Here is a 111,553-nt window from a genome sequence, read left to right as displayed (position 1 = left end):
CGAAAGATCGATGCCCGGCCAGCGGATCAGGGCAAGCGGTTGGCCAGCACCAGCGTCGCCGCCGAGGCGAACATGCCGCCGTTGCCCAGCACCACGCTCACCTCCACGCCCGGCACCTGCGCCGCCGCCTCGCCGCGCAACTGCCTGACCGCCTCCTGGATGGCGAACATCCCGTACATCCCGGTATGGGTGTACGACAGGCCGCCGCCGTTCGTGTTGAGCGGGAGCCTCCCGCCCGGCGAGGTGTGCCCCTCCGCGATGAACGCGCCCGCCTCGCCCCGCTTGACGAACCCGAGATCCTCCAGTCCGTAGATCGGCACGTGCGCGAAGGCGTCGTACACCATCAGATGGTCCACGTCGTCGTGCGAGATGCCCGCCTCGGCGAACGCCGCCTCGCCCGACAGCCGGAACCCCTTCGACGTGGTGAAGTCCTCCATCTGGGAGATCATCGGCGCGTCCATCGCCTCACCGGCGCCCAGCAGGTGCACCGGGTCACGCCGCGACCGCTCCCGCGAAGTGACCACCAGCGCCCCACCCCCGTCGGTCACCAGGCAGCACTCCAGCAGGTGGAACGGGTAGGCGACCAGCCGCGAGGCCAGCACGTCGTCCACGGTGATCAGGTCCCGGTACATCGCCCGCGGGTTCAGGTGCGCCCAGCGCCGCTGCGCCACCGCCACCTCGGCGAGCTGCTCGTGGGTGAGCCCGGTCTCCTTCATGTAGCGCAACGCCGTCAGCGTGAACGTCGACGGCGGCCCCACCACCCCGTACGGCAGCTCGAACTGGCCCATCAGCGAGTCCGCGCCCAGCCCGAACCTGCCCGCCCCGACCCGCGACCTGCCGGACTCGCCGTGCGTGATCAGCACCGTGGTGCACAGGCCCGCCCGGATGGCCGCCGCCGCGTGCCGTACGTGGAACAGGAACGACGAGCCGCCCACGCCCGTGCCGTCCAGCCACGACGGCGTGATCCCGAGCGCGTGCGCCACCTGGATCGGGCCGGGCGTGCCGACGGTGGCGATGCCGTCGATGTCGTCCTTGGTCATGCCCGCGTCGGCCAGCGCGTTGCGGGCCGCCTCCAGGTGCAGGGACAGCGTGGAGTGCTGCGGCAGCCGCCCGACCTCGTCGGTCTCGGCGGCGCCGGCGATGACGATGCCCTCGGTGCTCACGCGGCGCCTCCGGCGGGCTCGAACAGCGGCACGTGCACGTCGCCGCGCCGCTCGAAGACGACTTTCAGGGCCAGGTCGAGCGGCAGGTTCTCGGGGGTGATCTCGGTGTTGACGATGTTGGTCATCATCCGCACCCCCTCCTCCAGCTCCACCACCGCGATCGCGTACGGGCCGCCCTCCTCGAAGCCGGGGGCCGGGCGGTGGTTGATCACGTAGGAGTAGAGGCTGGCCCGGCCGCTGGCCCGCACCCACTCGACGGCGCCCGAGCCGCAGTGGGGGCAGCTCGGGCGGGGGTAGAAGTAGCGCCGTTCGCAGGTCCGGCAGCGCTGGATCCTGAGCTCCCCGGCCGCCGTGCCGTCCCAGAACGGCTGGGTGTCCGGAGTCGGCTTCGGTACCGCCTTCATGGGGTCCCCAATCTCGTCGGATTTAGAACTCCATTCTAGATTTTAGTTCTACTCAGACTCAAGAGCCTGGCACCCCGCCCGCCCGACGCACGCGGTGGGGCGGGGGCGGGCGGCGGGCGCGGTGGGCGGCGGGTGGCCGGATGGGGCGGCGTTGGGCGGCACAAGCGGTGGGTCGGGCGGATGGTGGACGGGCATGGGGCGGGGCGGGGTGGACGTGGACGGGTGTGGGGCGGGGCACTCAAGGGCTGGGGATGCCGTTGCCGTTCCTGCCGTTGCCGGCCAGCACCTCCTCCAGCGACGGCCGGGGCTCGCCCGGCTCGCGCGGTCCCGGCTGGGCGAGCTGGATGAGCACCCCGTGCGCCTCCTTCGGATGCAGGAACACCTCCCGCCAGCGGGGGTCGGACACGTTCAGGCCGTGCAGCCGGTAGCCCCGCTCGGTCAGCCGGGCCACCGCCGCGTCGAGGTCGCTGACGTGGAAGTTCAGGTGGTGCACGCCGCCCCGGCCTCGGGTGAGCTCGAAGAAGCTGTCGAAGAACGTGGACCCGGCCAGCGGCTCCATCAGCTCGACCTTGCTGCCGTTGGCGTAGGTCAGCTGGAAGGTGCGGTAACCGGCCACCCGGTTGTCGCCCCCGCCGCCCAGATGCCGGCCGCCCAGCAGGTCGCGGTAGATGGGCAGCAGGTCCCTGATGCGGGGGGCGGCCACTGCCGTGTGGTCGAACGCGATCTCGATACCGTCGAGCTCCAGCTCCATGCGGACTCCCTTCGGGCCAATCCTAGAACTGCATTCTAGTCATGCCCCGGTGATCCGGCACGAACCGGTCTGCCGTCCTGCCGACCGGCCCACCCCTGGCCGAACGCGAAAACGCCGCACGGCAGGCCCTTTACGAACCTGCCGTGCGGCGCAATGCCAGCCGTCAGCCGATCAGTCGCGGTGCAGCTTCCGATACGTCACCCGATGCGGACGGGCCGCGTCGGCGCCGAGGCGCTCGATCTTGTTCTTCTCGTAGTCGGCAAAGTTGCCCTCGAACCAGAACCAGTTGGACCCCTCCTCCCACGCCAGGATGTGGGTCGCGATCCGGTCGAGGAACCACCGGTCGTGAGAGGTGATGACCGCGCAGCCCGGGAACTCCAGCAGCGCGTTCTCCAGCGACGACAGCGTCTCCGTGTCGAGGTCGTTGGTGGGCTCGTCCAGCAGCAGCACGTTGCCGCCCTGCTTGAGGGTCAGCGCCAGGTTGAGCCGGTTGCGCTCGCCGCCCGACAGGACGCCGGCCTTCTTCTGCTGGTCAGGCCCCTTGAAGCCGAACGCGGCGATGTAGGCGCGCGACGGCATCTCGACGTTGCCGACCTTGATGTGGTCGAGCCCGTCGGAGACGACCTCCCACACGTTCTTGGCCGGGTCGATGCCGCCCCGGCTCTGGTCCGCGTACGAGATCTTGACGGTGTCGCCGACGACGATCGACCCGCTGTCAGGCGTCTCGCTGCCCGTGATCATGCGGAACAGCGTCGTCTTGCCGACGCCGTTGGGGCCGATGATGCCGACGATGCCATTACGCGGCAGGTCGAACGTCAGGCCCTCCATGAGCAGCCGGTCGCCGAAGCCCTTGGTGAGATCGTCCGACTTGATCACCGTGGTGCCCAGACGCGGGCCCGGCGGGATCTGGATCTCCTCGAAGTCCAGCTTGCGGTGCTTGTCCGCCTCGGCCGCCATCTCCTCGTAGCGCTGGAGACGGGCCTTGCTCTTCGTCTGGCGGGCCTTCGGGTTCGAACGAACCCACTCCAGCTCGTCCTCCAGGCGCTTCTTGCGCTTGACGTCCTTCTGACCCTCGACCTTGAGCCGCTGGGCCTTGGCCTCCAGGTAGGTGGAGTAGTTGCCCTCGTAGGCGTAGGCGCGGCCCCGGTCGAGCTCCAGAATCCAGGTGGCGACGTTGTCGAGGAAGTAGCGGTCGTGGGTGACGGCCAGCACGGTGCCCGCGTACTTCTCCAGGTGCGATTCCAGCCACTGGACGCTCTCCGCGTCGAGGTGGTTGGTGGGCTCGTCGAGCAGCAGCAGGTCGGGCGCCTCCAGCAGCAGCTTGCACAGCGCGACCCGGCGGCGCTCACCACCCGACAGCTTCGTCACCTCGGCGTCCGGCGGCGGACAGCGCAGCGCGTCCATCGCCTGCTCAAGCTGGCTGTCGAGATCCCAGGCGTTACGGTGCTCAAGCTGCTCCTGCAGCTTGCCCATCTCCTCCAGCAACTCGTCGCTGTAGTCGGTGGCCATCTGCTCCGCGATGTCGTTGTAGCGCTGGAGCATCGCCACCGTCTCCGCGACGCCTTCCTGCACGTTGCCGAGGACGGTCTTCTCCTCGTTCAGCGGCGGCTCCTGCTGGAGCATCCCCACCGTGAACCCAGGCATCAGCTTGGCCTCACCGTTGGACGGCTGCTCCAGGCCGGCCATCATCCGGAGCAGCGTCGACTTCCCGGTGCCGTTCGGCCCCAGGACACCGATCTTGGCTCCAGGCAGGAACGACAGCGTGACGTCGTCAAGGACAACCTTGTCGCCATGCGCCTTGCGCACGCGCTGCAGCGTGTAGATGTACTCCGGCATGCCACCTAGCTTAGGGGCTCCCGCCCCACACTTCCGCCGCCCAGCACCCCCATCCCCCACCCACACCCCAGCAGCACCCCGGTCACCCCCACTCCGTCGGCACACCCCACGGTCGCCCCCCTCTCCGGGCGGCACACCCCGTTCGCACCCTCCCCGGTCGGCGCGCCCCAATCGCACCCCTCCCCGCCAGCACACCCCGGTCGGGCCCCCGGTCGGCGCACCCCCGACCGCGCCCCTCCCCATCGGCGCACGCCGGTCGCGCCTCCGGTCGCCCCATGCCGGTCAGCACCCTCCCGGTCGCACCCTTTGGTCGGTACACCCCGGTCGCACCCTGCCGGTCGGCGCTCCCCAGTCGGCGCTCCCCAGGCAGCACCCTGTCGGTGGACACCCCCTGGCCTGCGCAGCCGGGTCGACACCAACCCCGTGCTCACCGTCCGCAGCCACCGCCCAGCGCCCGCCACCTCGCGCTCGCCACCGCAGCCCCAGCGGCAGCGCCAGCGCCAGGGTCACTGCAGCCGCAGAACGCAGCCACCATCCTCAGCGCCAGCAGCCGTTCACCCCAGCGCCACGGCCGAACCGCCGAGCCTCGGCCACGACCCGGCCCGCACCACACTCAGGCTGGCCGACTCTCTCACCCGTACGCCCGCTGGCCGTCAGGCCGACGTCTCTCCCGGTAGGCGGGGGCGTGGGGGCGCGGCCGGGATGCAGACGCGGTTCCGGCCCAATTCCTTGGCGCGGTAGAGGGCGAGGTCGGCGGCGGCCAGCAGGTCTATGAGGTCGTCACCGTGCACGTTCATGAGCGCCACCCCCACTGAGATGGTCACCGTGATGAGGGCTTCGTCCACCGGAACGGACATGCGGCCGATACGGGTGCGGAGGCGTTCGGCGACCTGCCGGGCCTCCAACAGGTCGGCACGCGGCAGCAGGACGACGAACTCCTCGCCGCCGAAACGCCCCACCACGTCGTAATCGCGCAGTTGGCTGCGCAGCATGCCCGCCACACCGATCAGCACCTGGTCGCCGACCAGGTGCCCATGAGCGTCGTTGACCCGTTTGAAGTGGTCGATGTCGACGATGAGCAGCGCCAGCGTCTCACCCGTGCGCCGGGCCCGGACGATCTCGGTGTCGGCCTCCCGCTGCCAGGCGGCGGCGTTGAGCAGCCCCGTCTTCGGGTCGGTACGCGCGGCCGCCTGGAGCTGGGCGTGCAACAGGCTGCGTTGGAGCAGGACGACAGGCGGCAGCGCCAGCACAAGCAGGGCGAGGTTGAGCGCGCACGCGATGGCGACGATGACGCCGAGGCACAGCTCCACGACGTCGAGCAGCGCGCTCTCCCGATCCCACAACACCTCACGCCAGCGTGAGTCGGGATTGGCGGTGTGCGCGGCCACGGCCACCAGCCCGGTGTTGAGCAGCGCGAACACGAGCGCCGCCGCCACCGCCAGCATGATCGCGCTCCCGCTCCCCTGGGCCAGCAGCAGCGGATCGGGCACGAGCCGGTGGTACGTCAGGGACGCGGCGCCTCCGGCCAGCCCGATCGCCGCCGAGCTCAGCACCCGCCGGTGCAGCACGGTCGCCCGAACCCGGAACTGGAGCAACGCCTGCAAAACGATCGGCGCCAGCAGCGCGTAGAGCGGCGGCAGCAGCAGCGCTACCGGCAGCCACCAGGCCGACAGCAGGTCACGCGAGACTCCGGCCGGCATGCCGAGCCGCCGGGTCGCCTCGATGCAGACCGCCCCGCAGCTCATCAGCGCGGCGAACGTCAGCACGTCGGGCCAGCGAATCGCGGTGGAGGCGGCGAAGAATACGATCGCCGCGAGGTCGAGCAGGACGATGGCGCTGACGTAGGCGACGAGCAGCCGCCCCTGGCCCAGCAGCGGCCATCGGCCGACCAGACTCGACACACCGCCGCGAGGCTTCGTCGAGGTGTGACTGGTCGCCGCCATCTCGTCTCCTCCCTGACTAACGATGTGTAACACAATAATTGCGGAGTGTGCGATGTGCGAAGGGAAACGATACGTTGGGCGGAGCGACCACATACGTGATGTGGTTAGTTACGGGACATTGCTCAATCCGCGAGCAACCGTTCGGAAAGGAGCACTCATCGTGCGGGGCGTAACCTGGACCTGATAGATGCCCTGGCCAGCTTTCGGGCAGCACCCATCGGCCGCTCCCCCGGTGCCTGAGCACCGTCGGCCGATCCCCCCTCCGCCCGACCACCCCTTTCAGGCCCAGCACCGCTCAGCCCCGCACGCCGCCCCACCCAGCCTCGTCCATGTCGGTCACTGATCACGTACGGCCAATGGGCTGTCAGAACTGGCGCCGCGTACGATCCGCCGAGCTCCGCAACAGACGCCGACCCCGGCCGACAGGTGAGCGTGACCCTGTACGTGACGGCCACCATCACGTACGCGACGGCCACCAACCCGTCACCATCACGGACATGACCGCCACCGGCGGATCTCGATCATGGACGTGACCGCCACCGGCCCGTCTCGATCATAAGTATGACGGCCACCAGCCCATCTCGATCACGGACGTGACGGCCACAGCGCGTTCCCATCCCGGACGTGACAGCCACCGACCCGTTCCCATCCCGGACATGGCGGCGTCGTCCCGCGTCGGCCTCAGCGTGTGGGCCCACGCCGAACCCCTCGCACGCCGTACCGACTTCACCTCCCTTACGCCGTGCGCGAGTTCCCCGAGAGCTGGGCAGCAACGAGGGAACGGGCAACTGGAAGGCGCGACGGCCCAGCCCAGCGAAGCGCCGAGCCGTCGCCCTCGACGCCCAGGCGGAAACCCGAAGCCCGGGCCGGGGTCAGGCTGCGGCGCGCTCCTCAACCGGCCACTCGGCGTCCTCGCTCTCGGTCTCGTTGTCGTCCGCGCCGAGGATGCGCACGGTGGCGCCCTCCGGTGGCTGGAAGTCGGCGGCCGGGTCGGGGATCGAGTCCAAAGCGCCCCGGCGGGAGCCCGTGCGGGTGGCGCCCATCGCCCAGTCCTGGATCTCCTCGTCGAGCCGCTCGCGGACCTCGGGGCTCACCGACGACGCGGCGCCGCCCCGCTCCGGCTTGACGAAGGTGCCGGTGCCCCAGCGCAGGTCGTGACCCACGGCGCTGGCCTCCACCTCCGGCATGAACCGGCGATCCCCCTCGGGCCCGAACTCCCGGATGCGCAGTTTGCCGGAGACCACCACGGGCTGCCCGACGCGGACCGAACGCGCGACGTTGTCGGCCAGCGTCCGCCAGCAGCGGATCGCGAAGCAGACCCTCTCCCCGTCCATCCACTGGCCCGTCTTCCGGTCGAAGTAGCGGTGAGAGGTGAGCACCCGCAGCGAGGTCACCTTGACGCCGTCGTCGAAGGTGTGCTGCCTGGGCTCTGCCGCGACGTTGCCGGTTAGCGTGATGTAGATGTCGTTCATTCCGTGCCTCCCATGCAGCGGGCCGGACGCCCGCGACCTGGGAACACAGTGCCGCGCCGGGAACCTCCGGCAGGCGGGCGAACCGCGTTCTGTGGATGACGCCGCCGGAGCGCGACCCGCCCTGTGGACGACCGGCACAGCCGGGCGACGCAGCCGGGCGACGCAGCCGGGCGACGCAGCCGGGCGACGCAGCCGGGCGACGCAGGCGGGCGACGCAGGCGGGCGACGCAGGCGAACGCGCAGAGGGGCGGCGCGGGTGACCGCCCTGGACGAGCGAGCACGGGCGGGCGACCGTACAGACGAGGGGCCACGGACAGGCGAGTCCGGAGCGGCGAGCACACGGCGGAACGAGCCGGGCCGAGCGGCCGGGGCCGCGTTGTCCGCGCGGAGTGGGCGTCAGCCTGCCAGGCCGCGCATCGCCTGGTAGAACGCGTGATGCCGGCCCAGCTCGCGCTCCACCGGCTCGACCACCGCCTTCTCGGCGATCGCCGCCACCCGACGGCGCATCTCCCGCTCCAGCCGCTCCCGCTCACGGGACGCGCCGAGCTCCACGAAGTTGCGTGACGCGATGCCGGACAAAATGCCCAGCCCCAGCACCGAGGCCATCATCAGCGCCACCCACGGCAGCGCCGACGTGTCGCCCAGCAGTTGCAGCGACGCCGGCAGCCGCCCGGGCAGCAGCAGCCCGAACCCGAGCCACACCAGCCCGACGCCGAACGCCGCCACCAGGGCGTACTGCCACACCTTGAGCGCCCGCCACCATCCCGGCACCCTGTCGAGCCGGGGCGCGACCTGGGTGAGGTCCTCGGTGAGCGTGCGCGGCAGCATGCCGAGCTGCGAGCGGGCCGCCCGGTGCACGGCGCTGCGCCACACCGGGTGCATCCCGACCGTCAGGCCGTCGGCCAGCGCCTGCACGGCGTTGGCCACCTCGGCCGACTGCGCGCTGACCGAGCCCGTGGTGATGCCGCGGATCTCGTCGCCCACATCCTGCAGCCGCAGGCGCTTGACCGGGTCGGGGCGGAAGCGGTCCAGCCAGCGCGGGTACGGCCAGCCGACCCAGCGGCCGGAGCGTTCGGCGTACACGTTCTCCATGGCCTCGCCCACGGCGGGAACGCCGACGGCGTCGCAGAGCGCGTCGGTGAGGCCCATGCGGCGGGCCTCGTCGACGGACGCTGGCACGTTCAGGGCCTCGCCCACCGGCATGCTGCGAGTGAGCCGCTGCTCCAGCCGGTGCAGGTCGGCCTCCAGCTTCTGGATGGCGGCCCGGCGGCGGGACACGGCCCCGGCGATGACGCTCTTGAGGCTCTCGATGCCGCGCCCGCTGACCGCCGAGGTGGGCACCACGCTCGGATGCTCGACGCCCTCGCGGCGGAGCAGGTCGTTGAGGTCGATGACCAGCTCGGCCAGCTCCTCGGCGGACAGCCGGTCGGCCTGGTTGAGCGCGAACACGGTGACCGCGTCGTGCCCGGCCAGCTCGGTGACGTAGCGGCGGTGGGTGGAGGCGTCGGCGTACTTCTGCGGGTCGAGGACCCACACCACCAGGTCGGCCAGGCCGATGAGCCGGTCGGCCTCGGTGTCGGTGAGCGCCCGGATCGAGTCGTGGTCGGGCAGGTCGAGCAGGATCAGGCCGTGCAGCTGGCTCTCGCCCTTGTCGAGCGCGCTCGCCCTGGCGAACCGGTGCCGCCACTCGATCTGCAGCCAGTCGAGCAGCGGCGCCGCCCCCTCCAGCCCCCACACGCAGGCGTGGGTGTGGGCGGTGGTGGGCCGGCGCACGCCGGTGGGCGACAGCTCCAGCCCGGACACGGCGTTGAACAGCGACGACTTGCCGCTGCCGGTGCCGCCCGCGAGGGCGACCACGGTGTGCTCCGACGACAGCTTGAGCCGGTCGCCGGCCCGCAGCAGCAGGTTCTGGGCCTCGGACACCAGCTTGTCGTCCAGCCGGCCGGGGCCGAGCTCGACGACCTTGGTGAGGGCGGACAGCCGCGGCGCGAGCCCTGGTCTGGTCGTGACGGTGGTCATCGTGCGACCTCGAGGTTGTACGTCGCCTGGTAGAGGTGGGTGGCGGCGGACTCGTCGGGGATCCCCGCCGAGTCGAGCGCCTGCACGTAACGCATGGACTCCTCGTCGAACAGCATGCCGATCCTGGCTCTCAGATCGCTGAGCGCCTTGGCGCCGATGCCGCGCAGCGACTCGGCCCCGAGCAGCGCCTTGACCAGCCGGTGCGGCACCCCTTCGGTGCGTCCGCCGCTGAACATCGCCACCATGAAGATCAGCGACAGCGAGTCGGCGTCGAACGACACCAGCTTGGACACCGACCGCTTGGCCACGCCCTCGGTGCGGACCAGCTCGATCACATGCTCCTGCCAGGACGCGACGGCCCGGCCCGCATGCCGTACGAGCTCGTCGGACGGCCGCTCCAGCCCCTCGGCCAGCGTGGCGCCCACCTCGGCGCGGTGCCGCCAGCGGCCCGCGACCTCCTCGGCCGCGCGGGCGGCCGCGGCGACGATCACCGACTCCAGCCCCGCCTTCAGCGCCCCACGGAACGCGGTGATCCGCTCCGGCGCCTGCGAGGAACGGGGGCGCTTACGCAACTGGAGCGAGCGCATCAGGTCGCCCGAGCCGGCGAAGTCCTGCCAGCGGGCCAGCACCTCACCCTGAATGATCATGCCGCTGCGGAACGCCTTGTCGATCTCCGTCAGGGCGCTCATGTAGGCCGCCTCGACGTCGCCGCGCAGCTCGCTGCGGAACGCCACCTGCAGCTCAAGCTGCTTGGCCAGCGCCGGAACCCGGGTGCGGAAGCTGTCGAGCACCCCGTTGAGCGTCTTGCGCACGGCCTGCGCGCGGCGCTTGTCATCGACGGACAGCTCGGCGAGCCAGAGCCGCAGATCGGTCATCTCGCTGTCGGGCAGCCTGCCGTCGGTGACCGCCGACTCCTCGATGACGAACCGGTCGATCTCCCCCAGGCCGTATTCGGTGAGCATCCGGACGAAATGCTTGAGCACCACCTCGCGCGCCCTCGGCTGCACCCTGGACAGCACGATCGCCAGCCGGGCGCCGCGCTCCTTGGCCAGGCGCAGCAGGTTCCACGCGGGGGCGTCGGCGTAGCGGGCGGCGGTGGTGACGAAGATCCACAGGTCGGCGGCGTCGAGCATGCGGTGCGCGATCTCGTGGTGCTCCTCGACCACCGAGTCGATGTCCGGCGTGTCGAGCAGCGCGACGCCCTGCGGCAGCTTCTCCGTGGCGACCACGACGACGCTGCGCATGCCCGCGCCGGGCTCCGGCTTGTCGAGCCGCCGCAGCCCGCCCAGCAGCTCGCCCTCGGTGAACCACTTGCGGTCGTCCGGGTGGCACACGAGGACCGGCACGCCGGTGGTCGGCCGCCGTACCCCGGTGCGGGAGACGTTCTTCTCCGCCAAGGAGTTGACCAGCGTGGACTTGCCCGCGCCGGTCGAGCCCGCGATCACGATCAGCGCCGGCGCCGTCCGGGTGCGCACCCTCGGCAGCACGTAGTCCTCGAGCTGCGCCTGCAGGTCGGCCCGCGCCTGCCGCGCCTCCTCGGCACCCGGCAGGTCGAGCCCGAACCGCAGCCCGGCCACGCTCTCCCGCAGCGCCCCGAGCGCCGCCGTCAGCGCCTCGACGGTCTCGGGCGGCAGGTCCTCTTCGGCTTCACCGGGTACGTCCTCCGCCCCGGCGTCATCGTCAGCCGTGGCGGAAGCGGTCTCGTCCTCGTCGGAGGCGTCCTCGGCGACGTCGGAAGCGCCGTCACCGTCGTCGGCGTCGGCGTCGGCGTCGGCGGCCCCGGCGAGGTCACCGGCCACGTCCGCCTCATCCGACGGGGCATCGTCCTCATCGGACGGGGCCTCGTCGGACGGCGCGTCGTCGGTCGAGGTTTCGTCGGACGGCGCGTCGTCAAGCGGGGTTTCGTCGGAAGGGACGGCGTCGGGGGCAGCGTCGCTCTCGTCGTCGCCCCACAGCCACGCGCTGTCGGCGTCCTCGTCGGAGTCGTCCTCTTCGGCGAGGGCAGCCGTGGCGTCCTCAGGGGCGTGGTCGCTCTCAGCGGGAGCGTCCGCGCTGTCGGGAAGGTCCTCGTCGTCGGAGGAGGCGGCGGCGGTCTCCGTGAAGAGATCCTCGTCCCTCTCAGGGGAGGCGGGCGGGGCGGCAGGGGCCGGGCGGGACGGGCGTTCCCATACGGAGGTCGGCGCGGCGGGCGGGCGGCGTACGGGGACGTCCCACACCGACGTGGGCGCCTCGTCCTGGTCGCCTGTGTCGGCCTCCGCCGCAGGTGGAGGGGACGGCCGTGTGGGGCCGGGGGCGTCGGGGACCGCCGGGGCGGTGTCGGACGGGGGCACGTCAGTGATGGCGCGGAAGGTCAGGGTCTGCTCCCCCGGCGACTCCTCGCGCCCGTCATCCATGCGCCCGTCATCCATGGCCGTGTTCACGGCAAGCGCTCCGCTCGAACCATCTCGACCTCCTGGCCGACCTTTACGACGTCGCCGACGACGACGATCGCCGGTGGCCGTATCCCAGCCGCGGACACGCGGTCGGCCACGGTGGAAAGCGAGGCGCTTACCGCCCGCTGGGTCGGAAGGGTACCGTCCTGCACCACCATTACGGGAGTCTCCGGCGGACGTCCGTCTCGCACGAGCGTTTCGGCCACCTTGGCGAGCCGTTCGACGGCCATCATGAGCACCAGGGTGCCACGGGAGCGCGCCAGGCCGGGCCAGTCGACGGTGGATCGGGGGTCGTCCGGGGCGACGTGCACCGATATGACGTGGAACTCCTGGCTCACGCCTCGATGGGTCACCGGGACGCCCGCGGCGGCGGGCACGGCGACGGGGCTGGTGATGCCGGGCACGACCATCACCGGGATGCCGGCCCGGGCGCAGGCGATCATCTCCTCGCCGCCGCGCCCGAACACGAACGGGTCGCCGCCCTTGAGCCTGACCACGAACTTGCCCGCCCTGGCCCGGTCGACGAGCAGCTCGTTGATCGAGTCCTGGGACAGGGAGCGGCCGTAGGGGACCTTGGCGGCGTCGATGAGCTCGACGTCGGGGGCCAGCTCGTCGAGCAGCGCGCGGGGCGCGAGCCGGTCGGCGATCACGACGTCGGCCTGCGCCAGGAGCTGGCGGCCGCGCACGGTGATGAGGCCGGGGTCGCCGGGGCCGCCGCCGACCAGGGCGACGCCGACGGGTTTGGTGCGGTTGCGGCGGGCGTCGACGGTGCCGTCGCGCAGGGCGTCCACGACGGCGTCGCGGATGCCGGCCGCCCGGCGCGGGTCGCCGCCGGCGGTGATGGCCACGCTGACCTCGTCGACCCGGCCGGAGGCGGGGGTCCAGGCGGCGGAGGCGTCCTTGTCGTCGGCGCGCACGCACCAGATCCGCTTGGCCTCGGCCTCGGCGGCCACGGCCGTGTTGGCCGACCGGTCGTCGGTGCAGGCCTGCACGAGCCAGGCGCCGTCGCAGTCGCCCACCTCGTACGGGCGGGCGTGCCAGGTGATGCGGCCGGCGGCGATGAGATCGTCGAGAGCGGGGGTGACGCTCGGCGAGACCACGGTCACCTCCGCACCCGCCGCGAGCAGCGCCGGCACCCGCCGCTGAGCCACGCGCCCGCCGCCCACGACGAGGACCCGGCGGCCGGAAAGCCGCAGGCCGAGGAGGTAGGGACCCATTGTCGGGAATCTCCCGTTCGCGAAGGTTGGTGTGCTAGGACGTAAACCTACCGGGTCTCATCGCGTCATTCGTTTCGCATGGGTCAACGCCCGTCGAGAAGGGGTTGCCGAGGGTCCCAGCGCGGCCCGCCTTCGTCGTCCTTACGGCGTCTGGCCATCGCGGAGAGCGCCTCAAGGATAACCCTGTTCCCGAGGAACGCGGTCACGTCGGCGTGATCGTACGGCGGGGCGACCTCCACCACCTCCATCCCGGCCACGGGCAGCTCGTAACAGATCCGGCGGACGGCGTCGAGCAGCTCCCTGGCGGTCAGCCCGCCCGGCTCGGGGGTGCCGGTGCCGGGCGCGTGCCCGGGGTCGCACACGTCGATGTCGACCGAGAGGAAGATCCGGTCGCACTCGTCGAGCGCGATGCCGAACGCCTCCGTCAGGCACGTCTCCAGGCCGCGCGCCACGATCTCGGTCATCTCGTACGAGCGCATGTTCTGCTCGGCCATCCAGCTCAGGGTCTCCGGATCGGGCCAGTAGCCGCGCAGGCCGATCTGGAGGAACCGGTCACCGCGGATCGCCCCGGACTCGATGAGGCGGCGCATCGGCTGCCCGTGACCGTACAGGTGGCCGAACGAGATGTTGCCCGTGTCGGCGTGCGCGTCGAAGTGGATCATCGAGGTGCGGCCGGGGGCGTGGGCCCGCGCGGTGCCGCGCGCGTCCGGCAGCGCCACCGTGTGGTCGCCGCCCAGCACCAGCGGGATCGCGCCCGAGGACGCCACCCGGTGCACCGCGTCCTCGATCGCGGCCAGCGAGCCCTCCACGTCCCCCGAATAGCACTCCACGTCCCCGGCGTCGAGCACGCGCAGGTCGCGCAGCGCGTCGACGCGCAGGGCCAGGCTCGGGCGGGAGCCGTCGTGCGGCAGGTAGCAGGCCTGGCGCAGCGCCATCGGGCCGAACCTGGCGCCCGGGCGGTTGGAGGTGCCGCCGTCGAACGGCGCTCCGATGATCACCACGTCGGCGTCCGCGTACGTGGCGGGATCGCCGACGTCGCACCGCTCGACGCCGAGGAACGTGATGTCGGGACCGAACATCGGGCCGTATCGGGACACTGGTCACCTCACGTGGTCGTTGCCGTGTCCCCATCATCACACGGGCTTTTCGGTCACTCCCGCCGCGTCGAAGGTCGCCACGTCGTGCATCACCCGTACGGCGGCGCACACCAGCGGGTGGGCCAGCAGCCCGCCGGTGCCCTCGCCCAGGCGGAGCTCCAGGTCCACCAGGGGGCGCAGGCCCAGGTGGTCCAGGGCGGCCGAGTGGCCGGGCTCGGCCGAGCGGTGGCCCGCCACGCAGTGGTCGGTCGCGGCGGGGTCGAGCGCGGCGGCGGCCAGGGCGGCGGCGCCGGCGATCACGCCGTCGAGGATCACCGGAACCCGCAGGGCCGCGCCGCCCAGGATGAACCCGGCGATCGCGGCATGCTCGAACCCGCCGACGGCGGCGAGCACCCGCAACGCCTCGACCGCCTCCATGCCCTCCCCGGGAAGCCGCGCACCCTCCGCGCCTTCCTCTCCAGGAAGCCGCGCACCCGGGGCGGGGATGGCGTTGGCGTGGAGGGCCCGGCGGACGGTGCGGACCTTGAGGGCGTGGGTCTCGTCGGTGATGCCGGTGCCGCGCCCCGTGACGTCGGCCGGGTCGCGGCCGGTGAAGGCGGAGATGAGGGCGGCCGAGGCCGTGGTGTTGGCGATCCCCATGTCGCCGGTGATGAGGCAGCGGGCGCCCTGGGCGACGAGGTCGCGGGCGACGGCGATGCCGGTCTCCAGCGCCTGGACGGCCTGGTCGACGGTCATCGCGGGCCCCTGCGACAGGTCGGCCGTGCCGTACGCGACCTTGCGCCTGACCAGGCGGGGATCGTCCGGGAGGTCGGCGGCGACGCCGACGTCCACGACGGTGACGGTGGCGCCGGCCTGGGCGGCGAAGGCGTTGGCGACGGCGCCGCCGGCCAGGAAGTTGGCCACCATCTGGACCGTGACCTCCTGCGGCCACGGGCTGACGCCCTGGGCGTGGACGCCGTGGTCGGCGGCGAAGATGGCCAGGGCGGCGGGCTCGGGCATGGGCGGCGGGGTGACGCCTGCCGCGCCGGCGAGGCGTACGGCGACGTCCTCCAGGGCGCCGAGCGAGCCGCGGGGCTTGGTGAGGCGGTCCTGGTGGGCGCGGGCGTCGGCGAGGACGGCGGGGTCGGCGGGGCGGATGGCGGCGAGGACCCCGGGCAGGGGCGACTGGCCGGGCTCGGTGTCGGCGGGCACTGCACTACCTCCGGTCACGGGACGAGCTGAAGTGCTTCCTCGTAGCGGTCGATGACGACGTCGGCGAGGGTCTCGCAGTCGCCGATCACCTCGGCGCAGCGGATGTCGAGCTCGGGGTGCCCGGCTCCGTAGGCGAGGGCCTGCGCCCAGACGCGCTCCAGCGTGGCCCCGGCGAACAGCAGGTAGGGCACGACGATGACGCGCTTGGCGCCGAGGCGGCGGCAGCGCTCCAGGCCGCCGGGGACGCCGGGCGGGGTGAGCGACACGAACGCGGTCTCGACGGTCATGAAGTCGTAGGCGTGCGTCTCCCAGAACAGCCGCGACACCCGGTGGACCTCGGCGTTGGCGACGGGGTCGGTGGCGCCTTCGCCGACCAGGACGACGGCGGTCTCGCCGGGCTCGACGTGCGTCTGGAGGCCGTCGGCGGGGGGCGTGTCGACGGCGCGGAGGCGGGGCCGGGCGCCGACGAGCTCCAGCGGGCGCAGCCGGGGGATGTCGGTGGCGGCGTCGTTGAGCCGTTCGGCCAGCAGGGAGAGCACGCGAGGGTCGGGGCCGAGCGGCCTGCCGTAGTCGTACATGAGCGTGGGGTGGCGGCGCTGCTCCTGCTCCAGGGCGGCGGGCAGCTCCTCGCTCAGCCGGTTGAGGCTGAGCGGCATGGCGACGAGCCGGTGGTGGCCGCGGGCGACGAGGGAGGCGACGGACTCGCTGAGGCGGGGCGTGGCACGCTCCAGGTAGCCGCCCGAGACGTCGGCGGCCGTCTGGTCGAGCCGGCAACGGAGCCGGTGGACGAACCGGCCGAACTCCGCGGAGTCGGCGTCGTCGTTCGATCCCTGCCCGATGAGCAGGAGCGGGGGCTTCATGGGAAGGTGCTCCGGTGCGTAGAGGAAGACACGCGAGGATAACCGATGGGCGCCGGTGGGCGACAGGTCACGCTGTGTGCGCGGGTGTCGCGTGCACGACGAAGACGGGGTCGGCGGCGGCCAGACTGTGGGAGCCGTCGGGTTCGAGGGCGATCCTGGCGGCCAGGATCTGGCTGCCTTCGGCGCGGTAGCCCTGCTCGCGCAGCAGGCCGAGCACGGTGGGGACGCGTTCGACGGAGTTGAGCGCGCACACGAGCGAGCGGGGGCGGCGCGCGGCGCAGGCGGCGACCACGTCGGGGCCGCCGCCGCCGACGAACACGGCGTCGGGGTCGGGCAGCGGTTCGAGGGCGGGCGGGGCCTGTCCCCTGGTCAGCGCGACCTTGACGCCGTAGTGGAGGACGTTGGCGCGTAGCCGGTCGCAGGAGGCGGCGTCGCGTTCGACGGCGACGACGGCCGCGCCGAGCCTGGCGCACTCGACGGCGATCTCGCCGCCGCCCGCGCCCACGTCCCAGACGAGGTCGCCGAGCCGGGGGCCGAGCTTGGCCAGCACGTACGCCCTGACCTCCGCGGGCAGCCTGGACTCCAGCGGCAGCGCCCATTCGGCGGGGCCGGGGCGGGCGCCCGCCACCCAGCTCGGCTCCTTGGGCCGGTGCAGCGGGTCGAGGACGAGCACCACGTCGGGGTCCTTCCAGGGGCGCGTGGTGGCCTCGCCCATGCGGCTGTGGGTGACGCGCTCGCCGGGGCCGCCGAGGTCCTCGCAGACGATGAGGGAGCGCGGCGTGGTCGGGGCGAGCTCGCGGGCGACGTCGCCGGGGCCGACGCCGGGCGCGACGACGAGGGCGACCTTGGGGTGCGCGCGGCAGGCGTTGACGACGCGGTTGAGCTGATGCGCCCCGGCGGGGGCGACGACGAGGGCGTCCTCCCAGTTGAGGCCGGCGCGGGCGAAGGCCCGGCTGACGAGGGAGGTGGCGGGCAGCACGTCCGGCTTGAGCCCGTGGCCGCGCAGGGCGCGGACGGCGCCGAAGAAGCCGGGGTCGCCGGCAGCGAGCACGACGGCGGGGCCGGAGCCCTGTTCGAGGTGGAGGTCGAGGGTGTCGAGGAGGGCGTCGTCGGGGGCGGTCACGGCGGTCAGTGTGAGCCTGCCGAGCAGCGCCGCGGGCCCGACGACGAGGGTCGCCTCGCGCAGCCGGTCGACCGCCTGGGCCGACAGTTCGGATCCGTCCCACCCGACCACTGTGATCATGCGCCTCACCGTCCCCTCGTACCCAGAGTGACGGTTCTCCCGGCTTTTCACCACAGGGAGGCGGGGCGCTTCAGGGCAGGTCGGCCGGGATGAGGCTGAACACCACCAGGTCCTGGCCGCCCAGCGCGGCACGTTCGACGCCTTCGCGGACGAACCCGGCCTTCTCCGCGACGCGGAGGGAGGCGGTGTTGGCGGGGGCGGCGCGCAGGCGGAGCCGCTGGAAGCCCCGCTCGGCGAAGAGCCAGCGGGCGACGGCGGCGACGGCCTCGGCGGTGTAGCCGTGGCCGCGGGCCCACGGCGCGGCCATGTAGCCGACCTCGCAGGTCCGGTTGATCCAGTCGACGTCCCTGACGTCCAGGCTGAGCAGGAGCCGGCCGGTCGTCCGGTCCGTCGCCGCCCAGGCGGCGCCGTGGCCGCGCAGCCTCATCCGTTCGGAGGCGGCGACCCACTCGCGGGCGTCGTCCTCGGTGTAGCCGCGCGGGACGCCGGTGCCGGCCTGGGTGAGCGGGTCCGCGCCGGTCGCGGCCAGATCCGGTATGTCCTGCTCGGCGAGCGGCCTGAGCAGGAGGCGTACGGTGCTCAGTTCGGCGCGGGGCAGGGTGTCCGAGGGAAGCCGGGAGTCGCCGCGCAGCAGCCCGAACATGACCAGGTCGTGCGGCCCGTCGTCCTCCAGCACGGCGGCGCGGAGCACGCCTTCCCAGGTGAAGCCCGCTTTCTGGGCGACGCGCAGCGAGGCCAGGTTGTCCAGGTTGGCGGTCAGGTCGATGCGGCGCAGCGCGGTGGTGTCGAACACCCAGCCGGTCAGGCCGCGCAGCGCCTCGGTGGCGTAGCCCCGGCGCCGGTGCAGGGGGTGGACGCCGTAGCCGACCTCGGTGGTGCCCGCGCCCCAGGAGGTCTTGAACAGGCTGATCGCGCCCACGATGCGGCCTTCGGCGTCGGTCATGGCCAGGTGCCTGCCCTGGCCGGAGCGGTGCAGCTCGTGCACGCCGTGGGTGAGCCACTGCCGCACGCCCGACAGGTGGCCGGGGGCGCCGGGCGGCAGGAAGGGGACCCGCGCCTCGACGATCGAGCGGATCCGGCGCTCGTCGTGGGGGCCGAACGACCGGAGCACCAGCCGTTCGGTGGCGATGTCGGCGTCAGCGTCGAACACGCTCGGCAGCGTACACACTGGTGATGTTTGTCCACCAAAGCGGGGGTAGGGGCGCTTTGGGGAGGAGTGACATCTATGGAACGCGGAAGCTCGAAGCACGGTCCTCGCATCGATGAGCATCAGAAGCAGGAGACCGAGGGCCTGGTCCGAGGTGGGGGCACCTCGCACGCCGAGGAGTGGAAGGAGCCCGAGCCCATGCCCGCGCCCGGCGAGGAGGAGTCCGTCCGCAGCTACGCGCCCGGACGCGAGCCGGGAACGGCGGAAGGCATCACCGCCGAAGGGGTGGATGTCCGCAGCGATCTGGCCAAATGGCTCAGTGACACCGATTTCCCGGCGAAGAAGGGCGATCTGCTGCGGCACGCCCGTGAGATGGACGCCCCCGACAAGGTGACGGAGATGCTGCACGCCCTGCCGGAACGCCGCTTCGCCAACATCGCGGAGGTGGCGCGGGCGCTCGGGCTCGGCGTGGAGAAGCGGAGGTGGTGACCGGTGCGGCTCGACTTCATCCGTCCCCTCTATGAGCGCAGCGGGCCGTACGCGTCCGTGTACGTGGGCGCGATCACCGAGCGGGACAGGTCGACGCAGTGGACGAGCCTGCGCGACAAGCTGGAGCAGGCCGGGGTGAACCCGCCCGCGGCGCTGGAGGACGAGGTGCTGCGCCCGGCGCCCGGGCGGGCCGTGTTCTGCGCCGGGGGTGAGGTGGTGCTGGCCGAGACGTTCAGCGGGCAGCCGGTGCCGCTCGCGCACGTCTCGCCGCTGCCGCTGGTCACGCCCATGCTCATGCGGCGCGGCGAGAGCGTGCCGCACCTGCGCGTGATCATCGACCACGCGGGCGCCGAGGTGAGCGTGTACGCCAACGGCTCGCCGCGCACCGCGACCATCGAGGCCGAGTCCTGGCCGTTGCAGAAGACCGCGCAGGGCGGCTGGTCGCAGAAACGCTACGAGCGGGCCGTCGACGAGACCTGGGAGAAGAACGCCACGGCCGTCGCCCACGAGATCGACGAGCAGGTGCGGCGGATCGGCGCGGAGCTGGTCCTGGTCGCGGGCGAGCCGAAGTCGCGCTCGCTGCTCGGCGACCACCTCGGCACCAAGTCGGCCGACCGGATGCTCATGGTCGAGCACGGCCACCGCGGCGACCACGGCGGCTTCGAGCGCGACGTGCAGAGCGCGCTCGACAGCTGGCTGGACCGCAGGCGGGCCGAGCTGCTCAACCGCCATCGCGAGCAGAACGGGCCCACCGGGCTCGCCAGGGTCGCCCAGGCCCTGCGCGACGGCCGGGTGCACGCCCTGCTCCTGCCGGGCGAGCTGCCCGGCCGCGTCTGGACGGGCGAGAGCGCCACGCAGATCTCCACCGACGCCGGCGAGGTGCGCGCCTGGGGCGTGGCCGAGCCGGTCGAGGAGCGCGCCGACTCGGCGCTGGCCAGGGCGGCGGCCATGACGGACGCCGAGCTCTGGTTCTGCGACGACGTGGCGGACGTCGCGGCGGTGCTCAGATACTGACGATCACTTCGAGCGTCCTGGGGCCGTGCACGCCCTCCACCCGGTTGAGCTCGATGTCGCTGGTGGCGGACGGGCCGCTGATCCAGGTGAGCGGGCGGACCGGGTCGAGCCGGGCGACCGCCTCCGGGACGCTCGCCACGACCTGGTCCGCCCGCACCACGCACAGGTGGTAGTCGGGCACCAGCGTCTGGGCGCGGGTGCCCTGGCCGGGTCCCGCGTCCAGCACGATCGTGCCGGTCTCGGCGATCGCCACCGCGCAGCCGGTGACCACGCCGTCGGCGCCGCTCAGCTCGGCCCCGCCCGCCGCGCCGCCCGTCCATTCGTCCGGCAGCCCGTCGGGGACGATCATCCGCCTGCCCCGCACCAGCTCCGCGACCTTGGCCGGCACCTCGGCCGCCGGCAGCACGTGCACGACGGCCCGGTAGTCGTCCACCCGCTCGGCGAACAGCCCCACCGGGTCGTCCACCGGGACACTCGTCCGGTAGTCGCGCGGGATCTCCACCTCGGGCGCGTCGCGGACGGCCCGCCTGATCCGGCCGAGGATCTCCTCACGGGCGCTCATGCCGCTCCCACCAGTCTCTGAACGATTCTTCCGGGATCTCGGGCAGATCCCTCGTGTCGGTCCAGGCCGACAGCGGGCCGGGCAGCCTGCGCGGCACCAGCCCGCGTACACGCGAGGCCAGCCGCTGCGCCTTCGCCAGCCGCGCCTCGTCGCCGAGCACCCAGCCCGCCACCCGCATGCCCGCCCGCTCCGCGGCCCCGTGCGGGGCCTTGGCGCGCAGGTCGACCAGCACCTCGGGGATGTCGATCGCCACCGGGCACACGTCGAAGCACGCGCCGCACAGGCTGGAGGCGTACGGCAGCGAGGCGTCCAGCTCCGAGCCCATGCCGCGCAACTGCGGGGTGAGGATCGCGCCGATGGGCCCCGGATAGACCGACCCGTACGCGTGGCCGCCCGTACGCTCGTAGACCGGGCACACGTTCAGGCAGGCCGAGCAGCGGATGCAGCGCAGCGCCTGACGGCCCACCTCGTCGGCGAGCACGTCCGTGCGCCCGTTGTCGAGCAGCACCAGGTGGAACTCCTGGCCCTCGGTGGCTCCGGTCCACATGCTCGTGTACGGGTTCATCCGCTCGCCGGTCGAGCTGCGGGGCAGCAACTGCAGGAAGATCTCCAGGTCGCGCCAGGAGGGCAGCAGCTTCTCGATGCCGACCACGCTGATCAGCGTCTCGGGCAGCGTCAGGCACATGCGGCCGTTGCCCTCGGACTCCAGCACGACCAGCGTGCCGGTCTCCGCGATCATGAAGTTGGCGCCGGAGATCGCGACCTTGCTCCTGAGGAAGCGCTCGCGCAGGTGAAGCCGGGCGGCCTCGGCCAGCGCGGCGGGCTCGTCGCTCAGGCCGTCGGGCGTCTCGGGCATCTTCTCCAGGAAGATCTCGCGGATCTCTGCCCGGTTGCGGTGGATCGCCGGCACCAGGATGTGGCTCGGGAAGTCGTCGCCGAGCTGCACGATCAGCTCCGCCAGGTCCGTCTCGTACGCCGTGATGCCGTGCTCGGCCAGCGCCTCGTTGAGGCCGATCTCCTGGGTGGCCATCGACTTGACCTTGACGACCTCGCTCTCGCCGGTGGCCTGGACCAGGCCGGTGACGATGCGGTTGGCCTCGGCGGCGTCGCGGGCCCAGTGGACGTGGCCGCCCGCCCGGGTGACCGCCTCCTCCAGCTGGACGAGGTAGCGGTCGAGGTGGCGCAGGGTCTCGTCCTTGACGGCCTTGGCGGCGGCGCGGAGCTCCTTCCAGTCGGGCAGCTCGGCCACGACGCTCGCGCGCTTCCCCCGGATGGTGTGCGTAGCCTTGCGGAGGTTGAAGCGGAGTTGCGAGTTCTGGACCGCTTTTTCAGCATTTTTCGGGAAATTTCCTGGCATGCCGAGGAAAGTGCCGCTCATCCCGTCGCCTCCGTCGTGGCCAGGATCTCGGCGAGGTGCATGACCCGTACGCCCGCCTTCTGCCGGTCGAGCGTGCCGCCGAGGTGCATCAGGCAGGAGTTGTCCGCCGCGCACAGCACCTCGACGCCGGTGCCGAGCACGTTGCGCACCTTGTCGGCGCCCATGGCGGCGGAGACGGCCGGGTTCTTCACCGCGAACGTGCCGCCGAAGCCGCAGCACTCGTCGGCCGCCGGGAGCGGGACCAGCTCCAGGCCGCGCACGCGGCTCAGGAGCCGGGCCGGGCGGTCGCCCAGGCGCAGGCCGCGGAGGGAGTGGCACGTCGGGTGATATGTCACCCGGTGCGGGAAATATGCGCCGACGTCCTCCACCTTCAGGACGTCCACCAGGAACTCCGACAGCTCGTACACCTTCGGCGCCACCTCCGCGACGGCCGCCGCTCCCCTGCTGCCGGGCCGCACCAGCTTCGGGTACTGCTCGCGGACCATCGCGGCACACGAACCGGAAGGCGCCACCACCGCGTCGTACCCCGAGAACACCTCGGTGAAGTGACGCGCCAGCCGTACGCCGTCCGCGCGGTAGCCGGTGTTGACGTGCATCTGCCCGCAGCAGGTCTGCGCGGCGGGGAAGTCGACCTCGCAGCCCAGCCTGCGCAGGAGCGACACGACGGCCTTGCCGGTGCCGGGGAAGAGCGTGTCGTTCACACACGTGATGAACAGGGCGACTCGCACGCCTCTCCTTCAGGTATGGTCGGACCACAGTATGGTCAGACCATATCCGATGGCATCGGCGGACCGCATCCCCGCCACGCTCCGAGGGGGCCTCGTTGACCGACACCCGCTGGCGTCCCGTCAAGCGGACCCGCACGTTCGAGGACGTGCTCGCGCAGATCGAGCACCGCATCTCCGAGGACGGCCTCACCGCCGGCGACCGGCTCCCCGCCGAGCGGCAGCTCGCCGAGCAGCTCGGGGTCAGCCGGTCGTCGGTACGCGAGGCGATGCGCGTGCTGGAGACGCTCGGCGTCGTGTCCTCCCAGGCCGGCCGGGGCCCCGACGCGGGCGCCGTGCTCGTCTCCCGTCCCGACACCGCGTTGACCGACCTGCTCCGGCTGCACCTCGGCCTGGCCGCCCTGGAGCTGCGCGAGGTCGTCGACACCCGGCTGATGATCGAACGCTGGGCCGCCGGCCACGCCGCCACCGCCCGCGCCGACACCTCGGCCCTCACCGCCGCCTACGAAGGGATGGCGGCGGCGCGCACGCCGGAGGAGTTCGTGGAGCACGACACCGCCTTTCACTGCGCGCTCGCCGACGCCTCAGGCAACCGGCTGACCGGGGCCATCATGCGGTCGCTGCGCGACTCCATGCGGCGCTACGCGGTCGAGGCGGTGGAACGGCTGGGCGACACCACGGCGCTCCAGGCCGACCACGCGCGCATCCTCGCCGCCATCACCGGCGGCGACCCCGGCGAGGCCGAGCGGGCGGTCACGGACCACCTCGCCCGCGCCTACCCCTCGCTCTGACGGCGTAAATAGCTGGCGACGTCCGGAACGTCCTGGCTAGTCTCGCCCGGGTGATCCACGAGCACCCCCTGGCCTACCTGCTGGGCATCGAAGGGGCCGCCCTGCTGCGGTCCTTCACCGGCGGGCACGACCGCGCGTTCGTCGAGGCCCGCATCGCCGAGATCCGCAGGCTGCTGGACGACGAGGCGCTGGCCGACGCCGCCGTCGAGGTCGCGCGGGTGGAGTCGGCCGAGGGATACCGCATCTGGTCCGGCACCTACGACGGGCCGAACGGGCTGTTCGACATCGACGAGCCCCTCGTGGCCGGGATCGTCGGCGAGCTGCCGCCGGGCGCCGCCCTGGACGCCGCCTGCGGCACCGGCCGGATGGCGGCGGCCCTCGCCGGGCGCGGCCACCGGGTCATCGGCGTGGACAGCTCGCCGGACATGCTCGCCCTGGCCCGCGAACGGGTGCCGCAGGGCGACTTCCGCCACGGCGAGCTGGACCGGCTGCCGGTGCCCGACGACGCCGTGGACCTCGTGACCTGCTCCCTGGCGCTGACGCACGTGCCGTCGCTCGGGCCCGCGATGGCGGAGTTCGCCCGGGTGCTGCGGCCCGGCGGCCACCTCGTGATCTCCGACATGCACCCCGAGGGGGTCGCACGCGGCTTCGTCCCCACGGTGCGCCTGCCCGACGGACGGCTCGGGCGGATCGCCACCTACCACCACCCGGTGGGCGACTACCTGCGCGCCGCCCTGGCCGCCGGCCTCCAGCTCCGCGCCTGCGAGGAACCCCGCCTCCCCTCGGCCCCCCGCCCCGCCGAACCCCCCACCACCTCGGAGGCGGTCGCCAGGTGGGACGTCTGGCCCTGGATCCTCACCGCCCTGGTCCCCGAAGCCACCCAGGCCGCCAACACCGACCGCCCCACCATGATCATCTGGCACTTCACCCTCCCTGCCGAAACCCCCGCCTCCACCGACTGACGAGCACTACCGTTTCCGCCGTGCGCACCCACGGATCGGAGGCCGGCCTCGATGCTCTTCAGCTTGGTGCGAGCGCAGCTTGCGGCATGCGCGATGGTCACGCTCATGACCGCGCCCGCCAGATGCGACGAGCAGGACCGCACCGGTGAGAGGGGGCGCGTGTCCGAACCCCGGTGCTTCATGGAGGTGCTTCATCAGACCGTCAGCGTGTCCGCGGCGGGGATCGGCGCCACCCTGAAGTACTGGTGCGACCTTCCACCTGTCCGGCACCGGATCTCCCTTCGCCTGCAGACCCGGGACACCAACGGCCGTTGGGTGACAATGGACGAGAGGACCGACAGGAGGGTGCCCGTGCCGGAGCCGCAGACGCTGACGGTCGCAGTGCCGTGTTTTCCCGGGCTGTGGCGGGCCCGTGGGACGGCGGTGGGCGCCCTGCGGGCGGACGACGGACGGGTGCAGGAGTTCGAGCCCGCCCAGAAGGACAGCGCGGAGAGGCTGGTGTCCACTGATGAATGCGGGATCGGCTGACTCGTGGAGGCGGCGGCGGGAAGCGTTCGGGCACTTGGCCGGGGTGCTGCGGTGGTGTCTTTCCGGCCGTACCCGGTCCGGGGTGACCGGGTACGCTCCGGCGCCCGGGTCGCGGTGGGCGGCCCTTCCGGCGGCGGCCCGGCAGCTGGTTCGGCCGCGTACGGTCCCGGCCCCGGCGGTCGAGCGGTGGGTGTTGAGCAGGGAGAGGGGCGGTTGGGTGGTGCGGCCCGCCGGTGGCGGGACGCCCGTCCACTTCACCGCCGCCATCCCCCAGGACGACCAGGAGGCCGCCTTCGACTGGGCCGGGGAGGTCGTGCCTCGGGCGGGACGTACGGGGATCAGTTACCGGTGAAGGCGGTCAGGTGGTCGGCGGCCCAGGTGGCGTAGGTGGCCGCGGGGCGGCCCAGGATGCGCGGGACCGTGTCGGTGACGCCCGGCGAGCCGCCGTCCCGGAGCATCGCCCAGCCCGAGGCGGCGAGGTCGGCCAGCACCGGGTCGGCGCCGGCGGCGACCATCTGGTCCCGGGCTGCGGCGGCCGGCACGTCGACGGCCTCCAGGGGGCGGCCGAGCAGTCGTGCCAGGGTCGCGACCTGGTCGGGGACGCTCACCATCGCGGGCCCGGTCAGGTCGTGGGAGCGCGCCTCGTGGCCCGGCGAGGTGAGCGCGGCGACGGCGACCGCCGCCACGTCGCGCGGGTCGACGACGGGGTGCGTGCCGTCGCCGGTGAAGTTCGGGATCGGTGCGCCCGTCCGTACGGCCTCGGCCCAGGCCAGCGAGTTGGACGCGAACCCGGCGGGCCGCAGCAGCGTCCAGGCCAGGCCGCCGGCCGCAACGGCCCGCTCGCCGGGCCGGTGCCAGGCGCCGGGGTCGGCGCCGCCGGTCGCGGCGACGGGGATGGTGGAGAGCTTCACCACCTTCTTGACGCCCGCCGCGCGGGCGGCCTCGACCAGGGCGAGGTCGTGGGCGGGCAGGGCGGGGCCGAACGCGGTGGCGAGGAACGCGGCGGTGACGCCGTCGAAGGCGGCGGCGAGCGAGCGGGGGTCGGCGTAGTCGGCGCGGACGACGCCGACCCCGGCGGGGGCGCGTGCCGGGTCGCGGACCAGGACGCGGACCGGCTCGCCACGGCCGGTGAGCAGGCGGGTCACGTGGCCGCCGATGGTGCCCGTGGCACCGGTGATCAGGATCATGGGTTCACCGTGCCGCCGCACCCGCCCGCGACTCTAGGAAGAATCGGCATATGAAGGACGCCGCCTCCGCTCACCTCTCCTTCCACGTCCGCGAGCCCGACACGGCGGCCACGGTGGCCTTCCGCACGGGCACCGACGGCGCGGGCGAGCTGTACGCGCTCGGGCCCCGCACCCGGGCCTCGTACCTGGAGCCCAAGCTGGTGCCGCACTGCGTGACGGTACGGCTGCGGCCGGGGCGGGCCCGGCCGCTGCTCGGGGTGGCGCTGGACGAGCTCGCCGACCGGGTCGTGCCGCTGCGGGAGCTGTGGGGCGTACGGGCCGACCGGCTGGCGGACGAGCTGGCCGGGCAGGCGGGCGGCGACGGCTGGGAGCGGCGGGCTCGGGAGCGGATCGAGGCGGCGTTCCTGGAGCGGCTGGCCGGGCAGCCGCGCGCCGACCTGGACCGCGCGCACCTGGTGGACGCGGCGGCGAGGCTGCTGCCTCGGGCCGGCGTGCGGGCGGTGGCGGGCGAGCTGGGGGTGAGCGAGCGGCATCTGCGTGACGTGTTCACGGCGGGCGTCGGGGTGGCGCCCAAGCGGTTCGCCAGGATCGACCGGGTACGTCGGGTGCTGGGCGAGGTGTGCCGCCGGCCGGCCGCGGCGCTGGCCGCCGACGCGGGCTACTACGACCAGTCGCACATGACCGCCGAGTTCCGCGCGGTGATGGGGGTGCCGCCGAGCGCCTACCGGGCGGGCCGGCTGCCCGCGCCCGCTCCGTGCTCAGCCGCGTGAGTCGGCCACCCGGCACGACGCCCCGGAGCACGCGCGCATCCCGTCGAGCCGGGCGCGCAGCCGCGCCACCAGCCTCGGGTCGGCGTCCGCGGCCAGGTTGTGGAGCTGGTACGGGTCCGTCCGCAGGTCGTACAGCTGCTCCTCCCCCGTCGCATATCTGACGTACGTGTGGCGTTCGGTGCGCAACGCCTGGTAGGGCGGCACCGGGGTCTGCGCGGCCGAGGACCGCTTGGCCGGGCGGGCGAACTCGACCAGCACGTTCCTGCGCCGCGTGGCGGGCCGCTCGCCGCGCAGCAGCGGCGCCAGCGAGCGCCCCTCGGCGAACGGCGGCACCTCGGCCCCGCCGAGCTCGGCGAACGTCGGCGCCAGATCCACGGTCGCGCCCAGCTCGCTGATCGTCGTCCCGGGGCGCACCCCGGGCCCGCGTACGGCCAGCGGCACCCTGATGGCCTCGTCGAACGGCGTGGTCTTGCCCTGCGCGAGCCGGTGCGTGCCCTGGTGGAAGCCGTTGTCGGAGCCGAAGAACAGGTACGTGTTGTCCAGTTTGCCGCTCTCCTCCAGGGCGGCGACCACGGCGCCGACGAGGTCGTCGACGCCGAGCATGGCGCGCATCCGGTTGCGGTGGCGCCGGTCGACGGCGGCGAGCTCGCGTTCGTCCAGCGGCGGCCGGGAGCGCAGCCAGAGGGGTTCGCGGCTCACGTCCTCCTGGTTGAACGACGGCGGCCGGGGCGCCCTGGCCCAGGCGAAGGCGTCGGTGTGGCGCAGCGCCGGGTTGGCCGGCAGGTGCGGCGCGATGGGGTTGAGGAACAGGAAGAACGGCCCCCGGGAGCCGGTGATGAAGTCGCGCGCCTTGTCGGCCAGCACGTCGGCGAGGTAGTCCTGCTCGCCCCAGCCGTACTCGGCCAGGTCGCCGTTGGCATTGAGCCGGTAGCCGTACTCGTCGTACAGGTTGCGCACCGGGACATGCCATTCGTCCCAGCCCGGCGGCACGTAGTCGTCGGGGGCCGCCTTGTCCGGGTAGTGGTTGAGGTACTTGCCCATGAGCGCGGTGCGATATCCGGCATCGCGCATCCACGTGCCGATGGTGGAACGTTCCCGGCCGAGCTCGTGAAAGCGCTCGAATCCGCCCTCGGGTGGCGTGTTCGTCCAGACGCCGTGGCTGTGGACGTACTGGGATCTGAGGATCGAGGCGCGTGACGGGCAGCACCAGGAGTTCGTCACGAAGAACCGGTCGAACGACGCGCCCTGCCGCACGATATGGCGCGAAATATTGGGAAACTGCGTCAGATTTCCCGCTTCGAGATCGTCCGCCATGACGAACACGATGTTCGGCCGCGACCCGCCGGAAACGACCACCGGCTCGGCTCCAGGCACCAGGAGGAGCAGGACGCACACCACATGCCGCAGACCCTTGAGCACGAAAGCACTCGTCCCCGGATGATCCCGCATTGACACCCGCCCCCGCGCCACCCGTAAATGGAACTTGATTCGGGAGGCGCCTCATGAAGCTCGGCCTGAACCTCGGCTACTGGCAACGCCACGCCGACGACGCGACCGACTCGGTGCTCGCCGCCGAGCGGCTCGGCTACGACTCGGTGTGGACCGCCGAGGCGTACGGCAGCGACGTGTTCACCCCGCTGGCCTGGTACGGCGCGCGCACCACGCGCATCAAACTGGGCACCTCGATCGCCCAGATGTCAGCCCGGCCGCCGGTCACCACCGCCATGACCGCGATGACGCTCGACCACCTCACCGGCGGACGCCTGCTGCTCGGCATCGGCGCCTCCGGCCCCCAGGTCGTCGAGGGCTGGTACGGCCAGCCGTTCGCCAAGCCGCTGGCCAGGACCCGCGAGTACGTCGACATCATGCGCCAGGTGTGGCGCCGCGAGCACCCGGTCACCTCCGGCGGCCCCCACTACCCGCTCCCCCTGCCGGGCGGCCTCGGCAAACCGCTCAAGCCCATCACCCACCCGCTGCGCCCCGACATCCCCGTCTACCTGGGCGCCGAAGGCCCCAAGAACGTCGCCCTGGCCGCCGAACTCGGCCAGGGCTGGCTCCCGCTGTTCGCCCTGCCCGGCAAGATCGAGGAGATGTACGGCCCGGCCCTCGCCGGCCGCGACCCGGGCTTCGACATCGCCGCCATGGTCATGGTCGTCATCTCCGACGACGTCCGGTCCGCCCTGGACGGGGTCAAGATGATGCTCACCCTCTACATCGGCGGCATGGGCGCCAAACAGCGCAACTTCCACGCCGACATCATCGGCCGCATGGGCTACGCCGAGGCCGCCGAGCGCATCCAGGCGCTCTACCTCGCCGGGCGCAAGGACGAGGCGTTCCGCGCCATCCCCGACGAACTCGCCGACGGCATCTCCCTGGTCGGGCCGCCGGGCCGCATCAAGGAACGCCTGGAACCCTGGCACAAGTCCCCCGTCACGACCCTGCTGGTCATGGGCCCCCGCGACGAGCCCTCCCTCCGCCTCACCCGCGACCTCGTCCTGAGCTGACCCCGCCAACCCGAGCCCTCCCGGCACGGAGACCCGCCCGCCTGCCGCAGGCCGGCCCCGGGAGGCGCCGGCCCGGAAGGGACGTCAGCCAAGGGCGGCCAGGAGTTCCTGTTCGCGGGCAGCGCTGAGACCGGCTCGGCGCTCGCGGTCGAGGCCCTGCTCGCGCTCCCAGCGCAGGATGTCGGCCAGCAGCTCGGCACGCGGCCGGTGGCTGAGCCCGGCGGCGCGCGCGGCCGCCCCGGTGCGGGCCGACCAGCCCTCCCAGCCCGGCTCCGGCAGCCACATCGGCAGCGACTCAGGCCCCATGTACTGGCCCACGCCGTTGGCCACCAGCCAGTCGGAGCTCGCGGTGACGACCGGACCGGTGTGGCCGCCGACCGTACGGGCCAGCTCGATCCACTCCCCGAACGGCACCGTCGGCCCCACGGCGTCGAACGTGCCCGTGCCGCCCTTCTCGGCCGAGTCCAGCAGCCACGCGCTCAGGTCACGCACGTCCACGGCCTGCGTCGGGCTGTCCGGTTCGTCCGGGACCAGCATCGGGCCGAGCGAGTCGCGGGCCGCCCGCGCCACCCAGTAGCCGGAGCGCCCGCTGTGGTCGCCCGGCCCGCCGATGAGCCCCGCCCGGGCGACCAGCAGCCGGTCCCCGGCAGCCGCCGCCGACGCCTGCTCGCAGGCGACCTTCGCCTCACCGTAGAGCTCACGGTCCACCTCGTCCCGGTCGGTGGGCGCGAGCAGCTCCGCCGACTCGTCCGCGCCCGGGGAGGCGTGAGAGGCGTACGCGTTGACGGAGGAGACGTACGTCCAGTGCCGCGCCCGCCCGGCCAGCGCGTCCAGCGCCCCGCGCACGAAGCCCGGCTGCCACGACACCTCGACCACCGCGTCCCAGTCACGCCCGGCCAGCCGCTCGTACGCCGCGGGGTCACGCCGGTCGGCGGCCACCAGCGTCGCCCCGTCGGCCACCTGCCCGCTCTCGCCGCGCGCCAGGCACGTCACCCGGTGCCCGCGTTCGATCGCCTGCCGCGACAGCTCCCGCCCCACCCAGGCGGTCCCGCCCAGTACCAAGATCTCCATTCCGCCATCCAAACACCCCACCCACCCCAAACCCACCCAGATTCGCCCACAGCGCACCCACCCACCACCCCGGCCCGGCGAAGGGAACGCCCCCGACGGCACCCCCTTCCCGGATGGGACTGGGCGTGACCGACGGGGCTGGTGGTTGGGCGGGTGCTTACGGAACGACCCCTTACGGAGCCGGCGGCGACCTCGCGGCGCCGAGCGGCCCAAGCGGCCGGTCCGCCACCCCGGGGCCGACCGGGTGGGCGCAGCCGGGGCGCGGGCCACCCCCGAAGGCCGAAGGCCGAGGTGACGGAGGAGCCGCCCGCCCGTTCGGCAGCCCGGCCAGGGTGGGCGGCCGCGGCGCTCGGCGGCCCGGGGCCCTTCTCCGCAGACCCGGGCGGTGGTGGAGCGGCCCCGCCCCGCGCGCAGCCGAGCGGGGGGCAACCCCGGTCCGACGTCCCGTGAAGGTCAGTCGGGGCGGGGGGCGGGGTCGGTGGTGACCGCGCGGAGGAGGGGGCGGCTGAGGGCGCCGGCGGCGAGGACGCCGGCGAAGCCAAGCCCGACGCACACCAGCAGCATGATCAGCCCATTGGCGTTCGGCGCGCCGAACATGAACGGCGTGGCGCAGAAGGCCCCGACCAGGATGGAGCCGCCGCCCATGACGGTGAGCGGGATGAGCGTCTCGGCCCGCCGGGCCCGGTCGAGCACGGCGAGGGGGGTGCCCGCGAGCCTGAGCAGCCCGTACGTCTGCCGCCGGTCCAGGATGGAGGAGGCGGCGGTGATGCCGGCGCTGGCGATGGCGACGAGGAAGGACACCGACAGCACGACGACGGTGCCGACGCCGATGTCGGCGAGGAGCTGGGCGCCGGTGTGGTCGTCGTCGGCCCCGGTGGTGGCGGTGCGGCCGGGGACGAGGCCGGCGAGCGCGGTGCGGCCGCGGTCAAGAGTGGCGGGGTCGTCGCGGTCGGCCACGGTGACGGCGACGACGTCGTCGGACTGCTTGACGGTGGCGGTGACGCCGGCTTCGCGGAGCCGGTCGCGGGCGTGTTCGGCGACGGTGGCGGACGAGCCTTCGGGGACGAGGACGCGGAGCTGGCCTGGGACGGCGTCGCTGGTGAGCACGCCGGGGCTGAGCAGGGCGAGGAACCCGGCGACGAACCCGGTGAGCGCGACGCCGCTGACGGTGCGCCAGGCCGAGCGGGGGTCGTCGACGAGCCGCCGTCCGGCCAGCAGCCGGGCGGGCCCGCGGGCGCCACGGGCGGTGATGCGGCCGATGAGGGCGACGACCCACGGCCCGACCAGGTTGACGGACAGGAACGCGAGCCCGATCGCCGCCACGATGATCGCGATGCCGGTGTCGCGCCCCATCAGAGGGAACGCGGCGAGCGCGGCGAGCAGGACGAGGACGCGCAGGAAGCGCATGGCAGGCGGCGTCTCGCGTTTGGCGACGCCGAGCGGGCTGACCACGACGCGGCGCAGCCCGGCGACGGCGGACAGGCCGACCAGCAGGGGCACGGCGACGACGGTGGCGGCGAGCACGGGCGGGTCGGGCCACAGGTCTGCGGCGAACCAGGGGCCGCCGCTCATGCGGATGCGGGTCAGCAGCGGCAGGGCGAGGGCGTAGGCGACGGTGCCGGTGAGCACGCCGGCGAACGCGACGATGACGGCTTCGGCGACGGTCATGCCGACGACCTGGCCGGGGGTCGCGCCGACGAGCCGGAGGGCGGCGAGCCGCTGGTCGCGTCTGGCGACGGTGAGCCGGGCGGCGGCCCCGCCGAAGACGAGCAGCGGCACCACCATGAGCACGCTGCCGATGAGCGCGAGGATGCGGTAGCCCTGGGAGTCCATGGACGGCTCCCCGGCGAGGTCGGCGACGCGTACGGGGGCGTCGTCGGCGCCGCGTGGCGCGGTCATGACGGGCGCGTCGGGGCGCTGGCCGACGACGGCGACCAGCTCTTCGGGGTGGACGAGGGCTTCCTCGCCGAGCACGCCGGTCATGGCGGGGAAGCGCCCGGCGAGCTGCGCGGCGGGCAGTTGCTTGGCCAGGGCGGCGAGCGCGGGCGAGAAGTACGCCTCGCCGGGCGCGGGGAAGCGCGGCATGCCGGGCGGGACGGGCGGGGAGCTGCCGAGGGCGGCGAGGTCGACGATGACGATCTGCCGGTCGCGTACGTAGTCGAGCCGGGTGCCTTCGACGGCGACGGCCCGCTGCCCCTGGGCGGCGGGGACCGGGTTGCGCCAGGCGCCGCGCTCGCCCCTGTCTTCGAAGGCGAAGTTGGCGGTGACGGCGAACAGCAGCAGCGCCGTGGAGACCGCCACGGCGCCGAGGGTGAGCCAGGTGCCGAGCAGGCCGCGGCGGCCGCCGCCTTTGAGCAGCCGCCAGGTGAGTTCGAGGTTCACGCCGGGACCCCGCCTGCGAGGAGCTTGCCGTCGCGGACCTCGACGGTGCGGTCGCACCAGGCGGCCACGTTCGGGTCGTGGGTGACGACGATCAGGGAGGCCCCGTTGGCGCGGGTCGCCTCGACGAGCAGGCGCATCGTGTCGTGGCCGGTGCTCTGGTCGAGCGCGCCGGTGGGCTCGTCGGCGAACACGACGGCGGGCTTGGTGACGAGGGCGCGGGCGATCGCCACGCGCTGGGCCTGGCCCCCGGACAGCTCGCCGGGCCGCCGCGTCTCCATGCCCTGGAGCCCGAGGGGCCCGAACCACTCGCGTGCCTGGCGGACGGCCTGGGCCCTGGCGACGCCGCCGAGCATGAGCGGGAGTGCGACGTTCTCCTCGGCGGGCAGCTCCGGCAGGAGCTGGCCGAACTGGAACACGAACCCGAACCGGGTGCGGCGCAGGGCGCTGCGCTCGCGCTCGCCCATGGCGTCGATGCGCTGCCCGAGCAGGTGCACCTCGCCGTCGTCCGGCTTCATGATCCCGGCCAGGCAGTGGAGCAGGGTGGACTTGCCGGAGCCGCTCGGCCCCATGATCGCCACCGCTTCGGCGGCCCGTACGGCGATGTCCACGCCACCGAGGGCGACTGTCTGCCCGAACCTCTTGGTCAGGGCCAATCCCGCAAGCACGTCGTTCATGCGGGCAAGCCTCCCGCCGGGGCGGGGTGCGGCGGATCGGCCTTGTGACCGGTTGCGCCTCGGCCGAACGGCTGATCCTAGAGTTGGGCCGTGACTATTCGGGTACTCATCGCCGACGACCAGCAGCTCGTGCGCACCGGCTTCCAGATGATCCTGGACGCCCAACCGGACATGGAGGTCGTCGCCGCGGTGGCCGACGGCGCCGACGCGGTCGCGGAGGCCAGGCGGCTCAGGCCGGACGTGTGCCTGCTCGACATCCGGATGCCGAGGCTCGACGGGCTGGAGGCGACCCGGGCGCTGGCCGGCCCGGGGGTGGAGAGCCCGCTGCGGGTGGTCATCGTCACCACGTTCGACCTGGACGAGTACGTGTACGGGGCGCTGCGGGCGGGGGCGACCGGGTTCCTGCTGAAGGACAGCGGGCCGACGCTGCTGGTGGAGGCGGTCAGGGCGGCGGCGAGCGGGGAGTCGCTGGTGTCGCCGTCGGTGACCGTGCGGCTGCTGCGGCATCTGGCGCAGCCGCAGCGCCGGGCCGCGCCGCTGCCCGAGCCGCTGACCGACCGGGAGCTCGACGTGGTGCGGCTGATCGCGCGGGGGCGGACCAACCAGGAGGTGGCCGCCGAGCTGTTCGTGTCGCTGTCGACGGTCAAGACGCACCTGGGCAGCATCTTCGCCAAACTCGGCGCTCGGAACCGGGTGGAAATCGCGGCTTGGGCGTGGGAATCGGGGGTCGTGAGCTGATTAACCGAGGTGCCCGCGGGATAGAAGTGAAGGCAGAACCTCAGCGCATGGCCCGGGGGGAGAACATCGTGCGCTTTGCCCAGGCACCGCCCGTCAAAGCGGCCAATGCCGTCTACCTCACGCTTGCCGCGCAGGTCGTCTCCTTGAGCGCTCTGGTCGTCTTCGAGCAGGTGCGCGGGCGCAGCCTCGCCGCCCAGCTCGCCGCGTACGGGGGCCGCCCGCAGGGGGCCGACGCCGAGGCCGTGGTCGGGGCGGTGACGGCGTTCGCGGTGCTGATGATGCTGGCCACGGGCGCGACCGTGGCGGCCGGGGCCGCCTACGTCACCTGGCTGGTGCGCGCCCGGCAGGTCAACGACCCGGCGGCGACGACCGGGCCGGTGGCTGCCGCGTGGCTGATCCCCGGCGTCAACCTGCTGGCCCCGGCGATGCTGGTGCACGAGGTGTGGCAGGGCGCCCGCCCGCCCGAGGGCGAGCGGTGGCGCTGGCTGGCGCTCGTGTCGGGCTGGTGGGTGAGCTGGCTGACGGCGCTGGCCCTGATCACGATCGTGCTGCCGCTGGACGCCGCCGAGGGCGACCTGACCGGCCTCGGCGTCCCGCAGCTCGCCTGCGCCGCGCTGGCCGCGCTGCTGTGCGCGGCCACCGTACGGCGGATCACCCGGGTCCAGCAGTCGGCCTGCGCGGAGCGTGAGGCTCCCGAGCCGGTGGCGGCGCTGGCGCCGTTCACGCCGCCGGGGCTCGGCAGCGCCACCTAGGACCCTTCGGCGATCTTCTGCAGCTTGTCGAGGGTCGCGCGGGGGTCGCCGGTGGGGGCGAGGGCGTTGCCCAGGTCGGCCGCCATGGTGCCGCGCAGCTCGGCCCAGACCGGCTGCGACGTCGGGTCGAAGCGGGCCTTGGCCACCATGTCGACGTAGGGGCTGACCTTGGGGTCCTTCCGCATGGCCTCGGTGGCGGAGGCGGTGGTCGGCAGCAGGCCCTCGACCTTCAGATACTTGGTGTAGTTGTCGACCTGGTAGAAGTAGTCGAGGAACTCGCGGACGAGCTGCTGGTTGCCGTCCTTCTTGAAGGCCATCAGATAGTCCTGGATGCCGTGCGTGGCGGGCTCGGCGCCGTGGTTGGTGGGGTGCGTGGTGGCGCCGTAGTCGATCTTCGCCTGGTCGACCTGCTCCAGGAAGGCGCGGGTGCCGAAGGAGGCGTAGACCATGCCGACCTTGCCCTGGGCGAACAGCGGCCAGGTGCCGTCGGGCCGGTTGGTCTGGCCGGGGTTCGGCTGGGTGTAGCCCTCCTGCGCGAGCGACTTGAGGAACTGCAGCGCCTCGACGCTGCGCTCGCCGTTGACGGTCCACTTGCCGTCGGTGCGCCAGTCGCCGCCGTTGGCGCGCACCCAGGTGCCGAGCTCGTAGTCGCCGGCCTCGGCGCCGAGCGCCAGCGCGTAGGGCACGTAGCCGCCGGGCAGCGCCTTGATCGCCTTCGCGGCGGCGCGGAACTCGTCCCAGGTGGCCGGGGGCTTGTCGTAGCCGGCCTCCTTGAGGATCTTCTTGTTGTAGTACATGCCGTTGACGGTGGCGACGAACGGCAGCCCGTACTGGGCGCCGTCGTAGGAGGCGTTCTCGGCGAAGGACGGCAGGAAGTCCGACAGCACCTCCTTGGAGACGACCTCGTCGGCGCGGTAGAGCAGCCCGGCCTCGGCGTAGTCGGCGAAGACGTTGATGTTGAGCACGTCGGGGAACTGCTTGGTCTGCACCATGGTGTTGACCTGGCTCTGCAGGTTGCCCCAGTCGATGACCTGGAGGTCGACGTTCTTGCCGGGGTGCGCGGTCTCGAAGGACTTGATCAGCTCGTCCCAGTAGGGCCGGGTGCCCTCGGTGTACTGCGCGACGACCAGTTTGATCGACTGCTGGTCGCCGCCGCCACCGCCCGAGCCGCCGCCGCACGCCGCCGTCGTGAGGACGAGGCCGGCCAGCGCGGCCAGGGCGCCAAGTCGTGATCTTCTTCTGGTCATGTCACGCCAGTCCTTCTCTAGTCACTTGGTGCTGCCTGCGGTCAGGCCGCTCACCAGATGCTTCTCGATGAGCGCGAAGAGGATCACCGCGGGCACGATCGCCATGAGGGCCGCGGCGAACAGGTACTGATAGTTGGTCTCGTACAGGCCGATGAACTGCTGGACGCCGACGGTGAGCGGCACGCGGCCGGTGGCCGGGTCGTTGAAGAGGGTCAGCGCGATGACGAACTCGTTCCACACCTGGATGAACGTGAAGATCATCACGGTGACGAGGCCGGGGGCGGCCAGCGGGAGGATCATCCGCACCATGATCCGGAACCGGCCGAGGCCGTCCATCATCGCCGCCTCGTCGATCTCCACGGGGATCGAGCTGAAGTGCGCGTGCAGGATCCACACGGCGAAGGCCAGGTTGAAGGCGGAGTTGATGGCGATGATCACGCCGTAGCTGTTGATCCCGTCGACGAACAGCGCCTGCTGGTAGAGGCCGATGAGCAGCGCGACCGCGGGGAACATCTGCGTCACGAGGATCACGCCGAGGAACGCCGTACGCCCCCGGAACCTGGAGCGTGCCAGCACGTACGCGGCCGGCGCGGCGACCACGAGCACGAGCGCGGTGGAGACGAGTGCGACGGTCAGGCTGACGCGGAAGTAGTCGGCCAGCGGGATCTTGTTCCACACGTCGGCGTAGTTGGACCAGGCCCAGGTCCCGGGCAGGTAGTCGGCGGGGACGGCGAACAGCTCGGCGTCGGTCTTGAGCGAGCCCGACAGCATCGCGGCGTAGGGCGCGAGGAAGAACAGCGCCACGGCGAACCCCACGACCGGCAGGACGACGGGCCGCACGCGCCGCCAGGCCCGGCCGGCCCGGACCAGCGCGGGACTGCTCCGCCTGATCCGCGCGGGACGCGCCACGGCGACGGCCGCCGCAGTGGACGCAGCTGTGGACGGAGCTGCGACCTTCGTGGAGCGCTCCTCGGTCGTCGCGGGGTTGCGGTGGGGCCGCAGCACCAGCACGAAGAGCAGGATGAGCAGCAGCAGGAAGACGACGTTGAGCACGCCGAGCGCCGCCGCCTCGCCGGAGTCGAGCTGGGCGGTGAACGCGATCTTGTACAGCCAGGTGACGGTGGTGTCGGCGTGGTTGCCCGACGTCTTGCCCATGATCACCCAGATCACGGTGAACGCGTTGAAGACGTGCAGCATGTTGAGGATCAGCGCGATCATCAGCGACGGCCGCAGGATCGGCAGCGTCACCCGGCGCCAGGTCGCCCACGCCCCGGCCCCGTCGATCTTCGCGGCCTCCAGCACGTCGTGCGGCACCGTCTGCAGTCCCGACAGCAGCACGTACGTGGTGAACGGCATCGAGGTGATGATGCCGACCGCCATGACGGAGTAGAGGGCGGTGGCGGGGTCCTTGTACCAGTCGACCGGGGCGGAGATGATCGACAGGTCCATGAGCAGCCGGTTGAGCAGCCCGTTGCCGCCCTCGTAGATGAAGCGCCACACGGTCGCGGTCATCACCAGCGAGGTCGCCCAGGGCACCAGCAGCGCGAGCCGGACGAACCTGCGGCCGAAGAACTCCTTGGACAGGAACTGCGCCAGCCCGAGCGAGAGCAGCACGGTCAGGCCGACGACGATGACCAGCCACAGCAGCGTGTTGCCGACGACGGTGCCGAGCGCGTCCTCGGCCAGGAGCCTGGCGTAGTTGTCGAACCCGGCGAAGCCCCTGACCAGCCCGATCCGGCTGATGTCCAGGAAGGACATGTAGACCATGTAGAGGGCCGGGAAGAGGACGACGCACGCGATGAGGACCGTGCTCGGGGTGAGCCAGCGCCAGGGGACGGTGCGATGCCACAGGTCGGCCGTTCGCTGCATCAGGCCGGCGCCCTCGGTGCGGCTCCTCATCTCACAGGACCTTTCGTCGACAGTGGGCGCAATGGTGTTCCACCATTTTGAGCAATGTCAAGCGATTGGCCGCAAATTCAAGCATCTTCAAGCAACGCCGCGCATGTACCGCTCACTGTCGCGAATCGGGCGCCAGGCATCGAACATGCCTGGTCAGCCCGCTCGTCAGGTCGTCAGGCCGAACGTCTGCCGGTGCAGCCGCTCCAGGGCGATGACCACGGCGCCGCGCAGCACCGGGTCGCCCTCCACGGTGCCGGCGGCGACCTGGGTGGGCAGCGGGGTGGCCTCCCGGAGCCGCTCCTCCACCCGGGCGGCCAGCGCGGGCCCGCCCGCCCGGCCGACCTCGCCGGCCAGCACCACGAAGCCGGGGTCGAGGACGGCGCAGACGCCCTGGGCGGCGACCGTGACCCGCTCGGCCAGCTCGTCCAGGAACCGCGGGGTGGCCTGCCGCACGGCCTCGACCGCGTCGCCGGCGGGCAGCCCGTGCCGCGCGGCCAGCGCACGGACGGCGGGCCCGTCGACGAGCTGGTTCAGCCTGCCGCCGCCGACGCCGGTCGGGGCGTAGGCGAGCTCGCCCGCCCCGCCGGACCTGCCCCGGTGCAGGCGACCGTCCAGGATCACCGCCCCGCCGAGCCCCTCGCCGAGCGACAGCAGCGCGAACGTGTCGTGCCCGCGGGCCGCGCCCAGCCGGTGCTCGGCCAGGCCGACCAGGTTGACCTCGTTCTCCACCAGGACGGGCACGCCGAGCCGGGCACGCAGGCCGGGCAGCAGATTGGAGTGCCAGGTGGGCAGCGCCTGGATGTAGGCGACGTCGCCGCTGACCGGGTCCACCACGCCGAGCGTGCCGATGACGACGCCGTCGAGGCCGCCGATCCGGGCGTCGGCCAGCGCCGCCGTGATGGCGTCGTAGACGAGCCTGTCGGGCTCGGCGGCCGGATCCTGGGGCAGCTCGGCGGTGCCGAGCTGGTGTCCGGTGACGTCGTTGACCGAGACGAGGATGCGGTCGGGGCGCACCTCCACGCCCGCCACGTGCGCCCGGTCGGCGACCACGCCGTAGAGCAACGCGTTGGGGCCGCGCCTGCGGGTCTGCGCCTGACCGGCCTGGGAGATCAGGCCCGACTCCACCATGCGGTCGACCAGCTCGGCGACCGTCGCCCTGGACAGGCCCGTGCGCTGCTGCAGCTCCGCCCGGGACAGCGGGCCGTGGGACAGCAGCACCTCGTACGCCATCCGGTCGTTGATCAGTCGCGCGGTGTGCGGGGAGGCGGTGTGCATGGCGACTGTGTATCACACGGCCTCTTTCTTTCTGGATCCCATCCTGTTAATTTGCCGGTATGCCCCTGTCGCTGTTCTTCTTCCTGGACGGCGTCGTCTTCGCCACCTGGGTGGTGCGCATCCCCTCCATCAAGGACCACCTGGGCGTCACCACCGGCGGTCTCGGCGTCGCGCTCATGTGCATGTCCATCGGCACCGGCCTGGCCATGACCGTGAGCGGGCGGCTGTGCGCGCGGTTCGGCACCCGGCCGGTCGTCCTGGCCGCGATCACCATGCTCAGCCTGGCCGTGCCGCTGATCGCGCTGCCCGGCACGATCGTGGCGCTGTGCGTGACGCTCGCGGGCACCGGGCTCTGCTACGGGGTGCTCAACATCGGGCTGAACAGCGCCGCCGTCGAGGCCGAACATGCCACGGAACGGCCGGTCATGTCGATGCTGCACGGGCTGTGGAGCGCGGGCGGCCTCGCGGGGGCGCTGCTCGGCGGCCTGCTGGCCACCCTGCTCACCACCCTGCAGCACTTCCTGCTGGTGTCGGCCCTCGTCCTCACCTGCACCGCCGTGCTCGCCCGGCCGCTGCTGCGCGGGCGGCTGCCCGCCGTGCGGCCCGCGCGGGGCGGGCGGGGCGGGCGCGGCGGGTTCGGCCTGGCCCTGGCCCTGTGCGGGGCGCTGGCCGGGTGCGCGGCCTTCGGCGAGGGCGCCGTGGCCGACTGGAGCGTGCTCCACCTGCGCGACGACCTGCACGCGGAGGCGAGCCTGGCGGCCTTCGGCTTCTCGGCCTACTCCGTGGCGATCGCGTTCGCCCGGCTGACGGGCAGCCACCTGGTGCGCCGGCACGGCCCGACGGCCGTGCTCGTCACCGGCGCGCTGCTGGCGCTGGGCGGCATCCTCGCCGCCTCCTGGACGGGCTCGGTCGCGGTGGCGTTCGCCGGGTTCGTCGCGGTCGGGCTCGGGCTGGCGAACGTGTTCCCGCTGGCCATCGCGCAGGCCGGGGCGCTCGGCGGGCCCTCGGGCGTGAGCCTGGCCTCCACCATCGGGCACACGGGGATGCTCGGCGGGCCGCCGCTGATCGGCTTCCTCGCCGAGCAGATCGGGCTGGCGGGCGCGCTCAGCGCCGTCGCCGTCACCTCGGGCGCCATCGTGCCCCTCGCTCTCTATTTCCGCACCGGAAGCTCACGAAAGGCACTCACATGACCGATCCCTACCGGACATTGCTGCCCGCTCCCCGTCGTGCGGCCGGCTCCGGGGGCACGTTCGCCCTCGGCGCCGTGCACGGCGAGCCCGCTTTGGTCGAGGCGGTCCAGTCGCTGCTCGGGCCGCTGCCCGTGGCCGCCGGGCCCGAGGGCGCGCTGTCCGTGCGCCTGGAGGCGGGCCGGCCCGAGTCCTACCGGCTGCGCGTCTCGGCCGGCGGCGCCGAGATCGTGGCCGCGGACCTCGCCGGGGTACGGCACGCCGTGCAGACGCTCAGGCAGTTGCGCGGCCCTGACGCGTACCGGGTCGCCGGGCGGGCGGGCGGCGTGGTGCCGTGCGGCGAGGTCGAGGACGAGCCCGCGCTGGGCTGGCGCGGCGGCATGCTGGACGTCGCCCGGCATTTCATGACCAAGCACACGTTGCTGCGCTATGTCGACCTGTTGGCCATGCACCGGATGAACCGCCTCCACCTGCACCTGACCGACGACCAGGGCTGGCGCATCGAGAGCAGGAAATATCCGGAGATCAACAGGCTGGCCACACACCGCCCCGAGACCATGTCCGGCCACCACCACGGGCCGACGACCTTCGACGGCACCCCGCACGGCGGCTACTACACCCTCGACGACCTGGCCGAGGTGGCCGCCTACGCCGCCGAGCGCGGGATCGTCGTCGTCCCCGAGATCGATCTGCCCGGCCACGCCTCCGCGCTGCTGACCGCCTTCCCCGAGCTGGGCACCGGCACCCGCGAGGTGCTGCGCGGCTGGGGCATCTCGGCCGGGGTCCTCAAGCCGGTCCCCGCCGCGGTCAAGCTGGTGTGCGAGCTCCTCGACGAGCTGCTCACCGCCATCGACACCCCGTACGTGCACCTGGGCGGCGACGAGTGCGTCACCTCCGACTGGCCGGGCGACCCGGAGGTGGCCGCGCACATGGCGGCGATCGGCGCCAGGACGCCGGGCGACCTGCACGGCTGGTTCCTGCGCGAGGTCGGCGCCTACCTGGCCGGGCGCGGCAAGCGCATGGTGGTGTGGGACGAGGCGTTCCAGACGGGCGGCGTGCTGCCCGACACGATCGTGATGTGCTGGCGCGGCGACGCCATCTCCCGGGAGGCCGCCGCCGCCGGGCACGACGTGGTCCGCGCGTCCACGTACCCGACCTACCTCGACTACGACCAGTCCGACCGGCCCGACGAGCCGCTGGCCATCGGCGGGCCGATCACGCTGGAGGACGCGGCGGCGTTCGCGCCGCTGCCCGCGTCGTGGACGGACGAGGAGCGGGCCAGGGTGCTCGGCGGGCAGTTCCAGGCGTGGAGCGAGTACATCCCGCACGAGCGGCACCTGGACTACATGGTGTTCCCCCGGGCCTGCGCCATCGCCGAGGCGGTCTGGTCGGGCGCGCCGGTCGGCTACGCGTCGCTGGTCGAGCGGCTGAGCGGGGGGCATCTGGCCCGGCTGGACGCGGCGGGCTGCGAGTACCGGCCGCTGGAGGGGCCGCGGCCCTGGCAGATGGGCGGCACCGGGGCGCGTGCCCACTCCTCGGAGGTGCGCACCACCCGGGAGCACTGGCAGGAGTGGGCCGCCCGGCTGCCCGACTCCGGCGTGGTCGCGGAGCCCACCGCCCACAGCGCCTGAGCACCGCACCCGCCTGAGCACCACCCGCGCTTGAACACGACGCCGCCCACCCCGGAGGAGACCGGGGTGGGCGGCGGGGGCGCGGCTATCGGAGCCAGGGAGTGCGGCGCACGACCGGCAGCCCGCCCAGGCCGAACGTGGTCCCGGCGTCGGCCAGCGCCAGCCCGGCCAGCACGACGGCGTAGATCAGGTGGTCGTCCAGGAACGGGTTGGTGGCCAGCGGCAGCGCCGCCGCCCACATCAGCACGAGCAGCAGGCCGCCGGTGACCGCGGCGACCCGCAGCCCGACGCCCAGCACGAGCGCGCCGCCGATCCCGAGCAGACCGGCCATGAACAGCCAGTCGACCCACGCCTGACCGGCGAGGCCGGCGAAGAAGCCGCCGAGCGCGTTCTCCCCGGCCCCCTTCAGGAACCCGGTCGTCGGGCTCCCTCCCGCGATCCACGCCTTGTCCGCCGGGGTGGCGAACCCCCAGCCGAACGTCTTGTCCAGGAAGGCCCAGAGGAAGATCCAGCCGAGCGCGATCCGGGCGACCGCCCAGACGTGGTCGGCCGGGCGGCGGGCGCCGGCGGTGACGGTGTGACGCCTGACGGGCTGCTGCACATGGACGGCCATGACGGGCACCTCTCTGCGTGGATCGCTGTCGTCACGTCCCATCACATCGGCTCCGGCCCGCGCCCGGCAGTGCCGCAAGGCCCGCCGTCGAAGGACTTCGGTCCCTGTTGGACCTCGGTTCCCGTTCACGCCGCCGTGGGCCCGGAGCTGCCCGGGCTGGCGTGCCAGAGGCGACGCGGCGGCTCGGTGATCGCCGGGCCGAGGTCGGAGTAGGGCGACAGCCTGAACCCGTTGGCGTACTCGATCGCCCGCCCGCCGACGCCGCCCCGCTCCTCCGGGGTCTCGGCGATGATCGCCCGGACCGCGTCGAGCCCGCGCGAGCGCCAGACGGCGTCGAGGTCCACCAGGTTCCAGCAGTCGACCGCGCGCATGGAGACGGCCCGGGCGCCGGTGCGCCTGACCACCCCCCGCACGACCATGAGCCACGACCCGAACACCGTCGAGGCGCACCTGCCCTGCACCGACTCGAAGAAGGTCAGGTCGACCGGCCCCGTCGAGTCGTCCAGCGTGACGAAGACGATGCGCTGGCCGGAGCGGATGGCGGGCGTCTGGGTGGCGACCTTGACCCCCGCCACCAGCACCTCGGCGCCGTTGCGCAGCGTGAGCAGGTCCTTGGCGCGCACCACGCCGAGGCCGTCGAGCAGCTCGTCGTGGAAGCTGATGACGTGGCGGCTGACGTCCATGCCGAGGATCTCCAGCTCGGCCTCGACCATCTCCGTCTCGGTCATCTCGGGCAGTTCGCCGGGCGGGATGTGCTCGGCGAACCCGAGCGGGAGCTGCACGGCGGCCAGGTGGCGTTCGGGGGCGGCCTGGCGGGGCGTGTAGCGCTTGGTGGCGCGCGGCCCGGACCGCACGCCGTGGGCCGAGGTCCGCTCCAGCACGCCGACCTGGGCGATCAGGTCGCGCCTGGTGAGCTCGCCGGGCTTCCAGCGGGGGCCGCCGGGGCGCAGGCCGTGCAGTGCGTCCAGGCCGCCGACCTGGACGATCCGCTCCAGCGTCGGCCTGGACGGGCGGGCCCGGTCCCAGAAGTCGGCGAGCGAGGTGTACGGCTGGCCCTCGACCATGCGCGCCACCTCGGCCTCGCTCACCCCCTTGACCGCCGAGAACGGCACGCGCAGCGCGTAGCCCTTGCCGATCTCCTCGATCCTGAAGTCGCGCCGCCGCCGGGGCGGCTCGTCGCTCCCGGCCAGGTCGGCGGGGTCGACGCGGAGCTGGAGTCGTTCGACCCGCCAGTCCTTGGCCGACTTGTTCACGTCCAGCGGCAGGATCCGCACCCCGCACTGGCGCGCCTCGTCGATGAGGACGCGCGGCGGGTACATGCCGGGGTCGTGCGTCAGCACCCCGGCGAAGAACGCGGCGGCGTGGTGCCGTTTGAGCCAGGCCGACTGGTAGGTGGGCAGCGCGAACGCCGCCGCGTGCGCCTTGCAGAACCCGAACCCGCCGAACGCGTCGAGCACCTTCCAGGCGCGTTCCACGGCGCCGTCGTCGAACCCGTTCGCCTTGGCCAGCGGCACGAAGTGGCGGCGCACCCGGTCGCGGCCCTCGGGCGTGCCGAGCGTGCGCCGCAGCGCCTCGGCGTAGGACAGGTCCCTGCCCGTCATCACCTGGATGATCTTCAGCACCTGCTCGTGGAAGACCACCACGCCGTGCGTCTCCTTCAGCGCCTCGCGCAGCTTCTCGTGCGGATAGTACGGTCTGCGCCATCCGTGCCTGGCCTCCAGGTACGGGGTGACCATGTCGGAGTTGACCGGTCCCGGCCTGAACAGGGAGATGTCCACGATCAGGTCGTGCATCCTGCGCGGCTCCAGCTTGGCGACCAGCTCGCGCTGTCCCGGCGACTCGATCTGGAAGCAGCCGAGGGTCCGGCCCGCGCAGATCATGTCGTACGTCTCCTGGTCGTCGTGCGGGACGTACTGGACGCCGGGCTCGTCGCCGCTCTGCGTGTCGAGCTCGACGACGACGTCGTCCACCCGCTTGATCTCGCCGAGCGCGTACGCGAGCGCCGACTGCATCCGCACGCCGAGCACGTCGAGCTTGAGCAGCCCGGCCTCCTCCACGTCGTCCTTGTCGAACTGCGACATGGGGAACTCCAGCAGGCTGCGCTCCACGGGCGTGCGGTCGCGCAGGCCGGAGTTGCCGACGAGCACCCCGCACGGGTGCAGCGCGATGTGCCGGGGCAGCCCGTCGAGCTTCTCGGCCAGCCGGAACACCCGGTCCAGGCCGGCCTCGCCGAGGCGGCTGTCGCGCAGCTCCGGCAGGTCGCGCAGGGAGGCGGTGATCTGCATGGCCCTGATGTGCGGGAACGCCTTGGCGATGGCGTCGATCTCGTGCGGCGGCAGCCCCATGGCCCCGGCCACGTCGCGGATCGCGCTGCGCGCCCGGTAGGTCTCCATCATGGACACGCAGGCCACCCGCGACTCGCCGTAGCGGTCGAAGATCGCCTTGTAGCAGTCGAGGCGGCGGGCGGACTCGACGTCCACGTCGATGTCGGGCAGCCCGACGCGGCCCTCCGACAGGAAGCGCTCCATGAGCAGGCCGTGGTCGAGCGGGTTCACCTCGCCGATGCCGATGAGGTAGTTGACCAGGCTGCCGGCGCCGGAGCCGCGGATGGCGCAGCGCACGCCCATCTCGCGGATCATGTCGGTGATGCCGGCGACCGCGATGAAGTAACCGGACAGGCGCTTCTTCTCGATGATGTGCAGCTCGGCCGCCAGCCGCTCCCGCGCCTCCCGCGACCTGTCCAGCCCGCGCTCGGCCAGCCCGTCCTCCACCCGGTGGCGCAGCAGCGGCACCGGGTCGCGGCCGATCTCCGGCAGGTGCAGATCCGGCGGGCTCTTGCGGAGCGCGAGCAGCTCGGCCGCCTCCATCGCGCACGCCTCGGCGACCTGCCGGGTGGCGCGCAGCAGCCGGGTGACGCGCTCCTGGTCGCCGCCGCAGATCTTGGCGGCCACCTGCAGCATCTCCTTGCCGCTCTTGAGATAGGCGTGCGAGGTGGTGCGTTCCAGGTGGCGCGGGTGCAGCGGGACGAGCTGGCGGGCCGCGTCGAGCACGTCGCCCACCTGGTGGTCGGCCGGGTCCAGGTAGCGCGCCGCGTTGCTCAGCACCGCGGGCACCCCGGCCGACTCGGCCAGCGCGAGCATCCGCAGCGCCGTCGTGGCGTCGCCGAACCCGTACTGGTCGACCACCTCGACCACCACGCCGGGCAGTGCGTCGCGCCAGAGCGCGAGCAGCGCGCGGGCGCGGTCGTCGCGCCGCTCGGCCACCGCCCGGCCCACGTCGGAGCGCGGCCCGAGCAGCACCACGAGCCCGCCGTCGGCGCCGTCGTGCTCGCCGATCAGCTCCCGGCTCACCCGGGGGTCGCCGCGCTCGCCCGTGTAATGGGCGGCCGTGACCAGCCGCGCCAGCCGCGACCAGCCGTGCGAGCGCGCCAGCACGGTCACCCGGTCCTGCGCCCCCGGGCCGGTCCGCGGCCGCCGCTCCCCCGTCGGGGCGAGCGCCAGGTTCGCCCCGAAGACCGGGGAGATCCCGGCGTCCGCGCACGCCTGCGCGTGCTTGACCGCCCCGTACAGCCCGTCGCGGTCGGTCAGCGCGAGAATGTCCATCCCGTGCTCGGCGGCCCGCGCCACCAGCGCCTTCGGGAACGCGGTGCCGTAGCGCATCGAGTACGCGGAGCTCACGTTGAGGTGCGGGAACGGCGCCATCAGTCCCACGCCCGCAGCAGCAGCCAGCCGTTGCTGGCGGTGTCGAACCTCAGCTCGTACGAGCCGACCTCGCGGCCGGGGCTGGCCTCGACCCGCCAGAACCGGCGCTCGCCGGGGTCGCCCTCGCCGGTCTTCCACCACTCGCGCGCCACGACCCAGTGGTCGAGCACGCGCCTGACGAGATAGAGACGATCGCGCCAGACGAACTGGGTCGGCTCCCCGTCCCGGGTCCACACCTCTATCGGATCGCCATAGAGTCTGCTCAAGACGCTTCTCCCCGCGGCTCTCGTTCTTCCTGCTGAGCCACCCGGGGGAAGGCGGGCGCTTACGAATCGAACATATGTTCTCACGCCCCCTCAACGCAAGTCGCGGCGGCGTTCTCCCCCGCGCGGGGGACTCGCCTGGCCCCGGGCGGGGATCCGCGGGCCGCGCCGCCGCAGCAGGATCGGCGTCATGGACAGCACACGACCCGACCGGCTCACCGCGTTCGCGCTGGCGCTGGCGCTCCTGTACGGGGCGCTGCGCACGTACTGGCAGCTGGGGCACATGCCGGAGCGGCTCTCGCCGGTCGGACCCGACCTGGTGGTGTTCACCGGGTGGTGGGCCGTCGCGCTGTGCGCGGCGGCGGCGCTGCTCCTGGCCGCCATGCTCGCGGCCGACCCGCCGAGGCCGGTGCGGGCGGCGCTGCCGGTGGCGTCGTGGGCAGTGGGGGCCGCGCTGATCGTGGCGGGGGCGCTGCTGCTGCTCGACGTCGTCGGCGGCGTCCTGCCCGGCCTCAGGATCTCCTTCCACCCGCTGGGCGCGCTGAGCAAGGCCGCCTGCGTGACCACGGGGGCGCTGCTGCTACGGGCCGCGTTCCGCTACCGGCGGCGGACCGGCCGGCACGCCCTGCCCGCGCTGGCCTCGACGCCCCGGTGGGCCTACGCGGCCGCCTACACCGCCGTGGCCGGCTGCGCGATCAGGGTCGCGGCGCAGGCCGTCGTCGGGTTCGGGGAGACGCCTCTTGAGGACGGCTGGATGATGCCGGTGTTCGAGGCCGGCTTCCTGCTGGGCGGAACGCTGCTGCCGCTGGCGCTGGTGCACCGGTGGGGGCGGATCTGGCCGCGCTGGGTCCCCGGGCTGGCCGGGCGGCGGGTGCCCAGGCCGCTGGTGCTGTGGCCGGGCGCGGGCGTGTCGGCCGGGCTGGTGGCCTACTTCGGCGCGGGGCTCGGGCAGATGGTGTCCGAGCGGCTGAACGGGCGCAACCCCTTCCCGCCTCAGGACGGGCTCGCGCTGCCCGAGGCGTTCTTCTGGGTGTCGGTCCCCGCGTACCTGGTGTGGGGCGCCGGGATGGCGGTGGCGGCGATCTCGTACGCGCTCCGTACCCGCGACACTGCGCGTGAGGGGCACCTGTCGGTAAGCTGACCCGCCGTGAGCGGTGATTCCTCCCACATCGGGCGCTACAGACTGCTGAACGTGCTGGGCAGGGGTGGGATGGGCACGGTCCATCTCGCCGAGGACCCCTCCGGGCAACAGGTCGCCATCAAGGTGATCAACCCGGAGTTCAGCCAGCACGAGCAGTTCCGCATGCGCTTCCGCAGGGAGGCGGACGCGGCGCAGCGGGTGCGCCGCTTCTGCACCGCGGCGGTGCTGGAGGCGGCGCTCGACGGCGGCCAGCTCTACGTCGTCACCGAGTACGTGCCCGGCCCCAACCTGGAGCAGGCCGTCCAGCAGTCCGGCCCGCTGCGCGGCTCCAGCCTCGACGCGCTGGCCGTCAGCGTCGCCACCGCGCTCACCGCCATCCACGCGGCCGGGGTGGTGCACCGCGACCTCAAGCCGTCCAACGTGCTGCTCTCCCCCGTCGGCCCGCGCGTGATCGACTTCGGCATCGCGCGGGCGCTCGACACCCTCGGCGGCGTCACCGGCACCGGCGAGCTGATCGGCACCCCCCGCTACATGGCGCCCGAGGTCCTGCGCGGCGACCCCGTCTCGCCGGCGTGCGACGTGTTCTCCTGGGGCTGCCTGATCGCGTACGCGGCGAGCGGCCGCTCACCGTTCGGCGGCGAGACGCTGCCGGCCATCGTCTACCAGGTGCTCAACACCGAGCCGAACCTCGACGACGTCGAGCCCGGCCTGCGCGAGCTCGTGCGGGCCGCCCTGCACAAGGACCCCGCCCAGCGGCCTACCGCCCAGCAGCTCCTCGACCACCTCGTCGGCCGGGCCGCCGGGCCCGAGCAGGTGGCCCAGACCGTCCAGGTCGCCTGGCAGCGCGCCACCACGCCGCTGACCGCCGCCGGCGGCCCCCCGCCGGGCCCGCCGCGGCGGGGCCGCCTCTACGCCGGGATCGCGGCGGCCGTGGCCGTCGCCGCCGGGCTCGGGATCGCCGGCTGGGTCGCCCTCTCCTCCGGCGGGCCGCCCGAGCTGGGCGTCCTGCACCGCGAGGACTTCACGCAGACCTCCGGCGGCTGGTCCGGCACCTACGACGCCGAGGACGAGGCCAGCTTCGGCTACCGCACCGACGGCACTTATGGGCTCGACGTCGAGCAGGGCGACGAGGAGAACTGGGCCGAGGCCGCCGTCCCCTTCCTGACCGAGACGCCCACCGCCGCCCCCGAGCCGTCCGCCACACCCACCCCGATGCTGCCCGAGACCGTCCTCGTGGCCGTCAGCGCCGAGGTCGAGCACATCACCGGGAGCGGCGTCTACGGCGTCTACTGCCACGCGGCCGAGGACGGCACCTACTACGAGTTCGGCCTCGACACCGCCGGCACCGCCCGGATCCGGCGCATCTGGGACGGCTCCGGCGGCACCCTCGCCCAGGGCGAGGCCGGCAAGCCGGAGGGCAAGGTCCGCATCGAGGCCGCCTGCGAGCAGACGGGCAAGACGGTGCGGCTGTCCATGTGGGTGAACGGCGACCGCGTCGTGCAGGCCGACGACCCCAACGGCATCGCCAACGGCCCGGTCGGGCTGTTCGCCCGCGTCCCCAAGGACGGCGAGTCCCTGCTGAAGACCACCTGGGACGACTTCGAGCTGCGGGGCGCCCGGCAGCAGCCGTGACCCGCGCTCAGAGCACCCCCGCGCGGGCCGCCGCCAGGGCGGCGTCGGCGGCGCGGTCGGCGTCGTCCCGCGTCACCGGCTCGTGGGCGACGAACAGCCGGTAGTAGATCGGCGCGACCGCCACCCTGATCACCTCGCGGACGTCCACCGTGTCCGGCAGCTCGCCGCGCTCGACCGCCCGCCGCACCACCTGGGACGACTGCTCGTGGCGCGACTCGAAGAAGTCGTGCAGGGCGCGGGCCGCCTCGGGACTCTGCATGGCCGCCGCCACGAACGCCGACGACACCGGCCCCAGCTCCGGGTCGTCGAACCCGCTCTGCACCAGCCTGGCGACGCCGCGCAGGTCGCCCTCGACGCTGCCGGTGTCGGGGATGGGCCACGGCTCGGTGCGGGCCAGCTCCAGCGCGTCGGAGACCAGCCCTTCGACGCTGCCCCAGCGCCGGTAGACGGTGGTCTTGTGCACGCCCGAGCGCTCGGCGACGTTCTCCACGGTGAGGCCGCGGAAGCCGTGCTCGGCGAGCTCGGCGAGGGTGGCCTGGCGCACGGCGTCGCGCACCCTGGCGCTCCGCCCTCCCGGACGTTTACTCGTCTCCAAAGACTACTCCAGTTGCGTTTGTCGGGCGGGCTGTGGCAAGCTAAAGCTACCCCAGTTGCGATTGGAGCTCCATCCTGACCATCCTCCGAGACGTTTCCAAGACGTACGGCCTGCACCGGGTGCTGGCCGGCGTGTCGATGTCCGTGCGGCCGGGCGAGCGCCTGGGCATCGTCGGCGAGAACGGATCCGGCAAGTCCACGCTGCTCCGCCTCCTGGCGGGGGTCGAGCGGCCCGACGAGGGCGAGGCCGTCCCGCCCGCCGACGCGGGCTATCTCGGCCAGACGCTCGACCTGCCGCCCGGCCACACGGTGCGGCAGGCGATCGACGCCGCCCTGGCCGGCCTGCGGGCCCTGGAGCGCCGGATGCGCGAGCTGGAGTCCGACCTCACCCCCGACCGGATGGAGGAGTACGGGGAGCTCGCGACCGCGTTCGAGACCCGGGGCGGCTACGAGGCCGACGCCCGGGTGGACAAGTCGCTGCACGGGCTCGGCCTGACCCATGTCGGGCGCGACCGCGTGCTGTCCAGCCTGTCGGGCGGGGAGCAGGCCCGGCTCGGCCTGGCCTGCCTGCTGGCCGCCTCCCCCGAGACGCTGCTGCTCGACGAGCCGACCAACCACCTCGACGAGTCGGCGCTGACCTGGCTCGAGGAGCGGCTGCGCGACCACCGCGGCACCGTCGTCGCCGTCTCGCACGACCGGGCCTTCCTCGACCGGGTGGCGACCTCGGTGCTGGAGGTCGAGTCGGGCGGCGTGACGCGCTTCGGCGGCGGCTACTCGGGGTTCCTGGAGGCCAAGGCCGCCGCCCGCGCCCGGCAGGAGCAGGCCCACGCGGCCTGGCGTGACGAGGTCCGCCAGATGCGCGAGCACGCCGCCACCACCGCCCACCGCGTCGCCGCCGGGCGGGCGATGCGCGACAACAACAAGATGGCCTACGACCGCAACGCCGGCCGCGTGCAGAGCTCGATCGCCAGCCGCGTGCGCAACGCGCAGGAGCGCCTGCGCAGGCTGGAGGCCGACCCGGTGCCGCCGCCGCCCCGGCCGCTCCGCTTCCGCGGCTCCTTCGCCCAGTCCCCCCGCTCCGGCCAGGCGCCGGAGGAGGGCGGGCGCGTGCTCGCCGAGGTGTGTGACGTACGGGTGGGCGACCGGCTGGTCGTCGAGCGGTTCAGCGTCGCGGCCGGTGACCGGGTGCTGATCCGCGGGGCCAACGGCGCGGGCAAGTCCACGCTGCTCCACGCCGTCGCCGAGCAGGCGCGCGGGTCCGTCGGCCTGCTCCCGCAGGAGGTCTCCTACGATCCGGCGCTGCCGGTGCTGGACGCCTACGGGCACGGCCCCCGCCACGAGCGCCGGGCGGCGCTGCTGGCCACCGGGCTGTTCCGGCCCGAGACGCTCGACCTGCGGGTGGGGGCGCTGTCCGTCGGGCAGCGGCGCCGGCTCGCGCTGGCCACGCTGCTGGCCGGCGAGCACGACCTGCTGCTGCTCGACGAGCCCACCAACCACCTGTCGCTGACGCTGGTGGAAGAGCTGGAGCAGGCACTCGACCACTACCGGGGCGCGCTCGTCGTCGTGTCCCACGACCGCACGCTGTGCCGCCGCTGGCGGGGCGCCACGCTGGAGATATCGGGGGAACTCGCATGCACGTAACCAAGATCACCGCAGGTGCCCCCTACGGCATCGCGACCGGGGCCGACGGCGCGCTGTGGTTCACGCTCGTCCACGAGGGCCGCATCGGCAGGCTGCTCCCCGGCGGTGAGCCGGTGATCCACCAGCTCACCCCGGCCGACGGCGGGCCCACCGTCATCACGCCCGGGCCGGGCGGGGAGGCGATGTGGTTCACCGAGTTCCAGGGCGGCCGCGTCGGGCGGATCTCCGCGACCGGCGAGGTCACCTCGTACGAGGCCGACTCGCCCTACGGCATCGTGGCCGGGCCCGACGGGGCCATGTGGTTCACCTCGATGCGCTCCGACACGATCGGCCGGATCGCGCCCACCGGCGAGATCACCGAGTTCCCGGTCCCGGTGCCGGGAGGCATGCCCTCGGGCATCGCCGCCGGTGCCGACGGCGCGCTCTGGTTCACCCTCAACCAGGGCAACGCCGTCGGCCGGATCACCACCGGGGGCGAGGTGACCGTCCACCCCCTGCCCACGGAGGGCGCCGCCCCGGTCCACATCACCCCCGGCCCCGACGGGGCGCTCTGGTTCGCCGAGATCGGCGCCGGCCAGATCGGGCGCATCGACGTCACAGGCAAGATCGACGAGTTCCCGCTCCCCGACCGCGCCTCCCGTCCGCACGCCATCATCACCGGTCCCGACGGGGCGCTCTGGTTCACCCTCTGGGCGACCGGCCGCCTGGGCCGCATCACCACCACCGGGGCGGTGGACGAGCACCTCCTCCCCGCCACCCCCGACACCCCCGCCGAGCCGCACGGCCTCACCCTGGGGCCCGACGGCGCCATCTGGACCGCCCTCGAATCCGGCACCCTCGCCCGCATGGACCCTCCGGCCTAACGACGCCCCGGGGCACCGGTGCGCCGGGGGCACCAGTGTGCGGATCCCGCAGCCACCTGACCACCTCAGCAGCTCGGATCTTGGCATCCCAATCGATTCAACCAGGAACAGGGTCTGCTTTCCGGACTACAGAATCGGCCGAATGAGGAGCCGAGATCACATTCGAGCTAACGGTCTCGCTTCTGATCGTTTTGTCGGTCAGCGCTGGCAGCATGGGGACGTGACCGCAGCAGCAGCCGACTACGACTGGTTCTATGACCAATTTCCGAGCTTGTGGGAGGCGTACTGCATCACGCTGGTCGAGAACGTGGCTCCTGAGGACGCTGTGACACGACTTGGTGCGCGGACCGAAGACGTCGTGGCGCGATTCAGCGACTGGACGGACAACGTGCCGTCCGGTGTGAGCTTCGGCGATCTGACCGGTGCTGCCTACTCCGGTCCGGGCCCCTCTGGCACCTGGGATGGACACTTCTTCGGGGCAGCGTCGATCGGGGACTGGTGTCTCATTGTCGAGCCCAACGGCTTTATGGGAGCCACCCCGGAGGTCATCAAGCCATTGTCCGCCGGCACGCGGTTGGTGTCTCATTTCCGCAATGTCAACGGGGTCAAGGACTTCTGCTGGGTCGAGGACAGTGAGATCCGACTCATGTTCGAGCCCCCCTTCGCGGCCGACCGATTCGGCAGCGATCCGGACGGAGCAGTAGCCGCCATGCGGCGGGCGGGGCTCGACCTGGAGTACGGCGTCCAATCGGGGAAGATCTCCTTGCCTGAAGACGTAGCGGTTCGCACTGGGGCTGTCTTCGCGCTGGCTGAGAACCTGACGGGGGTCAGGCTGACCCCGCAACTGCTGACGGAATCGACCTATCTGTGCGCGGTGGCCCCACGCCCGAAGTAACCCGACCATGCGTCGATCCGGCTGCCGATGCACCCGCCCGCCTGCGGCCGCGAGGGCCAGACCTGCCAGTTCGTTGTGGACATCAAGCCTCTTGGGGTCCTCGATGGTGGGTAGACGCTGACCCAGTAGCCCTTGGGCATGGCACCTCCAGTGTTGGGATGAGTGCATCTGACTTACGGGGTGGTCTCGGACGAGCGTCGGCGGGCGAGAGCTCGTGATCGACATGTCGCCGGTGCCGGGCACGCCCATCGCCACAACTGCAACCCGTGGACATCCGAAGATCGAAGGCCCTCTCTCCTGAACCTGGGGAAGAGCCTTTCCGCTGCGGAGGATCGGGGGTCGAACACCGGATGGTGTTCGTCAGCGGTGCGGTGGGGGCGGCACCGGAGCTCGGTGCGGGGCGGCCGGGCGGGATGGGCGCAGGGGTTGGGCAGGTTCTGGGGGGGGCGGATTCGCTGGATGGGTGGGGCGGTGCGGGGGGAAGGGCGTGGGCGGGGTTGACTAGGGGCATGCGTGCCATCGTGATCGCCGCCCAGGGCGGCCCAGAGGTTCTCGAGTACGTCGAGCGTCCGGATCCGGAGCCCGGTGCCGGGGAGGTGGTGGTGGATGTCGCTGCGAGCGGCGTGAACTTCATCGACATCTACCACCGCTCCGGCCTGTACCCGCTTCAGCTGCCCAGCGGGATCGGGTCGGAGGGCGCGGGGGTGGTGTCGGCCGTCGGGTCCGGGGTGGACGGGGTGGCCGTGGGCGACACCGTGGCGTGGGCCGGGGTGATGGGGTCCTACGCGGAGAAGGCCGTGGTCGCGGCGGACCGGGTGGTGCCGGTGCCGGACGGGGTGCCGGCCGAGCTGGCGGCGGCCGTGATGCTCCAGGGCATGACGGCTCATTACCTGACGCACTCGACGCACGAGGTGAAGCCGGGCGACACGGTGCTGGTGCACGCGGCGGCCGGCGGGGTGGGGCTGCTGCTGACGCAGCTGGCGAAGCTGCGGGGGGCGCGGGTGCTGGCGACGGCGTCGACGGAGGCGAAGGCGAAGCTGGCCCGCGAGGCGGGGGCGGACGAGGTCCGGCAGTACGACGACTTCGCGCAGGCGTGGCGCGGCGAGGTCGACGTGGTCTACGACGGGGTGGGCGCCGCGACGTTCGACGCGGGGCTGGAGGTGCTGCGGAGGCGCGGGCTGATGGTGCTGTACGGGGCGGCGAGCGGGCCGGTGCCGCCGGTGGATCCGCAGCGGCTCAACCGGGCGGGTTCGGTGTTCCTGACGCGGCCGACGATGGTGGATTACGTGGCGGAGCGGGAGGAGCTGCTGTGGCGGGCGCGTGACCTGTTCGGCTGGATCGCCTCGGGCGAGCTGAAGGTGACGGTGTCGGGGCGTTATCCGCTGGCGGAGGCGGGGCGGGCGCAGGAGGATCTGGCGGCCCGCCGCACCACGGGGAAGCTGCTCCTCATCCCCTGACGCGACCGGCCCTCGCCCTCATCTCTTCAGGGGGAGTCTCCCCACACGAAATCCCTTACTGTGACCCGCATGGACATAGCGGGATTCGCCTTAGTTGTCGCGCTGTTGACCGTCACGCCGGGGCTGGACACGGCGCTCATCCTGCGGACGTCGCTGCTGGCCGGGCGGCGTCCGGCGTGGGGGGTGGCGCTGGGAGTCCAGCTCGGGGTGCTGGTGTGGGGGCTGGTGTCGGTCGCCGGGCTGTCCACGCTGCTGGCGGCCTCGCAGTTCGCCTACGACGTGCTGCGCTGGGCGGGGGCGGCGTACCTGGTGTGGATGGGGCTGCGCCTGCTGTTCGTCAGGAAGGACGCGCACGTGGAGGCGCCGGCCGAGCGGGAGGTGAGGTTCCGCACCGGGTTCCGGCGCGGGCTGGTCACGAACCTGCTCAATCCCAAGGTGGGCGCCTTCTACGTGGCGATGCTGCCGCAGTTCCTGCCGTCGGACCAGGCGGACGCGGCGTCGGGCCTGCTGCTGGCGGGGGTGCACGTGGCGGAGGGGCTGGTGTGGAGCGGGGTGCTGATCGCGTTCGCGGCCGTGATGGGCGGGCTGCTGCGCGCCCCGGCCGTGCGCCGGCTGCTGGACCGCGTCACGGGGGTGGTCATCGTGGGGTTCGGCGTACGGCTCGCGGTGGAGTGATCACATCTGGTACGCGGTGGTCCAGAAGTCGCGGTGCAACCGGGGCGTCGTGGCGGAGTCCATCGCGGCCTGGGTGAGCAGGATGCCGACGAGCCCTTCTGCGAGGTCGGCATAGGCGGGGCGCCGAGGCCGTCCGGCTGCCGGACGCGGAGGCATCGATGGCGCTGAGCATGCGCGCTCGGCACCCGGCTGGGCGCCGGGGCCACCTCGCTCGACCGGCACGTGGCGGGCAAGGACGAGCTGATCGAGCTGGGGCCGAACCTGCTGCGGCAGTCGGAGCGGCTGCTCGCTTCCTCGACGGCCTGCAGACCAGGCTCGTCACTCCCACGGCCAGTCCAGCAGGCGGGCGCCGAGAACGGCGGTCTCCAGCGTGAAGCGCTGGGTGGGGTCGTCGGGCGAGAAGCCGGTCAGGCGGCGGATGCGCTGCAGCCGGTAGGTGACGGCGCGGGCGCTGAGCCCGAGCCTGCGGGCGGCGGCCGTCTGGTTGCCCTGGGCGGCGAAGACGGCCTCCAGGGTCTCCAGGAGCGGCGCGTGACCGCCGCGCGCCTCCAGAAGCGGGCTCAGCACGCTGGTCACCAGGTCCTCCATGGCGCTCCTGTCGCGCAGCAGCACGGGGAAGACGAGCAGGTCGGCGGCCCTGACGACGTCGTGCTTGAGCCCGAGGCGGTCGGCCAGGTCCAGGGCTCCGGCGGCCTCGCGGTAGGAGGCGACGATGCCGCCGGGGCCGCGCTGCGGACGTCCGACGCCGACGCGCCAGCCTGCCGGGAAGCGGGCGCGTACGTGATGGGTGAACTCGCCGACGGCGGCGGGCAGCGTGGCGGGGGCGACGCACACGAGCAGGCCGTCGCGGACGGCGAGCAGGATGTTGTGGGAGCCGAAGCGGGCGATGAGGTCGCGTTCGATGCGTTCGGGCTGGGCGGCGTCCGACGGGTCGGCGAGGCCGCGGGCGGCGGCCACGACGTACGACTCGGCCAGGCGCAGGCCGAAGTGCTCGGCGCGTTCGGCGAGGCGTTCGGCGCGGCCCAGCAGCAGGTCGTCGACGAACTGCCGGCGCTCGGCCGAGGCGCCGCGCAGGGCGTCGAGCTGGGCCTGCTCGTACCCGGCGAGGAGCGCGGCGATGGCCCTGCGCAGGGCGGGCAGCACGCCGGGGAGCCCGTCGGCGGCGGCGAGCGCGGCGTCGACCAGCGCCGGGAGCGGGACGCCCAGCTCGGCGGCGCGGGCTCCGGCGGCGCGGTTGGCGTCGAGCGCGGCCCGGTCGGGCAGCCGGCCGCTGCGGGCGGCCAGCCGGAGCGCGTGAAGGTGCCCGCCGAGCAGCTCAGCGGGCACCTCGGGGGTCACGGTCAGACTCCTACGTCGCGTCTGTCGAAGGCGAGCACGGCGGTGAGCACGAGCACGGCGCTCGCGCCCGCCAGCACAAGGTAGTCCCCCACGGGAAGCCCCTGGTAGAGGGGGCGTCCGGCGGCGTAGTAGTGGAACGGCGAGATCCACTTGAGCCAGGCGACCGCCTCGACGTTCTGGCCGACGGTGACGACCACGTAGCCGAGCACGGCCCACACGCCGGCCAGGGCCAGCGAGGGGGCCCGGCGGCCGGAGGCGGCGCCGGCGGCGAGCGTGAGGCTGCCGAAGAAGAGCCCGACCAGGTAGACGCCGATGTGGGCGGCGATCAGCCGGTCGGCGCCGACGCCGAGCGCGACGCCCTCGGCCAGCGCCCAGGTGACCAGCAGCGTGACGACGGCCACGGCCAGCAGGCCGAGCGCGAAGGCGGCGAAGCGCTCCAGGAGCAGCCGCCGCCGGGCCACCGGCAGCGTGACGACGAGCTCCAGCGTGCCGGCCTCCTCGGGCTGGGCCAGGGCGCGGTTGGCGACGAGCATCGCGCACACCGCGAACAGCATGGGCACGAACAGCTGGTAGACGACCGACTGCAGGTAGCCGGCGCCGCTGGTCATGTCCTGCAGCCCGCCCATGAGGTCACGCAGCGCGCCGGGGAACTTGGCCAACGCCTGCGCCCCATAAAGATCGGGATTCTCCCGAATGCTGGGATAAATCCCTAAATACATGGTCATGAAGGCGCTGATCCCGATCGCCCACCAGATCAGCGACCGCCTGAAGTCACGCAGGCTCTTGGCGATCATCGTCTCGCCCCTCCTCGCTGTAGTAGGTGAGGAAGATCTCCTCCAGATCGGGCTCCTCGCTGACCAGGTGCACCACGGTGAACCGGGCCGCCGCCTTGACCAGCGCGTCCGGCCGCCCGTCGATCGTGCAGCTCAGCGCCGCCCCCTCCACGCGCAGCTCCCGCACCCCGGGCAGCCCGGCGAACGCCTCGGCCGGGACCGGCGCGTCGAAGTGCAGCTCCACCCGGCGCACCGCCTTCTCCCGCAGCGCCGCCACGTTCTCGACCGCGACCAGCCGTCCGGCCCGTACGATGCCGACCCGGTCGGAGACGTGCTCCACCTCGGCCAGCACGTGCGAGGACATGAGCACGGTCCGGCCGGAGGCGCGCACCTCGCGCACCATGGCCAGGAACTCCTGCTGCACCAGCGGGTCGAGCCCGCCGGTCGGCTCGTCGAGGACGAGCAGCTCCGGCTCGTGCATGAACGCCTGGATGAGCCCGACCTTCTGCTTGTTGCCCTTGGAGAGCTTGCGCATCGGCACGGACAGGTCCGCGTCCAGCCGTTCGGCCAGCGCCCGGATCCGGGCGGGCGGCACGCCGCCGCGCACCCGGGCGAGGAAGGCCAGGTAGTCCCGGGCCCGTTCCCTGCCCTCCAGCGCCAGCTCGCCCGGCAGGTAGCCGATCCTGGCGCGCACGGCGGCCTCCCGTGAGCCGGCGCCGAGGACGGTGACGTGGCCGCGGGTGGGCCTGATCACGTCGAGGAGCAGCCGGATCGTGGTGGTCTTGCCCGCGCCGTTCGGTCCCAGGTAGCCGAAGACCTCTCCCGGCCGGATCTCCAGCGTGAGATCCTCCAGGCCCCGGCGCCTGCCGTAGTACTTCGTCAGCCCTTCGGCCCGCACCACCGCTGTCATGCCGGAATGATCCCGCCCGGCGCCGGTCCGCGTCACCGGCCGGATCCGGCAGCGAGGGAGGCGGTTCGCTTCCGGCACCCGGCAACACCGTTTATCCGGAATTCCTGAGTACAGTGCTGGCGTGGACATCGAGGAACGGGTGCGCGCCCTGGAGGCCCGCGTCGCCGCCCTGGAAGGCGGGCAGGCCGTCGCGGCCCCCGCCGACGACGACACCGGCCGCGTCGTCTACGGCGGCGAGGCCAGGCTGGGCGGCTACCGGTGGCGGTGGGAGTCGGCCCGCTCCCCCGGCTGGCTCGTCGAGCGCCCGGCCGCGCCGATGGCCGCCGTGCTCGCCGCGGCCGGCCACCCCGCCAGGCTGCGCATCCTGCAACTGCTGCTCAGCGGCCCGCGCCCGATCGCCGACCTCCAGAGCGAGCTGGCGCTGGCCTCGCAGGGGCAGCTCTACCACCATCTCAAGACGCTCGCCTCGGCCGGCCTGGTCGAGCAGCCCGAGCGCGGCGTCTACCGGGTGCCGCCGCAGGCCGTGTTCCCGGTGCTGGCCCTGGCGGCCGCGGCCACGGACGTCGCCGGCCGGGAGTGAGCGGGGCGGAGACCGCGCTGGAGGTCATCGGCGCCTGGGTCGCGGAGCGCCGGGCGGCAGCGTCGGCGCCCCGGGCGGGCCGTCCGTGATGAGGTCGAGCAGCGCGCCGGTGTCGAAGTGCCGCTCGACGAGGTCGCCGAGCGCGTCCAGGCGCTCCTCGCGCAGCCGGGCGAAGTCGGTGGCGGGGTCGGGGACGAAGTCGCGCCCGGCGCGGGCCGCCACGTCGGCCAGGAACGCGCGCCTGAACCCGTCGTTCTCCAGCGCGCCGTGCCAGGTGGTGCCCTGCACGGCGCCCACCCGGCAGCCGTCCAGGAACGGCTCGCCGCCCTCGACCGTGGCCCGGCCGTGGTGGATCTCGTAGCCGCGCACCGGCTGCCCGTACGCCTCGCCGTACGGCCTGCCCAGGATCTTGCCGGCGGCGAACTCGACGCGCACGGGCAGCAGCCCGAGGCCGTCGACGCGGCCCGCGCCCGACTCCACCTCGTCGACGATCTCGCGCCCGAGCATCTGGAAGCCGCCGCAGATGCCGAGGATCGGCCCGGTACGTGACACGAGCGCGTCGGCCAGGCCGGTGCGGCGCAGCCAGGCCAGGTCGGACACGGTGGCGCGGCTGCCGGGCAGCACCACGAGGTCGGCGTCCTCCAGCCCGGCGGGGTCGGTGACGAAGCGCACCACCACGCCCGGCTCGGCGGCCAGGGCGTCCACGTCGGTGAAGTTGGAGATGCGGGGCAGCCGCACGACCGCCACGCGCAGCGTCCGCCTGCCGTACGGGGGGCGCGCCGCGACCGTGCGGCCGTCCAGGGCCAGCGAGTCCTCCACGTCCATCCACAGCCCGTCGAGCCAGGGCAGCACCCCGTACACGCGCCGCCCGGTCAGCTCCCTGAGCTGGTCGAGGCCCGGTTCGAGCAGCTCACGGGCGCCGCGGAACTTGTTGACCACGAACCCGGCGACGAGCGCCTGGTCGGCGGCCTCCAGCAGGCCGACGGTGCCGTAGAAGGCGGCGAACACCCCACCCCTGTCGATGTCGCCGACCACGATCACCGGCAGGTTCGCGGCCCTGGCCAGGCCCATGTTGGCGATGTCGCCGGGGCGCAGGTTGATCTCGGCGGGGCTGCCCGCGCCCTCGCAGACGACCACGTCGTAGCTGTCACGCAGCCGCGCCAGCGACTCCAGCGCGGTGGCGCGCAGCAGGTCGCGCAGCTCGCCGTACTCCATCGCGTCGACGTCGGCGACGGGGCGGCCCATGAGCACGACCTGGCTGCGCCGGTCGCTACCGGGCTTGAGCAGGATCGGGTTCATGTCGGCGACCGGCTCCAGGCCCGCGGCCTGCGCCTGCATCGCCTGCGCCCGGCCGATCTCCGCGCCGTCGGCGGTGACGTACGAGTTGAGCGACATGTTCTGCGCCTTGTACGGCGCGACGCGCACGCCCTGGCGGGCCAGCCAGCGGCAGATGCCCGCGGTGACCACGCTCTTGCCGGCGTCGGAGGTGGTGCCCGCGACCAGGAGTGCGCCCTTCACCTGGAGCAGGTTAGTGGGAAATCGTGAGGAACCACCCATTTACGAATCCTGTGACTTCTGCCACTCTAACTAGAACGTTCGCCTAGAACAGAATTCTAGATTTTCCTCCTGGAAGGTGAGGCATGGTCGGAACGCTGGGTTCGCCCCGGACCGGCAGGATCGACGCGGCCGCCCGGGCGCCGTTCGGCTGGGCGCCGCTGGTGGTGCTCTTCATCGTCGGACTCGTCGACCGCATGGAAGCCAACCTGCTGTCGGGCGTGCTCCCCCTGGTGCAGCGGGAATGGGGCTTCAGCGACACCGCGGCCGGCTCCATCCCCACGGCGGCGGCGCTGGCGGGGGCGATCGTGGCCATCCCGGCCGGCTACTTCGCCGACCGGTACAACCGCACGCGGATCATCGCCGTCGTGGTCTTCATCTGGGCCGTCGCCACGCTCGGCACCGGCCTGGCGACCGGATTCGTCATGTTCTACCTGATGCGGGTGCTGCTCGCCGCCGCCGAGAACATCGACAACCCCGCCTCCGGCAGCCTGCTCGCCGACTACTACCCGCCTGTCACCCGGGCCAAGGCGTACGGCCTGACCCGCGTGACGACCTACCTGGGCGGCGTCGGCACCCTGCTCGGCGGGGTGCTCGGCGAGGCGTACGGGTGGCGGAACGCGTTCATGATCATGGTGATCCCGGGCCTGCTCACCGCCGTGCTCGTCTGGATGCTCAAGGAGCCCCGCCGGGGCGAGCTGGACCGGATCGTCGCCCGCTCGGCCGCCGCCACCGGCACCACCGGCACCGTCGCCGCCGAGCCGGTGCCCGCCCCGACGCCCGACACCGTCCCGACCACGGAGAAGGTGCCGTTCGGCAGGCAGATGCGGCAGGTGCTCACCATCCCGTCGCTGGTGTTCGTCTGCGTGGGGCTCGGGCTGCTCACGCTGGGCCTGGCCGGGGTGTTCTTCTGGCTGCCGACGCTCATGGTCCGCACCTTCGGCGTCGCGGCCGGCACCGCGGGCTCGGTGTCCGGCCTGATCACCATCGCGGGCACGCTGACCGGCACGCTGATCGGCTCCTGGCTGGGCCGCACCTGGCACGGCACCCGCAAGGGCGGCCGGCTGCTGGCCGGAGGCGGCGGCATCACGATCGGCGCGCTCGTCCTGGCCGTCGCGCTGTCGATGGACTCGCTGTGGCCGATGGCGATCCTCACCCTCGTCGCCTGCACGTCCATGTCGGTCGCCATCCCCAACATGACCGCCTGCCTGGCGGACGTGGTGCCGGCCAGCGCCCGGGGGCTCGGCTTCGCCGCGCTCCAGCTCCTCATCACCGGCTGCGGAGCGTTCGGCTCGCTCATCGTCGGCATCGCCTCGGACCAGCTCGGCTCGCTGGTCGGCGGCATGTACATCCTGATCGTCCCGATGGTGATCGGCGGCCTGCTCACGCTCGGCGCCCGCGCCTCCTTCGAGCGCGACGCCGCGAAGGTCCTCGACGCCGCCCGCCACTCCTGACCCGCCCCCGGCCCCCGCACACCCCGGGGGCCGGGCCTCAGGGTGCTGAGATGCGAAAGAAAAGTTGCGCAATTTCCGCTTCGCATCTACGCTCGGGGCATGGCACGGGATGAGAACCGCCGCATCACCGATCTCGACACGCTCAAGGCACTGGCCCACCCGCTGCGCCTGAAGCTCTACCGGGCGCTGTCCCACGCGGGCACGGCCACCGCCTCCCACCTGGCCGACCAGGTCGACGAGGCGGTCTCCCTCGTGAGCTACCACCTGCGCAAGCTCGCCGCCCACGGCCTCATCCTGGAGGCCGAGCCGCAGAGCGCCGACGGCCGCGAGCGCTGGTGGCAGATCGACCGCGGCCTGCAGATCCAGGACCGCGACTTCCGCGACGCCCCCGAACGGGCAGCCGCCTACGCGTCCTTCACCCGGCTGGCCTTCCGCGAGCACAACGAGCTCTACGAGCGCTACCTCGACGAGCAGTCCGCCTGGGACCCGGAGTGGCGCGCCGCCGCCTTCAGCTCCCAGTATCTGCCCCGGCTCACCGCCGACGAGCTGACCCGGCTCAACGACGAGCTCGCCGAGGTGCTGCGGCGCTGGGAGGCGCACGCCACGTCAGCCGCCGAGGCGGGCGACGTCGAAGGCCGCGAGAACGTCGTCCTGCACCTCTACGGATTCCCCACGCGCCCCTGACCGGCGCAAGGAGGTCATCCCCATGCACCCCGACATCCACTTGCGCCTCGACCGCATCCGCGCCGCCGAGCTGCGTGCGGACGCCCGGCGGTGGCGGCGGGCCCGCCATCACCGGCCTGCCCGCACCGCCTGGGCGGGCGCGCTCGGCTGGGCCATGATCGAGGCGGGTCTGAGGCTGGTGCAACACAGCGCGACCAGGCGGGCAGCAGTGACTGATATTTCAGGAGATTTGATCTGAAGTTATGGTGTATCAAGGTGCACGGCCCGTACTCCTTCTGGGTGTCAGAGGAGGCTTTCGTGAATTCTTCAGATGGCCGCGTCATCCTGTTCCTGATCATCGCCGTCACCGTGTTCGTCGCCGGGCGCCGCTACCAGTCGCTGATCTCGTCACGTCAGGTGTGGCGCGACACCATGAAGGCGGCCTCGGCGCGCAAGCTCGTCGCGTCCAACGCCGCCAGGTCCATGCTGTGGGTGGGCGTCGTGACCCTGTTCGTCTTCTGGCTGGTCGCCAACCTCAATCGCATCATGTGAGCCTCGCCGCCGGGCGCGCTCAGGCCCGCCGCCGGGCCACGCGCCCGGCGGCGGCCAGCACGGCGGCGCCGGCGGCAGCCCAGCACACGGCCCGCGTCAGCCGCACGGCCCGCCGGATGTCGGCCACCTCCGGCTTGCGCCCGTCGCCCATCGTGGGCCGGTGCTCCGTACGCCCCCCGTACACGTTGGCCCCGCCCAGCGTCACGTCCAGCGCCCCCGCGAACGCCGCCTCGCACCGCCCGGAGTTGGGGCTGGGGTGCCGCCCGCCGTCGCGCAGCAGCACGGCGAGCGTCCGCGCCGGCGCGGGCCCGGCCAGTACGGTGATCAGCCCGGTCAGCCGGGCCGGCGCGTAGTTGGCCACGTCGTCCAGCCGCGCCGCCGCCCACCCGAAGCGCCGGTAGCGCGGCGAACGGTGCCCGACCATCGCGTCCAGCGTGTTGATCGCCCGGTAGGCCAGCAGCCCCGGAATCCCCGCCACCGCCCCCCAGAACAGCGGCGCCACCGCCGCGTCCGAGGCGTTCTCGGCCAGCGACTCCACCGTGGCCCTGGCCAGCTCGGGCGCCTCCAGCCCGGACGGGTCGCGCCCGCACAGGTGCGGCAGCCGGGCCCGGGCCGCCGCCAGGTCGCCGGCCTCCAGCGCCGCCGCCATGTGGGCGCCCTCGCGGGCCAGCGTGGTGCCGCCGAGCACGGCCCACGTCGCCGCCGCGGTCAGCGCGACGCGGGCCGGACGGTTCGGCACCCGCTCGGCCAGCACGCCGAGCGCCGCCGCGCTCCCCACGCAGATGGCCACGTGGAGCACGCCGTTGGTCTTCGCGTCCGCGTACAGCCTGGACTCCAGCTTGGCGGCGGCGCTGCCGAACAGCGCGACGGGATGCCCCCGGCGCGGGTCGCCGACGACCGCGTCGAGCACCACTCCCAGCGCGAGCCCGGCGGCACGATCACCCTGAATACGCATGAAGCACATCAGATCAGATGCGCGTACAGCTCATCCTCGTGGGAGTCCAGCCAGGCCGACGCCCGGCGGATCCGCTCCCCCGCGCCGTCCGCCCACATCCGCGCCCAGTTCCCGCCGCCGTCCGCGCGGGTGCGCATGACCTCGTACGACCGGTGGAAACGCAGTCTGGCCAGCTCCAGCAGCCGGCGCCGATCCCGGGGCGGAACCCCGTACACGTCGCAGAACACCCGCAACCGCTCCCCCACCTCGACGCCGCGCAGCAGCGGATGCCGGTCGACGGGGTCGGCGATGGGCGCCCAGTGCCGCAGCGTGGTCACGACGTCGAACAGCCGCGTGGTCGGCCGGGCCAGGTCGAAGTCGATCATCCCCACCGGCACCTGATCACGAAAAATCACGTTGTCCGGTCGTAAGTCGCAATGCCCGATGATCTGCGGTGGCGCGTCGTCGTTCGACCCGCCCTCCCACCGGTGCCCGCTCAACGGGAACCCGGCCGTCGCGTCATGGAACTCGCGCAGCAGCCCCGCCACCCCCGCGAGCGCCTCCTCACCGGCGCTCGCCGCGCTCAGCCCGCTCGCGCCCGGCAGAAAACTGAGCACCTCACGCCCGAGCCCGTCGACCCCCAGCACCCTCGGCGCCCCCTCGAACCCGGCCGCCTCCAGGTGCCTGAGCAGGGCGTGCACAGCGGGCGTGGCCGGACTGACGGGCCTGCGCACGGTGTCACCGACGCGCACCACCCCGTCGGTCACATCCCCGCCCTGCAGGGGTATTTCATGCAGGAGCGTCGCGAACATGCCAAGAGATCCTAGACCGAAACCGCCGTTCCGATGGAGAAAATCATGCACGCCGCCTACATCACCGCCCCCGGCCCGCCGGAGGCCATCACCTGGGGCGAACTCCCCGTCCCCGGCCGCGGCCCCACGGACGTGCTGGTACGGGTGCGCGCCGTGGCGGCCGACCCGGTGGACACGTTCGTACGCTCCGGCGCCTACCCCGTCCCCATGCCCCTCCCCTTCGTCATCGGCCGCGACCTCGTCGGCCACGTCGAAGCGTCCGAAACCACCGCCTTCCCGCCCGGCCTGCCCGTCTGGTGCAACAGCCTCGGCCACGGCGGCAGGCAGGGCTCCTTCGCCGAGTACGTCACGGTCCCCGCCGACCGCCTCTACCCCGCCCCCGACGACCTCGACCCGCTCGACCTGGTCGCCGCCGCGCACCCCGCCGCCACCGCCTGGCTCGCCCTCGTCCGCCACGGCCACCTGCGCCCCGGCCACCGCGTCTTCATCGGCGGCGCGGCCGGGAACGTCGGCTCCGCCGCCGTCGCCCTCGCCGCCTCCTCAGGCGCCACCGTCATCGCCACGGCCCACCCGCGCGACCACGCCCACGTCCGCGCCCTCGGCGCCGCCGACGTCCGCGACTACCGCACCGACCCCCCAGCCGCCCACCCAGCCGGCGACCCCGGCGGCCCCGGCGGCCCCGGCGACCCCGATGACTCCGGCGACCAGACACCCGACCAGCCGGACATCCGCGACTCCATCGACCTGTACGTGGACGCCTCCGGCCAGGGCGACCCCGCCACGGCCATCGACCGCCTCGCCCACCGCGGCCGCCTCGTCATCATGTCCGGCCTCCGCCAGGCCCCCGCCCTCCCCCTCGGCCGCCTCTACACCAAGGACGCCACCGTCACCGGCTTCGCCATCAGCAACGCCACCGTCCCCGAACTCGCCGACGCGGCCGCCGGCGTCATCCACCTCCTCCGCACCACCGCCTGGCGCCCCCGCATCACCGCCCGTCTGCCCTTGTCACAGGCGGCCGAGGCCCACCGCATACTGGAGGACGGCCGAGCCCGCGGCAGGGTGGTCCTGGAGGCGCCGGGGGGCGGCGGGAGCTGACACGGAGAAAACGTGTGCATGACAAGTCGCCGGATCATGCACAATAAGGCAGGAGCGCCCTTAGCTCAGCTGGATAGAGCACCGGACTTCTAATCCGACGGTCGCAGGTTCGAATCCTGCAGGGCGCGCTTTGATCACGGCTACGGCCTGCGGAAGCGCATGCCAGGAGACTCAGGGCCGCGCGCGAGGACCTGGACCACTCCACTCTGCGGGACACGAGCCAGTGCTGCTCGAAACAGAAGAGCTCGCCGGACGGTAGACAGTCCGGCGAGCTCAAGATGCTGCAGCTGAATCGACGCGCCGGGGAACGGTGCCCGGCCTCGGCCTTACTCGGCGAGAATCTTCGCGGCGTTGCTCAGCTTGACCCGGAGGTCGGCCCGATACTTGTCCAGGCGCTCCGCGCTGCTGGCGATCAGGCGCGTCTGGACCTCCTTCTCCACGGTGGACCTGATCCCCAGGTAGTTCACTTCCAGCTTGCACTGCATGTCGGCCTGAGCGACCTTCTGCTCCTCAGGGGACAGTGGCCCGCCGTCGCGCCTCGCAGCCCAGCGCGGGTCCTCCCAAGCGGCAGCGGGATCGCTGTACGCATGACCGGAGCGTGCCATGCACGCGCTCCACTGCTGAGTCGCTTCGACGGTCCGCGCGTCGGCCTGCGCCTCGTCCGACGCCTGGCCACGTAGCTGCGTCACCAGCCATTCGTTCTCGGCGTTGGTGCCGGCCAGAACGCTGCGCCTGGCCTCGCCGAGGCAGCCGCCCTGCGGGATCTGCGAGCTGCGGTAGGTGTGCTGCCCCTTGCCCAGGTATACCGCCTGCTCTTCCGCGGATGGCGCCGAGGATTTCACAGCGGTATCGGCTTTGAGGGGCTTGTCAGAAAGCTCGGATGCGGGGGCGCCCGCGTATCCGTACTGAGCCGCTTTCGCCGGCTCGATGAAGAGATACCGTCGATCTTCCGGGAAGGGGCTGACCGAAGCCTTAAGGCGGTGCTTCGGATAATCGGTGAAGCCGAAGCGACCCATGCAGTCGGACAGCGCGTAGCGCATGGCGCTCGTGAGGTCCCCCACCTGCTCGGGGGTCGGCTCGTAGGCGTCCAGCGGGAAGACCACATCCTGGATCGACTGAAGGTGTGGCGGCTGATTACCTGCCGGAACTTCCGATGCGGTCGTGTTGGCGTATGCGAAGGTGCCGCATGCCGACAGCGTGGCCAGGGAGACCAGCGCCAGGGCCAAAGTGTTCCCCTTGCGCTGCTTCCGGTTGTCCATGGTGCCCACCTTAATCCAATATTCGCTTCCGATACGGGAGGTCGAGATAGTTACGGGCAACCCCAGGAGACGGAGCTCGCCTTGTTGTCGAACGCTTGCTGCCTCAAGTCGCCGTAGGCTGTCTGCGGGTACATCACCAGGTATTCCCCGCCGAAATCCTTGAACTGCCACAGGACGGCTGTGCACGATGTGTCGAGATTCCGGGCGGAGCTTGTACGGTTCTCGACCGTCTCGGCGCCGGGCAGCATCTCGTCGCCGTCCCAGTACCACAGGGAGTCGTCCCGGAAGTCGTTGTCGGTGCCGATATAGTCGGCTTGCATGTCGACGTAGTTGAAGAGGCGATAGACGCACAACTCGTGCGGCGGTGTGCAGTAGCCGTCAGCGCCCGGGTTGGCCAGCGCCGGTGAGGTGGAAACGATCTGAGCGGCCAGTGCGGCGCCCGCGATCGCCAGGACGGACGAGGCCATCCTTTTGAACATTGCGCTCATGCCCTTCTCCTGCCATCTGCCCGAAGGATAGTCAGCCGGTTGATCCGTTGGTGCACTCTTTGGATCCCGTCCATTTGTAATGCGAGCTCAGCCTGTCGTTGTAGTTGCCCAGATCGCTATAGGCAGGGTTGATGTTGAGCATGGTGAAGCCGGATCCGCCGAACTCGGCGTTCTCGTACAGCCACCACTCGCAGTACCCCTCGTTGTTCACTATGGAGCTGACCTGGTCGTTGATGTTGATGCCGGTCGGCTCCAGGTGGGCCGCGTAGAAGACGTCGGCGGCGGACGTGTAGTTGCGGTCGGTCCGAGTGAAGTCGAGCATTCCGCCCTGATAGCTCGAGTGACGATACGTGCAGAGGTTGCCGTCCTCGAAGGCGTAGTCACACGAACCGTCGTGGCCGGCGACGGCGGGTGCGGAGGCTAATGCGAAGGCAGCTGCCGCAGCGCAAAGGACGGCGGCGAATTTCTTGCTTTTGACAGCAAGGCTCATTGACTCTCCTGGCGTTGGTTGCGATGCTCGCTCTGGCCCCGGCGACGAGGCACGGCATTCGGACGCCGACACTCCTTACGGGCAAGACAGATAACTGTGACATGTGAGGTCAGTTACCTCTTGTGTCGAGGCCGGACCGAACTGGATCATCACCCACGGCCAAGGCGTTTTGCAAGAGGTCTATCTGAGAATCTCGCGTGCTTGATTCACCTGTGCCTGATGTGCTCCTATTGCTGCTGTCCATGCCCCTCGGTGCCCTCCCGGCCATTGGAGGGCGCATGTCCAATGAGGCAAGCCGGCACTTGCGGTTCGACGAATGGAGGTTTTACCGCCCTGGGCTGCAGAACCCGAGCCTGCCCCTGCGACATTCAGTCAAGAAGCTACGGCAAGACCCCTCATTGAATCGGAGTCCCATGCCTCGCCGGACGAGACGAGCGTTACTTTCCGTAGTTGTTCTCCTGTCTACCGGGCTCTTCGCAACGCAACCCGGACCTGGTGAGAAGGCATTCGCCGCCTCCGCTGCCGAGAAAACGGACCGGACGACGGCCGAGGAGCCAGGCGGGCAGCCTCCCGGACCGTCACCTCGTTCATCCATCGCCCCAGCAGAGCGAAAGCGCATATTGGCCGAGGGCTGGCAGCAGTCGCCGGACACCGCGCTCGCCACCTCAGGAGACGAGACCGGGTTTCACGTTCTCACCGCGCGCGCGAAGGACGGCTACCAGTGGAAGACCGTCGCCACGCTGGCCGAGCCGGGCATGGACACCGACCAATGGATCGGGAACGCGTGCCTCACCGGAGATGGCGCCAGCATCCTGGCCGTCTACGCGCCACGGCATTTCACCAACCGGGCGACGCTGTTCGCGCGCGGAGCGTTCGCCGCGGTCATCAATGCCAAGACGGGGGAAGTGGTCAAGCTTGAGGAGCAGGTGAGCCTCGCCTACTTCAATCCCGGCTGCGGCGCCGACAGCCGGTCAGTTCTTTCGCAGAGTGCGGTCGAGGAGCATCCGACCACCAGGCTCCTGCTTCTCGACACGAAGACGAAGAAGCTCAGCCGGGCATCCGTTCTCCAGGGACAGATCACCTCTGCCGTGCCGCATGGCGACGAGGTCGTCGCGGCGGACGGGAACGCCCTCGTGGCCTTTTCCGCGAGAGGCAAGCGCCGGACCCTCGCGCTCGCGACGTCCACGCCCTTCGACATCCAGGTGGACGCCGACGGCGGAATCGCTTATGCGGAACACCAGGGTGGCGAAGTCACCGTCAAATACCTCGGCAAGGGCGCCGGCGCACCCCGGACCTTGGCCAAGGGTGCCCTCGGTCGTCTGTCCGTCAAGCGAGGGGTTGCCGGCAAGCTGTTCCTGGTCGGCGACGCGGCCGCGCCGGCCTCCGGGCTCCCGCAGACGATGGAGTTCGTGCAGGGCCCGGCCACCGGTCAGATCTCGTCCCATGGAGAACTGCTCGTCCGAAGTGCCAGTCGCCGAGGGTTGCGCCCGGCACCAGCGGGAGATCCGAAGGACACCGGCATCCAGGGAGCTCGCGCCGAACGGCTCAGTGCGGAAGAGGTCGACATCGCTGTGGTCGTCCCCGCCTCGCGTCAGGCGGTGACCTTCGAGGTCCTACCGGACGCCCTGGTCGCGCCTCGACTGGCCGACGGCTCCAAGCCGAACCAGTCCTTGCTCAAGGCACTCGGACGGAAGGCGCCTTCGTCTCAGCCGACCACTGCCGCGGCTGACCCCACAGAGGACGTCAACGCCACCTGCTCGGTGCCGCGCAACGATCCCACGATCCAGGTCTACCAGCCGCACTGGAGGCAGGTGGAGTGGGCAGTCGACCAGCTCGTCATGAAGCGCCTGACCCTCACGCGCCCGGACGACTGGAAGGGGTCAGGACTGTCCGCCTGGTCGCCTCAGGCACTGTTTACACCTGAGGACCTCAGAGGCGGTGGCCGCGTCCCGACGAACATCATGCTGGGCATCCTGGCCCAGGAGTCGAACCTGTGGCAGTCCTCAAGCCACGTCATGGAGGGTGAGACGGGGAACCCTCTGATCGGCAACTACTACGGCATTTCCGTCTACGACGACAACCCGGCCAACGACTGGGATATCGACTTTGCGAATGCCGACTGTGGCTACGGCATCTCGCAGCAGACCGACGGAATGCGCAAGACCGGGGCCGTCGTATGGCCGGCGACCACCCAAAAGGCCGTGGCCGTCGACTATGTCACGAACATAGCAGCAGGTCTCCAGACCCTCACCAAGAAATGGAACCAGATCTGGGACGACACCAACGGGACCATGCTGGCCAACAACGGGGCTCCGTCGAAGCTGGAGAACTGGTATTTCGCCGTCTGGGCATACAATTCCGGCTGGCACCCCAAGAGCGCGAGCAACACGAACGGGGGTGCGTGGGGGCTCGGATGGACCAACAACCCCTCCAGCGGCCTCTGGAGGCCAGGCCGCCGTCCCTTCCTCGATCGGAACAGTTATACGGACGCGGCAACACCACAGCACTGGCCTTATCAGGAGAAGGTTCTGGGCTGGGCGGCCTGGCCCATCATGAAGACCTACTTCGACACGGCAACCCAGAAATGGACCGAGCAGGCCGGCTACAATCCCGCGTGGTGGAACACGGAAGCGCAACGCTCCGCCATCGTGCCGACCACCAATCCGAGCATGACGGACGCCTACGTCGACGTGAGCGCATTCTGCTCGCCTGACAATTCCTGCACGCCGTCAAGCAGCATCGAACTGCGAGGCACCTGCCAGCGCGCGGACTTCAAGTGCTGGTGGCACTCGCCCAAGGTCTGGAAGACGGACTGTCCGGCCCAGTGCGGCAACGAGGGCGAGATTCGCTACTCGGATCCCATCTACGCGTACACCGAGCGGGTGGCGCCGACCGACTACTGGAGGACATGTCTCACCTCGGGCCTGCCGTCGGGGTCGCTGGTCGTCGACGACGTCCTTCCGGCCGTCGAGCCGGTCATCGGATCGTGCGCGGGTGTCTCGACGGGATCCAAGGGCAAACTCGAATTCACCTTCGGCAGGGACGCCGGCGGCAAGATCCCCGCGAAAATCGATTTCCATCAGCTCGGGAACGGCTATGGCGGCCACGAATGGTTCGCCTTCACCCGCAGGTCGAACCAGAACGGCTCGGTCATGCGGGTGACGGGCACCTGGACGTTGAACCAGGCGCTCAACGGCTGGGCGCGCGTACTCGTCCACGTCCCGGAGCGCCGCGCCCAGACCCAGCAGGCTCCCTACACCGTCAACCTCGGGAACGGCGCTTCGCAGACGAGATACCTGCCGCAGCTGGCAGGAAAGAACGAGTGGCGCAGCCTGGGCGTCTTCCAGTTCGCGGGCACTCCGTCGGTCAGCCTGACCACCCTGAACCAGGAAGGTGACGGCACGACCGCGATCGCCTGGGACGCGATCGCGTTCCAACCGTTGGCGGCACGACCCAAGCACTTCGTGGTCGCGATGGGAGACTCGTACTCCTCGGGAGAGGGGATCGGAAACTACGAGAACGCGACCGACGTCTCCTACAAGACCATGCGCTGGAACGCCTGCCGCCGCAGCAAGGACAGCTGGATCCGGAAAGCCGTTCTGCCGGGTGAGACCAGGACCATCGGTCAGATGGCGGACTCCCTCGACCCGAACATGGACTTCCACTTCGTCGCCTGCTCCGGCGCCAGGACTCACTCCATGACGAAGTCCGATGTGCGGCACCAGACAACCGGTCTGGGATGGAGCGATTACCGGGACAAGGCCGAGGGCAGATTCCGTGAGATCGCGCAGCTGGACGCCGGATATCTCGACGAGAACACCACGCTGGCGACCGTCTCGATAGGCGGCAATGACGCCGGGTTCCCCTCGATGGTGACGAACTGCTGGGTAGTGGCCTGCAACACGCAGGAAATCGAGGCGGACAAGAAGGCCGACATATCGGGAGCCGTGAGCGCCTTCGTGTGCGACCTCGACGAGGACGGGGTCTTCGAGACCCCCTGCAACGTCAAGGACGTGCTCGAGAAGATCGACCTGAAGGTCAAGAACTACTTGCCCGCACGCGCCAAGAAGGCCAAGGTCGTCCTCATGGGCTATCCACGAGTTTTCGACGGGGATCCCAACCACGAAGGAAATCAATGCTCCACGATGTCGCAGTTCAGCTGGTGGGAGGTGGAGATGCTCAACAGACTCGCCGACCATATGGCGGCCGAGCAGTCGACCCTCGCTGCGGCGCTGAAGGCTTCCGGAAAAGAAGTGTCGTACGCCAACCCGATAGCGCAGTTCGGGGCCCATGGGGCCTGCGACGATGACCAGTGGGTCATTCCCGTAAGCTTCGCCAGAACGGGAGAGGGCGACTTCGGCGACGTTTTCGACGGGTGTCTGACAGACGGACTCAGATGCGCGAGCCGAACCTCCGTCCACCCGAACAACAAGGGGGCCGTCGCCTACGCCCAAGTCCTTCAAGGACATCTCGCGAGCACACCTGTGAATTACACTGGCTGGTAGCAGAGAACGTGGGTGCGCTCGCCTCATGGCGCGCACCCACTCCCCTTTCCCTGGCGAGGCGGCATGAGTTCCGAGGATCCCGTACGGCGCCATGTGGTCGGCCTGGGGGTGATCGTTGCGGCGCTCTTGATCGTGATCGCCCCGTTGATGGTGTTCAGCGCGATGCTCGAGTCCCAGATCGAGGATCGCGCCGAACGGGCTCTCAGCAGCCGGGCAGAGCTGGTCAGCCAGGCGCTCCGGCGGGATCCGGCGGGGAGTTCGTGGCAGGCCGCGGCCAGCGGGTGGGCGTCCAAGGCGGCGCGCCCCGACGGGCGGACCCTGGTGATCTCGACGTCTGTTCCGGTTGAGGCGGGGATGATGCTCGGCACGGAGTTGTACGAGCGATGCTACAAGATCGTGTTCACTGCGATCGGCACTCCGGAGCAGGGTTATGAGCTGGAGAAGGTTCCCGGGTGCGCGGAGGAGCAGTGCAGGGGACGTCGGCCGTGCCCGGCGCTTTCGCCCAGTTGACCGGTCCACGCGGGGCGTAGGCGCGAGGGTTCAGCAACTCCGGCTTCCCAGCGATCACCCGGGCGATCCGGGTTGACAAGTGCATACATGTACATGCAACATCTTCTTGCACGGACAAAACATGTACGTACATGCAAGGAGAAGTCATGAAGCGCGAACGCATCAGCACCACCCCCGACTGGTACGAGCCCTACGCCATCTCACAAGCCATCAAAGTCGGCGACCTCGTCTTCGCCTCCGGCCAGGCCGGCTTCGACGACAACGGCGTCACCGTCAGCCACGACTTCGAAACCCAGGCCCGCCAAGCCTTCACCAACCTCGACCGCGTCCTCAAAGAAGCCGGATCCAGCCTCGCCGACGCCGTCAAGGTCACCATCCTCGTCACCGACCTCGAACCCAACCTCGACACCATCATCAAGCTGCGCAAAGAGTTCTTCACCGAGCCCTACCCCGCCGACACCCTGATCCAGATCTCCCGCCTCGCCCAGGCCGACTGGCAGATCGAGGTCGACGCGACCGCCGTGGCACGGTCATGAAGATCCAGATCTGGTCCGACTACGTCTGCCCGTTCTGCCTGCTGGCCAAGGGGCCGATCCAGGAGGCCGTCGCCGGGCGTGACGTCGAGATCGAGTGGATGCCGTTCGAGCTGCGTCCCGAGCCCGTTCCGACGCTGGAGCCCGAGGGCGACTACCTCCAGAACATCTGGAAGCAGACGATCTACCCGATGGCCGAACGGATGGGTGTCGGCATCCACCTGCCCGACGTCTCGCCTCAGCCGTACACGCGACTGGCCTTCGAGGGCTACCAGTACGCCAGGGAGCACGGCGACGCCGAGGCGTACAACGACCGGCTGCTGCGGGCGTTCTTCGAGGACGGCCTCGACATCGGCGACCTGGACGTGCTGGCGGACCTGGCCGCGGGGCTGGGCCTCGACGCGGCGGAGTTCCGTGCCGCGCTCCTCGACGGCCGGTACGGCGAGGCTCATCGGGCCGCGCTCCAGCAGGCGCAGGATCTGCAGATCCGCTCGGTCCCGACGATCATCGTCGACGGCACGTACCGGATCGAGGGGGTTCCCCGGCCTGACGCGCTCCGCGAGCTCCTGGACAGACTCGAAGCGATCAAAGCGGTCGAGGCTCCTGGGAAGACCTGCTGCGGCGTGGAGGGTTGCTGAGGAAGGCGGCCGTGGTGCTCGCGGCCTCTCAAGGCCCCGAACAGCCTTCGCCGGGGCGGGGGTGGCGCCGGTGAAGGAAAGCAGGCGGTGGCTTCAGACGAAGAAGCTGTCATGGCGGACGAAGAACTCCGCGCGTTCTTCTTCGCTGAGGCCGCCCAGCTCGGTGACGCCTTCGAAGTATCCCTCGCGCGGTGCGCCGGGGGCGAAGAGCATGAGCATGGAGGCGGGTTCGCCGGATTCGTTGCGGAAGGCGTGCAGCCCGCCCACCGGCACGTACAGGTAGTCGCCGGAGGTGGCGTCGATCCACTGCCGGCCGTCGAACAGCCGCATGGTGCCGGACAGGATGAAGAACGACTCCGACATCGCCTTGTGGAAGTGGGTGCTGGGTCCGCTGACTTCGGGGCCCATGTCCACCCGGTACAGGCCGTACTCACCGCTGGTGGAGACGGTGGTGGACAGGTAGTGGTAGGCGGTGCCCTGCGCGACGGTGGGGCCGTCGGTGGCGACCGGCGGGGAGATGAAGTCGGGCGCGCTGGTCGCGGGACGGAAGGTGGCGTTGATCTCGCCGTGTTCGCCGAAGTAGCGAGGATCGGGGTAGGACATGCGCACTCCTTGCACGAGGGCAGATTAGGTGAGTGCTAAGATAACCAGCACTTACGTGAGCGTCAATTAAATGAGCGCTCAGCTATATGCGGGTGGAGGATGCATGGCGGACGCGGTGGAGTCAGTGCTGGAGCAGTGGAGGCGCGAACGGCCGGACCTCGACGTCTCGCCGATCGGCATCGTGGGGCGGCTCATGCGGCTGTCGCGGCTCTGGGACAAGGAGATCAAGGACTTCCTGGGCGAGCACGGCCTGGAGCCCGGCGAATTCGACGTCCTGTCCACGCTGCGACGCTCAGGAGAGCCGTACGAGCTGACCGCGAAGGCCTTCCTCAAGGCGTCCCTCGTCACCACCGGGGCGATCACGCTGCGGGTCGACCGGATGGCCGCCAAGGGCCTGGTCACCCGGACGCCAGACGCCAACGACCGGCGCTCGGTCAGGATCCGCCTCACGCCGCACGGTCTTGAGCTGATCGACCGGGTCCTCCCCCTCCACCTCGCCAACGAGGCCCGCCTCGTGGAGAGCCTCGACGCTGGCGAACGCCGGCGCCTGGAGGCCACGCTCGCCGGGCTGCTGGAGTCTCACGGCGACACCCCCGCCGACCCCGGCCCGCCCGCCGATCAGCAGTAGCCGGCCAGGCCGTCCGCCAGCTCTTCCTCGTCGCCGTCCCGGTGGGCGGACAGGGCCTGCTGCAGGGCGAAGGTGGCACGGATGACGGCGATGCGGGCGGTCATCGTGCTGTCCGGCCGGGCGTCCAGGGTGAGAACCCGGTTCAGGAAGCTCGCGCCGTAACTGGCCGCGACGGCCGCCAGGTCCTCGGCGGGGTCGCCGATCGTGACCTCGTCCCAGTCGATCACGCCGCTGAGCACCGGCAGCCCGTCCTTGCGCTCCCACAGCACGTTCTCGGCGCCGAGATCGCCGTGCACGACCGCGTCAGTGAGATGGGGAAGGCCGTCGAGCGCGGCGAGCTCCCGCTCGGCCCGCTGACGCCCGCCGTCGGACATGAGCCCGAACAGCTCGGCGCGGACGTCCGCCGCGAACCGCCGCCATCGGTCTCGTGGCGCCGGCAGAGCCGCTCGTGCCTGGTCCGAGGCGCCGTTCCTGGCCAGTGCTGTCAGCAGCGTGACGTACTGCGTCGCCACGGCCTCGGCCACCTGGGGATCTTCGAGCGCCTCGGCCTCCAGCGGGGCCCCGGGAACGCGGCTGAGCACGAGGTAGGGCAGCCCGTCTGCGCTGCCTTCCTCCAGCGGCCGAGGCGTGGCGAAGCCGAGATCGAGCGCGGCGAGCAGGCGCAGAATGGCGGCCCGGTGCGGCAGCCGGGTGGCCGCGGCGTCGGTGCGCGGCAGGCACACGACACGGTCCGCGCCGATCACCACCTGGTGGAACTGTCCTTGACGGACGGTGAGGTCCTCCGGCGTGACGCCCGGCAGCAGGCGGCTCAGCAGAGCGCGATGCGACGGCGGGAGCTGCATGAGAACGCGGGCTGTCCTTTCCGTCACCGGCTGTCCACGGGCTCCTCGCCCTCTCGCGACATGGACGCACTTGCGAGATTGAAGCATATAGGTTGGCGGGATGATCTACGCCAAGACGCCGCTGACCCGCGAGATCCGCGAAACCGTGGCCCTGGCCTGGGGGGTCACGGGAGAGGGTGAGCGGTTGCACGGCGGTGAGGAGTCCGCCGCGTACCGCCTCGACGGCCACGTCATCCGCGTCGGCCCCGCAGGGCGCTCCGCCGCCGAGTCGGAATGGTGCCACGCGATCGCCCGGCACGCCGCCGCCGGCCTCCCCGAGGCCGTCGCCCCGCTGCCGACCGCCGACGGGACGGCGACGGTCGTCGTCGTGGCCGGCCGGCCGATCTCCTGCTGGCCGTATGTCGAGGGCTCCTGGGCGGATTCCGACGTCCCGGCCCAGCGCGAGGCGGGCGCGCGGCTGCTGGCCCGGCTTCACCAGTCACTCGCCGGCTTCCGCCCCGGCCCCCGCCCGGTGCCCGCCTTCCAGGAGTCCGGCCTGTACGGCCCCCCGCCCCGGCCCGAAGCCGAGCCGAAAGAGCCCGGCCTGGAGCGCCAGTCAAAGGACCCCGAGCCGAAGAACCCCGGCCTGGAGCCCCCGTCAGGGGACCCCGACCTCCAGGATCCCGAGCTGGACCGGTGGCTGGTCGCCTTCCATGCCGCGCACCCCGTGCGCCACCCCCTGCACGGCGACTACTACACCGGCAACACGCTCGTCAGGGACGGCCGGATCGTGGCGGTCTACGACTGGGACGAGTCCTTCGTCGGCGCCCCCGAGCTGGAGCTGGCCGCCGCCGCGCTGGAATGGGGTGACGACCTGACCGGGCCGAGCAAGGTGTTCGTGGCCGCCTACCACGAGGCGGGCGGCACGGCGGGCCACCTGGACGAGGAGTCGCTCGCCCAGCTCGTCAGGCACAAGCTCCGCAGGGAGCACGCCTACTTCGCCAAGGCCGTGCGCTCGGGGGTGAAGCACGACGAGGAGGACATCGCGTACGCCCGCGCGCGGGTGGAGCTGTTCCACCGGCTACGCCCCTGACGGCGCCGGCCGGGTGGTCAGGCGTCCGGGATCCAGTTGCCGTGGAAGCCGAGCGGCACGCGTACGGGCAGGTGGACGCGGGCCACGGGCGGTCCGGTGAAGTCCTGCGCGGACAGGATCACCAGGTCGGAGGCGCCGCGCTCGGGGTCGGCGACGTAGGCCATCAGGTATCCGGCGTCCTCGGCGCCCTGGGTGTCGCCCGGGTCCGGGGCGAAGGCGGCCTCGCCGACGGCGGCGTCCCGCGCGAACCCGTGCACCTCCGTCGTGCCCCGTACCAGGTCGTGCTTGACCAGCGCGTTGGTGAACGCGTCGTCGTGGTGGGGGCCGCTGGGCGTGAACTGCATACCGTACACGGGGGTGACGGCGGAGTAGCCGTAGCGGTGCTGCCGGGAGGCGTAGGCGTCGTTCACGCGCGGGAAGTCCTGGGGCCGGTCGTCCACGCACCGCTGTTCCAGCCGTCCGGTGCGCAGGTCGATGCGCCAGCGGTCGAGCCTGGGGCTGATGCCGCCGGGGTCGGCGACGTCCACGGGACCGTCGGCGGCGATCAGGTCGACGGTGATCGTCGAGCCGTCGTCGTAGGCGTTGAGGACGTGGCTGACGTAGAAGGGCTCGGCGGGCAGCCAGCGGACCTGGCCGCCGGTCCGGGGCAGGACGCCGACGTGGGCCTGGTGCGCGGGGTTCCAGCGGAAGCGCATCGCGTCCATGTCGAAGGTCAGCGGGATGTCGAAGACGACCACGAAGTTCTCCGACAGCGCGAAGTCGTGGAGGAACGGCAGGTCGCCGGGCAGCGGGAGGTCGGCGACGTGGGTGACCGTCCCGGCCGGGTCGGTGACGACGTGCTGGGCGAACGGGCGGCCCAGCAGGTATGCGAGCGAGTGCAGGTCGCCGGTGCGCGGGTCGACCTTGGAGTGCGCGTTGGCGCTGGAGCCCTCGCGGGTGGCGGCCAGGGGGCACTCGCCGACGGTGTCGAGGTCGTAGCCGAGTTCGTGGGGCGGCCCGCCCGCCTCCGACAGGGCGAGGGTGCGTCCGGCGTGGCGGAGCACGTGGATGTTCGGGGAGGGCGGCAGGAAGGCGGGCGGTTCCAGGCCGCGTTCCATCCGGTCGAGCGCGTCGGCGATCTCCGCCGAGCGCACCCAGCGGTTGCGGTACCACTCGGCCCGGCCGTCGCGGATCCGCACGCCGTGCACCATGCCCGCGCCGAAGGCCCAGAAGTGCGTGACGGGGTCCTCCACGCCGAGCGGGTTCGGGCCCAGCCGCAGGTAGCGGCCGTTCAGCTCGGCGGGCAGCCGCCCGGTCACGGGCAGGTCGTAAGCGGTGACCTCCTCCTTGACGGGGGCGAAGGGCCCGTGAAGGTAACGGTCGTAGCGGTCCATGCTCACCTCGGTCGATCGGCTGTACGGTGTACGAAGCGAGACGGTACAGCCGGGTGGAGCGCGGCGACCGAGGCCGCGGTAATGCGCTAGGCCAGGGAGCGAGCGGTTCACCAGGCGGAATCCGGCTGCTGCGGCAGGCGCACAACTGCCCTAGTACAGGAGGCGATCGGCATGCGGCGAACGGGGAGCGGCTCCGCGCCGCCCTACCTGCGGATCGTGCGGGAGATCCAGCGGCGCATCGACACGGGCGCACTGCGGCCGGGCGACCGCGTCCCGTCCATCAGGCAGGCCGCCGCGGAGTGGGGCGTGGCCACCGCGACCGCCACCAAGGCGCTCGACACCCTGCGCCGGCAGGGCCGGGTGGTGGCCGTCCCCCGCGTCGGCACCGTCGTGGCCGACCCCGCGCCGGGCGCGCCCCGGTCCGGGGAGGGCCGGACGCGCCGGTCGCGACCTGCGGCGACCGGCCCCGACGGGGAGCGCGACCGGGTCGTACGCGCCGCGATCGCCCTCGCCGACGCGGAGGGCTTCGAGTCGGTGTCGATGCGCGCCATCGCGGCGAAGCTCGGCATGCCCACCATGTCGCTGTACGGACTGCTGCGCGGCAAGGAGGAGCTGGCCGCGCTCATGGCCGACACCGCGTTCGGCGAGCTGGAGCTGCCCGAGGAGCCGCCCCCGGGCTGGCGTGCCCACCTGGAGCTCGCGGCGCGGCTGCAGTGGCGTCTCTACCTGCGGCATCCCTGGCTGCCCCGGCTCATGTCGCTCACCCATCCGCAGCCACTGCCCCACCTGCTCAGGTTCGGCGCCTGGGGCATGAGCGCCGTGCTGAAGCTCGGGCTCGACCCTGAGGCGGCCCGCCTCGTGTGGTGGGCCGTGGCCAACCACGTCCGGGGGACGGCCACGAACCTCGAGGCGCAACGCGACGCGGAGCGGCACACCGGGCTGTCACCCGACCAGTGGTACGTCGCCCACCTGCCGTCCCTGCGCGCCGCGCTCCCTACCGGCACGGCGCCGATCGACGACCGGCTGGGCTTCGACCTGACCTCGTTCTTCGAGGCCGGGCTCCAGCTCCTGCTCGACGGGGCCGCGGTCCAGATCGGACGGCAGCACCGGCGCGCTGATCCTCCGCGTTGACGAGCCGCTTCAGCCGGTGCGGAAGGTCACTTCCGGGTAGGCCGCGGACGGGCCGTTCAGCAGGGTGGCGGGGCGCTCGCGCAGGTGGACGTCGAAGAAGTCGCGCACGTACGCCCGGGTGATCGCGGCGGCCCGCGCCCCGGTCAGCCTGCCGGCGGGCAGGCCGAGCTGCTCGGCGAGCACCGGGAAGTCGGTGAAGGAGTCGTGCTCGGACCCGGCCACCTCGGCCCACCGCTTCCAGCCGGTCAGCAGCGGCCAGTTCTCCGCCCAGGTGGGCACGTCCGGGGTGCCGAACAGCAGGAGCGGCCGGGCGAGGCCGCCGGGCGGCGGCGGGACGACGAACGCCCCGTCGAGGACGGCGCCCGCGTCGATGCGGGGGTCGGCGGTCATGGCGTGGGCGGCGCTGTTGCCGCCGATGGAGTGCCCGGCCATGCCGATCCGGCGCGGGTCGACGGGCAGGCGCCGGTCCCGGATCAGGCGGTCGAGGACGAACGACACGTCGGCGGCGCGGATGTCCGGGACGAGTCCGGGCGCGTCCTCGATCCCGCAGGCCAGGCAGGTGGTGGTGCGCCCGCCGGGGAAGGTGGTGGCGGCCGACTCGTAGGTGTGGTCGACGGCGGCGACGGCGTACCCATGGCTGGCCAGGTCCTCGGCGAGGACGGTCAGCGACGAGCGGGGCAGGCCGAAGCCGGGCGAGAGGACGACGAGCGGGCGCTTGCCGGGCACGGGCGGGGCGCCGGTGCGGGCGTGGCCGCGGATCCGGCTCAGCAGGTCGCCGGGCGGCAGCCCCTGGGCGGCCAGGAGCAGCGCGGACTCCTCGGGGGTGACGTACCGGGCGCGGGCGCCGGAGGCGCGGGTGGCCGGGTACCACACGGTGACCATGAGGCGGCGGCGTTCGGCGGCCACCCAGGGGTCGGGGCGGGAGGCGTCGAGCAGGTCCCGGGAGACGGTGCCGACGGGGTGCGTCCCGGTCGGCGCGGGCAGCACCGGGACGGCCGTGAACCCGGGCTGGGGGACGGACGCGGACGCCGCGGTGGGGACCTGCAGCGTGGCCGCCAGCAGGGTGATGAGCAGGGCTCGGATCATGCGGTGAAAACTAGGCGGCGAGCCCCGCGCGGTCGTCGGACTTCTGGCCAAACATCCGCCCGCGCGCGTGGTCGCGCACGCCAACGGGCGGCCGTGCTCCGCTGGCCATACTGTCGGGCATGAATCTCGAACTGGTCAAGAAAGAGGTGTCCTCGCTCGTCACCCCCGGCACCCCGGGACTGGCCGTCGCCGTCTACTCCGGCGGCGAGGCGGTCGCCACGGCCGCGGCGGGCACGGCGTGCGTCGAGTTCGGCGTGCCGATCGACGCCGACACCCGCTTCGACATCGCGAGCGCGAGCAAGCAGTTCACCGCCGCGTGCGTGCTGCTGCTGGCCCGTGACGGCGCGCTCGGCCTGGACGACGACGTGCGGCGGCACGTGCCGGAGCTGAGCCTGGAGGTTCCCGTCACGCTGCGGCAGTGCCTTCAGCACACGGGCGGCCTGCCGGAGTGGTACACGGTCATGGCGCTGACCGGGCACCCGCTCGCCGAGATGACCGAGGAGCGCCTGCTGGAGGTCATCGCCCGGTTCCGCGGGACGACGTTCGAGCCCGGCACGGACTTCACCTACTCCAACACCGGGTACGTGCTGGCCTCGGTCGTCGTGCGCCGGGTCAGCGGCAGGTCGCTGGCGGAGTTCGCCCGGGAGCGGCTGTTCGGGCCGCTCGGCATGGACGACTCGATCTTCCGCGACGACGCGACGCTGCCCGTGGAGCGGATGGCGTACGGCTACGCCAACGTCGACGGGCCGACGCGCCGGGCCGACACGCAGGAGAGCGCGGTCGGCGACGGCGGCATGGTCACCAGCGTGCGCGACCTCGCCCCGTGGTTCGGCTTCCTGACCGACGGCCGGGTGCTCGGCGCGGACCTGCGCGACGCGCTGCTGGAGCGTGCCGTGCTGGCCGACGGCACCACGCTGCCGTACGCGTTCGGCGTCTACCACTACGAGGTCGCCGGGCGGCCGGCGTTCGGGCACGCGGGCGGCATGCACGGCTACCTGTCGGACCTGCTCGTGCTGCCGGACGAGGGCGTGGGCGTGGCGGTGCTGTCGAACCAGCGCGCGATCAACCCGCTCGCGCTGACCGAGCGCCTGGCCAAGCTGCTGCTCGGCGAGCCTCTCGCGGACCCGGGGCGGGAGCCGGGCACGCTGCCGCCGCCCGCGCACGAGCACTGGCACGACCCGGTCACCGGCCTGACGCTGACGCTCAAGCACGGCGACGACGGGGTGGAGGTGTCCGGCGTGGGCACGTTCGTCCCGGGCGCCGACGGCCGCTGGCACGGGCAGGGCGAGGAGGACCGGGAGTGGCTGGAGTGCTCCGGCGACACGCTCGTCCTGGGCTCGATGCTGGCGGCCCGGCCGCCGACCACGTTCCGGCCCGCCGCCGCGCCGACCGGCGAGGCGGCGCCCGAGGGCGAGTGGTGGAGCGGCGAGCTGGAGGCGCGGGCGAGCGTGCGCGACGGCGTGCTGCGCGTCGGCCGCACGCTCGAACTGCCGGTCGAGCCCGCCCCCGCGGGGCTGTGGCAGGCCGGGCCGTTCACGCTCCGGGAGGCCGACGGGGCCCTGCTGATCAGCGGCGGCGGCCTGCGCGGGTTCCGGTTCGCCTGAGCGCACTCGTTGGCCTGCGCAACCAGGCGGGGGTCGCGGGTTTTGGCGGCCCGGTCAGTGAACGGGGACGGTCCGGCTTCTAGCGTCCGACTGTCCCCGCCACTCAGCTTCCGAGGTGGTCACATGACTCCTGCGAAGACCGCCGCCGCGACAGCCGTGCTGCTGCTCCTCACCGCCTGCTCGGCAGGCGGCGCCACCCCGCCGCCTGCCGACACGCTGGTCTGGGCCACGGCCTCGCCGCCCAGCAGCCTCGACATCGCGCACGGCTTCAACAGCCCGTCGACCCTGGTCCAGACAGCCGTCCTCGACACCATGGTCACCCTCGACGAACGAGGGCGGCCGGCGCCCCACCTGGCGACCGGGTGGACCCAGCCCGACCCGGCGAGCTACCTGTTCACGCTGCGCAAGGGGGTGCGCTTCACCAACGGCAGCCCGCTGACCGCCGACGACGCCGCGTTCTCACTGCGCCGCCACCTCGACCCGAAGGTGGCCTCCCAGGCGGCCTCCTACTTCACCATGGTCAAGAAGGTCGAGCCGGTCGGCGACGACCAGGTGAAGGTGACGCTGAGCCGCCCGGCCCCGGCGTTCCTGGCCGTCTCGGCCATCGCCTGGCAGATCGTCCCCCGCAAGCTGGCCGAACCGCATCCCAAGGACCTGGGCAGCCCCGAGGTCGGCACGCTCGGCACCGGCCCGTACAAGGTGAGCCGGTTCTCCCTCACCTCCGGCGTGCTGCTGGAGCGCAACGAGGACTACTGGGGGCCGAAGCCCGCGCTGCGCCGGGTCGAGGTCAAGAGCATCGGCGACCCCGAGACGCTGCGGCTGGCCGTGCGGTCGGGCGAGATCGACGGCACCGCCGACCTCAACACCCGCGACGCGCGCAAGTGGACCGGGCTCCCCGGCGTCAAGACGATCTTCTACCCGGGCAACAACATCAGCTACCTGTCGCTCGCGGTCAAGAACGGGCCGCTGGCCGACGTGCACGTCCGGCGGGCCATCGCGCACGCGGTCAACCGCAAGGCGATCTCCGACCTGATGACGGCCGGGCACGGCGGCCCAGCCGACGCGCTGCTGCCCGAGCCGATCCTCACCGCCGTCTACGGCGACGCCCCTCCCCCGGTGCCCGTCCACGCCTACGACCCGGCCAAGGCCAAGGAGGAGCTGGCCAAGTCGGGCCATCCGGACGGATTCACGCTCGCCGCGCCCTACGCCAGCGGCGGCGACACGGGCACCGTCATGCAGGCCGTCGCCGCCGACCTCGCCAAGATCGGCATCACGCTCAAGCTGGAGCCCGCCCCGTCCGACCAGTACGCGGCCCGGATGATGGAGCACGACCGGCTCGGTGTCCACTACGTGGCCCTGGCCTACGGCACGCCTGAGCCGATCGAGGTGCTGCCCGACATGGTCAGCCGGGCCTCCGCCGAGCCGCAGGGCTTCAACTTCTCCGGCTACGGCTCGGCCGCCACCGACGAGAAGCTCGACGCGCTCGTCTCGGCCACCGGCGAGGCCCGCACGGACCAGGTCACCGACCTGCTGAAGGAGATCGCCGACCAGGTGCCGTACGTGCCGCTGTTCCACACCGACAACGCCGCGGCGCTGAACGAGAAGTACACCGCCTCGCTCCACACGTGGACCATGAACCTGTTCGCGGCGATCCGCCCGGCGGGCCGTTGACATGGCGCTGCTCAAGCTCCTCGGCCGCCGGCTCGGCGCCGCCGTCCTGCTGCTGGGCGTGCTGTCGACGCTCACGTACGGGCTGCTGCTGGCCTCGCCGGGCGGGCCGGAACAGGTGCTGCTCGGCGGGCGGCCGTCCACGCCGGAGACCCGGGCGGCCATCCGCGAGCAGTATCACCTGGACGACCCGTTCCCGGTCCGGTACGCGCGCTGGCTCGGCGACGCCCTCCAGGGCGACTTCGGCACGTCGATCTACTCCCGGGAGCCGGTGGTGAGCGTCATCGCCGACCGGCTGCCGGTCACCGCGAGCCTGGCCGCCTACGCGCTGGCGCTCACCGTCGCCGTCGGCGTCCCGGCCGGGCTGCTGGCCGCGATGCGCCGCGGCGGGCGGCTCGACCAGGGCATCACGCTCGGCGCGCTGGCCGCGCTGTCGATCCCGTCGTTCGCGCTGAGCATCCTGCTGCTGTACGGGTTCGCCGTCCAGCTCGGCTGGTTCCCGGTGTTCGGCGTGGGCGACACGTTCGCCGAGCGGATCACGCATCTCACGCTGCCCGCGATCGCGCTGGCGGCGGCGCAGGCCGCGCTGGTGGTCCGGCAGATGCGGGCGGCGGCGCTGGACCTGGCCGCCTCCGACTTCCTCACCTTCGCCCGCGCCCGCGGCCTGCCCAGGCGGCGCGTATGGACGAGTTACGCGCTGCGCAACGCCGCCCTGCCGGTGCTGACCGTGGGCGGGCTGCTGCTGGCGGCCAACCTGACCGGGTCGGTCTTCGTGGAGCAGGCGTTCGGCCTGCACGGGCTGGGGTCGCTGCTGATCGGCGCCGTCGGCCAGAAGGACATCCCGGTGGTGCAGGCGCTGGTGCTGCTCGGCGGCGTCATCGTGGTCGTCGTCAACCTGCTGATCGACCTGGCCTACCTGGTGGTCGACCCGCGCGTGCGGCAGGGGGCTGCGTCATGAGGGCCGTGCTGGTGACGATTCTCGGCCTGGCGGCGGTGGCCGCGCTGACCGGGCCCTGGCTGGCGCCGTACGACCCGGCCGCGCAGGACCTGGCGCTGAGCGCGGCCGGGCCGAGCGCCGCCCACTGGCTGGGCACCGACGACCTGGGCCGTGACGTGCTGTCGCGGCTGCTGACCGGGGCCCGCTCGGCGCTGTTCTGGCCGGTGCTGGTCGCGCTGTTCACCACCGTGCTCGGCACCGCGCTCGGGCTGGTGAGCGGCTACCACCGGGGCTGGGTGGACGCGGTGCTCATGCGGGTCGTGGACCTGGCGATCGCCATGCCGGGCCTGCTCGTGCTGATCGTGCTCGTGGGCGTGCTCGGCGGCGGCTACGGGTGGGCGGTGCTGGCCATGGCCGTGCTGTTCACGCCGGGCGACATCCGGGTGGTGCGCAGCCTGACGCTGGCCCAGCGGGAGCTGGCCTACGCCGAGGCGGCGCGCACGCTCGGGCTGCGGCCGGGCCGGATCATGTTCCGCCACCTGCTGCCCAACCTGGCGCCGACCGTGGTGGCCAACGCGCTGCTCAGCTTCACCGGGGCGCTGGTCGCGCTGGCCGGGCTGTCGTTCCTGGGCATCGGCCTGCCGGCCGGCACCCCGGACTGGGGACTCATGGTCGAGGAGAACCGGCAGCTCCTGGACCTCAACCCGTGGGCCTCGATCGCCCCGGCCGCGCTCATCACCGTGGTCGCCTGCGCGGCGACGCTGCTGGGCGACCGGGCGTTCGAGTCGATGTCGAAAGGAGCCGGCCGATGAAGGTGACCGGCCTGCGCGTCTCCGGGACCGGGCTGATCGTCGACGGGGTGGACCTGGAGGTCTCGCCGGGCGAGACCGTGGGCCTGGTCGGCGAGTCCGGGAGCGGCAAGTCGCTGACCGCCCGCGCGATGGCCGGGCTGCTGCCCCGGGGGCTGCGGGCGACGGGCTCCATCACGCTCGACGGCAGGGAGCTGATCGGCGCGCCCGAGCGGGTGTGGCGCACCGTGCGCGGGCGGCGGCTGTCGCTGCTCATGCAGGACCCGTTCGCCATGCTCAACCCGCTGCTGACGGCGGGCGCGCACATCGCCGAGTCGTCGCGCTCGCGCGTGCCGATCGCCGAACGGCTGGCCGAGGTCGGCATCGACGACCCGTCGGTGGCGCGGCGGCATCCGTTCCAGCTGTCGGGCGGCATGCGGCAGCGGGTGGCGCTGGCCGCCGCGCTGGCCGGCGACCCGGAGCTGCTGATCGCCGACGAGCCGACGACCGCGCTCGACGCCACCACCCAGCACGAGATCCTGCAGCTCGTCCGGCGGGTGCAGCGGGCGCGTGACATGGGCGTGCTGCTCATCACCCACGACCTGCGGGTGGCGTTCGAGCTGTGCGACCGGGTGGCCGTCATGTACGCCGGTCGCATCGTCGAGCACGGCCCGGCCGCCGAGCTGGGCCGGGCCGCGGCGCACCCGTACACGGCGCGGCTGCTGGCGACGGTGCCGACGGTGGAGCGGCGGCTGGCCCGGCTGGAGGGCATCCCCGGCGGCGTGCCCCCGGCCGGGGAGGTGAGCGGGGCGTGCGCGTTCGCCGCCCGGTGCGACCAGGCGGAGGCCGCCTGCGTGGAGGCCAGGCCGCCGCTGCGCGCGCTGCCGTCGGGGCGGCTGACCGCCTGCGTCACGCAGGTGCGCCCCCGGCCGGCCCCGTCCGGTACGGGCGCCCGCCGCGAGGCGGCCGGCCCGCCGGTGCTGCGGGTGTCCGGCCTGCGCAAGGCGTACGGCTCCCACGTGGCGCTCGGCGGCGTGAGCCTGGAGGTGCGCCAGGGCGAGACGGTCGGCGTCGTGGGCGGTTCGGGGTCGGGCAAGACCACGCTGGCGCGCTGCGTGCTGGGGTTGGTCACGCCCGACTCCGGCACGGTCGAGCTGGCCGGGGACGGGCCGCGCCACCGGCTGGTGCAGTGCGTGTTCCAGGACCCGTCCACGTCGCTGAACCCGGCGATGACCGTGGGCGCGGCGCTGGCCGAGGCGGCGGGGCAGGGCGCGCCGGAGACCCGGCCGACCGTGGCCGAGTTGCTGGAGGAGGTCGGGCTGCCCGCCTCCTACGCCGGGCGCCGGCCGGCGGCGCTGTCGGGCGGCGAGCGGCAGCGGGTGGCCATCGCCCGCGCGCTGGCCGTGCGCCCGTCGCTGCTGATCTGCGACGAGCCCGTGGCGTCGCTGGACGTGTCGGTGCAGGCGCACGTGCTGGAGCTGCTGCGCCGGATCGGCACGGCCATGCTGTTCATCACCCACGACCTGGCCGTGGTGCGGCAGATGGCCGACCGGCTGGTGGTGCTCTCGCGGGGCGAGGTGGTGGAGGCCGGGGAGGCGGACGCGGTGCTGGACGCGCCCGCGCACGACTACACGCGCCGGCTTCTGCGATCGGTGCCCGTTCTTACGGATTCTCATACTTCGGTAGCTAGCGCCAGCGATGGTGGATAAGGGAGCCTTCGATCATGCATGACCTGCTGCTTCGCCACGGAACGGTCCACGACGGGCTCGGTGGCCGCGCCAGGACGGCGGACGTCGCCATCCACGACGGCCGGGTCGTCGCCGTCGGCACCGGCCTCGGGCCCGCCCGGCGGGAGCTCGACGTGACCGGGCTCGTCGTGGCCCCCGGCTTCGTCGACCCGCACAGCCACTCCGACACGGTCCCCTTCCTGTCCGAGCCGCAGCCGTTCAAGCTGCTCCAAGGGGTCACCACGGAGATCATCGGCAACTGCGGGTTCTCCTGCGCCCCGGTGCGCGGCGACGCGAGCGGCTTCACCCCGTCCGTGCTGACCGGCGCGGCGTTCTCCACCATGCGCGAGTACCTGGACGCCGCCGAGGCCGCCGGGACGGCCAACAACCTCGCCGTGCTGACCGGCCACAACACGCTGCGGCTGGCCGCCGCCGGCATGTCCGCCGAGATCACCGCGACGCAGCTCGACCGGATGCGCGCGATGGCGGCCGAGGCGTTCGAGGCGGGCGCGTACGGCCTGTCGAGCGGCCTGGAGTACGTGCCCGGGGCCTACGCCGGGGTGGACGAGCTGGTCGCGCTCGCGCTGGTGGCCAAGCGGTGGGAGCTGACCTACGCCACGCACATGCGCAGCGAGAGCGAGGGGCTGGCCGACGCGCTAGACGAGGCGATCGCCGTGGCCGCCGGGGCGCGCATCCGGCTGCACGTCTCGCACTGCAAGGCGTCGGGCCGGGCCGTGCACGGCGCGTCCGCGCTGGTGCTGGAGAAGCTCACCCGGGCCCGCGCCGCCGGGGTGGACGTGCGCGCCGACGTCTACCCGTACCTGGCGTTCGGCACCGGGCTGGTGGCCGTGCTGCCGCCGGTCGCCTGCGAGGGCGGCGAGGACGCGCTGCTGGCGCGGCTGGCCGACCCGGGCGAGCGGGTCAGGCTGCGCGCGCTGGCCGAGAGCCCCGGCACCGGGATCGGCGTCGGCCTCTGGCGCGAGCTGCACCCGGCCGACGTGCAGATCCTCACCCACCGCGACCCGCGCGTGGCCGGGAAGCGGCTGGCCGACCTCGGCGGCGATCCGTGGAACGCGCTGTGCGACCTGCTGGCGGCCGACCCGGCGGCGGCCGGGGTCTTCCACACGATGCACGAGGGTGACCTGCGCGCCTTCCTGGCCGACCCGCTGGTGTCGATCGGCTCCGACGGCGGGCCGCCCGTCGGCCCGAACCATCCGCGCACGTTCGGCACGTTCCCCACCTTCCTCGGCCGCTACGTCCGCGAGGAGAAGGTCGTCCCCCTGGAGACCGCCGTGCGCAAGGTGACCTCCGCCGCGGCGGCGCAGTTCGGCCTGGTGGGACGCGGCTGGCTGGGCCCCGGCGCCGTCGCCGACGTGTGCGTGTTCGACCCGGAGACGATCGGCCACGCCGGCACGTACGAGCAGCCGGACGTGCGCCCCACCGGCGTCGTCCACGTGTTCCTGGCCGGGCGCCAGGCCGTCGCCGACGGCGAGCCGACCGGCGGCCGGCTCGGCCGCGTGCTGCGGCGGGGCCGGCCGTGACCGCCCGCGGCCGGGTCACCCTCGGCGTGCTGATCGACAGCCTCGGCCCGGACGTGATCCGGCCGCTCGTCCTGCCGAACGGGCGGCGGCCCCTGGCCGGGGCCCCGGTCATCTACGAGCCGGAGGAGCAGATGGCCGGCCTGGACGGGGCCGTCCTGCTGGTGACGGGCCGCCCGACGGCCGAGACGGTGGCCCGCGCGGGCGAGAGCCGCGTGGTCGCCGTCGTCGTCAAGCCCGGCGGCGCCGACCTGGAGGCGCTGACCGCCGCCGCCTCCGCCTCGGGGGCCGCGCTGCTGGCCGCGCCGCCCGAGCTGTCGTGGGGGCAGCTCTACACGCTGGTCGACGCGCTGCTGGCCGTCGTCGCCCCGGCCGGCGACCCCGGCGGCGCGCGGGCCGGTGACCTGTTCGCGCTGGCCAACGAGGTGGCGATCCGGGTCGGCGGCGCGGTCGCCATCGAGGACGTGGCCATGCGCGTGCTCGCCTACTCCGCCGTCGAGGGCCAGCCGATCGACGAGCTGCGCCGCGAGGGCATCCTCGGCCGCCGGGTGCCCGAGCACCCCACCAACACCGAGGAGTACGCCGCCGTCATGCGCGCCGACGGCGCCGTCTGGAGTTACGAGCCGCGCGAGTTCTACCCCCGCCTGGCCATCGCGGTCCGCGCCCACGGCGAGGCGCTCGGCACGATCTGGGCCGTCCAGGCGGAGGAGCCGCTGACCTCCGACGCGGCGGTGGTGCTGGCCGAGGCCGCCGCCGCCGCGGCCCCCCACCTGGCGCGCATCAACCTGGCCGCCGACGAGGCGCGGCGGCGGCGCGACGAGTGCCTGGGCTGGCTGCTGCGCGGCATGGGCGCGGTGGACGAGCTGGCCGCCTCCTTCGGGCTGTCGCCGGGCGAGCCGCTGACCGTGGTGTCGCTCGGCCCGGCCAACGGCACCGCCGACGTGTTCGCCGCCTCGCACGCCGCCGACCTGCTGCGCACCACGTACCTGGCGTACCGGATCCGGGCCGTCACCGGCGTCGTGGACGGGCGGGCGCACGCGGTGGTGGCCGCGGAGGCGTGCACGCCGCTGCTGCGCCGGATCACCGCCGACACGCTGGCTCGCGTCGGCGAGCGGCTGGGCGGCGGCTGGAAGGCCGGCATCGGCCGCACCTCCGACGGCGTCGCCACGCTGCGGACCAGCGCCCGCCAGGCCGAGGAGGCGCTGCGCGCGCTGTGCGGGCGCTTCGCCGACGAGCCGGTCGGCACCCACGAGGAGCTGTCGGCGGCGCTGTTCCTCACCGACCTCGACGGCGCGCTGCGGGCCAACGGCAGCCTGCGCGGCGAGCCTCTGGCGCTGATCGCCGCGCACGACGCCCGGCACGGCACCCGGTTCGTGCACAGCCTGTCGGTGTGGATCGCCGCCCACTACGACGTGCCCCGCGCGGCCGAACTGCTGTCGGTGCACCCCAACACGCTGCGGTACCGGCTGCGCCGCATCGGCGAGCTGGTCCCGCTCGACGAGCCCGACACCCGCCTGGTCCTGGCCCTCCAACTGCGGCTGAACGGCGACACAAAACCGGTGCCGTGAAGTTCGGCGTCAGCGCCAACGCCGCCCGCCCCGGCGGGCGCGATGCTGTGGGTCATGGCCGAACTTCTGACCACCGCCCCCACCGGGGTGCGGGTCCGCACCCTGCACGGCACCCCCGAGCTCCAGCGCGCCGCCAGCCTGCTGCGCGGCGTCTGGGAGACCCGGCCCGGCGACGACCCGCCGATCGCCCTCGACCTGCTGTGCGCCTTCTCCCACGCCGGCTGCTACGTGGGCGGCGCCTACCTCGACGGCGAGCTCGTGGGGGTGGCGGCCGGGTTCCTGGCCGCCGGGAGCAGCCTGCACTCCCACGTCGCCGGAGTGGCGGCCCCGGCGCGCGGGCACGGCGTCGGCCGGGCGCTCAAGGAGCACCAGCGCGCCTGGGCCGCCGACCGCGGCCTGACCACCGTCTCGTGGACCTTCGACCCGCTCGTGCGCCGCAACGCCTTCTTCAACCTGGCCCGGCTCGGCGCCCGCGTGACCGCGTACCTGCCCGACTTCTACGGCCCGATGAGCGACGGGCTCAACGACGGCGGCCCGTCCCACCGGCTGTTCGTCACCTGGCCCGTCAGCGGGGGCGCGCCGCACGAGCCGTCCGGCGCGACGTTCCGGACGATCGTCGACGAGACGGGCGTCGTGCGCGAGCCCGCCGGGGCGCCGCTGCTGCGCTGCGCGACGCCGCCCGACGTCGAACGGCTGCGCGCCGACGACCCGGCCGGGGCGCGGCGCTGGCGCGAGGCCCTGCACGCGGGCCTCGGCGGCGCCCTCGACCTGGGCTACCGGGTCACCGGCTTCACCCGCACCGGCTGGTACCTGCTGGCGGAGGGGGAGACGCGATGAGGCTCGACGGCATCGAACTGCGCCAGGTCGCGCTGCCGCTCGTCACCCCGTTCCGCACCTCGCTCGGCACGCAGACCACCCGCAACGCGCTGGTGCTGCGGGTGGTGAGCGACGAGGGCGAGGGCTGGGGCGAGTGCGTGGCCGAGGACGACCCCACCTACTCCGCCGAACACCTGCACGGCGCGGCCGACTTCGTCCGGCGCTTCGTCGTCCCCGCCCTGGCCGGGGGCGACCTGCGGCCCCCGGACGTGGCCGAGGCGCTCGCCCACCTGCGCGGCCACCCGATGGCCAAGTCCGCCGTGGAGATGGCGGTGCTCGACTGCTGGCTGCGCGCCCGCAACACCGCGCTCGCCGACCACCTGGGCGGGGTGCGCTCCCGGGTCGCCGTCGGCGTCTCCGTGGGCATCGTGGACGGCCTCGACACCCTGCTCGAAACCGTGGACAAGCACCTGACCAGCGGCTACGCCCGGATCAAGCTGAAGATCGAGCCCGGCTGGGACCTGGAGCCGGTCCGCGCGGTCCGCGAGACGTTCGGCCCGGCCACCATGCTCACGGTCGACGCCAACACCGCCTACTCCCCCGCCGACCTGCGGCACCTGGCCCGGCTGGACGCCTTCGGGCTCGCGCTCATCGAGCAGCCGTTCGCGCCCGGCGACCTGCGCAGCCACGCCGCGCTCGCCGCCCGCGTGGACACCCCGATCTGCCTGGACGAGAGCATCACCAGCGCCGCCGAGGCGGCCGAGGCCATCCGGCAGGGCGCCTGCTCGATCATCAACATCAAGCCCGGCCGGGTCGGCGGCTACCTGGAGGCGCGGCGGGTCCACGACGTGGCCCGCGCGAGCGGGGTGCCCGTGTGGTGCGGCGGCATGCTGGAGACGGGGCTGGGCCGGGCGGGGAACCTGGCGCTGGCCTGCCTGCCGGGGTTCACGCTGCCGGGCGACATCTCGGCGACCGAGCGCTACTACCGGCGCGACATCACCGCGCCGTTCACGCTCGGCGACGACGGGACGATGGCGGTGCCGACCGGCCCCGGCCTGGGCGTCACGCCCGACCCGGACGACCTCGGCGCCGCCACCACGGCCTCGGAGTGGATCCCGGTCCCCGCCTGACTCACCCGGACGGCCCGCGCCGCCCGTTCACCAGGTCACCGGCAGCGCGTTCAGCCCGTACACGATGCTGAACGCCCGGAAGGACACCCCGTCGTACGGCCCGGCCAGGGCGAGACCGGGGAAGCGGCGCAGCAGGGCCGGGAAGGCGATGCGCATCTCCATCCGCGCCAGCGGCGCCCCGAGGCAGTGGTGCACGCCGTGCCCGAAGGCGACGTGCCCGGCGGCCCCCCGGGTGACGTCGAGGACGCCGGGGTCGCCGGCGAAGGCGGGGTCGCGATTGGCGGCGGGCAGCGAGCAGATCACCAGCGAGCCCGCCGGGACGACCTGCCCGGCGATCTCCACGTCCGTCGTGGTCGTGCGCGGCGGCAGCGCCTGCACGATGGACAGCCAGCGCAGCAGCTCCTCGACGGCGGGCTCGGCGTGCGCGGGATCGTCGCGGACCAGGGCGAGCTGGTCCGGGTGCCGCAGCAGGGCGAGGGTGCCCAGGGCGAGCATGTTCGAGGTCGTCTCGTGCCCGGCGACCAGCAGCAGCGAGGCGATGCCGACCAGCTCGTCGGTGCCGAGGTCGCCGCCGTGCTCGCGCACCAGCATGCCGAGCAGGTCCTCGCCCGGGTCCGCCTGCGCGCGGGCGACGAGGGAGGCCATGTACGCGCGGTCCTCGCGCTGCGCCGCGACGCGCTCCGCCATCGGCAGGGAGGTGTCCAGCATGCGCACGGACCGCTCCTGGAAGCCGGCGCGGTCGGCGTACGGCACGCCCAGCAGCTCGCAGATCACCAGCGACGGCACCGGCAGCGCGAAGTGCGCCACCAGGTCGGCCGGTTTGCCGGCGTTCTCCAGGTCGTCCAGGGCCGCCTGGACGATCTCGGTGATCCGCGGCTCCAGCCTGCGCATGCGGCGCACCGTGAACTCCGGGGTGAGCATCCGCCGCAGCCGCGTGTGCTCCGGCGGGTCGAACCCGATGAGCTGCCCGGCCCGCATCCTGGCCAGCTCGTCGGCGTCCAGCTGCCCGGCTCCCGGGAACGGCGTCAGGGCGCTGCTGAACCGGGCCGGGTCCGACAGCACCCGGCGGACGTCGTCGTAACGGCAGACCAGGTACGCGGGCGGGCCGAACGGCGTCTCGACCAGCGTCACGCCCTCGTCGCGGGCCTTGGCCAGCTCCTCGGCCGGGTCGAACCCGTTCCGCCGCATGTGCGGCGGCAGTTGTGGTGCTTGCGTCATCGTGTGTCCCTTCTTCGGATGATCGCCTGGCGGCTCAGGGCTGGGCGCCGAGCCATTCCTGGAAGGTGGGCCCGGCGAGCTTGGCGTGCGGGCCGGGCAGGAACGCGCCCTCGGCGGCGAGCTCCGCGTCGGGCATGCCCGCGCCGTCGACGCCGACGACCTTGACGCCCCGGCGGGCGCCGAGGAGCGCGGCCGCCTCCGCCAGGATCTCCTTGCGGGGCCCGGCGATCTCGGGGATCGGCGCGCCCGGGTCCGGCTCGGGGCCGAGGGCGAGGCCGGCCAGCTCCTCGGCCACGGCGCGGCAGGCCACGAGCTGGCTGGGCAGGGCCGGGACGTAGGCGACGTCGCCCTGCTGCCAGTCCAGGAGCTGGCCGACGAACTCGTGGAACTGCGCCGCGCGCAGGATCCGGACGGGGAGCGGGCCGGACAGCAGCAGCTCCTCGTGCGTCTTCTTGGCGGCGAGGAATCCGGCGGTGACCCTGTCGACGCCGATGATGGACGCCACGGCGATCCGGGCGACCCCCGCCTGCCGCCCGTACTCGTGCAGGTTGCGGGCCGAGGCGCGGAAGAACTCCGTCGCCGCCTCCTCGTCGGAGGCGTGCCACGAGGCGACGTCGACGACGACCTCCACCCCGGTGAGCGCGTCGGGCAGACCGGCGCCGGTGATCACGTCGACGCCGGTGGCCCGGGACATCGGCACGACCTCGTGCCCCCGTTCGGTGAGCACGCCGACGACGTGGCGGCCCAGCCGCCCGGTCGCCCCCGCCACCGCGATCCTGGTGATGCTCATGCTGTACGCCTCTCTCACACGTGGTAGTTCTGGCCGGGGGGCATGCCGGGGATCGGCTTGGCGATCAGGGCGGCGGGGGTGAAGAAGCCGATGTGGGCGATCGCCATGACGAGCGTCCACAGCGCCTTGTCGTCATAGAGGGCCGCCGCCCTGGCGTACAGCTCGTCGGGGACGCGCTCGCCCGACGGGTTCGGCGTGAGCACGGCCTCGACCAGCTCCAGCGCGACCCGCTCGGCGTCGGTGAAGCAGGTGGCGTCCCGCCAGGTGGCCACGGCGGTGATGCGCTCCTCCGGCTCCCCCTCCCGGCGCAGGTTCCCGGTCTCCCTGATCGTGAAGTACGTGCTGCCGAGCAGCTGCCCGGCGCGCAGTTGCAGCAGGTGGACGGTGACCTGCGGGATCGACCCGTTCTTGATGACCTTGTGCAGGGCTCCGCCGACCTCCGCCAGCTCGGGGACGAACGGCAGCGGGTTGGGCATGCGCGACCGGAGATCGGTCGTCGTGGGTCCGGACATGGTGAGGCTTTCCCTTCGCGGACTCGGCTCGCGTGCCGCACGGCTCGTCCGTACGGCGTCCTGACGACCACGAGACGCCGGCCGCCCGGGCTCCGTAACAGCGCCGGCCTGTGACCTGGACCACCGCCCGAGGGTGTTACGGAACGGCCCTCGGCGGCGTCCTGTGCGTGTGGTAGAGCTGAGTGCGGACAGGCAGGGGCCAGGCATGAGCGGACGGACGGCAGCAGGGCAGCCCGGCGGGCCCGACCGGGTGGAGCCCGCCACCGAGGTGTTCGTCGCCCACCGCAACCTGCTGTTCACGGTCGCGTACGAGATGCTGGGCTCGGCCGCCGACGCCGAGGACGTCCTCCAGGAGACCTGGCTGCGCTGGGTGGACGTCGACCTTGACAGCGTGCGGGAGCAGCGCGCCTACCTGGTGCGGATCGTCACCCGGCAGGCGCTGGACCGGCTGCGCGCGCTCGGGCGGCGCAAGGAGTCCTACGTCGGGCCGTGGCTGCCCGAGCCGTTGCTGACCGCGCCCGACGTGGCCGAGGACGTCGAGCTGGCCGACAGCGTCTCGATGGCGATGCTGCTGGTGCTGGAGACGCTGCAGCCGGTCGAACGGGCGGTGTTCGTGCTGCGCGAGGTGTTCGACCTGGACTACGACGAGATCGCCGAGGCCGTCGGCAAGAGCCCGGCCGCGGTCCGGCAGCTCGCCTACCGGGCGCGGGCGCACGTCGCCGCGCGGCGACCCCGGGGCACCGGCTCCCCCGCCGAGCACCGGGCCGCGCTCCGGGCCTTCCAGCGGGCGGTCGAGACCGGCGAGCTGCAGAGCCTGCTCGACATCCTCGCGCCGGACGTCGTCGCGCTGAGCGACGGCGGCGGCGTCAGGCACGCCCTGCTGCGCCCCGTCGTGGGGGCCGGCAAGGTGGCCCGCCTGCTGGCCGGCGGCTGGTGGCGGCGCGACGCGGACAGGACGGCCGAGCTGGTGCAGATCAACGGCGGCCCGGGGCTGCTCATCCGGCTCAACGGCGAGATCGACGGCGTGGTGGCGGTGCGGCTGGAGAACGGCTACGTCACCGGCGCCTACCACGTGCGCAACCCGGAGAAGCTGTCCCGGATCGAGCGGCAGACGATCGTGAGCCGCTGAGCCGGGCCGACGTGCGTCAGACGCCCTTCAGGACGCGGTCGAGCGCCGCCCGGCCCGCGGGTCCCCAGTGCGGCTTGCCGCCGGGCAGGCCCCGGTCCCCGTTCTGCCCCATGAGCATCAGGAAGAGGCTCTTCGCGGCGGCCAGCCCGCGGGCGCGCCGGATCGCCGCCTCGTCGGCACGCCCGTAGCTGTCGAAGAAGCGTGCGGCGGCGCCGGAGGGCAGCAGCACCCACGCGGCGGCGAGGTCCCAGGCCGGATCGCCGGCGAACAGGTCACCGAAGTCGATGACGCCCGAGAGCGTGCCGTCCGTGACGACGACGTTCGCGGGATGCAGGTCGCCGTGCACCCACACCGGCGGGCCCGCCCACTCCGGGGCCGCGACGGCGTCGGCCCACACGTCCCGCACGGCGCTCGCGTCACCGACGGCATCGGGGTCGAGGGCCTGCAGGAACTCCTCGAAGCCGGCCGTGCGGTCCCGGGGATGGGCGCGGCGGTCCGTGGCCATCGGCGCGTCGGCGGGCGCCTCCACGTGGAGCGCCCGCAGGAAGCCCGCCAGCGCGTCGGCCGCGTGGGCGCCGCGGCTGATCGTGCCGTGGTCCAGCGGCTCGCCGGGAACCCACGTCATCACGGTCCAGTGCTTGGGGAAACGCTCGGACGGCTCGCCGGACCGCACCGGGGCCGGCACCGGGAGCGGCAGGCGCGGGGCCAGCACGGGCAGCCACCGCCGCTCCTTGAGCTGGAGCTCCGGAGTGGGGTCCATCCGCTGCATGCGCACGGCCAGCTCGTCCCCGAGACGCCACATCTGGTTGCCCCAGCCGCCCGCCACCTCGCGCACGGCCAGCCCCGCCAGTTCCGGATGCTGCTCCCGCAGCAGGTCGCGGACCAGGTCCGCGGTGATCTCGATCTCCGTTTCCGTCATGCGCAGCCACAGTACTCAAACACCGGATCGGTTCCGCCGTCGCGCCGCCGTTCCCGGCGGCTCCGAACCGCTCCAGGCGGTGCGCCCGGCCGGGCCGTGAAATCAGCGGCCGGGGCGCCGGTGTCACCGGCGGCTGAACGCGGTCCAGCCGTGCCAGGCGAGCACGTAACAGGCGAGGGCCAGCGCCACGCCGTCGGCGCCGCCCAGGATCGTGCTCCGTACCAGGTCGTAGTCGCTCACCGCGGCACGCTCCGACGTCGCGCCGGCCACGGCGCCGACGGCCGTGGCGAGAACGGCCGCGGCCAGCACCGCGCCGCGCGCCCGGCCCGTGACCCGCGGCCCCCGGTCGGCGTGCTCGTCCTGGGCGACCGGCGCCCGCCGGTACCACCGCAGGAGCCAGCCGCCCAGGACGAGCAGGCCGCCCGCCGAGCTGACGTACATCAGCACGTTGAACACCCGGTGCGCGCCCGCGACCGGCTGCCGCAACGCCTGCCAGTGCGCCACGGCGTAGCCGCCGGCCTGCGTGAACGCGTCCCAGACCAGGTGCGTGGCCATCCCGGCGAGCAACGCGGCCACCACGGCCACCGGCGCCGGCCGCACCACGCCGGGCAGCCGGGCCCGCAGCGCGGCGGGCGCCAGCGCGGTCAGCGGCTTGCGCAGCCCCAGGTGGAACAGCAGGAGCAGCGCCACCCCCACCGGCACGCCCAGCAGCAGCGCCCCCCACCACGTATGCGTGTTCGCCGACGAGAAGGGCAGAGGCAGGTAGTAGGGCGCATCAGGCACCACCGCCCCGATCGCCAGCGCCGACGCGGGTAACCACCGCCGCACCGGCAGGATCGCCACCATATGGCTCAACGTGAAGGGCACCCGCCATTATCGACACACGCCCCCCGCCCGCCAACCACGGCGGCGCTCCCCCGGCTTGCGCACAACGTGTTTGTCAACCCCCGGCTCTTCTGGGTAGTGGCCGGTGCATGAACGAGGGCAGGAGTGCCGGTCACGCGGCCGCCGGAGACGGCGGGCCGTCCGTGACGGTGGACGGCGCGCGCCGCCGCCACCTGGGCGATCTGTCCGACGCGGGCGCGCTCGTGGTCGACGCCCAGGGCCGGATCGTCGAGGTCAACCGGCGGGCCGCGAACCTGCTGCGCCGCCCCGCCGAGGAGCTGCTCGGCCGTGACGCCCACGACCTGCTGCACCGAGGGAGGAGCGGCGAGACGCTGCCCCCGAGCGTGTGCGTGATGCGGGAGCCGTTCGTCGCGGGCCGCACCGCGCAGGGCGAGGAGGAGTGGTTCGAACGCGGGGACGGCTCGCTGATGCCGATCTCCTGGGTGGTGACCGCCTGCCGGACCGGCACCGAACAGCGGGGCGCGCTGGTGCTCTTCCACGAGGTCACCGCGTCCCCGTCCACCGAGCCCGCGCACCCGTCCCCGGCCATGTCGGAGCTGGACCGCCTGGCCCTGCTGGCCGAGACCACCACGAGGCTCACCTCCACGCTGGACGCCGACGAGACGCTGCGCCAGCTGATCCGCCTGGTGGTGCCGCTGCTGGCCGACTGGGTGGTGATCGACCTGCTCACCGAGGAGGGCGGCGTGACCCGCGCCGCCGTCGTCCACCACGAGAACGGCGTGCTGCGGCACCGCAGGAACCTCGAAGTCCCGATGCCGCCGGTGCCGCAGGAGTCGTCCATGCCGCTGTCGCGGGCGCTGCGCGGGGTAACGGCCGCGCTCATCGGTCCGAGCACCTACCAGGGGGAGCCCGACTCCGACGTCGCGGTCATGCAGCGGAAGCTCTTCCAGGCCACGGGCATGCACTCGGCGTGCATCGCCCCGATGCGCACCGTACGTGAGGTCGTCGGCGCCATGACCCTGGGCCGCTCCGAGCGGCCCGCCCCGTTCACCGGCGCCGACCTGGTCCTGCTGGAGGACATCGCGCGCCGCGCCGGCATCGCTCTGGACAACGCCCGCCTGTACGAGCGGCAGCGCCGCGTCGCCGAGACCATGCAGCGCCACCTGCTGCCGCAGCTCCCCCGGGTGCCCGGCCTGGAGCTGGACGCCTGCTACCTGCCCGCCCCGCACGCCTCCGACGTGGGCGGCGACTGGTACGACGCGTTCGCCCTGCCCGACGGGGCGATCGGCCTGGTGATCGGCGACGTGGTCGGCCACGACCTGGACGCCGCGGCGGGCATGGCGCAGGTCTGCAACATGCTGCGCGCCTACGCCGCCGACCTGGAGGAGAGTCCCAGCAAGATCCTGAACCGGCTCGACCAGGCGGTGAGTCGCATCGCCGAGACCACGATGGCCACCGTCGTCTTCGCCCGGGTCGAGCCCCTGGACGGCGGCTGGCGCCTGCGCTGGTCCAGCGCGGGGCACCCGCCGCCCCTGCTGATCGAGTCCGACGGCCGCTCCCGCTATCTGGAGGAGGCGGGCGGCCTGCTGCTCGGCACCGGCATCGGCACCGAGCGCCAGGACGCCGTCCTCGACCTGCCGCCCCGCGCCACCCTGCTGTTCTACACCGACGGCCTGATCGAGTCGCCCGGCCACAGCCTCGACGAGGGCATGGACCGCCTGCGGCAGCACGCCGTCTCCCTCTCCCACCACCCGCTGCCCGGCCTGTGCGACCTGCTCCTGGCCGCCGTGCGCCCCGCCAACAACGAGGACGACGTCGCCATGCTGGCCCTGCGCACGCCGGGCTGAATCCCGGCCGGCACGTGTCGCAACCCAGGTGGAGGCCCCGGCGAAGTTACCTTCGAACCGAGAAGGCACCGGGGGAAACGGGGAAGCACATGACGCAGACGGATGACTTCGTACTGGATGTCACCAGAATTCGTGACCAGGTACGCCAGAAGATGGACGAGGGGCCGATCACGCAGACGTTCGGCCATGACCCGAGCAAGGTCGTCGAGGTCCTCAACGACGTGATCGCCACCGAGGTGGTGTGCTGGCTCCGCTACACCAGGCATGCCATCTCCGCCAAGGGCATCGACCGCGCGCAGGTGGCGGAGGAGTTCACCGAGCACGCCAAGGAGGAGCTCAACCACGCCCTGCGCGCGGCCGAGCGCGTGAGCCAGCTCGGCGGCGAGCCCGATCTCGACCCGGCCAAGCTGGTCCAGCGCTCGCACACCGACTACCAGGTCCCTGAGGACACCGACCTGCGGGCCCTGCTGCAGGCCAATCTCTGGGCCGAACGCATCGTCATCTCCACCTACCAGGAGATCATCCGCTGGCTCGGCGACGGCGACCCGACCACCCGCCGGCTCATGGAGTCGATCCTGGAAGAGGAGGAGGAGCACGCCGACGACCTCACGGACCTGCTCGGGGTCTAGCCGCGCCCGCTCATTCGGGGCGGGCGCGCAGGTGGCCGTACAGGAAGGCGCGGACGCCGGCGGTGACGGTCCGGGTGATCTCGGCGTCGGTGGGCTCGGCGCCCCGGTAGGACGGATCGTGGACGGAGATCAGGAGCAGCAGGTGGACGGCTGCCCGGTCGGGGTCCTCGGCGTGCAGGAGCCCCTGCTCGCTCCAGCGCCGCAGGTGGGCGGCCAGCGCCCGGCGCACCCGTAGCGGCCCGGTTTCCTGCCAGGCGTCGATCGCGGCCTGGGGGATGTGCCCGGCTTCGGCGTTGATCTGCCGGACCAGGGCGAAGTGCCCGGCCTGCCCGTCGCCGGTGGGCGCGGTGAGCTCGCGGCCGAAGTCGACGAGGTCGGCCTCCAGGTCGGTGATCTTGCGCAGGTGGCGGTCGATGACGGCGATCTGGGCGTCGGCCGCCCGGGCGGCGCTGTCCTGGATGACGGCCTGGAACAGTTCGGCCTTGTCGGTGAAGTGGTTGTAGATCGTGCGCGTGGACACCCCGGCCGCGCGGGCGATCGTGTCGATGCCGGCACGGGTGTAGCCGTCGCGGGCGAACACTGTCAGCGCACCGGCCAGGATCGCCCTGCGCTTGTCTTCCCGGCTCATCCGGAACCCTTCCCAAAATGCAATAGACGTTTTACTTTTTGCCATGCCCGTTGTACTTTACCGGAGGTCCGGCCACCGGGCCGCCGCACCGGAGCATGAGGAGACAGACGTGATCAGGATCGCCGTCGTCGTCGGCAGCACCCGCCCCCACCGCCGCACCGCCGTCGCCGCCCGCTGGGTCGCCGAGGCCGCCGCCCGCCACCCCGCCGTCGCGGCGGGCGAGGCCGCCTTCGAGGTCGTGGACCTCGCCGAGTACGACCTGCCGGTGCTGGACGAGCCGGCGCCCGCCCTGTTCGGCGACTACCGGCACGCGCACACGCACCGCTGGGCCGAGACCGTCGCCTCCTTCGACGGGTTCGTGTTCGTCACCCCGGAGTACAACCACTCCGCCCCCGCCGCGCTGAAGAACGCCATCGACTTCCTGTACGCCGAATGGGCCGACAAGGCGGCCGGCTTCGTCAGCCACGGCGTCCACGGCGGCGTACGCGCGGTCGAGCACCTGCGGCAGGTCATGACCGAGCTCGGCGCGGCCAACGTGCGCACCCAGGTGGCGCTGTCGGCGTTCACCGACTTCGAGACCACCGCCCCTACCGACCCCGGCGTGATCACCCCCGGCCCGCACCAGGAGTCCACGCTGATGGAGCTGCTGGACGAGGTCATCGCCTGGTCCGGAGCGCTCAGGACCCTGCGCGCACCGGCCACGGCGGCCTGACCTGCTCCCTGACCGGCTCCCCGGCCGCGCGTCCTCCGCGAAGCGGGCGCAGGGCGGGGCTAGGATCCCGGCTGAGATCATCCGTCGCCGCGGAAGGCGGGCCGTCCGATGCGCTGGGGGCTGTACCTACCGCCCTTCGGGGAACTGGCCGATCCGCGGGTGCTGGCCGAGCTGGGGGCCCAGGCGGAGGCGGCCGGGTTCGACGGGGTGTTCCTCTGGGATCACGTGGTGCGGCCCGAGCGTCCCGGGCTGGAGGTGGGCGACGCGTGGATCGGGCTGGCGGCGATCGCGGCGGCGACCCGCCGGGTGATCATCGGGACCAGGATCACGCCGCTGTCGCGGCGCAGGCCCCAGGTCGTGGCGCGGCAGGGGGTGGCGCTCGACCAGCTCAGCGGCGGGCGGTTCGTGCTGGGGGCGGGCCTCGGGTCGGACCGTTCGGGCGAGCTGTCCAGGCTCGGGGAGGAGACCGATCCCCGGGTACGGGCCGCGATGCTGGACGAGGGCCTGGAGGTGATCCGCAGGTGCTGGTCCGGGGAGCCGGTCTCGTACGAGGGAAGGCACTACAAGGTCGACGGCCTGACGTTCCGGCCGGCGCCTCGGCCGCGGGTGCCGATCTGGGTGGCCGCCCAGTCGGTACGGCGCGGGCCGCTGCGAAGGGCGGCGCGGTTCGACGGGTTGTGCCCGGAGACCGGTCCGGACGGGCTGGTGGAGATGCTCGGCGTCGTCCGGGAGCATCGGCAGAGCCTGGAGGGGTTCGAGGTGGCGGTGAGCGCGCCGCCGGGCGCCGATCCTGACCCGTATCGGCGGGCCGGGGCCACGTGGTGGCTGGTCCAGGCGCCGGCGGTCAGCACCGCGGACGAGGTGGCGGCGATCATCGAGACGGGCCGGCCGTAAATGTCGGTGCCCGTTGATAGCTATGGCTCGTCACGCTGACCGACCCACGACGGCCGACCCACGACGGAGCCCCCCATGACCCTCTCCACAGACGCGAGCGCCTGACATGGGCGTCCTCGACGACTTCCCCCGGTCCCACAACTACATGATCGACCACCACCTCAGGATGCCGCGTGACCTGTTCGCCCGCTACGACGCGGGCGGGCGGCCCGGCGCCGACGAGGCCGGGCGCAGGGCGTACGGGATCTGGGCGCAGCTGCGCCTCAGCCTGGGCGACACGGGCGGCCACGCGCACCCGGAAGAGGTGCGCCGGGTCGTGCGCGAGGTGGCCGGCGGGGACATCCCCTGGACGGTCGAGGACACGCGCGCCCTGTGGGACATCGCCGACACGCTGTCGTCCTAGGCGTTCCCGCTGGCGGACGACACCGCGATCAGCGATCCGAGCATCACCCGCCAGCTCGCCCCCGTGTAGGCCCACCGCCCGTGCCGTCAGGTCAGCAGCCCACCCTCCGGCTGCTCAGCGCGATGTCGTCGAGCCACACGTCGTAGCCGGAGGGGCCCGGGTCCGCCTGGTAGAGCTGCCAGCCCAGCTTGACCGTGTCGAAGCGGGGGAAGACGAAGTCCACCGGGTTGCCGCCGTGCTCCCGGGTGGACACGGTGAGCTCCGGCTTGGCCACCCCGTCGAACCAGAGCGAGACGCGGTTGTCGCCGGCGTCCAGGTGCCACTCGACGCACGTCCATCTCCCGGCGACGGAGGGCGCGGTGGTCCGCCAGTTCGTCCAGTCCCCGGTGGGGCCGCCGTCCGCGCCGACGCCCCAGTACGCGGCTCCTCCGTGGGGCGGCGGCGCGTACTGGCCGCCGAGCGGGCGGACGATCTCCGGCCCGTCGCCGGTCGCCTCGACCAGCGTGTAGTGCGCCCAGTCGGGCGCGGCCGGGAACGCGGCGACCCGCAGCCGCACGCGCCCGTAGAAGCTGTTGCCCGGCGCGGCGAAGTCGTCCACCTTCAGGAACGCGCGGCCGTTGCCCTCGGTGTGCACCCGCAGCACCTTCTGCCCCCGCCGCCCGGCGCGCTCGACGGTGAGCGTGCCGTGCCTGGTGTCGATCCCCCAGCGGAGACTGCTCGCGCCGCCGACGGGCATGGCCTGGAAGTCCTCGCAGAACAGCAGGTCCGCCCTCGCGCACGTCCGCGCGTCCGGGTGGGCCGAGGCGGAGGAGGCCACCAGGGCGGCCGTCAGCGGCACCATCGACAAGGACACAACGGCGCGGGCCGGCCAGCTACGCACGAGGACTCCCTTTGACGCGGATGTGGGGCGAGCGGGAGTAAAGTACGCCATCCGGCGCCCCGAAGCGGGCGCCCCACGACCGCCCCGGGCAACGGCCCTGGTGACGAGGCCGCAGCCGGAGAAACTTTCAGCGGCCGGGCAGAGTGGGACGCTCCTGGCGGATCCACTCCTGATCCAGTCGCACCCCGCTCTCCGACTCGATGACCGCCAGGCAGACCGCGTGGCGGTACCGGGCATCCTGGGCGTCGTCGTCGAGGTCGTAGGCGTGGAACAGCCCGGCGTACGGGGCCATCGGCCCCAGCCCGGCGGTCCAGCCCTCCCTGGACTCGTACGGGTCCCAGCCGCCGACCACCTCGCCGTCGGCCCAGAGGAGCATCGTGAAGTCGGCGTTGACGTCCCAGCTGGCCACCCAGACGCGGGCACCGGCGCTGAGCGGCTCCATCAGCTCAGGCAGCAGGCCGGCGAAGCCTCCGATCTGGAGGATCGCGACACAGTCCGCCGCCTGGCCGAGCGACAGGGCCTCGTCGGCCGCGTCCAGCGCAGGCATCCGGCGCAGCTCCTCGGGGCGGCCACCGAGCCTGGTGACCGCCTCCTCCACGGTGAGCGTTCCGGTCAGGGGCTGGACCACGATCCAGCAGACGTCGTCGGGCAGGACGGTTTGGGCGATCTCGGTGTAAAGGGCGATGAGCTCCGCGGCCATGGTCTCTCCTGTCCCTCTGACGGTCTCCGGTGAGGCGGGTTAGCCGCGGATGGTGACGCGGTCGCCCTTGGGGGCGCGGACCGGTGAGTGGTCGGCGAAGTACGACGCCAGCGCGCCCCGGTCGTCGGGGCCGTTGTGGGCGACGCTGTTGTCGGGCCACCTCCACTGCGGGAAGCCCTCCCAGCCGCCGGCCAGGATGTAGTTGGCGGCGACCTTGATCACCTGCGTGTCGGTCACCGGCGCGCCGTTCAGCGTGAGCGCCGTGACCTCCCCGTTCGCCAGCGTGTAGCGCAGCCCGGCGGACGGGGTCAGCACGCCACGCTCCTTGTTCGCGTGGCCCAGGAGCCACTTGAGCTGGGAGCCGTTCATGGACCAGGTGTCGACGTGGAGGCCGTTCGGCTGCGTGGCGTACAGCTGCTCGTACGTGACGGGCCCCTTCTTGATCTCGGCGCCGGGCGAGCGGACCGCGTACTTGCTGACCAGGGCGATCTGCGCGCCGGACACGGGCTGGACCGCTTCGAGCATGGCGTCGGCCACCAGCTCGGCCACCGGGCCGCCGCCCCAGCTGTCGCGCTTGATGTCGTCGGCGGCGACGCCGATCTGCTTGCTGCCCTTCGGCCCGGCGCACTCGAAGTAGTAGATGATGTTCGTCCTGAGCCGGTCGGCCTGGTTGAACTCGATCTGCAGCGAGTACGTGGTCGACTCCTGGTCCAGGCTCAGCGTCTCCAGCACGGCGTTGTGGACCGGGCCGTGGTCGGCCGGGACGTCGAGCTTCTTCCACTCCTTGGCGCCGACGAGGCGGTACTGGATCGACTGCGCGCCCGCGGGAATGCCTTCGAGCCGCCCGTGGAGCTTGAAGGTCAGGGGGCACTTGGACGCGGTGGTGCGCTCGAAGGCGATGCGGGCCTTGCCCACCAGGTTCGGGAGCGGGCTCTCGGTGCCGGTCGGGGTGGGGGCCGGGCTCGGGGCAGGGCTCGACGTGGGCGTGGGGGTGGCCGTGGGGGTCGGCGCCGGCGTGGCCGTCTCGTACTCGGCGGAGGTCTTCACGCTGTGCCAGACGTCGCCGGTGTAGGTGTCGCCGCCGGTGCAGGTGACGGCGAACGGCGCCCTCCCGGAGGTCTTCCTCGCCGGGCCGAGCACCCGGACGGCGCCCCAGCCGGAGGCGTCGCCGCTGACCTTGAGCGACGTGGACAGCCGGACGGTCTTGATCCCCTTGCCGCCGACCCGGTACGTCCTGACCTTGCTCCTGTCGCCGTCGCTGAAGGTCCACTGATACTTCAGCGCGACGGGGGCCTTCACTTTCACCGTGGTGGACATCGTCACGGTCACCGGGCAGGCGCCCGTCTGCGTTTTCGGCGTCGCGGAAACGGGCCCGAACACTATCGATTTCGGCGCGGCCGGCGCACTGGTGGCGAACACTCCGGAAGCCAGGGTGACCACGGCCGCGACCGCGCCGATCCGGCGTCCGGCTCTGGTTAAGAGTTTCACAGGATTCCTCTCATTGATCATGACTGGAGAATCCTGACAGAGGTTTATCACTACGAAATAACAATGGCGTTCGGACGAAATTGAGTCTTGTTTGGTTTAACAATTTCGGAGCCAATCACCTGCGATAGCGCGCCGCGAGCCGGGGCGGCTCGGTCACCTTTGCCGCGCGCCGTCCGTCATGCCGGGGACTGAACACCTACGAAAGGTTCTGGCATGAGCAACACGGACGTTCACGGAACGGTCGCGGACGGCTTCGAGCAGGTGCGGGAGACGTTCGCCCGGGTCGTGGCCGAGCATGACATCCCCGCGCAGCTCGCCGCTTACGCGCACGGCCGGCAGGTGGTGGATCTGTGGGCCGGGGACGACGAGGCGGGTGGCGACGCGCTGACCGCGGTCTACTCCTCCACCAAGGGAGCCGCGTCGCTGGTGGCGGCGCTGCTGGTGCAGGAGGGGGTCCTGGACCTGGACGAGCCGGTGGCCGCGCGGTGGCCGGAGTTCGCCGCCGCCGGGAAGGGCGGGATCACGCTGCGGGACGTGCTGACGCACCGTTCCGGCGTGATCGGCGTGGACGGCGGGCTGTCGGCGGCCGAGCTGGCCGACGACGCGGTGATCGCGCAACGCCTGGCCGGGCAGCGCCCGTACTGGCGGCCGGGCTCGGCCTACGGCTACGGCGGGTTCGTCACGTTCGCGCTGGTGAACGAGGTGATCCGGCGGGCGACCGGCCGGTCGTTGCAGCAGGTCTACGAGGAGCGCGTGCGGGCCCCGTACGGGCTGGACCTCTACCTGGGGCTGCCCGAGGAGCAGGAGAGCCGGTTCCGGCCGATCGAGTGGTGGACCGCCACGCCCGAGCAGGAGGCCGCGTTCTGGTCGAACGTGCCGGGGCCGCACAGCATCCTCGGCATCGGGTACGGGCTCAACAGCACGCCGCCGCTGGACCAGGCCGCCTTCGTCAACACCCGCGCGGTGCGCGCGAACGGCCAGGCGTCGGCCGGCGGGGTGGGCAGCGCCCGCGGCCTGGCCGGGCTGTACGCGGCGGCGATGTGGGGGCTGAACGGCCGGCCGCCGCTGCTCAAGCCGGACACGATCGGCGCGTTCGCCCAGCTCCACTCCGTCGGCGCCGACCTGGTCCGCGGCGACCAGGGCAACTACGCGGTCGGCTTCCAGGCCAAGGGCCTGCGGTACGGGTTCCTCAGCGCGAACGCGTTCGGCCACGACGGCTCGGCGGGCTCGGAGTCCTTCGCCGACCCGATGAACGGCATCGCCTTCGGCTACACGCGCCGCCGCTTCGGCTTCGGCTGGTCCTACCCCGAACATGATCTGCTCGCCGCCGCGCTTCACCGCGCCGTCACCGCCTGAGGTCCCGAGAAATGACTACGCGAACCGCCCCCCGGACCGAGACGCGCGGCCTGGCCCTGCTGGTCATCGCCGCCGCGCAACTGCTGATGGTGATGGACGGCACCATCGTGACCGTGGGCCTGCCCGTCATCGGGGCCGGGCTCGGCATCGCCGAGACGGACCTCGACTGGGTGCTCACCTCCTACGCCCTGGCCTTCGGCGGCCTGCTGCTGGCCGGCGGGCGCGCCGGTGACCTGTTCGGGCGGCGCAGGCTGTTCCGCGCCGGACTGGTCGTGTTCCTGGCCGCCTCCCTGCTGGGCGGCCTGGCCGGCAACGCCGCCGTGCTGATCGCCGCCCGGGTGCTGCAGGGCGTCGGCGCCGCGATCGTCGCCCCGGCGGCGCTGTCCCTGCTCACCGACACCTTCCCCGCCGGGCCGGAGCGCAACAAGGCGCTCGGCGTCTACGGCGCGATGGGCGGCCTGGGCTCCGTCGCCGGCCTGCTGCTCGGCGGCGCACTGACGGAGTATCTGGGCTGGCGCTGGATCATGTTCGTCAACGTGCCCATCGCGCTGCTGGTCCTGGCCGGCACGTTCGCCCTGATGCCGGGCACCCGCGAGCGCGGCGGCCTCGACCTGCCCGGCGCGGCCACCGTGACGCTCGCCCTCGGCTCCCTGGTGTACGCGATCAACCGGGCCGGCTCCCACGGCGTCGGCGACGGGCTCACCCTCGCCTTCGCCGCGGCCACCGCCGCGCTGCTGGCCGCGTTCGTGCTCATCCAGCGCAAGGCCCGCGCCCCGATGCTGCCCCCGGGCGTGCTCGCCGACCGGGGCAGGCTCGGCGCCAACCTGGTCATGCTGCTCATGGGCGCCGGGCAGCTGGCCACGTTCTACTTCCTCACCCTCTACATGCAGGCGATCAACCAGTACTCGCCCATGATCACCGGGCTGGCTTACCTGCCGTTCGCGATCGGCATCGGTCTCGGCTCCGGCGTCGCCGGGCCCCGGTTGCAGGCCCGTGCGTCCACGCGGACGGTCCTGATCATCGGGATGGCGGTGGCCGCCGTGGCGATGGGCTGGTTCAGCCTGCTGACCCCTGGCCAGAACCCGCTCCTGGTGCTCCTGCCCGCCCAGCTCGTCGCCGGGATCGGCCTGGGCATCGGCTTCGTCGCCGCCACCATCGGCGGCGTCCACGGCGTCACCGCGAGCCATTCGGGCATCGCCTCCGGCCTGGTCAACACCAGCCAGCAGATCGGCGGCGCCCTCGGCCTGGCCGTCCTGGCCGGCGTCGCCGTCGCCGCGACCGCGAGCCGGCCGGCGGGCACTCCCCTGCACGACGCGCTGACCAGCGGCTACACGGCCGGGATGCTCGGCGCGGGCGGCTTCTACCTGGCCGCCATCCTCACCGCCGCTCTCCTCCTCCGGCCCCGTACCGCGCCGGACTGAAGCGCCGTGCCGGAAGGCGCCGGGACGTCAGGACGTCAGGGTGCAGTTGTCGGCGCCGAGCTGGCTGTTCCACAGGAACGTCCACCCGCAGTCGTACGTCCCGGCCGCCTCACCGAAGCGGATCGTGACGCTCGTGCCGCTGTGGCCGTCGCACCCGTATCCCGACACTTCGTAGTATCCGGCGCCGGTCGGCGTGCGGCCCCCCGAGAAGCAGACGGCGTCAGCGGCCGCCGCGTGGCCGGGGACGGCCCCCAGCGCCACGGCGAGGGCCGCCGCGCCCAGGGCGGCCGCCAGGCTGGCTGATCGCATGGTGGTGCTCCTTTCCCTGTCCGCCATTCCTGTTCCGCCAGGAACGGTAGTCAGCCGGGAGCGGCGCGCCCAGGGGCATCCGTCACCAGTGCGCGTGGATTCGTCACAGTCCGGGCGTGGCCCTGGTGCCTCACGACATAGGGCTGGAGCTCACGGCGCAGTTTCGCCCGGTCCGCGGCGGCGCCCGCGACGAAGGCCGCCAGCCAGCGCTCCTCGTCGATCCACCCCTCGTGCCGACCGGGAAAGATCGACGGCTCGGGGAACGGCCGCGCCTCCGGCGGCTCGGGCAGCGGCGGGAACTCCTTGCGCGTCTGCGGCTCCTCGGCCGGGATCTCCCCGCCGAACCGCTCGGCCACCCTCACGGCCAGATCGGCGGGCACGTCGGCGGGCAGGTGGCGGACGGCGTCGAGGATCGTCTCGGCATGGGCGGCGAACAGGCCGGCGTGCTTCAGCGTCAGCTCGGCCGCGCGGTTGCGCACGTCGAACGAGGCGTGCGCGTAGGCCGTGGTCAGCGCGATGACGAACCCGGCGGCGGACTCGGGCTCGGCCAGGAGCGCCTGGTCGAGCCAGCGCAGGCCGGTGGTGGCGAGCTTGGACTCGGCCCGGAACGTGAGCGCGTCGACCGCCTCCGCCAGGTCGGCGCGGTCGAGCGGCATCGCCCGCCGCACCTGAACCACGGCCAGCTCGGCAACCGTGCCCGGGGCCGACGGCAGCAAGCGCAGGTAGTCGCGCAGGCGGGGCGCGGTCTCGGCGGGCGTGGGGTCGAGAAGCGTGTGCAGCCGGACGAAGAACCGCAGGTCCTGCGCATCGCCGCCGCGCAGGAAGCGGCTCACGCAACCGTCGAGCGCCTGGTCCCGGGGCAGTTCGCGGGCGGCGGCGGCCAGCCAGCGGGTCGGCCGGGGCTCCAGCCGTTCCTCCCGCAGGGCACGGCCCGCGCCCTCGGCGGTGAAGATGCGGGGCAGCAGCGCGGGGGTCAGTGGGTCGCCGGTCACGCCCGGCGCGGTCAGCCAGGCGGCCACCAGCGGGTCGTGGCCGGGCGGCGCGGCACCGGAGTCGCGCAGCAGCGCCACGGCCAGCGGCGCGATGCGGTCGGCGGGGCGGCGGATCCGCTGGGCCAGCCGGACCGCGACCTCGCTCCGCCACGGCGCGGGGCGGCAGGCCGCAACCCGGCACACGCCGGCGACGTCGAGGGCGTCGGCCCAGCGGCGGGTGACGTCGCGGCTGGTCATCCACGCGACGGCGGCCCCCCGGCCGGGG

At 72.7% G+C, this 111,553-nt stretch carries 104 protein-coding genes and 1 tRNA gene; 51 read left to right on the top strand and 54 right to left on the bottom strand.

Features of this window, described 5'->3' with window-relative positions:
- Positions 1-26 precede the first annotated feature (26 nt).
- The 14 genes from KME80_RS11315 to KME80_RS11250 all read right to left on the bottom strand — a co-directional run bounded on the left by KME80_RS11315 (position 27) and on the right by KME80_RS11250 (position 18,778).
- The gene (locus KME80_RS11315; protein WP_308125711.1) at positions 27-1,163 is read right to left on the bottom strand and encodes a thiolase C-terminal domain-containing protein; all 1,137 of its coding nucleotides are present in this window, start codon (positions 1,161-1,163) and stop codon (positions 27-29) included.
- Positions 1,160-1,567, bottom strand: coding sequence for a Zn-ribbon domain-containing OB-fold protein (locus KME80_RS11310; RefSeq protein WP_219503957.1), 408 nt, complete (start codon positions 1,565-1,567; stop codon positions 1,160-1,162). The genes KME80_RS11315 and KME80_RS11310 overlap by 4 nt, the downstream gene beginning before the upstream one ends.
- 238 nt (positions 1,568-1,805) lie before the next feature.
- Positions 1,806-2,318, bottom strand: a complete 513-nt coding sequence (locus tag KME80_RS11305) for a VOC family protein (RefSeq protein WP_219503955.1) — start codon at positions 2,316-2,318, stop codon at positions 1,806-1,808.
- Positions 2,319-2,489: 171 nt separating this feature from the next.
- Positions 2,490-4,154 carry an energy-dependent translational throttle protein EttA gene (ettA, locus tag KME80_RS11300; protein ID WP_219503938.1) on the bottom strand — a complete coding sequence of 555 codons (1,665 nt, stop codon included), beginning with the start codon at positions 4,152-4,154 and terminating at the stop codon, positions 2,490-2,492.
- Positions 4,155-4,807: 653 nt separating this feature from the next.
- Entirely contained in the window at positions 4,808-6,097 is a 1,290-nt protein-coding gene (locus KME80_RS11295; RefSeq protein WP_219503935.1) for a GGDEF domain-containing protein, read from the bottom strand.
- Positions 6,098-6,969: 872 nt separating this feature from the next.
- Positions 6,970-7,569 carry a single-stranded DNA-binding protein gene (locus KME80_RS11290; RefSeq protein ID WP_219503930.1) on the bottom strand — a complete coding sequence of 200 codons (600 nt, stop codon included), beginning with the start codon at positions 7,567-7,569 and terminating at the stop codon, positions 6,970-6,972.
- 396 nt (positions 7,570-7,965) lie between these two features.
- A complete protein-coding gene (locus KME80_RS11285; RefSeq protein WP_219503927.1) occupies positions 7,966-9,588 on the bottom strand; it encodes a GTP-binding protein in 1,623 nt (540 codons plus the stop codon).
- Positions 9,585-11,981 (bottom strand): dynamin family protein, encoded by a 2,397-nt coding sequence (locus tag KME80_RS11280; protein WP_219503924.1) that lies wholly within the window; start codon positions 11,979-11,981, stop codon positions 9,585-9,587. The genes KME80_RS11285 and KME80_RS11280 overlap by 4 nt, the downstream gene beginning before the upstream one ends.
- Positions 11,982-12,004: 23 nt before the next feature.
- A complete protein-coding gene (gene cobA, locus KME80_RS11275; protein ID WP_219503906.1) occupies positions 12,005-13,237 on the bottom strand; it encodes a uroporphyrinogen-III C-methyltransferase in 1,233 nt (410 codons plus the stop codon).
- A gap of 83 nt (positions 13,238-13,320) precedes the next feature.
- On the bottom strand, positions 13,321-14,334 hold the full coding sequence (gene speB, locus KME80_RS11270; protein ID WP_308125710.1) for an agmatinase: 1,014 nt from the start codon (positions 14,332-14,334) through the stop codon (positions 13,321-13,323).
- Between the two features lie 36 nt (positions 14,335-14,370).
- Positions 14,371-15,525, bottom strand: coding sequence for a nicotinate-nucleotide--dimethylbenzimidazole phosphoribosyltransferase (locus KME80_RS11265; RefSeq protein WP_308125709.1), 1,155 nt, complete (start codon positions 15,523-15,525; stop codon positions 14,371-14,373).
- A 14-nt stretch (positions 15,526-15,539) separates the two neighbouring features.
- The gene (locus KME80_RS11260) at positions 15,540-16,385 is read right to left on the bottom strand and encodes a sirohydrochlorin chelatase (protein ID WP_219503903.1); all 846 of its coding nucleotides are present in this window, start codon (positions 16,383-16,385) and stop codon (positions 15,540-15,542) included.
- Positions 16,386-16,452: 67 nt separating this feature from the next.
- On the bottom strand, positions 16,453-17,628 hold the full coding sequence (locus tag KME80_RS11255; protein ID WP_219503901.1) for a bifunctional cobalt-precorrin-7 (C(5))-methyltransferase/cobalt-precorrin-6B (C(15))-methyltransferase: 1,176 nt from the start codon (positions 17,626-17,628) through the stop codon (positions 16,453-16,455).
- A gap of 70 nt (positions 17,629-17,698) precedes the next feature.
- Positions 17,699-18,778: a GNAT family N-acetyltransferase gene (locus KME80_RS11250; protein ID WP_219503899.1), complete on the bottom strand. Its 1,080-nt coding sequence runs from the start codon at positions 18,776-18,778 to the stop codon at positions 17,699-17,701.
- 75 nt (positions 18,779-18,853) lie between these two features.
- Between KME80_RS11250 and KME80_RS11245 the strand changes: the two genes are divergently transcribed.
- A complete protein-coding gene (locus KME80_RS11245; protein WP_219503895.1) occupies positions 18,854-19,264 on the top strand; it encodes a DUF2795 domain-containing protein in 411 nt (136 codons plus the stop codon).
- A 3-nt stretch (positions 19,265-19,267) separates the two neighbouring features.
- Positions 19,268-20,278: a baeRF2 domain-containing protein gene (locus KME80_RS11240; RefSeq protein ID WP_219503893.1), complete on the top strand. Its 1,011-nt coding sequence runs from the start codon at positions 19,268-19,270 to the stop codon at positions 20,276-20,278.
- Here KME80_RS11240 and KME80_RS11235 read toward each other — a convergent pair.
- The 3 genes from KME80_RS11235 to KME80_RS11225 are packed head-to-tail and all read right to left on the bottom strand — an operon-like array spanning position 20,268 to position 22,946.
- Positions 20,268-20,840 carry a LutC/YkgG family protein gene (locus KME80_RS11235; protein WP_219503890.1) on the bottom strand — a complete coding sequence of 191 codons (573 nt, stop codon included), beginning with the start codon at positions 20,838-20,840 and terminating at the stop codon, positions 20,268-20,270. The two genes, KME80_RS11240 and KME80_RS11235, sit on opposite strands and share 11 nt — an antisense overlap.
- Positions 20,827-22,218, bottom strand: coding sequence for a lactate utilization protein B (locus KME80_RS11230; RefSeq protein ID WP_219503887.1), 1,392 nt, complete (start codon positions 22,216-22,218; stop codon positions 20,827-20,829). Before KME80_RS11230 ends, KME80_RS11235 begins: the two co-directional genes overlap by 14 nt.
- Complete coding sequence (locus KME80_RS11225) at positions 22,215-22,946, bottom strand: (Fe-S)-binding protein (RefSeq protein ID WP_219503885.1); 732 nt, start codon at positions 22,944-22,946, stop codon at positions 22,215-22,217. Before KME80_RS11225 ends, KME80_RS11230 begins: the two co-directional genes overlap by 4 nt.
- 95 nt (positions 22,947-23,041) lie before the next feature.
- On the opposite strand from KME80_RS11225, the gene KME80_RS11220 reads away from it, so the two are divergent.
- From KME80_RS11220 to KME80_RS11205, 4 genes are all read left to right on the top strand, one after another.
- On the top strand, positions 23,042-23,734 hold the full coding sequence (locus tag KME80_RS11220) for a FadR/GntR family transcriptional regulator (RefSeq protein ID WP_219503875.1): 693 nt from the start codon (positions 23,042-23,044) through the stop codon (positions 23,732-23,734).
- A gap of 50 nt (positions 23,735-23,784) precedes the next feature.
- Positions 23,785-24,696, top strand: a complete 912-nt coding sequence (locus tag KME80_RS11215) for a class I SAM-dependent methyltransferase (RefSeq protein WP_219503873.1) — start codon at positions 23,785-23,787, stop codon at positions 24,694-24,696.
- A gap of 51 nt (positions 24,697-24,747) precedes the next feature.
- Positions 24,748-25,224 carry a hypothetical protein gene (locus KME80_RS11210; RefSeq protein WP_219503868.1) on the top strand — a complete coding sequence of 159 codons (477 nt, stop codon included), beginning with the start codon at positions 24,748-24,750 and terminating at the stop codon, positions 25,222-25,224.
- A gap of 193 nt (positions 25,225-25,417) precedes the next feature.
- The gene (locus KME80_RS11205) at positions 25,418-25,576 is read left to right on the top strand and encodes a hypothetical protein (protein ID WP_219503865.1); all 159 of its coding nucleotides are present in this window, start codon (positions 25,418-25,420) and stop codon (positions 25,574-25,576) included.
- Here the strand turns inward: KME80_RS11205 and KME80_RS11200 are convergent.
- Entirely contained in the window at positions 25,563-26,411 is an 849-nt protein-coding gene (locus tag KME80_RS11200) for an NAD(P)H-binding protein (RefSeq protein ID WP_219503862.1), read from the bottom strand. The genes KME80_RS11205 and KME80_RS11200 overlap by 14 nt on opposite strands.
- Before the next feature lie 50 nt (positions 26,412-26,461).
- On the opposite strand from KME80_RS11200, the gene KME80_RS11195 reads away from it, so the two are divergent.
- Positions 26,462-27,181, top strand: a complete 720-nt coding sequence (locus KME80_RS11195) for a helix-turn-helix domain-containing protein (protein ID WP_219503859.1) — start codon at positions 26,462-26,464, stop codon at positions 27,179-27,181.
- Here KME80_RS11195 and KME80_RS11190 read toward each other — a convergent pair.
- Positions 27,170-28,600 (bottom strand): sulfatase family protein, encoded by a 1,431-nt coding sequence (locus KME80_RS11190; protein WP_308125708.1) that lies wholly within the window; start codon positions 28,598-28,600, stop codon positions 27,170-27,172. The two genes, KME80_RS11195 and KME80_RS11190, sit on opposite strands and share 12 nt — an antisense overlap.
- Positions 28,601-28,683: 83 nt before the next feature.
- On the opposite strand from KME80_RS11190, the gene KME80_RS11185 reads away from it, so the two are divergent.
- Complete coding sequence (locus tag KME80_RS11185; protein WP_219503852.1) at positions 28,684-29,685, top strand: LLM class F420-dependent oxidoreductase; 1,002 nt, start codon at positions 28,684-28,686, stop codon at positions 29,683-29,685.
- 84 nt (positions 29,686-29,769) lie between these two features.
- On the opposite strand, the gene KME80_RS11180 is transcribed toward KME80_RS11185, so the two are convergent.
- From KME80_RS11180 to KME80_RS11170, 3 genes are all read right to left on the bottom strand, one after another.
- Positions 29,770-30,756 carry an NAD-dependent epimerase/dehydratase family protein gene (locus KME80_RS11180; RefSeq protein ID WP_219503849.1) on the bottom strand — a complete coding sequence of 329 codons (987 nt, stop codon included), beginning with the start codon at positions 30,754-30,756 and terminating at the stop codon, positions 29,770-29,772.
- Between the two features lie 453 nt (positions 30,757-31,209).
- A complete protein-coding gene (locus KME80_RS11175) occupies positions 31,210-33,138 on the bottom strand; it encodes an FtsX-like permease family protein (RefSeq protein ID WP_219503846.1) in 1,929 nt (642 codons plus the stop codon).
- On the bottom strand, positions 33,135-33,812 hold the full coding sequence (locus tag KME80_RS11170; RefSeq protein WP_219503841.1) for an ABC transporter ATP-binding protein: 678 nt from the start codon (positions 33,810-33,812) through the stop codon (positions 33,135-33,137). The genes KME80_RS11175 and KME80_RS11170 overlap by 4 nt, the downstream gene beginning before the upstream one ends.
- 90 nt (positions 33,813-33,902) lie before the next feature.
- Here KME80_RS11170 and KME80_RS11165 point away from each other — a divergent pair, with 90 nt between their 5' ends.
- Positions 33,903-34,550, top strand: coding sequence for a response regulator (locus KME80_RS11165; protein WP_219503836.1), 648 nt, complete (start codon positions 33,903-33,905; stop codon positions 34,548-34,550).
- Positions 34,551-34,618: 68 nt separating this feature from the next.
- The gene (locus KME80_RS11160) at positions 34,619-35,302 is read left to right on the top strand and encodes a DUF4328 domain-containing protein (protein WP_308125707.1); all 684 of its coding nucleotides are present in this window, start codon (positions 34,619-34,621) and stop codon (positions 35,300-35,302) included.
- Here KME80_RS11160 and KME80_RS11155 read toward each other — a convergent pair.
- From KME80_RS11155 to KME80_RS11145, 3 genes are all read right to left on the bottom strand, one after another.
- Entirely contained in the window at positions 35,299-36,549 is a 1,251-nt protein-coding gene (locus tag KME80_RS11155) for an extracellular solute-binding protein (protein WP_219503830.1), read from the bottom strand. The genes KME80_RS11160 and KME80_RS11155 overlap by 4 nt on opposite strands.
- 21 nt (positions 36,550-36,570) lie before the next feature.
- Positions 36,571-38,448 carry an ABC transporter permease gene (locus KME80_RS11150; RefSeq protein ID WP_219503827.1) on the bottom strand — a complete coding sequence of 626 codons (1,878 nt, stop codon included), beginning with the start codon at positions 38,446-38,448 and terminating at the stop codon, positions 36,571-36,573.
- Between the two features lie 165 nt (positions 38,449-38,613).
- On the bottom strand, positions 38,614-39,723 hold the full coding sequence (locus KME80_RS11145) for an ROK family transcriptional regulator (RefSeq protein WP_219503824.1): 1,110 nt from the start codon (positions 39,721-39,723) through the stop codon (positions 38,614-38,616).
- A 59-nt stretch (positions 39,724-39,782) separates the two neighbouring features.
- Between KME80_RS11145 and KME80_RS11140 the strand changes: the two genes are divergently transcribed.
- Both KME80_RS11140 and KME80_RS11135 read left to right on the top strand, forming a co-directional pair.
- Positions 39,783-40,913, top strand: coding sequence for an MFS transporter (locus tag KME80_RS11140; RefSeq protein ID WP_219503822.1), 1,131 nt, complete (start codon positions 39,783-39,785; stop codon positions 40,911-40,913).
- A complete protein-coding gene (locus tag KME80_RS11135) occupies positions 40,910-42,541 on the top strand; it encodes a beta-N-acetylhexosaminidase (protein ID WP_219503819.1) in 1,632 nt (543 codons plus the stop codon). Before KME80_RS11140 ends, KME80_RS11135 begins: the two co-directional genes overlap by 4 nt.
- Positions 42,542-42,626: 85 nt before the next feature.
- Here KME80_RS11135 and KME80_RS11130 read toward each other — a convergent pair whose 3' ends face one another.
- The 3 genes from KME80_RS11130 to KME80_RS11120 all read right to left on the bottom strand — a co-directional run bounded on the left by KME80_RS11130 (position 42,627) and on the right by KME80_RS11120 (position 47,121).
- Positions 42,627-43,154, bottom strand: coding sequence for a hypothetical protein (locus KME80_RS11130; protein ID WP_219503816.1), 528 nt, complete (start codon positions 43,152-43,154; stop codon positions 42,627-42,629).
- 125 nt (positions 43,155-43,279) lie between these two features.
- Positions 43,280-46,855: a DNA polymerase III subunit alpha gene (locus KME80_RS11125; protein WP_219503813.1), complete on the bottom strand. Its 3,576-nt coding sequence runs from the start codon at positions 46,853-46,855 to the stop codon at positions 43,280-43,282.
- Positions 46,855-47,121 (bottom strand): DUF6504 family protein, encoded by a 267-nt coding sequence (locus KME80_RS11120; RefSeq protein ID WP_219503810.1) that lies wholly within the window; start codon positions 47,119-47,121, stop codon positions 46,855-46,857. Before KME80_RS11120 ends, KME80_RS11125 begins: the two co-directional genes overlap by 1 nt.
- A gap of 187 nt (positions 47,122-47,308) precedes the next feature.
- Here KME80_RS11120 and KME80_RS11115 point away from each other — a divergent pair, with 187 nt between their 5' ends.
- Entirely contained in the window at positions 47,309-48,259 is a 951-nt protein-coding gene (locus KME80_RS11115; RefSeq protein ID WP_219503807.1) for a hypothetical protein, read from the top strand.
- Positions 48,260-48,265: 6 nt separating this feature from the next.
- The gene (locus KME80_RS11110) at positions 48,266-49,891 is read left to right on the top strand and encodes a serine/threonine-protein kinase (RefSeq protein ID WP_308125706.1); all 1,626 of its coding nucleotides are present in this window, start codon (positions 48,266-48,268) and stop codon (positions 49,889-49,891) included.
- Between the two features lie 7 nt (positions 49,892-49,898).
- Here KME80_RS11110 and KME80_RS11105 read toward each other — a convergent pair whose 3' ends face one another.
- Positions 49,899-50,447: a TetR/AcrR family transcriptional regulator gene (locus tag KME80_RS11105; protein WP_219503804.1), complete on the bottom strand. Its 549-nt coding sequence runs from the start codon at positions 50,445-50,447 to the stop codon at positions 49,899-49,901.
- A gap of 158 nt (positions 50,448-50,605) precedes the next feature.
- On the opposite strand from KME80_RS11105, the gene KME80_RS11100 reads away from it, so the two are divergent.
- The 5 genes from KME80_RS11100 to KME80_RS11080 all read left to right on the top strand — a co-directional run bounded on the left by KME80_RS11100 (position 50,606) and on the right by KME80_RS11080 (position 56,016).
- Positions 50,606-52,126: an ABC-F family ATP-binding cassette domain-containing protein gene (locus KME80_RS11100; RefSeq protein ID WP_372455351.1), complete on the top strand. Its 1,521-nt coding sequence runs from the start codon at positions 50,606-50,608 to the stop codon at positions 52,124-52,126.
- Positions 52,117-52,989, top strand: coding sequence for a Vgb family protein (locus KME80_RS11095; protein ID WP_219503801.1), 873 nt, complete (start codon positions 52,117-52,119; stop codon positions 52,987-52,989). Before KME80_RS11100 ends, KME80_RS11095 begins: the two co-directional genes overlap by 10 nt.
- Before the next feature lie 220 nt (positions 52,990-53,209).
- The gene (locus tag KME80_RS11090) at positions 53,210-53,884 is read left to right on the top strand and encodes a DUF6461 domain-containing protein (protein ID WP_219503798.1); all 675 of its coding nucleotides are present in this window, start codon (positions 53,210-53,212) and stop codon (positions 53,882-53,884) included.
- 509 nt (positions 53,885-54,393) lie between these two features.
- Positions 54,394-55,341, top strand: a complete 948-nt coding sequence (locus KME80_RS11085; RefSeq protein WP_219503795.1) for a quinone oxidoreductase family protein — start codon at positions 54,394-54,396, stop codon at positions 55,339-55,341.
- 69 nt (positions 55,342-55,410) lie between these two features.
- Entirely contained in the window at positions 55,411-56,016 is a 606-nt protein-coding gene (locus KME80_RS11080) for a LysE family translocator (RefSeq protein ID WP_219503792.1), read from the top strand.
- On the opposite strand, the gene KME80_RS11075 is transcribed toward KME80_RS11080, so the two are convergent.
- From KME80_RS11075 to KME80_RS11060, 4 genes are all read right to left on the bottom strand, one after another.
- On the bottom strand, positions 56,017-56,172 hold the full coding sequence (locus tag KME80_RS11075; protein WP_219503790.1) for a hypothetical protein: 156 nt from the start codon (positions 56,170-56,172) through the stop codon (positions 56,017-56,019).
- 162 nt (positions 56,173-56,334) lie between these two features.
- Entirely contained in the window at positions 56,335-57,354 is a 1,020-nt protein-coding gene (locus tag KME80_RS11070; RefSeq protein WP_308125705.1) for a PucR family transcriptional regulator, read from the bottom strand.
- 2 nt (positions 57,355-57,356) lie between these two features.
- A complete protein-coding gene (locus KME80_RS11065; RefSeq protein WP_219503787.1) occupies positions 57,357-58,148 on the bottom strand; it encodes an ABC transporter permease subunit in 792 nt (263 codons plus the stop codon).
- Complete coding sequence (locus KME80_RS11060; protein ID WP_219503784.1) at positions 58,126-59,037, bottom strand: ABC transporter ATP-binding protein; 912 nt, start codon at positions 59,035-59,037, stop codon at positions 58,126-58,128. The genes KME80_RS11065 and KME80_RS11060 overlap by 23 nt, the downstream gene beginning before the upstream one ends.
- Before the next feature lie 121 nt (positions 59,038-59,158).
- Here KME80_RS11060 and KME80_RS52690 point away from each other — a divergent pair, with 121 nt between their 5' ends.
- The gene (locus KME80_RS52690; RefSeq protein ID WP_219503781.1) at positions 59,159-59,617 is read left to right on the top strand and encodes an ArsR/SmtB family transcription factor; all 459 of its coding nucleotides are present in this window, start codon (positions 59,159-59,161) and stop codon (positions 59,615-59,617) included.
- A 24-nt stretch (positions 59,618-59,641) separates the two neighbouring features.
- On the opposite strand, the gene KME80_RS11050 is transcribed toward KME80_RS52690, so the two are convergent.
- Positions 59,642-61,135: a cobyric acid synthase gene (locus KME80_RS11050; RefSeq protein ID WP_308125704.1), complete on the bottom strand. Its 1,494-nt coding sequence runs from the start codon at positions 61,133-61,135 to the stop codon at positions 59,642-59,644.
- A gap of 122 nt (positions 61,136-61,257) precedes the next feature.
- Between KME80_RS11050 and KME80_RS11045 the strand changes: the two genes are divergently transcribed.
- The 4 genes from KME80_RS11045 to KME80_RS11030 all read left to right on the top strand — a co-directional run bounded on the left by KME80_RS11045 (position 61,258) and on the right by KME80_RS11030 (position 63,840).
- The gene (locus KME80_RS11045; RefSeq protein WP_219503775.1) at positions 61,258-62,625 is read left to right on the top strand and encodes an MFS transporter; all 1,368 of its coding nucleotides are present in this window, start codon (positions 61,258-61,260) and stop codon (positions 62,623-62,625) included.
- A 99-nt stretch (positions 62,626-62,724) separates the two neighbouring features.
- Entirely contained in the window at positions 62,725-63,309 is a 585-nt protein-coding gene (locus KME80_RS11040) for a winged helix-turn-helix domain-containing protein (RefSeq protein WP_219503770.1), read from the top strand.
- 22 nt (positions 63,310-63,331) lie between these two features.
- Positions 63,332-63,547 (top strand): hypothetical protein, encoded by a 216-nt coding sequence (locus tag KME80_RS11035; RefSeq protein ID WP_219503768.1) that lies wholly within the window; start codon positions 63,332-63,334, stop codon positions 63,545-63,547.
- 59 nt (positions 63,548-63,606) lie between these two features.
- Positions 63,607-63,840, top strand: coding sequence for a hypothetical protein (locus KME80_RS11030; RefSeq protein WP_219503765.1), 234 nt, complete (start codon positions 63,607-63,609; stop codon positions 63,838-63,840).
- Positions 63,841-63,859: 19 nt separating this feature from the next.
- Here KME80_RS11030 and KME80_RS11025 read toward each other — a convergent pair whose 3' ends face one another.
- Both KME80_RS11025 and KME80_RS11020 read right to left on the bottom strand, forming a co-directional pair.
- Positions 63,860-64,795 carry a cobalamin biosynthesis protein gene (locus KME80_RS11025; protein ID WP_219503762.1) on the bottom strand — a complete coding sequence of 312 codons (936 nt, stop codon included), beginning with the start codon at positions 64,793-64,795 and terminating at the stop codon, positions 63,860-63,862.
- Between the two features lie 8 nt (positions 64,796-64,803).
- Positions 64,804-65,586 (bottom strand): phosphotransferase, encoded by a 783-nt coding sequence (locus KME80_RS11020; protein ID WP_219503760.1) that lies wholly within the window; start codon positions 65,584-65,586, stop codon positions 64,804-64,806.
- Between the two features lie 45 nt (positions 65,587-65,631).
- On the opposite strand from KME80_RS11020, the gene KME80_RS11015 reads away from it, so the two are divergent.
- Both KME80_RS11015 and KME80_RS11010 read left to right on the top strand, forming a co-directional pair.
- Complete coding sequence (locus KME80_RS11015; RefSeq protein WP_219503756.1) at positions 65,632-66,681, top strand: NADPH:quinone reductase; 1,050 nt, start codon at positions 65,632-65,634, stop codon at positions 66,679-66,681.
- A 54-nt stretch (positions 66,682-66,735) separates the two neighbouring features.
- Positions 66,736-66,809, top strand: a tRNA-Arg gene (locus tag KME80_RS11010).
- 198 nt (positions 66,810-67,007) lie between these two features.
- Here KME80_RS11010 and KME80_RS11005 read toward each other — a convergent pair.
- Genes KME80_RS11005 through KME80_RS10995 form a run of 3 tightly spaced genes read right to left on the bottom strand, consistent with a single transcriptional unit; the run spans position 67,008 to position 68,918 of the window.
- Positions 67,008-67,940 carry a hypothetical protein gene (locus tag KME80_RS11005; protein ID WP_219503754.1) on the bottom strand — a complete coding sequence of 311 codons (933 nt, stop codon included), beginning with the start codon at positions 67,938-67,940 and terminating at the stop codon, positions 67,008-67,010.
- Between the two features lie 50 nt (positions 67,941-67,990).
- Positions 67,991-68,428 (bottom strand): hypothetical protein, encoded by a 438-nt coding sequence (locus KME80_RS11000; protein ID WP_219503750.1) that lies wholly within the window; start codon positions 68,426-68,428, stop codon positions 67,991-67,993.
- Between the two features lie 31 nt (positions 68,429-68,459).
- Positions 68,460-68,918 (bottom strand): peptidase inhibitor family I36 protein, encoded by a 459-nt coding sequence (locus tag KME80_RS10995; RefSeq protein WP_219503747.1) that lies wholly within the window; start codon positions 68,916-68,918, stop codon positions 68,460-68,462.
- Positions 68,919-69,538: 620 nt separating this feature from the next.
- Between KME80_RS10995 and KME80_RS10990 the strand changes: the two genes are divergently transcribed.
- The 4 genes from KME80_RS10990 (at position 69,539) to KME80_RS10975 (ending at position 75,104) form a co-directional block, all read left to right on the top strand.
- Complete coding sequence (locus tag KME80_RS10990) at positions 69,539-73,423, top strand: golvesin C-terminal-like domain-containing protein (RefSeq protein WP_219503744.1); 3,885 nt, start codon at positions 69,539-69,541, stop codon at positions 73,421-73,423.
- 63 nt (positions 73,424-73,486) lie between these two features.
- Positions 73,487-73,933 (top strand): hypothetical protein, encoded by a 447-nt coding sequence (locus KME80_RS10985; RefSeq protein WP_219503742.1) that lies wholly within the window; start codon positions 73,487-73,489, stop codon positions 73,931-73,933.
- Positions 73,934-74,079: 146 nt separating this feature from the next.
- Entirely contained in the window at positions 74,080-74,469 is a 390-nt protein-coding gene (locus tag KME80_RS10980) for a RidA family protein (protein WP_246644507.1), read from the top strand.
- The gene (locus KME80_RS10975) at positions 74,466-75,104 is read left to right on the top strand and encodes a DsbA family oxidoreductase (RefSeq protein WP_219503736.1); all 639 of its coding nucleotides are present in this window, start codon (positions 74,466-74,468) and stop codon (positions 75,102-75,104) included. The genes KME80_RS10980 and KME80_RS10975 overlap by 4 nt, the downstream gene beginning before the upstream one ends.
- A 93-nt stretch (positions 75,105-75,197) precedes the next feature.
- Here KME80_RS10975 and KME80_RS10970 read toward each other — a convergent pair whose 3' ends face one another.
- A complete protein-coding gene (locus KME80_RS10970; protein ID WP_219503733.1) occupies positions 75,198-75,707 on the bottom strand; it encodes a cupin domain-containing protein in 510 nt (169 codons plus the stop codon).
- A 103-nt stretch (positions 75,708-75,810) separates the two neighbouring features.
- Here KME80_RS10970 and KME80_RS10965 point away from each other — a divergent pair, with 103 nt between their 5' ends.
- The gene (locus KME80_RS10965; protein WP_219503731.1) at positions 75,811-76,335 is read left to right on the top strand and encodes a MarR family winged helix-turn-helix transcriptional regulator; all 525 of its coding nucleotides are present in this window, start codon (positions 75,811-75,813) and stop codon (positions 76,333-76,335) included.
- Here KME80_RS10965 and KME80_RS10960 read toward each other — a convergent pair.
- Positions 76,326-77,177, bottom strand: a complete 852-nt coding sequence (locus tag KME80_RS10960) for a phosphotransferase family protein (RefSeq protein ID WP_219504045.1) — start codon at positions 77,175-77,177, stop codon at positions 76,326-76,328. The genes KME80_RS10965 and KME80_RS10960 overlap by 10 nt on opposite strands.
- Before the next feature lie 100 nt (positions 77,178-77,277).
- On the opposite strand from KME80_RS10960, the gene KME80_RS10955 reads away from it, so the two are divergent.
- Positions 77,278-78,249 (top strand): phosphotransferase enzyme family protein, encoded by a 972-nt coding sequence (locus KME80_RS10955; protein ID WP_219503727.1) that lies wholly within the window; start codon positions 77,278-77,280, stop codon positions 78,247-78,249.
- Between the two features lie 17 nt (positions 78,250-78,266).
- On the opposite strand, the gene KME80_RS10950 is transcribed toward KME80_RS10955, so the two are convergent.
- On the bottom strand, positions 78,267-79,622 hold the full coding sequence (locus KME80_RS10950; RefSeq protein WP_219503724.1) for a carotenoid oxygenase family protein: 1,356 nt from the start codon (positions 79,620-79,622) through the stop codon (positions 78,267-78,269).
- Between the two features lie 171 nt (positions 79,623-79,793).
- Between KME80_RS10950 and KME80_RS10945 the strand changes: the two genes are divergently transcribed.
- Positions 79,794-80,753, top strand: a complete 960-nt coding sequence (locus tag KME80_RS10945; RefSeq protein ID WP_219503720.1) for a GntR family transcriptional regulator — start codon at positions 79,794-79,796, stop codon at positions 80,751-80,753.
- Positions 80,754-80,762: 9 nt separating this feature from the next.
- On the opposite strand, the gene KME80_RS10940 is transcribed toward KME80_RS10945, so the two are convergent.
- Entirely contained in the window at positions 80,763-81,839 is a 1,077-nt protein-coding gene (locus KME80_RS10940) for an alpha/beta hydrolase family protein (protein WP_219503704.1), read from the bottom strand.
- A 119-nt stretch (positions 81,840-81,958) separates the two neighbouring features.
- Here KME80_RS10940 and KME80_RS10935 point away from each other — a divergent pair, with 119 nt between their 5' ends.
- From KME80_RS10935 to menC, 9 genes are all read left to right on the top strand, one after another.
- A complete protein-coding gene (locus tag KME80_RS10935; protein WP_219503701.1) occupies positions 81,959-83,443 on the top strand; it encodes a serine hydrolase domain-containing protein in 1,485 nt (494 codons plus the stop codon).
- Positions 83,444-83,566: 123 nt separating this feature from the next.
- A complete protein-coding gene (locus KME80_RS10930) occupies positions 83,567-85,114 on the top strand; it encodes an ABC transporter substrate-binding protein (RefSeq protein ID WP_219503698.1) in 1,548 nt (515 codons plus the stop codon).
- A gap of 1 nt (position 85,115) precedes the next feature.
- The gene (locus KME80_RS10925) at positions 85,116-86,069 is read left to right on the top strand and encodes an ABC transporter permease (protein WP_219503696.1); all 954 of its coding nucleotides are present in this window, start codon (positions 85,116-85,118) and stop codon (positions 86,067-86,069) included.
- Positions 86,066-86,860, top strand: coding sequence for an ABC transporter permease (locus KME80_RS10920; protein ID WP_219503693.1), 795 nt, complete (start codon positions 86,066-86,068; stop codon positions 86,858-86,860). Before KME80_RS10925 ends, KME80_RS10920 begins: the two co-directional genes overlap by 4 nt.
- Complete coding sequence (locus KME80_RS10915) at positions 86,857-88,545, top strand: oligopeptide/dipeptide ABC transporter ATP-binding protein (protein ID WP_219503692.1); 1,689 nt, start codon at positions 86,857-86,859, stop codon at positions 88,543-88,545. The genes KME80_RS10920 and KME80_RS10915 overlap by 4 nt, the downstream gene beginning before the upstream one ends.
- Positions 88,546-88,559: 14 nt before the next feature.
- On the top strand, positions 88,560-90,104 hold the full coding sequence (locus KME80_RS10910) for an N-acyl-D-amino-acid deacylase family protein (RefSeq protein WP_219503690.1): 1,545 nt from the start codon (positions 88,560-88,562) through the stop codon (positions 90,102-90,104).
- On the top strand, positions 90,101-91,669 hold the full coding sequence (locus KME80_RS52685; RefSeq protein ID WP_219503688.1) for a PucR family transcriptional regulator: 1,569 nt from the start codon (positions 90,101-90,103) through the stop codon (positions 91,667-91,669). The genes KME80_RS10910 and KME80_RS52685 overlap by 4 nt, the downstream gene beginning before the upstream one ends.
- A 54-nt stretch (positions 91,670-91,723) precedes the next feature.
- Positions 91,724-92,506, top strand: a complete 783-nt coding sequence (locus KME80_RS10900) for a GNAT family N-acetyltransferase (RefSeq protein WP_246644506.1) — start codon at positions 91,724-91,726, stop codon at positions 92,504-92,506.
- The gene (menC, locus tag KME80_RS10895; RefSeq protein ID WP_219503684.1) at positions 92,503-93,615 is read left to right on the top strand and encodes an o-succinylbenzoate synthase; all 1,113 of its coding nucleotides are present in this window, start codon (positions 92,503-92,505) and stop codon (positions 93,613-93,615) included. The genes KME80_RS10900 and menC overlap by 4 nt, the downstream gene beginning before the upstream one ends.
- A gap of 27 nt (positions 93,616-93,642) precedes the next feature.
- Here menC and KME80_RS10890 read toward each other — a convergent pair whose 3' ends face one another.
- The 3 genes from KME80_RS10890 to KME80_RS10880 are packed head-to-tail and all read right to left on the bottom strand — an operon-like array spanning position 93,643 to position 96,135.
- Positions 93,643-94,833 (bottom strand): cytochrome P450, encoded by a 1,191-nt coding sequence (locus KME80_RS10890; RefSeq protein ID WP_246644505.1) that lies wholly within the window; start codon positions 94,831-94,833, stop codon positions 93,643-93,645.
- Between the two features lie 34 nt (positions 94,834-94,867).
- The gene (locus KME80_RS10885) at positions 94,868-95,623 is read right to left on the bottom strand and encodes an SDR family oxidoreductase (protein WP_219503682.1); all 756 of its coding nucleotides are present in this window, start codon (positions 95,621-95,623) and stop codon (positions 94,868-94,870) included.
- Between the two features lie 14 nt (positions 95,624-95,637).
- On the bottom strand, positions 95,638-96,135 hold the full coding sequence (locus KME80_RS10880) for a carboxymuconolactone decarboxylase family protein (protein ID WP_219503680.1): 498 nt from the start codon (positions 96,133-96,135) through the stop codon (positions 95,638-95,640).
- A gap of 205 nt (positions 96,136-96,340) precedes the next feature.
- On the opposite strand from KME80_RS10880, the gene KME80_RS10875 reads away from it, so the two are divergent.
- The gene (locus KME80_RS10875) at positions 96,341-97,264 is read left to right on the top strand and encodes an RNA polymerase sigma-70 factor (RefSeq protein ID WP_219503677.1); all 924 of its coding nucleotides are present in this window, start codon (positions 96,341-96,343) and stop codon (positions 97,262-97,264) included.
- 16 nt (positions 97,265-97,280) lie between these two features.
- On the opposite strand, the gene KME80_RS10870 is transcribed toward KME80_RS10875, so the two are convergent.
- Together KME80_RS10870 and KME80_RS10865 are read right to left on the bottom strand one after the other, a co-directional pair.
- A complete protein-coding gene (locus KME80_RS10870; protein WP_219503674.1) occupies positions 97,281-98,183 on the bottom strand; it encodes an aminoglycoside phosphotransferase family protein in 903 nt (300 codons plus the stop codon).
- 123 nt (positions 98,184-98,306) lie between these two features.
- Positions 98,307-99,050, bottom strand: a complete 744-nt coding sequence (locus KME80_RS10865; protein WP_308125702.1) for a DUF4184 family protein — start codon at positions 99,048-99,050, stop codon at positions 98,307-98,309.
- A gap of 107 nt (positions 99,051-99,157) precedes the next feature.
- On the opposite strand from KME80_RS10865, the gene KME80_RS10860 reads away from it, so the two are divergent.
- Both KME80_RS10860 and KME80_RS10855 read left to right on the top strand, forming a co-directional pair.
- A complete protein-coding gene (locus tag KME80_RS10860) occupies positions 99,158-100,876 on the top strand; it encodes a SpoIIE family protein phosphatase (RefSeq protein ID WP_219503668.1) in 1,719 nt (572 codons plus the stop codon).
- Positions 100,877-100,965: 89 nt separating this feature from the next.
- A complete protein-coding gene (locus KME80_RS10855; RefSeq protein WP_219503665.1) occupies positions 100,966-101,505 on the top strand; it encodes a DUF892 family protein in 540 nt (179 codons plus the stop codon).
- Between the two features lie 10 nt (positions 101,506-101,515).
- Here the strand turns inward: KME80_RS10855 and KME80_RS10850 are convergent, their stop codons facing one another.
- On the bottom strand, positions 101,516-102,133 hold the full coding sequence (locus tag KME80_RS10850) for a TetR/AcrR family transcriptional regulator (protein ID WP_219503662.1): 618 nt from the start codon (positions 102,131-102,133) through the stop codon (positions 101,516-101,518).
- Positions 102,134-102,242: 109 nt separating this feature from the next.
- Here KME80_RS10850 and KME80_RS10845 point away from each other — a divergent pair, with 109 nt between their 5' ends.
- From KME80_RS10845 to KME80_RS10835, 3 genes are all read left to right on the top strand, one after another.
- A complete protein-coding gene (locus KME80_RS10845) occupies positions 102,243-102,845 on the top strand; it encodes an NADPH-dependent FMN reductase (protein WP_219503660.1) in 603 nt (200 codons plus the stop codon).
- Between the two features lie 108 nt (positions 102,846-102,953).
- On the top strand, positions 102,954-103,739 hold the full coding sequence (locus tag KME80_RS10840) for an LLM class flavin-dependent oxidoreductase (RefSeq protein WP_219503657.1): 786 nt from the start codon (positions 102,954-102,956) through the stop codon (positions 103,737-103,739).
- Positions 103,740-103,845: 106 nt separating this feature from the next.
- Positions 103,846-104,142: a hypothetical protein gene (locus KME80_RS10835; RefSeq protein WP_219503653.1), complete on the top strand. Its 297-nt coding sequence runs from the start codon at positions 103,846-103,848 to the stop codon at positions 104,140-104,142.
- A 91-nt stretch (positions 104,143-104,233) separates the two neighbouring features.
- On the opposite strand, the gene KME80_RS10830 is transcribed toward KME80_RS10835, so the two are convergent.
- From KME80_RS10830 to KME80_RS51770, 3 genes are all read right to left on the bottom strand, one after another.
- Positions 104,234-105,022, bottom strand: coding sequence for a hypothetical protein (locus KME80_RS10830; protein ID WP_219503648.1), 789 nt, complete (start codon positions 105,020-105,022; stop codon positions 104,234-104,236).
- Positions 105,023-105,149: 127 nt separating this feature from the next.
- Positions 105,150-105,722 (bottom strand): DUF6461 domain-containing protein, encoded by a 573-nt coding sequence (locus tag KME80_RS10825; protein ID WP_219503644.1) that lies wholly within the window; start codon positions 105,720-105,722, stop codon positions 105,150-105,152.
- A gap of 39 nt (positions 105,723-105,761) precedes the next feature.
- Positions 105,762-107,021 (bottom strand): 5'-nucleotidase C-terminal domain-containing protein, encoded by a 1,260-nt coding sequence (locus KME80_RS51770; protein WP_219503642.1) that lies wholly within the window; start codon positions 107,019-107,021, stop codon positions 105,762-105,764.
- A gap of 7 nt (positions 107,022-107,028) precedes the next feature.
- Here KME80_RS51770 and KME80_RS10815 point away from each other — a divergent pair, with 7 nt between their 5' ends.
- The 3 genes from KME80_RS10815 (at position 107,029) to KME80_RS10805 (ending at position 109,987) form a co-directional block, all read left to right on the top strand.
- Positions 107,029-107,247, top strand: a complete 219-nt coding sequence (locus KME80_RS10815) for a hypothetical protein (protein WP_219503639.1) — start codon at positions 107,029-107,031, stop codon at positions 107,245-107,247.
- Between the two features lie 176 nt (positions 107,248-107,423).
- Positions 107,424-108,566, top strand: coding sequence for a serine hydrolase domain-containing protein (locus tag KME80_RS10810; RefSeq protein WP_219503636.1), 1,143 nt, complete (start codon positions 107,424-107,426; stop codon positions 108,564-108,566).
- Between the two features lie 11 nt (positions 108,567-108,577).
- On the top strand, positions 108,578-109,987 hold the full coding sequence (locus tag KME80_RS10805) for an MFS transporter (protein ID WP_219503633.1): 1,410 nt from the start codon (positions 108,578-108,580) through the stop codon (positions 109,985-109,987).
- A gap of 27 nt (positions 109,988-110,014) precedes the next feature.
- On the opposite strand, the gene KME80_RS10800 is transcribed toward KME80_RS10805, so the two are convergent.
- Complete coding sequence (locus KME80_RS10800) at positions 110,015-110,296, bottom strand: hypothetical protein (RefSeq protein ID WP_219503630.1); 282 nt, start codon at positions 110,294-110,296, stop codon at positions 110,015-110,017.
- A gap of 50 nt (positions 110,297-110,346) precedes the next feature.
- Positions 110,347-111,553: serine/threonine-protein kinase (locus KME80_RS10795; protein WP_219503627.1), on the bottom strand; the 1,207-nt coding region annotated here is incomplete at its 5' end.

The sequence above is a fragment of the Nonomuraea ceibae genome (assembly GCF_019396325.1).
Classification (GTDB): Bacteria; Actinomycetota; Actinomycetes; order Streptosporangiales; family Streptosporangiaceae; genus Nonomuraea; species Nonomuraea ceibae.
Note: the sequence above shows the minus strand (reverse complement) of the source record. Positions and strands in the feature narration are given on the sequence as shown.

What these genes read in the sequence shown, in the direction of transcription:
- KME80_RS11310 (WP_219503957.1), bottom strand. Translation starts at nt 1,567, where the DNA reads ATGAAGGCGGTACCGAAGCCGACTCCGGACACCCAGCCGTTCTGGGAC.
- KME80_RS11305 (WP_219503955.1), bottom strand. Translation starts at nt 2,318, where the DNA reads ATGGAGCTGGAGCTCGACGGTATCGAGATCGCGTTCGACCACACGGCA.
- ettA (WP_219503938.1), bottom strand. Translation starts at nt 4,154, where the DNA reads ATGCCGGAGTACATCTACACGCTGCAGCGCGTGCGCAAGGCGCATGGC.
- KME80_RS11295 (WP_219503935.1), bottom strand. Translation starts at nt 6,097, where the DNA reads ATGGCGGCGACCAGTCACACCTCGACGAAGCCTCGCGGCGGTGTGTCG.
- KME80_RS11290 (WP_219503930.1), bottom strand. Translation starts at nt 7,569, where the DNA reads ATGAACGACATCTACATCACGCTAACCGGCAACGTCGCGGCAGAGCCC.
- KME80_RS11285 (WP_219503927.1), bottom strand. Translation starts at nt 9,588, where the DNA reads ATGACCACCGTCACGACCAGACCAGGGCTCGCGCCGCGGCTGTCCGCC.
- KME80_RS11280 (WP_219503924.1), bottom strand. Translation starts at nt 11,981, where the DNA reads ATGGATGACGGGCGCGAGGAGTCGCCGGGGGAGCAGACCCTGACCTTC.
- cobA (WP_219503906.1), bottom strand. Translation starts at nt 13,237, where the DNA reads ATGGGTCCCTACCTCCTCGGCCTGCGGCTTTCCGGCCGCCGGGTCCTC.
- KME80_RS11260 (WP_219503903.1), bottom strand. Translation starts at nt 16,385, where the DNA reads ATGAAGCCCCCGCTCCTGCTCATCGGGCAGGGATCGAACGACGACGCC.
- KME80_RS11255 (WP_219503901.1), bottom strand. Translation starts at nt 17,628, where the DNA reads ATGATCACAGTGGTCGGGTGGGACGGATCCGAACTGTCGGCCCAGGCG.
- KME80_RS11245 (WP_219503895.1), top strand. Translation starts at nt 18,854, where the DNA reads ATGGAACGCGGAAGCTCGAAGCACGGTCCTCGCATCGATGAGCATCAG.
- KME80_RS11235 (WP_219503890.1), bottom strand. Translation starts at nt 20,840, where the DNA reads ATGAGCGCCCGTGAGGAGATCCTCGGCCGGATCAGGCGGGCCGTCCGC.
- KME80_RS11230 (WP_219503887.1), bottom strand. Translation starts at nt 22,218, where the DNA reads ATGAGCGGCACTTTCCTCGGCATGCCAGGAAATTTCCCGAAAAATGCT.
- KME80_RS11210 (WP_219503868.1), top strand. Translation starts at nt 24,748, where the DNA reads ATGCTCTTCAGCTTGGTGCGAGCGCAGCTTGCGGCATGCGCGATGGTC.
- KME80_RS11200 (WP_219503862.1), bottom strand. Translation starts at nt 26,411, where the DNA reads ATGATCCTGATCACCGGTGCCACGGGCACCATCGGCGGCCACGTGACC.
- KME80_RS11195 (WP_219503859.1), top strand. Translation starts at nt 26,462, where the DNA reads ATGAAGGACGCCGCCTCCGCTCACCTCTCCTTCCACGTCCGCGAGCCC.
- KME80_RS11185 (WP_219503852.1), top strand. Translation starts at nt 28,684, where the DNA reads ATGAAGCTCGGCCTGAACCTCGGCTACTGGCAACGCCACGCCGACGAC.
- KME80_RS11180 (WP_219503849.1), bottom strand. Translation starts at nt 30,756, where the DNA reads ATGGAGATCTTGGTACTGGGCGGGACCGCCTGGGTGGGGCGGGAGCTG.
- KME80_RS11170 (WP_219503841.1), bottom strand. Translation starts at nt 33,812, where the DNA reads ATGAACGACGTGCTTGCGGGATTGGCCCTGACCAAGAGGTTCGGGCAG.
- KME80_RS11155 (WP_219503830.1), bottom strand. Translation starts at nt 36,549, where the DNA reads ATGACCAGAAGAAGATCACGACTTGGCGCCCTGGCCGCGCTGGCCGGC.
- KME80_RS11150 (WP_219503827.1), bottom strand. Translation starts at nt 38,448, where the DNA reads ATGAGGAGCCGCACCGAGGGCGCCGGCCTGATGCAGCGAACGGCCGAC.
- KME80_RS11145 (WP_219503824.1), bottom strand. Translation starts at nt 39,723, where the DNA reads ATGCACACCGCCTCCCCGCACACCGCGCGACTGATCAACGACCGGATG.
- KME80_RS11140 (WP_219503822.1), top strand. Translation starts at nt 39,783, where the DNA reads ATGCCCCTGTCGCTGTTCTTCTTCCTGGACGGCGTCGTCTTCGCCACC.
- KME80_RS11135 (WP_219503819.1), top strand. Translation starts at nt 40,910, where the DNA reads ATGACCGATCCCTACCGGACATTGCTGCCCGCTCCCCGTCGTGCGGCC.
- KME80_RS11130 (WP_219503816.1), bottom strand. Translation starts at nt 43,154, where the DNA reads ATGGCCGTCCATGTGCAGCAGCCCGTCAGGCGTCACACCGTCACCGCC.
- KME80_RS11125 (WP_219503813.1), bottom strand. Translation starts at nt 46,855, where the DNA reads ATGGCGCCGTTCCCGCACCTCAACGTGAGCTCCGCGTACTCGATGCGC.
- KME80_RS11115 (WP_219503807.1), top strand. Translation starts at nt 47,309, where the DNA reads ATGGACAGCACACGACCCGACCGGCTCACCGCGTTCGCGCTGGCGCTG.
- KME80_RS11095 (WP_219503801.1), top strand. Translation starts at nt 52,117, where the DNA reads ATGCACGTAACCAAGATCACCGCAGGTGCCCCCTACGGCATCGCGACC.
- KME80_RS11085 (WP_219503795.1), top strand. Translation starts at nt 54,394, where the DNA reads ATGCGTGCCATCGTGATCGCCGCCCAGGGCGGCCCAGAGGTTCTCGAG.
- KME80_RS11080 (WP_219503792.1), top strand. Translation starts at nt 55,411, where the DNA reads ATGGACATAGCGGGATTCGCCTTAGTTGTCGCGCTGTTGACCGTCACG.
- KME80_RS11075 (WP_219503790.1), bottom strand. Translation starts at nt 56,172, where the DNA reads ATGCCTCCGCGTCCGGCAGCCGGACGGCCTCGGCGCCCCGCCTATGCC.
- KME80_RS11065 (WP_219503787.1), bottom strand. Translation starts at nt 58,148, where the DNA reads ATGATCGCCAAGAGCCTGCGTGACTTCAGGCGGTCGCTGATCTGGTGG.
- KME80_RS11060 (WP_219503784.1), bottom strand. Translation starts at nt 59,037, where the DNA reads ATGACAGCGGTGGTGCGGGCCGAAGGGCTGACGAAGTACTACGGCAGG.
- KME80_RS11045 (WP_219503775.1), top strand. Translation starts at nt 61,258, where the DNA reads ATGGTCGGAACGCTGGGTTCGCCCCGGACCGGCAGGATCGACGCGGCC.
- KME80_RS11040 (WP_219503770.1), top strand. Translation starts at nt 62,725, where the DNA reads ATGGCACGGGATGAGAACCGCCGCATCACCGATCTCGACACGCTCAAG.
- KME80_RS11035 (WP_219503768.1), top strand. Translation starts at nt 63,332, where the DNA reads ATGCACCCCGACATCCACTTGCGCCTCGACCGCATCCGCGCCGCCGAG.
- KME80_RS11025 (WP_219503762.1), bottom strand. Translation starts at nt 64,795, where the DNA reads ATGCGTATTCAGGGTGATCGTGCCGCCGGGCTCGCGCTGGGAGTGGTG.
- KME80_RS11020 (WP_219503760.1), bottom strand. Translation starts at nt 65,586, where the DNA reads ATGTTCGCGACGCTCCTGCATGAAATACCCCTGCAGGGCGGGGATGTG.
- KME80_RS11015 (WP_219503756.1), top strand. Translation starts at nt 65,632, where the DNA reads ATGCACGCCGCCTACATCACCGCCCCCGGCCCGCCGGAGGCCATCACC.
- KME80_RS11005 (WP_219503754.1), bottom strand. Translation starts at nt 67,940, where the DNA reads ATGGACAACCGGAAGCAGCGCAAGGGGAACACTTTGGCCCTGGCGCTG.
- KME80_RS11000 (WP_219503750.1), bottom strand. Translation starts at nt 68,428, where the DNA reads ATGAGCGCAATGTTCAAAAGGATGGCCTCGTCCGTCCTGGCGATCGCG.
- KME80_RS10995 (WP_219503747.1), bottom strand. Translation starts at nt 68,918, where the DNA reads ATGAGCCTTGCTGTCAAAAGCAAGAAATTCGCCGCCGTCCTTTGCGCT.
- KME80_RS10985 (WP_219503742.1), top strand. Translation starts at nt 73,487, where the DNA reads ATGAGTTCCGAGGATCCCGTACGGCGCCATGTGGTCGGCCTGGGGGTG.
- KME80_RS10980 (WP_246644507.1), top strand. Translation starts at nt 74,080, where the DNA reads ATGAAGCGCGAACGCATCAGCACCACCCCCGACTGGTACGAGCCCTAC.
- KME80_RS10975 (WP_219503736.1), top strand. Translation starts at nt 74,466, where the DNA reads ATGAAGATCCAGATCTGGTCCGACTACGTCTGCCCGTTCTGCCTGCTG.
- KME80_RS10970 (WP_219503733.1), bottom strand. Translation starts at nt 75,707, where the DNA reads ATGTCCTACCCCGATCCTCGCTACTTCGGCGAACACGGCGAGATCAAC.
- KME80_RS10965 (WP_219503731.1), top strand. Translation starts at nt 75,811, where the DNA reads ATGGCGGACGCGGTGGAGTCAGTGCTGGAGCAGTGGAGGCGCGAACGG.
- KME80_RS10960 (WP_219504045.1), bottom strand. Translation starts at nt 77,177, where the DNA reads ATGCAGCTCCCGCCGTCGCATCGCGCTCTGCTGAGCCGCCTGCTGCCG.
- KME80_RS10955 (WP_219503727.1), top strand. Translation starts at nt 77,278, where the DNA reads ATGATCTACGCCAAGACGCCGCTGACCCGCGAGATCCGCGAAACCGTG.
- KME80_RS10950 (WP_219503724.1), bottom strand. Translation starts at nt 79,622, where the DNA reads ATGGACCGCTACGACCGTTACCTTCACGGGCCCTTCGCCCCCGTCAAG.
- KME80_RS10945 (WP_219503720.1), top strand. Translation starts at nt 79,794, where the DNA reads ATGCGGCGAACGGGGAGCGGCTCCGCGCCGCCCTACCTGCGGATCGTG.
- KME80_RS10940 (WP_219503704.1), bottom strand. Translation starts at nt 81,839, where the DNA reads ATGATCCGAGCCCTGCTCATCACCCTGCTGGCGGCCACGCTGCAGGTC.
- KME80_RS10935 (WP_219503701.1), top strand. Translation starts at nt 81,959, where the DNA reads ATGAATCTCGAACTGGTCAAGAAAGAGGTGTCCTCGCTCGTCACCCCC.
- KME80_RS10930 (WP_219503698.1), top strand. Translation starts at nt 83,567, where the DNA reads ATGACTCCTGCGAAGACCGCCGCCGCGACAGCCGTGCTGCTGCTCCTC.
- KME80_RS10925 (WP_219503696.1), top strand. Translation starts at nt 85,116, where the DNA reads ATGGCGCTGCTCAAGCTCCTCGGCCGCCGGCTCGGCGCCGCCGTCCTG.
- KME80_RS10920 (WP_219503693.1), top strand. Translation starts at nt 86,066, where the DNA reads ATGAGGGCCGTGCTGGTGACGATTCTCGGCCTGGCGGCGGTGGCCGCG.
- KME80_RS10915 (WP_219503692.1), top strand. Translation starts at nt 86,857, where the DNA reads ATGAAGGTGACCGGCCTGCGCGTCTCCGGGACCGGGCTGATCGTCGAC.
- KME80_RS10910 (WP_219503690.1), top strand. Translation starts at nt 88,560, where the DNA reads ATGCATGACCTGCTGCTTCGCCACGGAACGGTCCACGACGGGCTCGGT.
- KME80_RS10900 (WP_246644506.1), top strand. Translation starts at nt 91,724, where the DNA reads ATGGCCGAACTTCTGACCACCGCCCCCACCGGGGTGCGGGTCCGCACC.
- menC (WP_219503684.1), top strand. Translation starts at nt 92,503, where the DNA reads ATGAGGCTCGACGGCATCGAACTGCGCCAGGTCGCGCTGCCGCTCGTC.
- KME80_RS10890 (WP_246644505.1), bottom strand. Translation starts at nt 94,833, where the DNA reads ATGACGCAAGCACCACAACTGCCGCCGCACATGCGGCGGAACGGGTTC.
- KME80_RS10885 (WP_219503682.1), bottom strand. Translation starts at nt 95,623, where the DNA reads ATGAGCATCACCAGGATCGCGGTGGCGGGGGCGACCGGGCGGCTGGGC.
- KME80_RS10880 (WP_219503680.1), bottom strand. Translation starts at nt 96,135, where the DNA reads ATGTCCGGACCCACGACGACCGATCTCCGGTCGCGCATGCCCAACCCG.
- KME80_RS10875 (WP_219503677.1), top strand. Translation starts at nt 96,341, where the DNA reads ATGAGCGGACGGACGGCAGCAGGGCAGCCCGGCGGGCCCGACCGGGTG.
- KME80_RS10870 (WP_219503674.1), bottom strand. Translation starts at nt 98,183, where the DNA reads ATGACGGAAACGGAGATCGAGATCACCGCGGACCTGGTCCGCGACCTG.
- KME80_RS10860 (WP_219503668.1), top strand. Translation starts at nt 99,158, where the DNA reads ATGAACGAGGGCAGGAGTGCCGGTCACGCGGCCGCCGGAGACGGCGGG.
- KME80_RS10855 (WP_219503665.1), top strand. Translation starts at nt 100,966, where the DNA reads ATGACGCAGACGGATGACTTCGTACTGGATGTCACCAGAATTCGTGAC.
- KME80_RS10850 (WP_219503662.1), bottom strand. Translation starts at nt 102,133, where the DNA reads ATGAGCCGGGAAGACAAGCGCAGGGCGATCCTGGCCGGTGCGCTGACA.
- KME80_RS10840 (WP_219503657.1), top strand. Translation starts at nt 102,954, where the DNA reads ATGCGCTGGGGGCTGTACCTACCGCCCTTCGGGGAACTGGCCGATCCG.
- KME80_RS10835 (WP_219503653.1), top strand. Translation starts at nt 103,846, where the DNA reads ATGGGCGTCCTCGACGACTTCCCCCGGTCCCACAACTACATGATCGAC.
- KME80_RS10825 (WP_219503644.1), bottom strand. Translation starts at nt 105,722, where the DNA reads ATGGCCGCGGAGCTCATCGCCCTTTACACCGAGATCGCCCAAACCGTC.
- KME80_RS10810 (WP_219503636.1), top strand. Translation starts at nt 107,424, where the DNA reads ATGAGCAACACGGACGTTCACGGAACGGTCGCGGACGGCTTCGAGCAG.
- KME80_RS10805 (WP_219503633.1), top strand. Translation starts at nt 108,578, where the DNA reads ATGACTACGCGAACCGCCCCCCGGACCGAGACGCGCGGCCTGGCCCTG.
- KME80_RS10800 (WP_219503630.1), bottom strand. Translation starts at nt 110,296, where the DNA reads ATGCGATCAGCCAGCCTGGCGGCCGCCCTGGGCGCGGCGGCCCTCGCC.